The sequence below is a fragment of the Hoeflea sp. AS60 genome, from assembly GCF_038900115.1.
GTDB lineage: Bacteria > Pseudomonadota > Alphaproteobacteria > Rhizobiales > Rhizobiaceae > Hoeflea.
Genome location: NZ_JBBMQP010000002.1, coordinates 285,194 through 398,167 on the forward strand (window position 1 = coordinate 285,194; position 112,974 = coordinate 398,167).

The window sequence follows — 112,974 nt, forward strand, 5'->3', positions numbered from 1 at the left end:
AACTTGTGCTGCTGAGCCAGATCATAGAGATGATTGGCGAGGATTTTCGAAAATGTCGCCTCCATCGATTCCTTGGCAGACATATCCGGCGGTTGTTTGCCGGCCGGGCCTTGGTCGGCAAGATTGCCGGGCTCGAGATCCTTGGAGTGATGCAGTTTGAGTTCGCCACTCTTTCCGTCATTGCGGTAGAACTGAGCGCCTTCCCCTGTGCCGACGACGATGAGGGTTTGGTGAGGTACAGGTAGATGTGACATGAAGTCTCCCGGCTGAATTTCTTGTAAAAGTTTGGCTCCGGCACAATGCCAGCCAATAGTGGCCGTCGGGGGCAGTCGCCAAAGCGACTGCCCAAAGTGGGATCACGCAGCGTGGCGTTTGTGCTCGCCTTCGCGGACCTCTTCGATGATCTTGTTGACGAAGGCTTCCAGATCCTTCGGCGAACGGCTGGTGATGATGCCGTTGTCGATGGCGATCTCGCTATCGATCCAATTCGCACCGGCATTCTGCATATCCGTACGTATCGAATGGTAGGAAGTAGCCTCACGACCCTTGATGACGTCTGCTTCAATCAGCAACCATGGCGCATGGCAAATGGCGGCGACGATCTTGTTGCTGGTGACAAAGTTGCGAACCAGCTGGATAGCGTTCTCTTCAACGCGCAAAAGATCGGGGTTGATCTGGCCACCGGGCAGGACCAACGCGATGTAGTCATCGACCTTGACGTCGGAAATCTTAAGGTCGGCCTCAACCGTGGCGCCCCAGTCACCATTGTCCCAGCCCTTGATAGGCTTGCCGTCAAGCGTTGCGACGTGAACTGTGGCGCCGGCTTTCTTGAGGTGTTCGAGCGGATATTCGAGTTCGGACTGCTCGAAGCCATGGGTCGACATGATGAGAATCTTAGCGTTTTCCATATTGGGCATCGATATGCTCCTTCTTCGTGAAACTTACTCAGCCTCAACGCATGCCTCAGACCAGAGTTCCGCTGTGTTTCAGAAATATGCCTGGGTGGTGGTGTCACGCCGCCTGACGCAGGCGCCTTGTGAACGCTGTGTCACGGATTTGTCCGAGACAATGGATTGATTGATATGTGGAACAAATTGACTCCGACCCAATGACAAACTACCACCGCTCTATTCTCAGGGCGGGGTGAAATTCCCCACCGGCGGTTACAGCCCGCGAGCGCCACCTTCGGGTGGGTCAGCAGACACTGGTGAAATTCCAGGGCCGACGGTTAGAGTCCGGATGGTAGAGAATGGGCGTGAGGCAGCAGGTCGAGAGACCTGTTCTGAACGCTTGTGCGCTCTGGGATCTTGTCATTATTGAAAGGATCCGAGCAATGACAAAATCCCTCAAAATTGCTTTCATCAAGGCTCGCTGGCATGCGGATATCGTCGATCAGGCACATGTCGGTTTCATGGAGCGGGTAAAAGAACTCGGTCTTGACGCAGACGTTCGTTCATTTGAAGTGCCTGGCGCGTTCGAAATGCCGCTGCTGGCGCAACGTCTCGCAAAGACCGGTGACTATGACGCGATCGTTGCCTCTGCCCTCGTCGTTGATGGCGGGATCTACCGGCATGATTTCGTGGCGCAGGCTGTGGTGACAGGGTTGATGGATGTTCAGCTGAAGACCGAAGTCCCGGTGTTTTCGGTCTCGCTGACCCCGCATCATTTCCAGCCCAAGGGCGAGCATGAGGTGTTCTATACGCAGCACTTTGTGCAGAAGGGCCGTGAGGCAGCCGACGCGGTGGCGCAAGTCACAAGCCTGAGCATATAGCGGGGCGGGTATCCGGAAGTTTGAAAACCCTGCTCAAGAGGGGGTGGATCCGAGCAGGGTTTTCGGGCCTGCAGATTGCAGGCCGGGGGGTATCAGGTGTTGCGCAGTGCGGTGATCAAGTCGCCCTTGCTCATGGATGAGCGGTCATCGATGTCGAGTTCCTGCGCGCGTCCATACAATTCGTCCTTGGTCCACTCTTCATAGGGCGGAGCCTTGCCGCCCTTGACCGACGGGTGCTGGCTGTCATTGGCCTGCGCATTGGCGATGCGGGCGGCCTTCTGCTTGGACGCGCCGTCTTCGCGCAATGCTTCGTAGGTATCGCTGTTCTTGACCGAGGCTCCGTGGTTGGTGCTTGCCATGACTGGTCTCGCTCTCCTGGTTCACATTCTGGGCTTGGTGCTAATCTCGAAGTTGGTGTCAAAGCTGTTTCGACAGTTGGTCAATCGCGCCATCAATATCGTCGATCAGCGGCGTCATCTCGTTGCCAAAATCGGCATGGGAGCGGGCCTCCAGTTCGCCGCGCATCGCCTTCAGGGTCTCAAGCCGCTGGTCGGTCGATTGTTGCGACAACAGCACCGCGTTGATGTCGTCGGCGGTGATTGTCTGGGCGATGCCGTCAATGTCAGCGTCGCCGCCAACCTGGGCGTCGACCGGGTCAATCATGGAAGAGTGTTTCTCGATCGGCATAGGAACCTCCATTGTGTTTTGCCATCAACGCAGAAGATGTGAGACTGGTTCCATGGGCGCATGAAAAGGGGACCAGAAGCCGTAGTTTCGCGCAGGCAGGATTTGAGTTATATGCAGACAAACGCCGTCGGATGGAAAACCCGGCAACGAGCAGGTTCGTGAAACAGGCCCCATGACCAGATACAATTCACATCGTTTTTCTGTCGCGCCAATGATGGACTGGACGGATCGGCATTGCCGTTTTCTCCATCGTCAGCTGTCGCGTGAGGCATTGCTCTACACCGAGATGGTGGTTGCCGACGGGATCATCCATGGCGACCGCCAGCGGCTGCTTGGCTATGATGCGGTCGAGCATCCGGTGGCGTTGCAGCTTGGCGGATCGGAGCCGGACAAGCTTGTCGAGGCGGTTCGGATCGCCTCCGATTTTGGCTATGACGAGATCAACCTCAATGTCGGATGTCCTTCCGACCGGGTCCAGTCGGGGGCTTTCGGCGCCTGCCTGATGCGCGAGCCTGATCTGGTGGCGCGCTGCGTGAGCGCGATGAAGGCCGTTTCGGATGTGCCGGTAACGGTCAAATGCCGCATCGGCGTTGATGAACAGGATCCCGAAATCGCGCTCTCGGACTTCGCTCGCGCGGTTGTCGAGGCGGGCGTGGATGCGCTTTGGGTGCATGCCCGCAAGGCCTGGCTCGAGGGGCTTTCGCCAAAGGAAAATCGGGACATTCCACCGCTCGACTATGATCGTGTCTATCGTCTCAAGCAGGATTACCCAAATCTTTTCATAGGGATAAATGGTGGCGTTGCCGATTTGAATCAGGCGCTTGAGCATTTGAATCATGTGGACGGCGTCATGCTTGGACGTGCGGCTTACCATAATTCTTCTCTGCTCGCCGATGTGGACCGGCAGATATACGGGATGGATGTGGCGGACACCGACTGGTCTGCAATCTGCACCGCAATGATGGCGCATGCAGAGCAGCATATGGTGTCCGGCGGTCGTCTCATCCACGTCACGCGCCACATGATCGGTTTGTTTCAGGGCGTGCGTGGCGCGCGTCGCTTCAGGCAGATCCTGTCGGCTGACGCGGTGCGTCCGGGTGCCGGGCCGGAAGTGATTGCTTCGGCTTTTGCCGCAATTGATTTTTCGGATCTGACGGCCGCCGCCTGATCTCTCACTCTGGTCATCAGACCAACCGACGGGATACGACATGAACTCAATTCGCTCCTATCCGATTATCGGCGCGATCATTGCCCAGATCGCAGCGGGGGTGATTGTGATCGCGATGGGGCTGGCGCTTGCCGCTGTCCTTGATGCGCGCATCTTGGTCTGGGGCGGTCTGATTGTTCAAAGCTTGGCGGCCGCAATAGTGACCAGGCTGCTCGGCCTTCCGATCTGGTGGGTATGGATCGGGCTGTGCTTTCCGGCAGCGATGGCCCTTGCACTCAATGTCGGCGATCTGCCGGCGTGGCCTTTCGGGGTCGGCTTTGTCGTTCTTTATCTTTTCTTCTCCAACACCGCACGTGAGCGCGTGCCACTTTATCTCACCAACCAGCCGACAACTGACGCCTTGCTGTCGCTGATGCAGCAGCGTGGTGCCAAAAGGTTCACAGACCTTGGGTCGGGACTGGGCGGCGTGGTTCGCTCGCTCGATGGCGATGGCAGGCAGGCGCGGGGTGTGGAATCCGCGCCCATGGTCTGGCTGGTGTCAGTCATCCTGTCGAAGATCCAGAGGCGGGGGCAGATCGTCAGGCAGGATATCTGGACCACAGACATTGCGGGCGAAGACATCGTCTATGTCTTCCTGTCGACCGAACCCATGCCCGCGCTTTACGAAAAGGCAAAGCGCGAGATGAAGCCCGGCAGCCTGCTGGTATCCAACAGCTTCGCGGTACCCGGTATCAAACCCGCCGAAATCTGGGAGCTTTCCGACCGGCGCAAGACGCGATTGTATCTCTATGAAATGAACACCCCGGACGATGACGTGGTGGGCGAGACAAGCTGATGGGGCCTGCGACGTTTGACCGTCGTACCTCATTTGGAATGCGTATTGTTCAGCAATTTCAATTAGATGGGATTTCTTGTTGGTGAGTTGAATCAGATGCTTGGCGCATTGATTCAATTCCTTGACACCTCACTCTGCGGGCAGTGGTGTCGGCTTGTTGTTGGCATCGAGCGCGACCATAACAAACAGGGCGTTGGTCACCTTGTCCATTTGCGGCGAGAGATAGCGCTGCGCCCAGGCCTCGACCAGAAGAGTCATCGAGGTCCGGCCAACCTTGACGATGTCGGTGTAGATGCACAGCGTGTCGCCGATCTTCACCGGCATGGCGAATGACATCTCATTGACAGCGGCAGTGACCACGCGGCCCCTTGCGCGCTCGGCGGCCCGGATGCCGCAGGCAAGGTCCATCTGCGCCATCACCCATCCGCCGAAAATATCACCGGCAGCGTTCGCATCAGCAGGCATGGCCAGCGTCCGCAATGTCAGTTCACCGGTGGGCACGATCATGATCTTCTCCTTGTTGGGTTTCAGGTTTACCCCGGAGCCCGAGTATTTTGAAGGGAGTGAGGCCGAGAATGTGGGGATGAACCGTGTGGCGGATATCTGCTGTGCATTGCATCCCGATAAGGGGGTGCACAAGGCCGTGCGTGCCGCAATATTGCCCCAGACATTAACGTCGAAGATCAGCCTTCCTTTACTGTTGTGTGGGATTGTTAGGGTTAGTTTTGCGTATCACCGGAGCAATCCATGTTGACCTGCCTGTTCAGAATCCGCCGCCGTTCGCTGTATTCCGCGGGGCTGGTGTTGACGACCGCCTTCATTGTTGGTGGCTGTTCCGGCGACATGGCGCCTCCGGGCGAGATCCTTGCCATCCAGCCCACGGCGCCCGTCATCCTCAATGAGCCCGCCGCGCCGATGATGATGAGCAGCGCACCGGTCGCACCGGCCATGTTCGCAGATTCGTCCGATGCACGTATTCCAAACGCGCCTGATGCACCCATGCAGAACGTGCTTGCCTACCCGGTCGCCGACGGGGTGGACATGAACCAGATGACCTCGGCCTTGCCCGAGGGTAGTTTGGATCAGCCGATCGTGACGGGTATTGGCACTGACAATCCGCAATTGGCGACCTCGTCCGGTTATCCGACAAGCAACGGGTCTGACGGGCAGCTTCAGGACAACCGCATCAATAACCAGGTTCAGGTGGCCGGGTTGATGCCCCGTGTGACCAATCCGATGAGTGCGCCGCAATGGGCTGGTGGCATGCCTGCTGTGGAGAAGGCCTGCCGGAACCGGCTCAAGCGCCTTGGCGTCACCTATCGCGACGTTCCGGCAATCAACAGCGGCAAGGGCTGTTCGATACCCTATCCGATCGAAGTCACCAAGCTTTCGGGCGGCATCGAAATCAAACCTGCGGCCAAGCTCAATTGCCAGATCACGGATGCCTTTGCGCAGTGGGTCAAGAATGAACTCGCGCCTGCGGCCCGGCTTCGTTATCTCACCGGGGTACGCGAGATCCGGCAATTGTCGTCCTATTCCTGCCGGACCATGAATTCGAAACGCGGCGCACCGATGTCCGAGCATGCCAGCGGGAACGCCATCGATGTCGGCAAGATCACGCTCAACAATGGTCAGGCCATTTCGGTGAGAAAACCCGGGTTCTTCTCATTCCGCGAGAAAAGCCTGCTCAAGACGGTCCGCAGCGACAGCTGCAAGTATTTCACAACGGTTCTGGGGCCGGGCAGTGACGTTCATCACAAGGACCACTTCCACTTTGATCTGAGAACGCGCAAGACCGGCTACAGGCACTGCGATTGAGCAAAAAAGAAGGCTGGACTAGCCAGCCTTCAACCCGTAGCCGGGGGATGGGGCGTCAACCCGGATCGGGAGACTCCTGATGTTGCAGATGTGCGTGCGGGGACACGGCTTTCGGAGTCTGCGCGGCTGGATGCGTATGTCACGGCCGCATGAAGACAATGCTTGATTAATGTCTCTGTTTGATGACGGATGCGGGCTACAGCGCTACACGCGCCGGGCCATTTGGCAGCATTCGCTGTAAGGCTTTGAAATACTGTATGTACGTGGCCACCCAGATGGCTACATTCGGTTACGACCTGCATCAGGCCCGAGGCCGTCGTGATGGCGCGCCAGACATAGGGCCGACACACTTTTGAGCAAGGGACTGCATAGATGCCACCTGCTGGGGACTTGATCTGGTTTGCCGCAGCACTTGTCGGCGCTGGAGCAGTGGCGGGCGTGCTTGCGGGCCTGTTCGGCATCGGCGGCGGAGCGATTCTAGTGCCGGTTTTCTACCAGCTGTTCGGGTTGCTTCATATTGATGATGCGGTGCGCATGCATTTGTCGGTCGGTACCTCGCTGGCCATCATCGTACCGACATCGATCCGTTCATTCATGGCGCACAGAAAACGCGGTGCCGTCGATCAGGAGCTCTTGCGCAGCTGGATGCTGCCGGTGCCACTTGGTGTTCTGTCCGCCTCGCTGATTGCGGCTTCTGTTTCAAGCGCGGGATTGCGGGCAATCTTTGCCCTGATCGCCATTCTGGTTGGATTGCGGATGCTGTTTAACCGGCAGCACTGGCGGCTCAAGGGAGAGCTGCCGCACAATCCGGTGAGGGCCGTTGTCGGCTGGTCGATCGGGCTCTTGTCCGGCCTTATGGGGATCGGCGGGGGCGTTCTCAACAATACCTTCATGACACTTTACGGACGTCCGGTGCATCAGGCCGTGGCGACGTCGGCGGGCGTAGGTGTTCTGATCGCAATTCCCGGGCTGTTTGGCTATATCCTGGCCGGATGGGGAGAAGCACGGCTGCCGCCGTTTTCGACCGGATATATCAACTGGGTGGTGGTGGCGCTGATTATCCCGATCACTCTTGCGATCGCACCCCTGGGTGTCCGTTTTGCCCATGCGCTCAACAAACGACAGCTCGAGATCGGCTTTGGTGTCTTTATGCTGTCAGTTGCGGCAAGGTTTCTCTACAGCCTGTCCTGACGCCTATGCTTCAGGCTCAACTGAACCAGATTCCCAACTCACGCGGGACAGTGCCTGCGCAGTTATTAGGAACTGCGCAGTTGCATCAGTGTTGCCACAGTCTCGAAGTTGATGGATGTGTTGCCGTTAAGGATCGATATAACGGGATCCTGATCGGCGTTCTCAGCATCATACAGGGCAAGAAAACGTCGGACCATGGTGTCGACCTTTTCAGGGTCCCTGAGGTCCTCGATATCGATATATCGATCAAACAAGGCCTTCTGGACATCAATATCGCTGTTTGCTGTTTCATCGGAAATTGAAAATGCAGTGCGCACGAATTGTGCTAGCGCCGGATCGGCGAGCAGCTCGTAGGTGCTGTTCACCGACGGCACCATGCGTTCGAAATACATTGCGAGCCGTGCCCCGACGCTGTCCTCGCCGGCGATCTCTTCAACCGTTTGGGTCAGGTAAAGACGCTCGGTCTCGACCAGGCCGCGGTCATTTTGTACGGCCTTGACGATTGGCTGAATAACGCCGTTCGTATCAAAATTGAACGCACCGGCGATCTTCTTGAAGGCAATATCGTTTTGCTTATTGGCAAAACTTTCCGGATCATCAAGATCCGAGGTCAGGACGGCGCGGAGCGTGGCCATGCTCACTTCCTTCGGCTTGAGCCCTTCAGCCACAAGAAGCAGATTGGTCAGGCGCGGATCGGAAAGGAGTTGGTCAACAGTTTCCAACGACTGCAGCTCGGTACGGTAGTATGAAGCTTCGTCTTCGGCCGCCGCCTTGCCCGACTCGCTATCATCAATCCGGGTATAGGCCGTGTAATAGGCCTTGGTGATGCGGGTGATCTCGTTTTCAGTCTGGGCGTATCGGGGTGAGCCGATGGTGCCGTCCGGGTTGAAGTTGAATGCCTTGGCCAGATTCGAGAACCGCTCGTCCTTCAACTTGCTGACATAGCTGTTTGGATCGTAGGGGTCGCTTGTCAGGATCTGTTTCAGCTTGAACGTGGAGACCTCGCCGGGTTGTATATTGAATGCCTTGAGCGCGAATTCCCTGATGGTGACCGCGGCTGACTCGCCTGAAAGGAAATCATTCAGATTGGCTGTGAGCCCGATATATCGCTTGTACCTCTTGATTGCCTCTTCATCCTTGGCGTCGTCGGCATCATCGTAATTGGAGATGTACAAGGCAGTCGTCGTGTAGAGCTGGTCTGCGTCCTGAATATCCATTCCGGGCGTGATGCTGCCGTCACTTTCAAAGTTGAACGCCTTGGCCAGCGCGATGATTTCCGCGCTCTTTGTATAAATCGCACCGTTGAGGTCGGATGTGTCCTGCTCCAAGGCCCATTTCACGTCGCTGCGGCTTGTGGTCAGCGGAACTCCATAAGCCGTCAATATCATTGAACTGAGACGAGAATTATTGAGCAGCTCGTCTATGGAGGTGATGCTCGAAATCGTTTCTTCGTAATATTGCTTGTTGATAAGCGCACCGGTTGTGGTCAGCCGCGGCTGGGTAAACACGTAGCGCTCGGTGACCAGTTTGCGCTGCGCGTCGTTCATCGCGTCGACGCCTGCGCCCAGGCTGCCGTCAGAGCTGAAATTGAAAGACGCCGCCAATTCGTAATAGTTGCCAATGGTCTGTATGGACTTTGTATATTGGGCGATGAGATAGTCGATTTTTTCGATTTCCTGGGGTGTTTTGGTGCCGCTTTCACGTTCGATTGTCAGATCGTCGATCTGTGAGCCCCACGCAATGGCCTGCGGCCCTAGCACTGCGTTGACGTAACTGTTCGGATCGGCGATGTCGCTGGTGATCACGCTTCTGATGGTTTGATAGTCAAAGGTCTTGGGGTCGATGCCGAAGGTCCCGAAAACGTAATCGCGCGCGCGCGTGTTCTTGAACAGATCATCGACTTCGGTGAAGGTTTTTGACACGGCAGTGAAATAGTTGGTGTCCTGCTGCAAAACGGCATCGTTGTTCTGGATTGCCTGCCCATAGGTTTCGATCAGGTCTTCTGTCTGGCTGGTGGTCTGGACAATCTCGCCGGTTACGGTGTTGCCGAAATCATATGCTGCAGCCAATGTCTTGTAGTTGACGTCCGACAGGCGGTTGGCGAAGCTGTCGGTATCGGTCAGGTCGCTTTCCAAAACCTTGCGCATGAAGGCTTTCGCGTAAGTCATCTCTTCAAGGCCATAGGCTTTCATGGCGTAGGCGTAGACGCGGTCATCGGCCAGGAATTCGTCGACGCTTGTGATCGAGCCAATGGTGTCGCGGTAGTATTGCGCCTCCCTGTTGACAATCGGGTCCGCGGCGGCGCGGCGCAGCGTCTCGTTCATGTCCTTGGTGTAGAACGTGTAGGATTGGTAACTGGATATCATGGCGCGACCTGTGATCGGGACTACAAACAAATCAAACGAAAATGGGCAAACACCCACCTTTTGCAGATGATTCTACAGCAACCATGCCATCGCTCGCTTGCCTGAAGCTTTCCGTTGCCGGGGCTTCTTGCCGTTACCGAACAGGTTGAGCCGTTGATTGAATATTAGTCGCGGAGAATGACTTCGTCTCGCCGCATCTCGAATGCGGTTAAGGAAGATATAAAGTTCATTCCCAACAGGCTCTGATCGAGACGCCCTGGCTCGGCCACCATGGCGCGCAGTCCACTGCGCACGACAGAGCCGATGGTCACGGTGTCCAGCCGGACAGGCGCCGCACGGGCCTGGCCGTTGGCAGTGTTGATCGCCAGCGTGTAGCTCAGCTCATCTTCGGTAAAGCCGATGCGAATTGCGTCGTCATGCGATAGCGCGATCGATGTCGCGCCGGTGTCGATGAGAAAACTGACCGGTTCGCCATTGACCGCTCCGGCGGCTTCAAAATGCCCGTTAAGTGATTTCCTGATCAGGACCGCCTGACCATTGCCGTCCGACACGGTCACTGGGCGCCCGGGTGCCAGTCCGCCGGCAACGCGCAGCACCATCTCCTTTGCCTGGTCCTGGTACAGCCAACCAGTCGCCAGACCGAGGATCATCACCACCCAGATCATGAGGTTGCGAACCATTTCTCCGACATTGCGATGGGCGCCAACCACGCCTGCGCCGACAACCGCCCCAAGCAAGCCCAGATAGACAAGGTTGGCGATATCGTCGTTAGGCAGACCGAAAGACAGTCCAGTGTCGTGATTGTAAATCAGGACGGCGAGGGTGGCGCCAACCAGGGCGAGAATGAAAATCATTCCGCTCAGCTATCCTGGCTTTCACGCGCCATGCGCTGACGTCTGGTTTCGCGACGGGGTTTGCGTTCAACCGTTTCGAGCCGAGCTGGCAGTTCCGCCATGACTTCGCGTCTGGTTTCCGGCGAATAGCTCATCCAGCCACCGATCTCGTCACGGGTGCGGCCACAGCCGAAACAATACCCGGTTTTCAGGTCTATCGAGCATACCAGGATGCAGGGCGATTCAATGCTCATAGTTTTTCGCTCGGTTTTGGAAGGCTTGGCCGTCATATATTGGTTGTTCACAGCAAAAGGGCAAGTGCGGTCAGGCAGACCGTTTCCGTGATCTGCTGGGTGGCGCCGATGGTGTCGCCGGTGTGGCCGTTGAGCTTTGCGCGGACAACGGCTGTCCATTGGATGGCCGCCGCCGCCATCAGCGCAAGACTGAGGATGGCGGTGAGCAGTCCCGAGGTTAGGGTTATGAGTGCCACGAACAGGATTGCGCCTGATGCCAGGGCCAATGTCCGGGCGCTTTCCTCCGGAGCGCCGACGGAGGCTGCAACGCCATTGTGACGCGCCGGGGGCAGGGTGTTCCAGTGCCAGACCATGGCCCCGCGGGAGGCGGCTGCAACGGCGAGAAGAACCAGGCATGTGCTCCATCCGCCGATCACCGAGAGGATGATGGTCAATGCGAGGCCGCGAAGTGCAAAGCTGATCAACAGCGCCAGGACTCCGTATGTCCCGATGCGGCTGTCTTTCATGATTTCCAGCATGTGTTCGCGACCACCCCTCGCGCCAAAGGCGTCTGCGGCATCGGCAAGCCCATCCTCGTGCAGCGCTCCCGTCACCCCGACAAGAACCGCAAGCGAGAGCACGGCCGTAAGTGCGGCGTTGGCATCGAAGGTGGACAGGATCAGGACCACCAGTGCCGGGCAAAGCCCGATGATCAGTCCTGCGGCCGGAAACATTCCTGAAGCGCGAGCCAAGGATCCGTCATGGCCCTCGAAATGACGCGCCGGCATTGGCAAACGGCTGAGGAAGCCGGTGGCGCGGGCGATGTCGTCGAGATAATCGCTGAACTGCATTTGGGTCTCCGGCGGGCGGCATTGATCGGGTCGAGACGCGGGATGTCGCGAACGTTATTGTCCTTGGGCGATTTGACAATTACACCGGGCCACGTCACGCGTCATGCGCAGAAAAGTCCAGGAGAAAAAAATGAGTGCCAGTGGTTTGCCTTTTGATGATTTTCGCGAACTCCTGCGCAATCTGCCCGGGCCCGATACATCGGCGCTGGCTGCGGCGCGCGAACGCGATTCGCAACTGACGAAACCCGCAGGTTCACTCGGGCGGCTCGAAGAAACCGCGTTCTGGCTCGCGGCCTGGACCGGCCGGTCTCCGCAGGTCACACGTCCGCTGGTGGCAATTTTCGCCGGCAATCACGGGGTCACCGCGCAGGGCGTGTCGCCGTTCCCGTCGTCTGTGACAGCGCAGATGGTCGAAAATTTCGCGGCTGGCGGGGCTGCCATCAACCAGATTTGCGTCGCCAATGATCTGGGACTGAAGATCTTTGATCTGGCGCTGGAAGTGCCGACTGGAGATATCTCCGTTGAGGCAGCAATGGACGAGCGGACCTGTGCGGCTACAATGGCGTTCGGCATGGAAGCAATTGCCGGCGGCACAGATTTGTTGTGCATCGGTGAAATGGGCATCGGCAATACCACGATTGCAGCCGCGATTTTCTACGGGCTTTACGGCGGCTCGGCAGTCGATTGGGTTGGGCCTGGCACAGGCTCTGAAGGTGAAGTGCTGGCGCGCAAGATCGCCGTTGTCGAAACAGCTATTGCGCTTCACAAGGCGCATCTTGATGATCCGCTTGAGTTGCTGCGGCGTCTGGGTGGACGCGAACTTGCAGCCATGGCTGGCGCAATCCTTGCAGCGCGGATGGAGCGAATTCCGGTTCTTATCGACGGCTACGTGGCGACTGCGGCTGCTGCCGTGCTGCATGCAGTCAATCCGGCGGCGCTTGACCATTGCCTGATCGGCCACGTGTCGGCAGAGCCGGGGCATATGGCTGCGATCGAGAAGCTTGGCAAAACGCCGTTGCTGGCACTGGGGATGCGTCTGGGCGAGGGCACCGGTGCGGCTCTTGCCGCGGGGATCGTCAAGGCCGCAGCTCAATGCCATTCGGGAATGGCCACATTTGCTCAGGCTGGTGTCGCCGGCAAGGAATGAACCCTGTCAGCTTGAGGCGGGTCTGAGTTCAGGCAAAGACCCGCTTCTTTTTGACCGCTCCGCCGGATACGCCTTCCACTGGAGCCATGCTTTCGAGCACCCGGTTGCGTGGCAGGATAGCAATGCCTTCGGTGCCTTCACGCAGTTTGGATTTAAGCACGAATTCCCCGCCATGCTTGGCGAGAATTGCCTGCACGATCGGCAATCCAAGTCCTGTGCCCTGTTCGGCACTCTTGATGGCGACCGAGCCCTGACCAAAGGCTGACAGCACCACGGGAATTTCTTCCTCTGCAATGCCCGGGCCATTGTCCTTGATTGCAAGATACTGGCCGCCGCCGGCGGTCCAGCCGAGCTTGACGCGAATCTCGCCGCCGGACGGGGTGAACTTGACCGCGTTCGACAGCAGATTGAGCACGACCTGGCGTATTGATTTTTCATCCGCCCAGACCATCGGGAGGTTCGGCTCAAACGCCTCGGTGATGCGGATGTTCTTGCTGCGCGCCTTGAGCTGCACCAGACCGATGCAGTCTTCCGCGATGTCGCTGAGTGACAAAGCGGCTTCATTGAGCTCATAGCGGCCCGCTTCAATGCGCGACAGGTCGAGAATTTCATTGATCAGGTTGAGAAGATGCTGGCCGGACCGGTGGATGTCGCCAACATACTCCTTGTAGCTGGCGTTTTCGATCGGACCCAACACCTCGCCAGACATCACTTCCGAGAAGCCCAGAATGGCGTTGAGCGGGGTTCTCAGCTCATGGCTCATGGAGGCGAGGAAGCGCGATTTGGCCAGATTGGACTCTTCTGCGCGCCGGCGCGCCTCGTCGGACACGGAGTTGGCGACCTCGAGTTCGGCGATCAGGTCATCCTTCTCGGTTTGATAACTGAGCATTTTCAGATTTGTGTTGTAGAGGCGCTGCGACATGAAGACGAAAAATATGGCCGCCGCCGTTATCATTGCAAATGCGGTGAAGTCGGCGACATCGCGGCTGATGACCGAGCGCATTGCGAGTGCCACAATGGTGGGAGTGACGGTGAAGTAGAGCGCGTGACGCAAGGCAAATGTCGCCATGGCGGTGGCCGCCAGCGCGATCAGCAAAATGGCCGATTTGTAGAAAATGAAGTTGTCACCCTGGCACGTGGTGCAGTGCTGAAAGGCAAAGAACGCCCAGGTCAGACCGGTCACGCCATAGACAGCGAGGAACCTCCCGCGCCAGCGGCCGAAAGTTTCGTCGTTGGAATGCTCGCGGGAGGCACGCCGGGCAACCAGGATCAGCCCGGCATAGACGATGAGCGTCATCAGCGCCCAGCCAAGCAGCCACAGGGCATCGTCGAACCAAAGACCGCCGACGGCCGCGAGGATGACCAGAACCGGAGGTGCGGCAGCCCCCTGCAAGACGGCGTTTACCTGCAGCCGCAGCATTTCATTGTCGAAAACGGGTAACTTCTCGCGACCATGCTGCAACTTTTCGCGGGTCGCGCGCACGGTTTTCATGACCGCCGCGTTCTTGTGGATACGCGAACGATCGACAATGTTCTTGTCGGTCATGGTCTGTGGCGTCGACACTGTGTTTCCGATTTTTCCGGTTCAGGCTGAAAATCTAGTCTCCAATGCTTAAGAACCTGTTTGCATTTTGATCTCGCTGCCCGATCAATCGTCTTGAAACCGGCAGACGAATAAGATGATGTGAGGTGATGAGATTCCGGACAAGGCAAGCAAGTGGACGGCGCCCGCGCTGGCGCTAATTCCTCGATATCTGTCTGGCGATCATTGTCTTTGCAGGTGCTGCGTTTGTGGCTGCGCGCATGGAACACTTCGCCGCTGCCGACATTTCCGGCATGGTGCGGGTGGTGGATGGCGACAGTCTGGCTATGGGCAAGCGGCGGTTGCGACTGAAGGGTATCGATGCGCCCGAAATCAAGCAGCGCTGCCGCAAGGATGGTCTTGAGTATGGTTGCGGGGTTGAAGCCGCGTCCTTTCTCAGAGGCCTGGTTGGCCGCCAGGCGGTCGACTGCAGGGGCGAGGGCATTGATCGATATGGCCGTGATCTGGTGCGTTGCAAGGTTGGTGACGTGGATCTGAATGCCACAATGGTGCGGTCAGGCCATGCAATTGCCTTCGGCGATTACAAACTGGTTGAGGCCGAGGCCCGGTCAGAGCGGGCGGGGCTTTGGGCCGGGGATTTCCAGCAGCCAAAGGAATGGCGGGCCGTGCATGGCGGACTGGACGAAGACTTTCATGCGGGATTGTCCACGCTGATGGCTTTCCTGCGGCGGCTGTTTGGTGTCTGATTGGCCTGATTTGATTGGGAGAGGAAATCGCATGAAACTTTATGATGGCGGACGGGCGCCAAATCCGCGCCGTGTTACCGTATTTCTGGCCGAAAAGGGCATCGAGGTTGAAAAAGTGCCGGTGGACATGGGGCAATTGGGTCACAAGTCCGCCGAGGTGACCGAACTCAATCCACTGCAGCGGTTGCCGGTCCTGCTGCTTGATGATGGCACCGCGATCTCTGAAACGGTTGCCATATGCCGCTATTTCGAAGAGCTCCATCCAGAGCCGCCGCTGATGGGAACGGATGCCAAGGACAAGGCAATCGTGGAAATGTGGAGCCGGCGGATGGAGCTCAATTTTCTGGCCGCCGTCGCCAACGCTTTCCGCCACTGCCATCCGGCGATGAAGGAATGGGAAGTGCCGCAGATTGCCCAATGGGGCGAGGTCAACCGTCCCAAGGCATTAGGCTTTCTCGAGATGCTTGACGGTGAGCTGGCCAGGCGCGAATTCATTGCGGGCGACCGTTACACCATCGCCGATATCACCGGCATGATTGCGTTCGATTTCATGAAGCCGGCGCGCATCGAACGGCCGGAGCACCTCACAAACGTCATGCGCTGGTATCAGGCGGTCTCGTCGCGGCCAAGCGCCAAGGTCTGAGCGTCATATGAGCAGGGTCGCCGGTGATGCGCCGGATTCGGATGCAGCACTTTTAAGGCTGCTTGCCGATATCGCTGCCTGCCGAATCTGTCGCGACGAGCCCGTCGGCGGTCCTGCCAATGCCCTGCCGCATGAACCGCGCCCGGTGTGTGTGGCGTCGTCGAAGGCCAGGATCCTGATCGCTGGCCAGGCGCCTGGTACGCGAGTGCACCAGAGTGGCAGGCCGTTTACCGATGCGTCCGGCGACAGGCTGCGCGATTGGCTCGGCGTTGACGAGAAGCAGTTTTATGATCCGGAGATCTTCGCCATCGTGCCGATGGGGTTCTGCTTTCCCGGTCTCGACGCCAAGGGCGGGGATCTTCCGCCACGGCGTGAATGCGCACCAGCCTGGCGAAGCCAGGTGATGGAGCTGATGCCGCAACTGCAGCTCATTCTGGTTATCGGGCAATATGCGCATGCCTGGCATCTGGGGCAGCTCAAGCAAAAGACCCTGACCGAAACCGTTCGCAACTGGCGCACGATTCTGACTGAGAGCGATCCTGCCTGTCCGGTGATGCCATTGCCGCATCCATCGTGGCGCAACAGTGGCTGGATCCGGAAGAACCCCTGGTTCGAAACCGAGCTGCTGCCTGCGCTCAAACAGCTGGTGCAGCGACATATATCAGAGGCTGTTGGAAATATTGCCTCCCGATCTGCTGAATAGGGGAAGGATTTTCTTTGAGAAGGTGGTCGGGACGCGATAACAGAGGGAATATCCCTTTCAGTTTTCTCTGGAGACGCTCATGGACCGCCTCGATCGCAAGATCCTCCGCCTGTTGCAGGAAGATGCCACATTGGCGGTGGCTGAAATCGCCAAGAAGGTGGGGCTTTCGACCACGCCCTGCTGGCGCCGTATCCAAAAGCTGGAGGAAGATGGCGTCATCAAGCGCCGCGTTGCATTGCTTGATCCGGCGGCAGTCAATGCCAAGGTGACCGTGTTCGTGTCGATCCGCACCAACTCGCACTCCAATGAATGGCTCAAACGGTTCTCCGAGGTAATCACCGAGTTTCCCGAAGTGGTGGAATTCTACCGGATGAGCGGCGATGTCGATTATCTGCTGCGCGTGGTCGTGCCTGATATTGCCGCCTATGACGCCTTCTACAAGCGTCTGATTGCCAAGATCGAAATTCGCGATGTGTCCTCGTCCTTTGCCATGGAACAGATAAAATACACGACGCAGCTGCCGCTGGATTATATTCAACTGGCCAAGGAAAAGCCCGAAGCGAGCTGATTTCAGCGCAGGGCAGAGGCTATAGAGACGATTTTGGTATCAATTCGCTCACTCGTGTGGTGTTTTTTGGTGTATAGTGAAAAATCGATATGTTGAGGGAATGATCCCTCACGGGAGGATTCATATGAAAAAATTTCTCGCTGCAACGATGGCAGTCTTTTTCCTCGCAAACGCCGCCCATGCCGCAGGCGACGACGTCAAGACGGTGGAAAGTGATGCGGCTTTTGCCGATGTCACATCCGGCATCGAAAACGCCATCGTCAATCGCGGGTTCAAGGTCGATTACCACGGCTTTATCGGCGACATGCTGAAGCGGACGGCCAGCGATGTCGATGCCGGCAAGGCGCTTTACAAGGATGCGGAGTTTTTCACGTTCTGCTCTGCCGTGGTATCACGCAAGGTCATGGAGGGTGATCTCGGCGACATCGCCTATTGCCCCTATGTGATCTTTGCCTATGAACCTGCCGAGACGCCGGGGACGGTTACCGTCGGCTTCAGAAAGCTGCCTGACGGCGGCGAGCGTGATGCAGTCAACGCCCTGCTTTCAGAGATCATCAAGGACGCGGCTGACGGGTTCTGATCCGATTGGGCTAGTCAGTTCTTGATGCCAGGCGCTGCCGGATCTTGTCATCCGTCAGCTCCCTGACTGCGTCCTTGCCTATCCACCGGGCGGTCTTGTCGTCCGAGGCTGCGAGTTTTTGGGCGAGTTCCAGCGCGGGTCCATGACAGGCGATAGTCCGCTTGCCGATCTGCCTGAGCGCCCAGTTGACTGCCTTTTTGACAAAATTGCGCGGGTCTGTGGCTTGCTGCTCGATCAGCGGCAGCAGGGCGATGAAATCGTTGTCGTCGCGTTGCTTGAGATGAACCGCGCCCCAGGCGATCATCGCAAAGGCGGTTCTGCGGACGAACTCGCGCTCGTCAGCAGCGAACTCGGGAACGAGTTCATCAAGATGACCGGCGTCGACGAAGAGATCGGACGCATGGTCGACGATCTCCCAACTGTTGAAATCATCTGCCATCGCGCGCGCTCGGGTTGGGCTCACCCGGCCGGGTTCTTCGGTGAACAAAGCCAGCAGCCGGGCTTCGCGGAACCCGGTCTGCCAGAGGTTCAGCGCGCGTTCATGATCGCGTCCAAGTGTCCTGGCGAAGGGCCTTAGCGCCGTGTTGCCAACACCGAAGGCCTTCTCGGTGTTGATGCCGAAACGCGACATGCCTGCAAGATTGGTCGCCGACCCGTTCGCCTCCAACCATGCCAGGATATCCGGCACGGTATAATCGGAGTTCTCCGGAGGCCGGCGTGGCGCCATGTTATTTTTCGAGGCGCGCCAGCAGCGAGGACGTGTCCCAGCGCTTGCCGCCCATGGCCTGCACATCGGCGTAGAACTGGTCGACCAGTGCCGTCACCGGCAGCGTTGCGCCATTGCGCTTGGCCTCGTTGAGCACGATGTCGAGATCCTTGCGCATCCAGTCGACGGCGAAGCCGTAGTCATACTTGCCGGCATTCATGGTCTTGTGGCGGTTTTCCATCTGCCAGGAACCGGCGGCACCCTTGGAGATGACGTCGACCACCTTCTCGATGTCGAGACCGGCCTTCTTGCCGAAATGAATGCCCTCGGCCAGACCCTGAACCAGGCCGGCAATGCAGATCTGGTTGATCATCTTGGTGAGTTGGCCGCTGCCGACCGGACCCATCAGGCCAACCATGCGGGCATAGGCGTCGATGACCGGGTTTGCCTTTTCGAACGTGGCTTCGTCACCGCCAACCATTACGGTGAGCACGCCGTTTTCCGCACCTGCCTGGCCGCCTGACACCGGTGCGTCGAGAAAGCCGCAGCCCTTTTCAGCACACGCGTCGGCCAGTTCGCGGGCTACTTCAGCGGAGGCGGTGGTGTTGTCGATCAGGATTGCGCCCTTGCTCATGCCATGCAGGGCACCGTCAGCGGCGAGGGTGACGGCGCGCAAATCATCGTCGTTGCCGACGCAGGTAAAGACGAAATCAGCACCCTTTGCAGCCTCGGCCGGTGTGTCGCAGGCGGTGCCACCGAACTCCTCGGCCCACTTGCGGGCTTTCTCCGCGGTGCGGTTGTAGACCCTGAGTTCATGGCCGCCCTTGGTTTTGAGATGCCCTGCCATGGGGTAGCCCATAACGCCCAAACCAATGAATGCAACTGTTGCCATTTCGCCTATCCTTCTGTCACAAATGCGCTTTACTGCTGACCTGATTGCAAGTTACGTAAAGCAAGCTCTCGGCCCCTGGGAGGGACATAGACCAATGATGCGCATCGTCAAAGGGCTTATCAAGCTCATTCTTCTACTCATTCCGTTGGTTGTGATGGCAGCAGGAGCCGGAATGCTGTGGGTTTCGCGCTCGCAAGCACCGTCTGACGGGGCCATGCAGATTGCCGGTCTGGGCGCAGATGTGACGATCACGCGGGACCAGAACGGGGTGCCGCACATCAAGGCCAAGACCCGCGCTGATGTTGCCGCAGGTCTGGGCTTTGCCCATGCGCAGGACCGCCTGTGGCAAATGGAAGTCAGCCGCATGGCCGGGCAGGGACGGTTGTCGGAGATGTTTGGCGATGCCACCGTCGGCACCGACATCTGGCTCAGGACCATGGGCATCTACGAGGCTGCCGAGGCTTCGCTCAATGTGATGGATGCGGATACGACAGCGATGCTCGAAGGCTATGCCCGCGGCGTCAATGCATGGATTGAGCGCAATCCGCAGGTGTTTTCCTCCCGGCTGCCGCCCGAATACGTGGTTCTGGGCTACAAGCCCGAACCCTGGCGGCCTGTCGATACGCTGACGGCAATCAAGATGATGTCGATATCGCTGGCCGAAAACCTCGGTGAAGAGGCGCTGCGGCTGGGCTTTCACCGGATAGGGCTGAGCGAAGAGGAAACGCGCGATCTTCTGCCCTATCTCGATGTCGACAATCCGCCGGCGATGCCGGACCTGACCTCCTTGCTCGGGCTTGATGCGACGCCGATTGGCGAGAGCATGACCACCGCCGATGCGTCGGACGCTTTTGCCGATATCGATGGGGTGCTGGCAACCGGCGCGTCCAACAACTGGGTGATCTCTGGAGAACGGACCCAATCCGGTTTGCCAGTTCTGGCCAATGATCCGCATCTAGGGCTCATGGCGCCGTCGATCTGGTATCTGGCGCATATGGAAGTCACTGAAGAGTTTGACGAGCCGCGCCATCTGATCGGCACGTCGCTGCCTGGCACGCCCTATGTGCTGCTGGGGCGCGGCAATGACATTGCATGGGGCTTTACCAACACTGCCACCGACGCCCAGGATGTGTTTGTCGAGCGGGTTAACCCCGACAATCAGGAAGAGTATCTGACGCCGACCGGCTGGGCACCGTTCGGCAAAAAAGATGAAGTCATCAAGGTCAAGGGTGGTGCGGACCAGAGCTTCACCCGCCGCTGGACCCGCCATGGGCCTGTGTTCCCGGCAGGTTACAAGAACTTCGACAAGTTGTTGCCCGAGAACACGGTGGCGGCGTTGCAATGGGTGGCGCTGGCCCATGATGACACCACGGCAATGGTCGGTCCCAGACTTTACAACATGCGGACGGTGGAGGATTTCCAGACCGGTTTTGAGGCCTTTCTGACGCCGATGCAGTCGATGGTGGTGGCAGATCGCTCAGGCAATATCGGTCTTGTGGCTGCGGGCAGGGTGCCCCGGCGCGATCCCGCCAACCGGCTGATGGGCCGGGCACCCGCGCCGGGCTGGAATGCGCTCTATGACTGGCGCGGCTTCGCCCCTTACGCAGACCTACCACGGCAGAACAATCCCGAAAGCGGGCTTATTGCTACGGCCAACACCAAGATCATTGGGCCGGATTATCCGGTTCACCTGACATTTGACTGGGACGAGCCTTACCGCCAGAACCGCATCGAGACGCTGATCAACGGTTCGGGCGCGCAACACACGCAGGCGAAGTCGCGCGAAGTGCAGGCTGATATCTTCTCGCCGGCCTTTGCGAGCCTCAAACCTCGCATGCTGAAAGCGCTTGACGGCCGGACCCTCTCCGAATCCAATCAGGCGCTCGTGGCCCGGATCGCGTCCTGGGATGAGACGATGGCGCGCGACAAGATGGAGCCTTTGCTGTTCATCGCCTGGGTCCGTCACACCATGATCATGACTTTTGAAGACGATCTCGGCTTCATGTTCAACGACTGGTTCAAGGTGCGGGGCAAGGTGATGGAGCGCCTGCTGGATGGCAGGGCCAGCCGCAACTGGTGCGATGTCAAGACGACCGAGACCGAGGAAACCTGCGACCAGATCGTGGCGGAGGCGTTCGAGGCGGCGGTCGCCGATCTTTCGACGCGCTACGGCAAGGATTCAGGCAAATGGCGCTGGGGGCAGGCGCATTACGCCAAGGGCGCGCATCGTCCATTCGGTGAAGTCGGCCTGCTCAAGCGTTTCTTCAATGTGGAAGTGGAAAGCGGCGGCGGACCGTTCACGCTCGATCGCGGACGTACGCAGGTCCAGGACAACAAGGATCCCTACGCCAACACCAATGCTGCAAGTTATCGCGGCATCTTCGACATGGCTGACCTCGACAACGCCACCTACATCCAGACAACTGGCCAATCTGGCAACGTGTTCTCGGGCCACTACAATGATTTCGCGCCGCTGTGGGCCGATGTGAATTCGATTTTGATTCCGGCAACGGATGTGGCCGATCCGGCCGGGGTGTGGAGGCTCGGCCCGGAAGGGTGAGGCGGGGCGGACTGCGCACGGCCCTCAGCCTTTCTTGCTGTGGCTGGCGAACCCAAAAAGACCCGACAGAGGCCAATGGAAACTGCCATCTGCCGGGGCACTTTGAGCTACTGGAGGTAGATCAATAATTGTAGGTCTTGCCTGACTGGATTGCCTTGCGAAGCGAGGTTTCCGGCCAGCTCGATTTGCCGCCGCGGGCCTCGATCTCGGCCAGTTGAACGCGGGCTGCATCGATGTTGCCGGATGCGACCAGACCCTGTCCCATGTAGGATCGCGCCAGCAGGTTGTCTGGATCGGCCTTCAGCGCGGCATTGTAATACTGCATGCCGAGCTCCATTCGGCCGGCCTTGCGGTGGGTGAAGCCGTAATAGGTCAGCACGCGGCTTTCGTTCTGATCAGACATGGCGGCAAGCACGTAGAGCGCGTCTTCGTATCTGCCTGCATAGGCCAGCTCTCGAACGGCGCCGTAGCGCGTGTCGTCATCCAAGCGGCTTTCCTTGGCGTCGACACATGATTTTGTTTTCTTGTCCCAAACCTGACCGTTCTTGCAGGAGTTGGTGGTCTGGGTGGGCTTTGGCGGTGCGCTGTCGGAGGCTGATCCGGCGGCAAAGGCTGCCACGGGGAAGAGGAGGGCGGTAGCAATGATGAGTGTGCGCATTCTAAAGCTCCTTCGGTGCGGGATATCGAATAGCTTACGTATCAGCATAGCAAATCATGCGCAGTGTTCACGGCTTTGTGATCGGCGCCGTTGGCGCTTAGGCTGCATTTCGAGAAATATCATCGAAATTTCAGTTTCTTGCCAAATATATTATTTCTGTCGGGAAAAGGTTGATCAGCACAGTCGGAACCCGTTGCCAAGACTGCGCCGATTTGACGTGAGTCTGACCCGCTCAGCCCGTGATGCTGGTTTGTGCCGAGGGATACAGCTGCCGCGAAGTCTGAAGGCGGAGAGCAGAGTATTTGCAAACACGGCCACGCGCCGATCAAACAATAGTGGTGATCGGCTCTTTGGTTTGCCTCCCGTCGATGAACGGGAGGCAAACCGGATCATGGTCTCAGCCCATGTCAGCCATTGTCTCTGGCATCCAGTGAACTTCCTTGCGGCTCGCGGTGAAGAAGCACTTTCCGTATCTTGCGAGCTTATCGTGGTCGATCTCGAATCCCAGCCCTGGTGTCTGGGGCATGTTGAACCAGCCCTTGTCGTGCATGAACGGCTCCTTGATGATCGCATCGCGCGCTTCGGGAACCCAGCCGGGCTCATTGAGCGGATATTCGAACACCATATCCTTGGCAAAGCCGCTTGCCGCGAAGACATGCGCGTTGATGATGAAGCCAAAACCATTGGTCCAGGTGTGAGATGAAAACTCCACTCCCTCCTCGTGGCAGAGCTTGGCAATGTCTAGGCTCTGCTTGACGCCGCCGGTCCACATCGTGTCGGGCTGGTAGATGTTGTAGCAGCGCATTTTGATCATTCTGGCGAGCTCATGATAGCCCATCAGATGAAGTTCGCCGCCGGCAATGGGAACGCGTGAATAAGCCGTGAGCTTGGCCATTTCCTCGTGCCATTCGCCAAACAGCGGTTCTTCCACCCAGGCGAGCCCGACATCGGCAGCAGCATCGGCAAACCGTTTGGCACGGTCGAGCGACCACATCGGCGCATCGCCCTTGGCCGTCAGCCGGAATGCCTGATTGCAGTCGACCGAGATCTTCATCCGGCCCTGCATGTGCTTTGCCACATCGGAAATGTGTTCGATATCCACCTTCTCGTCCCAGTCATGGACGCGGATCTTCATGGTGTCGAAGCCTTCGGATAGCCGCTTCTCGGCTTCATCCCTGCGCGCCGGTGGCTCGCGCAACTCGCCCGACGACGCATAGAGTCTGAGGCGATCATCGGTTCCGCCCAGCAGCTTGTAGAGCGGCAGACCGGCGTTCTTGGCCTTGATGTCCCAAAAGGCCGGTTCGATCCACCAATTGAAATTTCCGCCCACCGCCATGATGTGGATGCGCTCGCTGAGCTTGTCGATATCTTCCGGATCCTGACCCAGGAACAGGTCTGCCAACATATGGCCGAGACCGACGCGTTCCCGTCCGGCACCGGTAAATGCGCTCCAGCCTTCCACGCCGTCATCGGTGATGAAACGAACGAGGTAGAAGGTCACGCTGTTTCGTATTGTGCCGGGCATCCAGGATGGAGCGAACGGAGCCGGCAGAGGCGCTGTCACGTGGTAAAGTTCAATACGATCAATAACTTGCATTATCCGTCCTTTGTGAAGCTTTTGGCGTTGAGACAAAGTCTGCTGCAGCCGAAAAGACCGGACTGACCACAGGTATTCCGTGCGCGGCCGGCTGATCAGGCAAGCCGCGGTTGATGTCTGGTTTGCGTTCGGCGAGGCCTCCCGCATGTGTTCGTTCATGGAGGTTAGGAGCCAATTGGTCGGAAATTCATATCCAATATGATAAATCAACCAGACCAATTTTGCGCAGCGCTGGTCGATAACGGGCGAGCACACAGCTGTGCCTCAACGCTCCGGTTGGAGCGCAGCAATAGCCCAAGGCTAACCCGTTCTGCCTCGATAGATGGCCGCGGCTCTAGCGCTTCCTGGAGATAAACAGATGCCCGGCGATCGGCAGGCCCTGTTCGTGGCGGACGATGATGTCGCCCGCTTCAAGCGTCTCGAAGCCCGTGGCGTCTAGCGCCTCACGCACATAGGCCTCGGTATGGGCGAAGCGCTGGAAACGACCGACAGTGTAGGAACGGCCTTCGAAGTCGGCGTCGGGCAGGGTCTCGCTCGAAAAGCAGAGCAGCGCGCCCGGCACGGCATTCTTTGCTGCGGCCTCGAACAACGGCTCGAGTGCGCCGAGATAGGGCAGCACGTCGGTTGCGGCGATGAGATCGAACGGTTCGTCGTCATTGTCTTCGAGATAATCGACCGCGTCGGCGACATAGAGCGTGTCGTAGAGGCCTTTCTCGTGGGCGATCTCGACCATGTTCTCGGCGAGATCGAGCCCGGTGGCGTCATCGACCATGTCTTCAAGCGCACCGCCGGTCAGCCCTGTGCCGCAACCCAGATCAAGCATCCGGTCGAAGCTGGTTTCGCCCAGCTCGATCAGTCTTTGGCGCAGCAGGAGAGGCACGTGATAGCCCAGATCCTCAACCAGAACCTTGTCAAAGACATCGGCATGCTGGTCGAAAAGGGTGGTGACATAGGCTTCCGAGGCGCGCGTCGGCACGTCGCCGCGCTTCATCGAGGCCAGCCGGACAGCTGCGCCGCCATGATCGTCGGGATCAAGTGCCAGAACTTCGGCATAGGCCACCGCGGCGAGATCAAAATCGCCGGATTTTTCCAGCGCCAGCGCGCGGTTGTAGGCTTCTGCCAAAGCGTCTTCGTCGGTCTTGGCCATGGGAGGCTCCAAATCTGGTTTTGCGCCCCTTTTATAGAAAGGTGAGACTGCGGCAAGCGTTGATTGGTGCCGCTATCGCTTGAGATGGCGCGTCAGTCGCTGTTCGAGCTTTTCCCAGATGTTGCGCAGGGTCTCGACGATGACGAGATAGAACACCGCAGCCCAGATATAGGTCTGGAAATCGAAGGTGCGGGAATAGGCCCGCCGGGTCTCGCCCATCAGGTCGAACACCGTCACAATGGCGACAATCGCCGAGCCCTTGATCATCAGGATGATCTCGTTGCCATAGGGTCTGAGCGCCACGATCATTGCCTGGGGCAGGATGATGCGGTGGAAGGTCTGGAACGGGGTGAGACCCAACGCTGCTGCACCCTCGTGCTGGCCACGGGTCACGCTCTCGATGGCGCCGCGCAGGATCTCGGCCTGATAGGCGGCTGTGTTGAGGGTGAAGGCGAACAGGGCGCAATTCCAGGCGTCGCGGAAGAACACCCACAACCCGACCGCTTCGAGCTGGTCGCGGAAGGTGCCGAAGCCGTAATAGATCAGGAACAGTTGCGCGATCAGTGGCGTGCCGCGGAAGAAGTAGACATAGCCATAGGATATCCATGACAGGACGCGGTTGGATGACATCCGGCCAAGCGCGATGGGCACGGACAAAAACGCGCCCAGCGTAATGGAGATCCCTACCAGGGTCAGCGTTGTGCCGAGTCCGGAGAGGAATTTCGGGCCGTAGGTGGTCACCTTTTCGATGTCCCAGGCGTCAACCAGCCACAACGCCAGGGCAATGCCCGCCAGCACCCACAAGCTCAGAAGAGTGGCGCCGAGGATGCGCAGGGGTGTCCAGCGGAACGGTTCGCGCGGCGGTGCCGGCTGTGGCGCAATGAGGGTCTCGACCGCGCTCATCGGCTTACTCCCGAGCGGCGCACGCGGGTTTCGATCCGGGAGAAAACCACGGAAGAGACCATGGCGAGAGCGAGGAACAGAAGGCAGGCGGTGCCGTAGAAGAAGAAGGCTTCCTTTGTGACCTTGGCGGCAATCCCAGTCTGGCGCAGCGTATCGCCAAGCCCGATCACCGAGATGAGCGCGGTATCCTTGATCAGGATCATCCAGAGATTGCCGAGCCCGGGGAGGGCGATGCGGACCAGCTGCGGCAAAATGATGAGCCGCATGGTCTTGCCCGGTCGCAGACCGAGAGCATTGCCAGCCTCGTACTGACCCTTGGGGATTGCCTTGAAGGCCGATGACAGCACTTCCGAGGCATAGGCAGAGAAAACCAGCGACAGCGCAATGGTGCCGGCAACGAAGGAATTGATTTCAAAGCCGCGCTCATAGCCCAGCGCAATGGCCACTTCACGGACGGCGATCTGCAGGCCGAAATAGATCATGAAGATTGTCAGGAGTTCGGGCAGACCGCGAAAGATGGTTGTGTAGATATTGGCCGCAGTCCGAAGCGTGCGGACTTCGGTCTGTTTTGCCAGGGCAAGGAACAGCCCGATCACCAGTCCGATCGGAAGCGTGCACAGGGCCAGCGTGATGGTGACAAAAAAGCCTCGAGCCACCTCGTCGCCCCAGCCGGTATCGCCGCACGACAACAGTGAGTTCTCGGGCAGCAGGTTGAGGACGCCCAAAGGGCCGCAGAACGGATCAAGCAGCGATACAAGCGCATAAAGCTGGCCTCCCAGCGATGCTGTCGGTTCCATGCTGTCCCCTGACCCTTGCCGCCTTGTTTGCGGTCTTTGAGTTTAACGGCGGACAATCGCTCGTCCGCCGTCTTTTCGCGTCGTCTACCGAAGCAGATTTGGCTTAGTCACCGTAAACATCAACGTCAAAATACTTGTCGTTGATGGTCTTGTAGGTGCCGTTGGTGCGGATTGCGGCGATGGCAGTGTTGAACATGTCGCGCAATTCGGTTTCGCCCTTGCGGATGGCGATGCCGGCGCCTTCGCCGTTGATGACCGGATCGGGTGTCAGAGTGCCGAGCAGCTTGCAGCATGTGCCGGCATCTGACTTGAGCCACTCGGTGAGCACAATGACGTCGTCGATCACGGCATCAACGCGGCCCGAGTCGATGTCGAGCTTGTACTCGTCAGGGGTCGGGTAGAGCTTCAGTTCGGCTGACGGCAGCTTCTCTTCGGCGTAGTTGGAGTGCGTGGTCGACGACTGCGCACCAATCACCTTGCCCGCCAGTCCAGCGTCGGTTGCCTCGGTGATCGGGCTGTCCTTCGGCACGGCAATGGCTGGTGGGGTGTTGTAATACTTTTTGGTGAAGTCGACCTTCTCCTTGCGCTCTTCAGTGATCGACATCGATGCGATGATGGCGTCAAACTTGCCAGCCAGAAGGGCCGGAATGATGCCGTCCCAATCCTGGGTGACAAATTCGCACTCGACCTTCATTTCGTCGCAAAGAGCCTTGGCGATATCGATGTCAAAGCCGACAAGGCTGCCATCGGATTCAAGGTTGTTGAATGGCGGGTAGGCGCCTTCTGTGCCGATGACGATTTTCTTCATGCCGCCGTGGCTGGCAGCATTGGCAGCTGCGCCCATGGAAAGCACGAGGGCGGCAGCCGAAACTGCCAGGGTGATACGGCTGGAAATACGCATAGGTGTCCTCTCTGTTGGCAGGATTGCGGCTTGTTGACCGCCGCATTCCAATGATCGCTGGTGATGCTCACCGCGCTGGAAAGAATATTCCCACTGTTTCGTTAGCGATTGCAACAGGAAATCCGAGCTTACCCAAGGCCAAAACACGTAAGATGGCGATGGCGGCGTGTCAGATCTCGATCTTGAGCAATGGAGCAGGAATGGCTCCGATTGATCCCGCTAGGCGCTGCTGATCTTTTCGTCGACGGCAAGGCTGTTTTCGACGCGGATCACGTAGAGTGTGGCGAAGACGCTGAAGATACAAGAGATCAGCATGACGATGATCAGCGGGTAGGGACCTGTCTCGGCGGAGAGGATCGCTCCGGCTAGTGCCGAAAGTGCTGCGCCGCCGCCGATCATCATGGCGCCGCCAAGGCCCGACGCGGATCCCGCCAGATGCGGACGGACACTAACGATGCCGGCATTCGCGCTCGGCAGGGTGATGCCGTTCCCAAGGCCGACAAGCAGCATTGGTCCGAAGAATGACAGCGGGTGCCACAGGCCGGCGATGAAAAGCGTCAGCGACAGGCTCATGCCAAGCGTCGCAATGATGCATCCGGTGACCATCATGCGGTTGATGCCGATCTGGCTGGCAAAACGGCCGGAGATAAAGTTCCCTGACATGTATCCCAGGGCGATGAACACGAAATAGAAGCCCAACTGGGACGGAGGCAAGCCGAGAATGGCTGTGGCTACAAACGGGCCGCCGCCCAGGAAAGAGAAGAACGCCCCCGAAGCGAACGTGGCTGTCAGCGAATAGCCCCAGAAGCGACGAGAGCGGAGGAGTTCGGGGTAGGCGCCGAACTGCTTGAGCATGCTGGCGGACCGATTTTGATTGGTTTCGCCAAGATCGGTCAAGAGCAGCGCGAATGCGATCAGTCCGAACAGAAAGAGCAAGCCGAAAACCGACTGCCAGCCGAACAGTTCCTGCATGATGCCACCCAGAGCGGGACCGATCATCGGCGCCAGCGTCATTCCCATGGTGACATAGCCGATCATCGAGGCGGCCTGTTCGGTGCCGACGATGTCGCGCACGATGGCGCGCGACAGCACCATGCCGGAAACAACAGCTGCCTGCAGCATGCGGATAATCAGGAATGTCTCGATGGTTGGTGCAAAAGGCGTCAATGCGGTTGCGACAAGGAAAATCGTCATGCTGGCGACCAGCACCGGGCGCCGCCCGTAGCGGTCGGACAACGGGCCAATGATCAGTTGCAGCAAGCCGGTGACGGCCAGGTAGCCGGAGACTGCCAGCTGCACCAGAGCGTAGTCCGCCTCGTAATAGGTGGCGATCCCGGGTAGCGAGGGCAGAATAAGGTTCATGTTCAACGCGCTTAGCCCTGCAATTACCACCAGCGTGGCAATATGGGGCGGCGTCGCGCGATTGAGGAATACTGGTTTTATCATTGGTGGTGTTTTGTGTTGGCAAGCGCATGGATGCAAACGAATTCCGACATGGGCAGCTCTTGTGTAGGTTGTCTGTTCATTAATAGAAAAGGCCGAGGTCGGTTAGGTTGCGCAGCGGGTGAATAGGATTTACTTTCTGATTCTGAACTGAAAACTTGAATGCAGTGGATTCCTAGGGGCTTTTGTTGGATTCTATTGTTTGATTTGGATGGATCCGTATGTCGGGCGACGACGAAGATGACCAGTGTCCATTCTGCAATGCGGCGTGGGGCGATTGCCTGCACGTCAAGCTGCTGGCCGATCTGGACAATGAGGCGACGGCTCGCTCAGAACCTGAGCTGTCTGGTGATACGTCCTCGGCAAGCAATGTCAATACTCCAGACAATGGGCCGGCAAAGGCTTCGGAAACCGGTCCACCCAAGAAAAGTTCCGGCTCAGGGTGAATGACGGGTTGCGGCGCGGCTTGCCGGTTTGGCCGCACTTTTTATCCGTTCGCGGTAAAGCGTATAAAGACCTGATCCGATCACGATAGCGCCACCTGTTATCATGAACATATCGGGATATTCGCCGAAAACCACCATTCCCAGCAGCAGCGCCCAGATGAAGCCTGTGTAGCGGAAGGGCGCGATGAACGAGATTTCGCCTTCGCGCATCGACATTATGATGAACTGGTAGCCGACCAGCAGCATGCAGGCAGCCAGGCTTACAAGACCAAATTCGCCCACGCTGACCGGGCCCCAGCCGCCCATCGGCCAGATCAGGAAAAAGCCTCCGACAGTGACCGAGGCTGCGGTGGCCGTTGACAGGAAAAGGGAGGGGATTTCCGGATTGACCTTCTTCGTGGCGATATCGCGCAAGGACGCGAAGAAGACGGTTCCGACAATCATCAGCGCGTAAGGCGAAAACCCTTCCAGGCCGGGCCGCACGATAATCAGGACGCCGGCGAAACCCGTCAGAATGGCGCCCCATCGTCTCCAGCCGACAGGTTCGGAGAGAAACAGCGCCGCCCCCATGGTGACGGCCAGCGGCAGCGCCTGCAGGATCGCCGAAGCATTGGCGAGTGGAATATGCGACAGGCCCAACATGAAGGTCAGGGTTCCGCCCAATTCCCCCAGCACCCGCAGCGCCACCCAACGATCGAGCAGGATGCGTAGTGGCCGCAACGCGCGCCGCTGCCGGGCCAGCAGGTAGATCAGCAGCGAAGCAACCGCGCCGCGAAGAAAGATCAACTGAGCGACGCTCATGTCGCTGGTCAGCAGCTTGATGATCGAATCATTGAAGGTGAACCCTGCCATCGACAGGGACATGAACAACGCGCCGCGTATATTCGAAGAAAGGGCCATGAAACATCCGGATCGTGCCGGCATTGAATCGCTGGCTTGAAAAAAGTCATAGCATTGTTGCGAGAGCGGACACAGTCAGCCAGGACTGCCGGTCCATCATTGAAATTGATGGATCAAGCCTTCGGACTTCACGTCCTGGCGACGACTTCCTCGTCTGATCAGCCGCCAGTGACGCTCATGTGGCGGGAGACGGCGGGCTGCTTTGTCGTCCGGTCGATGATGAAATCATGCCCCTTTGGCTTGCGGGATATGGCCTCGTCGATTGCCTCGGACAGAAGCTCATTTCCCTCGGACGCGCGCAGCGGCGCACGCAGGTCGGCCGCATCGTTCTGGCCGAGGCACATGTAGAGCGTGCCGGTGCAGGTAAGGCGGACCCGATTGCAGCTTTCACAGAAATTGTGGGTCATCGGGGTGATGAAGCCAAGCTTTCCGCCCGTCTCCTTGACCGTCACATAGCGTGCAGGACCACCGGTGCGATAGGGGATATCCTCGAGCGTGAACTGCCGCGCGAGATTGCCACGGAGCAAGGAAAGCGGCATGTACTGATCGGTGCGATCCTCGTCGATTTCGCCCATCGGCATGGTTTCGATCACCGTCATGTCCATGCCCTGACCATGGGCCCATTTGAGCATTTCCGGAATCTCGGCGTCGTTGAAGCCCTTGAGCGCTACAGCGTTGATCTTGATTTTCAGACCTGCCGCCTGGGCCGCGCGAACACCTTCCAGCACCTTGCTCAACTCGCCCCAGCGGGTGATCTTGCTGAACTTGTCCGGATCAAGTGTATCGATGGAGACATTGATGCGGCGAACGCCGCAATCATAGAGTTCTGACGAAAAGCGAGTGAGCTGAGACCCATTGGTTGTCAGCGTCAGTTCATCCATGCGACCGGCGTCAATGTGACGCCCGACCTGGCGAACGAATTCCATGATGTTCTTGCGCACCAGCGGCTCGCCGCCGGTCAGGCGGATCCTGCGGACACCCTTTTCGACGAACACCGTGCAGACCCGGTCCAGCTCCTCAAGTGTCAGAAGATCCTTCTTGGGCAGGAATGTCATGTTTTCCGCCATGCAATAGGTGCAGCGGAAATCACAGCGGTCGGTCACTGAAACCCTCAGATAGTTCACCGCACGGCCAAACGGGTCGATCATGATCGGGGCAGCGGTGTCTTCCATGGCGGATGATCCTTCATCAGTTTGGGTGCAATGTCGTCATCCACCGGAGGCGCGTCAAGGGGTAGCGTCAATCGAGCGGGTGTGTGCCAGGCTGAGTTTCGACGGCTTTAGCTTGTTAAGCTGCCGGATCGGTTCTAGATCAGCCGCTATATGCGATGAAATCGAGGATAGTGACCAATGAGCGTTCATGAGAGTGCATGGCCAAAAGAATTGCGGGTGTCTCCCGATCGCAAGATGCTGACGGTCCGCTTCACCGATGAACGGTCTTATTCAATCGAGGCTGAATTGCTCAGGGTTCGCTCTCCATCTGCGGAGGTTCAGGGGCATTCGCCGGCGCAGCGGGTCACTGTTGGTGGCAAGACCGGTGTGACCATCTCCAAGGTTCTGCCGGTTGGCAATTATGCCGTGCGGTTGGCATTTGACGATGGCCACGATAGCGGCATCTTCACCTGGATCTTCCTGTCCGAACTTGGTGAGGCCAAGGAAGAGCGCTGGGCGGAGTACATTGCCGAACTGGCTGAGAAGGGCATGTCGCGGACGCTCTAGTCCGCCGGGTCAGGCTTTTTCCCCTACGGATGTGCCTGTTTCGAGCGATTCGGCGGCGTCTGGCGCGGCATCCGGCATTGTCAGTTCACCAATGATGCGGGTCATAACGTCGCCAACCAGATTGCACTCCTCTGTGGACGCGGTTTTCATGGTGCGGTCGATCAGGGCGGACTGGATGGCGATCGCTTCAAGTGTGAGTTCTGTCCCCTCGGGGGTCAGCTCAAGGCGCAAGACGCGGCGGTCCTGCGTGTCGCCACGCCTGACCAGGAGCCCTCGCTTTTCCAGTTGTGGCAGCAGCATCGATAGGTTCGAACGGCCAACCAGCAATTTGTCGGCCAGATCCTGCTGCGATATGCCCGGCGTGCGGAACAGATTGACGAGAATATCGAGGTGCGGGGGCTTGATATCGAGTGGCTGAAGCGCGCGTGCCAGGGTCAAACCCATGACCTGGCAGGCGCGGGCGACGGCAATCCAGTTGTGAAAACGCGGGCTGTCCCAGGGTAGGGCTTGATTTTTGTTCATCGTTGTACAATTCTGTTCATAGTTGAACCAATCTGGAAATCTCACTATGGCATCTCTCGTTCAAAAGGTCACCCGTGTGGTGCTTCGCCTGGTTGCGGCTCAATCGCCGGAGAAGGCTGGTGAACTGGCGTTCTGGCTGTTCACGCGCACTCGATCGACCAAGCCGCAAAGCGAAAAGGAGCGCAAGGCCCTGGCGCTCGCAAAAGCACGCATGGCCGAGAGTGAGACCTTGCGGCTGGTGATTCCAGGCAGTGTTGTCGCAACCCATCTGTTCCGACCAGCCCAGTCGGTGGCCGGTGGGCAAAAGGTTCTTCTGGTGCACGGTTACCGGTCTCGAAGTGACCATATGGTAGCGCTCGCAGATGCGCTTGTTGCAGCCGGACACACGGTCGTGTGCCTCGATCTTCCCGGTCATGGTGCATCGACAGGCCGGACCCTGCATCTGGGCAAGTCGGTGGAAGCCATCGATGCGGCCTGGCGTCAGCATGGTCCGTTTGACGTGTTTGTCGGTCACTCCTTCGGCGGTCCATCGGTGATGGCAGCAGCAGCCGGGTCCATCCTGCATGTGCCGCAGCGGCGGCCGGACCGGATCGTCACCATCGCGGCGCCGTCCAACCTGGCTGATGTGTTCCGTTGGGTCGGAAAGATGATGGGTCTCGGTGCGGCTGCACAAAATGCGTTTGAACGGCAGGTGTTGCGGTTCTCGGGCCGGCCGCTGTCTGAATTCCGGGTCGACCGGATGATGCATGATGTCTGTATCAGAACATTGGTGATCCATGCCGAAGATGACAAGGAAGTGGCGTTCTCCAATGCCGAGGCGATCGCGCGCACCGGGCCCAATGTCCGGCTGTTGAAAGCCAATGGCTTTGGCCATCGTCGCATCGTTTCTGCGGAGCCTGTAACACAGGCGGTCGTCGAATTTCTGGGCGAAGAGGTCAAGGCTGCGGAAATCGTCGGATTGCCTCTTCCATGTTCGAAAGAACCAAATAAGTTGGCGGCCACCGAAAACGGGAGACCCCGGAGGCTCGCATGACGATCATCAAAACGGTGGCTGAACTCGAAGCGATTTACGGAGAGATTTCGGAAGCTTCGCTGATCAAGGTGAGCGACCGTCTGACCGAAGGCTACCGCAAGCTGATCGAAGCCTCGCCGCTGCTGGCGCTTGCCACATCGGGAGCGGAAGGGCTCGACTGTTCACCGCGCGGCGATCCGGGGCAGGTGATGACGATCAGGGATGATCGCACCCTTGTGCTGCCCGACAGGCGCGGCAACAACCGGATCGATTCCCTGCTCAACATCGTGCGCGACGGGCGGGTGGCGCTGTTGTTCCTGATCCCGGGATCCAACAGCACGCTCAGAGTGAATGGAAGAGCCGAGATTTCCGTCGACGCGGATCTGCTGGCGAGCCTCGCTATGGAGGGCAAGCTGCCGCGCTCTGCCATCGTCATCACGATCGGCGAAATCTACTTCCAATGCGCGAGAGCGCTGATGCGGGCAAGGATCTGGGATGCTGAAGCCTGGCCGGATCTCGCAACCCTTCCGACTGCCGGGAGCCTGATGCGGGAACTCAAGCATGATTTCGACAGCCAGACCTATGACCGGGAATGGCCCGAGCGGGCCAAGACCAGCATGTGGTGACAAAAAAACCGGCCATTACAGCCGGTTCTTGATCTTGGTACCGGATCGGGGAAATCAGTTCCGGACAATCACCTTGGTGCCGACATTGACCTGATCGTAGAGATGCTCGACGTCTTCATTGGCCATGCGAATGCAGCCCGAAGACATTGCCTGGCCAATGGTCCAGGGCTGATTGGTGCCGTGAATGCGGTAGATGGTCGAACCGATATACATGGCGCGCGCGCCAAGCGGATTGTCCGGTCCGCCCGGCATGTAGGCAGGCAGCACCCGGCCTTCCTGGCGCTTGACCCGGTCGCGCATCACCTGCGGCGGTGTCCAGCCAGGCCACTCGGCCTTGCGGGTGATCTTTTTCTGACCCTGCCAGGTAAAGCCATCGCGGCCAACGCCGATGCCGTAGACCATCGCCTTGCCCTTGCCGAGCACGTGGTACAAGCGCCGATCCGACGTGTCGATGATGATTGTGCCTTCAGCATGGTTCTCCTTGAAGGACATCACCTTCCGCTTGATCGGCGATTTATCCGAGCGGCGGTACTTGTTGTAGTTTTCCGATGGTGGAAACAAGATCTGCAGCAGGGTCTTTGATTCCGATGAGGTCTGTCCAGCCGGCTGCGCTTGCACAGCCGCAGGCGCCATCAGGCAGAGTGCGAGAAAAGCGGAAGATATCAGGCGTTTCATGTTGGGATCCGGAGCTGTCGTTGAAATATAGCGGGACGCATTGGTTCAATCGGGCCTGCGCCAATCCGTAGACCAGTCCTCGACCCTTGTCTGTCATGGGTACCTGCTTCGGCGCGACCTGTCCAGCTTCCACAGGAGAGGTTTGTGAGGTCGCTTCAAGTTGCAGGGCCTGGCGCGTGCAGATTTGCGCATGTACAAACCAGATGGATATCAGGGCTTGTAAATGGCCCAGTTCTTTTCGAACTCCTGGTTCAATTCCGGCTTGTATAGCTGTGATCTGTTGCGACCGCTGTGCTTGGCTGTATAGAGCGCCACGTCTGCTTTATTGTAGAGTTCTTCGGCGCTATCTGCATCGCTGGCCATGCAGATACCCAGGGAAAGCGTGATCGGGCCGTAGTTGACTCCGGTCTTCTGGTTTCTCAGCGGTGTAGCCTCGACCGATTTGCGCAGTCGCTCGGCAATTTCCATGGTGATTTCCAGGCTCGTTCCCTGAAGCACGACCGCAAATTCCTCGCCGCCGGTGCGGGAGATGAAAACGTCCTTGCGCAGGGTGCTTTTCATCACGGCCGCGACAACGCCAAGCACCCGGTCGCCGACCGGATGACCATAGGTGTCGTTGAATTTCTTGAAATGATCGATGTCCGCCACGATCAGGGCGTAGTACATCGAATTTCGTTGTTCGTTGTAAATGTTGGCCAGAACATCGTCGAATGCCCGGCGGTTGGCCAGTCGGGTCAACGGGTCGGTGTTGGCGATGCGCTTGTACTCGTCAAGTTCGAGCTTTACCTGCTCCATCTCGCGGGCGCGTTCGACCATGTGCTCGACCACGACCTTGCCTTTTTCCATGTTGTCGCCGGTGGCGTTTGTCAGCACGCCGATCACGTTGTTGAGGATCTCAGCGCTTGCCATGCTCTTGGTCGAGATGCGGTTGTAGGCTTCGCCGAGCAATTTGGAATAGCTCTCCATCGACGACTGTTCCTGCTTGAGCAGGCGCAGCATTCCATCCAGTTCGCCGGAAATCTTGTCGTGAGCGCCTTCAACCACACCTGTGCGGTAATGATGGGGAAAAATCTTCTTGCCCAAGGCGTCCAGCTCATCTTGCCCCGGATTGCGGCCAAGCGCTTCAAACTGCTTCGTCAAGGTCGAGTTGGTTGAGTTGAGTGCTTCGTAAACCAGCTCATAGTTTCGTGGGAGGCCGGAAATACCTCGGCGGCGCATGGTGGCAAGCACCAAAGTCGCCGTGTCCATCGAGTGGACCTTATTGGTAGGTGTTGCCGTCATCTCTCGTCCCCAGCGTGGCTTTCATAGCTCCAACTACCGATATTCTTACGGGTTAAATCTTGGGGAAATGTTAATGGCAACGAAGTCTCTGACCCCGTTGCTCGGTTGCAGGCCGCTAAGATCTGACGCTTCTTGCTTTATCTAGCCTAGATTCAGTTCCTTAAAGAAATCATTGCCTTTGTCGTCGATCACGATGAAGGCCGGAAAGTTTTCGACCTCAATACGCCAGATCGCTTCCATGCCGAGCTCCGGATACTCGACAACCTCGACTTTCCTGATGCAGTCCTGAGCCAGTCGCGCGGCTGGGCCACCGATCGAACCCAGGTAAAAGCCGCCATGACGGGCGCAAGCCTCACGCACCGAGCGGGAGCGGTTGCCCTTGGCAAGCATGACCATTGATCCGCCAAAGGACTGGAACTGATCGACGTAGGAATCCATCCGCCCCGCTGTGGTCGGGCCGAACGAGCCCGATGCGTAGCCTTCAGGTGTCTTGGCAGGGCCGGCATAGTAGACGGGATGGTTCTTGAGATAGTCGGGCATGGGCTCGCCGGCTTCCAGTCTGGCGCGGATTTTCGAGTGTGCCAGGTCGCGCGCAACGATGATCGAACCGGTCAGCGACAATTGCGTCTTGATCGGATGCTTCGACAGTTCGGCCAGAATCTCGCTCATCGGCCGGTTGAGGTCGATCTTGACCACGTGTTCCGAGAGCTTCTCCTCGTCGATATCAGGTAGATATGTTGACGGGTCCGTTTCCAGCTGTTCGAGGAAAATGCCGTCTTTCGTGATCTTGCCCTTGGCCTGGCGATCGGCCGAGCAGGAGACGCCGAGCCCGATAGGCAGCGATGCGCCGTGGCGCGGCAAGCGAATAACGCGGACGTCGTGACAGAAATATTTACCGCCGAACTGTGCTCCAACACCCATCTGCTGGGTCAGCTTGTGAACTTCGGCTTCCATTTCCAGGTCGCGGAAGGCATGGCCTGAGTCGGACCCCTTGGTCGGCAGCTCATCAAGATACTTGGTCGAGGCGAGTTTGACGGTCTTGAGGTTCATCTCCGCAGATGTGCCGCCGATTACGATGGCCAGATGATAGGGCGGGCAGGCGGCTGTGCCGAGGGTTAGGATCTTTTCGCGCAGGAACTCGATCATCCGGTCATGGGTCAGCAGAGACGGCGTGCCCTGGTAGAGGAAGGTCTTGTTGGCCGACCCGCCGCCCTTGGCAACAAACAGAAAGTCGTAGCTGTCTTCGCCTTCCTCATAGATGTCGATCTGGGCGGGGAGGTTGGTCTTGGTGTTCTTTTCCTCGAACATGGAGAGGGGGGCGAGCTGCGAATAACGCAGGTTGCGACGCTCATAAGCGTCGAGAACGCCGCCCGCCAGCGCTTCGTAATCGCCGCCTTCTGTCCAGACCTTGCGGCCCTTCTTGGCCATGATGATCGCGGTGCCGGTGTCCTGGCACATGGGCAGCACGCCGCCGGCAGCGATATTTGCATTCTTGAGGAGGTCGAAGGCGACAAAGCGGTCATTCTCGGTCGCTTCGGGATCATCGAGAATTGCCGCCAGTTGCTTGAGGTGAGCAGGCCTGAGCAAATGGTTGATATCGCCAAACGCCGTCTCGGCCAGAAGCCGCAACCCATCCGTCTCAACGGTGAGAATTTCCTGACCTCGGAATTCTTCGACGCTGACATGTTTGTCTGTCAGTTTTTTCCAGGAAGTGGTGTCTGGTCCAAGGGGGAAGAGATCGTTTGCCACGAAATGCCTTTCCGGTCGCCTGTTGGTCGCTTGCTCAAGTTTCTGGTCTTAGGATGAAGGCCGGTCAATTGCAATTGCGGTAAAGTGCGCGGAGTTTGGTCAGCATATTGTATATTTCAAGATATCATGATTTATCGAGTTGAAGCCCGTTGCCGTTGTCATAAAGGTCTGACCGGCCGGATCTCGTGGTTGGCGGGGGGCCGGCAGATCCAGCGAACAGGAGTATGTCATGTCTATTTTCGAGCGGTACCTGACACTCTGGGTCGCGCTGTGTATTGTTGCCGGTATCGCTCTCGGCTCGGTCTTTCCGTCCTTTTTCCAGGCGATCGGATCGGCCGAAATAGCCAACGTGAATTTGCCCGTCGCAGTGCTGATCTGGCTGATGATCGTGCCCATGCTGATCAAGATCGACTTCGCCTCTCTGGGGCAGGTCAGCCGCCACTGGCGTGGAATATCAGTGACACTGATCGTCAATTGGGCGATCAAGCCTTTCACAATGGCTGCCCTGGGCTGGTTCTTTATCGGCTGGCTTTTCCTGCCCTACTTGCCGGGAGACCAGATCAATAGCTACATCGCCGGACTGATCCTGCTTGGAGCAGCACCCTGCACGGCCATGGTGTTTGTCTGGAGCAATCTGACAAAGGGTGATCCGCTGTTCACTCTGAGCCAGGTCACGGTCAATGATCTGGTGATGGTGGTAGCCTTTGCCCCGATTGTTGCGCTGCTGCTCGGGATCTCGGCGATCACGGTGCCATGGCAGACACTGCTGCTTTCGGTGGCGCTTTATATCGTGGTGCCTGTCTTCATCGCGCAGGTTGTGCGCAACCGCGTTCTGGCGGTTGGGGGCGAAGCGGGACTTCAGAAATTGCTGTCGAAACTTCAGCCAATGTCCATTGTTGCGCTGCTGGCAACGCTGGTCTTGCTGTTCGCCTTCCAGGGGCAGGCAATCCTTGCCCAGCCGCTGATCATCGTCTTGCTATCCGTGCCGATCATTATTCAGACCTATCTCATTTTCGGTATCGGCTACCTTGCCAACCGGGTGGTCGGCGAAACCCATGTCGTGGCCGGGCCATCTGCACTGATCGGCGCCAGCAACTTCTTCGAGCTGGCCGTCGCCGTGGCGATCAGCCTGTTCGGTTTCACCTCGGGCGCTGCACTTGCCACCGTGGTCGGGGTGCTGATCGAGGTTCCCGTCATGTTGTCGCTGGTCTTTATCGTCAACCGGTCGAAGGGCTGGTACGAGACGTCGCCCGCCCTTGGTCGGCGAAATGCGGTGAAGAGTGTGACTTAGGCTTCATTGTTGCTCTCGGGCGCTGGCGGCGGATTTTCAGCCAGTGGGCTGGCAAGGGTCGCGGTTGTCTTAACGGGACCATAGTTGCGATGCCTCGTTGCTGGTGTGCGCAATGAGCATCAGGTGCGACAATTCCGCGGACTGAATTTGTCTGGCATTCTTTCAATGGTCGTTGTGATTTGATAGAGTTCTCGCTAACGGGACAATTTCGTCTGAACGCGCGGGCTGGCAGGCTGACGCATAACAATCTGGGTTGGGCATGAGCATCAAGATACGTGCAGGTGTGGCGTTGATCGCCATCGCGGTTTCATTCTCTGGCGTGGTCGCGACGACACCTCCAGTCCATGCACAGGGCCTGCTTGACGCCTTGTTCAAGAGCCCGGCCCAGCGCAAGCGCGAGAAGGTTGCACGGGAACAGGCGCGGCAAGAAGTTCAAGCGCCGGTTGCAAAACCAGTCGCGCGTATCAGCGGACCCAGTTACCGCACCTACAAGCCTGATACTCTGGTCAGTGTCGATTTCGGCAAGATTGCCGATCCGGTGGTCACTGGCGGCATCGACGATATGGGGCTTGCGCCTTTGGGTATCGATCCGTTTGCCGAAGGCCGTCCTGCCCTGGCGGATCTGTCGGTAAAGGCACTGCCAGATGCTGCCAATGCAGTTGTTGACTATTATTCGGCGCACCCGGATTACATCTGGGTCGCGGGCACCGCGGTCACCGACCGCGCCCGTGCTGTAATCGATGTGCTCAATGCCGCTGCTGCTGTCGGTCTGGATGCGGATGATTACAAGGTCGATGTGCCCGCCGATGCATTCGATGTCACGCAGGGAACCGAACGCCAGAAAGAACTGATGGCTTTCGAAATGAAGCTCTCGGTCGCCGTTGCCGACTATATGCTGGACGCGACCCGCGGCCGGGTCGATCCGAAGCGGATCTCCGGCTACCATGATTTCAAGCGCAAGAGCCCGGACCTTGCCAAGCAGCTCGAAGCGCTCGCAAAGGCCGAAGATCCTGCTGAAGCGCTGTTGGCGCAAAATCCGCAAGGCGCCCATTTCGAGGCTCTTAAGGCCGAGCTGACGCGGCTGCAGGCACTTGATGACGTTGAACGCATCGAGATCGCTGAAGATGTGTTGCTCAAGCCGGGCCAGTCCAACCCCGAGCTTGCCAATGTGATGGCTGCCATCGCCATGAAGGGCAGCGATGCGCTCAAGGTTGATCATGCGCTGGTGCTGGCGAGCTATGCCGGCAAGCCTGAATATGACAACGAGATCGCAGATTTGGTGAAGGGCTTCCAGAAGGAGGCCGGTCTCAAGCCTGACGGTGTCGTGGGACCTGCAACACGTCGTGCGCTGGTTGGCATCACCAATTCCGACAAGATCGAAAAAGTCCGTCTCGCCATGGAGCGGTCGCGCTGGTTGCCCGGCGTCCTTGCGGCCAAGCGCGTGTTCATCAACCAGCCGGCTTTTACCGCGACTTATATTGAAGGCGGCAAGTCCGAACTGTCGATGCGTGTGGTGGTCGGATCGAGGTCCAACCAGACCTACTTCTTTGATGACCAGATTGAACTGGTCGAGTTCAACCCCTACTGGGGCGTTCCGCAGTCGATCATCATCAACGAAATGCTGCCCAAGTTGAGGGCTGATCCGTCCTATCTTGATCGGCTGGGCTATGAAGTGACGGCAAATGGCCGTGCGGTCTCTTCGAGCGCTGTCAACTGGAACCAGGTCGGCAAGGGCAGCGGCATCGGCGTGCGCCAGCCGCCTAGTGATGGCAATGCTCTGGGTGAGCTCAAGATCCTGTTTCCCAACAGCCATGCGATCTACATGCACGACACGCCGTCCAAATCGTTCTTCCAGCGTGACGCCCGTGCGCTCAGCCATGGCTGTGTTCGCCTGCAGGATCCGCGCGGCATGGCCGCCAAGGTGCTGGGAACATCGGTTGCCGAGATTGGCAGCCATATCGCCAGCGGTCAGAACAAGCAGGTCAATCTGACGACCACCATCCCCGTCCACGTGGCCTATTTTACCGCATGGCCGGATGACAATGGCACGGTTGAGTATTTCGCCGATGTCTATAACCGCGACGCCTATCTGCGTAAGGCAATCGATGCCACCGAGGCAGCTCGGACGTCGTGATTTCAAACTGAACTTGCTCTGTGCAGTACATCAGGCGACGCTTCACAGCGTCGCCTGATTGATTTCCATCATACTGGCGTTTGGTGATCCTTGCTAAGACAGGGTCTTTGGCGCGTCAGATGCGCGCCGACATGAACCTCGGAGCATTTGGATGAAAATCGGAATCGTCGGAACCGGAATGGTTGGCAGTGCAGCGGGCTACGCCATGGCGCTCTTGGGCGTTGGCACGGATATCGTGCTTGTTGACGCAAATCATGCTTTGGCCCGCGCCCAGGCGCAGGACATCTCCCACGCTACGCCGTTTGCAACCACCATCGGTATTCATGCCGGCGACTATTCCGATCTTGAGGGCGCGGCCGTTGTGATCATCGCCGCTGGAATCAGCCAGAAACCGGGTGAAGACAGGCTGGCGCTGCTTGAGCGCAATGTCGAAGTCTTTCGGTCCGTCATTTCAGGCGTGATGACGGCTGCCCCTGAGGCAATCCTGCTGATTGCCAGCAACCCGCTTGATGTGATGACCTTCGCAGCCCAGCGCATCTCCGGCCTGCCGCCCGAACGGGTGATCGGCTCGGGCACCATTCTCGACACCGCGCGGCTGAGAAGTCTGCTCGGCGATCACCTCGGCATCGCGCCCAATTCCGTGCACGCCTATGTGCTGGGCGAGCATGGCGACAGCGAGGTTCCTGTCTGGTCGAGCGCCATGGCAGGCAGCGTGCCCATCGTCTCGTTTGCCAAGCAGATCGGCCGGCCGCTCGATGAGGCGGCGCGGACATCGATCGCCGCGCAGGTGAAGGGGGCCGCCTACACCATCATCGAAGGCAAGGGGGCTACCTGGTACGGCATCGGCGCTGGGTTGGCCTGCATTGTCCGCGCCATCATCGATGATGAACGCGCGGTACTGAGCGTCTCCCAAGTGACCGCCGAGATCGAGGGCGTAAAGGACATAGCCCTGTCGCTGCCGCGCATCGTCGGTCGCGAGGGCATCATCGCAACGCTGATGCCCGATCTCGACGAGACCGAACGCGCCGCGCTCAAGCACAGCGCCGAGGTCATTTCGGGGTTTTCGTCGAAACTCAGGTTCTAAGCCTCGATCATCAAGTTTCCGTCGTTACTACACGCCCCAAAATCTCATCCGCGGTCTCTTTCGAACACAGTTCCGTGGCTGGCGTCAGCACGGCTGATCCTGCGGCGGCGACACCATGGCGGACGGCATCGCGAAAGCTGCCCCCGGTTGATAGCTCAAGCGCAATGGCCGCGACCATGCTGTCGCCGGCGCCTACAGCGCTCAGCGTCTTGATCCTGGGCGACTGGCAGAAGAAGCGTTCGTCTGCCGACACGCCGACGGTGCCCTTTGAGCCGATCGACATGACCAGCTTTTCGGCCACGCCCTTGCGGATCAGATCGATGCCGTAATCGGCGAGCTCCCCGGGCGAGGTGAATGCACGGCCCGAGACTTCGCTCGCCTCCTCGCCATCCATCCGGAGCAGCGCAAAAGGCGGCCCTGGATTGGCGGCGGCTGCGGTGAGGGCATCGCTTGAGGTGTCGAGGATCAGCTGCGCGCCGTTTTCCACTGCCAGCCGGTTGACGGTCGAGGCGATGTCGGCTCGCACACCGGGCGGCATGCTGCCCGACATCACCACAATGCCCTCGCGCGCAAGATGCAGGCCGAGGTGTGCGAGCATGGCTACGGTCTGCTCCGGAGACCAGACAGGCCCGGGCAGCTGGAACCGGTATTGCTTGCCGGTCGAGGTCTCGCTGACTGCGAAGGATTGCCGCGTGTTGCCATCGATCTCGAAATGCGTGACCGCGATGCCTTCGGCCTCAAGCGTAGCCTGGAACACGCCGCCGGTTTCGCCGCCGAGCGCGACAAAGGCTTCGGATTGGCCACCCAGACGCAGGATGGCGCGCGAGACGTTGACGCCGCCACCACCGGGATCATAACGCGGTGGTTCGCAGCGCAGTTTCGGGCCGGGCGTGACCGTGCCGACCGAAGTCGACACGTCAAAGGCCGGATTGAGTGTGATGGTCAGTATGTCAAACATGGGGCGGACCATCACACGAGGGGCAGGGTGGTTTCAATCTCGTCCAGTGGTTCGGCGCGATCAATGCCCGGATTTTTCAGCCTCGGCCACATTGGTCTTGACCGCGACGAAGCTGTCAGGCGTGACCGAGATGGTGTCGATGCCGGCCCTTACCAGGATCTTGGCAAATGCGGGGTTGTTGGATGGCGCCTGACCGCAGAGCCCTACCTTGGCGCCTGCTTCATGGGCACGGGCGACAAGCGTCTCGATCATCCAGATCACCGCCGGATCGGCTTCGCTGAAAAGGTCAGCCAGTTCGCCGGAATCGCGGTCGACGCCGAGTGTCAGCTGGGTCAGATCATTTGAGCCAATGGAGAAGCCGTCGAAGCGTTCGGCAAATTCCGCGGCCCTTATGACGTTGGACGGGATCTCGCCCATCACATAGACCTGCAGGCCATTTTCACCGCGCTTGAGGCCATTGTCGGCCATTACGCCCAGCACCTTGTCGGCTTCCTCCGGCGAGCGGCAGAACGGGATCATGACCACGACATTGTCGAAGCCCATTTCCTCGCGCAGCATCTTGATCGCCTTGCACTCAAGCGCAAAGCCTTCGCGATAGCCCTCGGAATAGTAGCGCGATGCACCGCGATAGCCGATCATCGGATTTTCTTCCTTGGGCTCGAAGGCGCGGCCGCCCAACAATTCGGCATACTCATTGGTCTTGAAATCGCTCATCCGCACGATCACCGGCTTGGGATAGGCAACCGCGGCGATGCGTGACAGGCCGCGGGCGAGGGTCTCGACGAAGTAGTCGCCCTTGTTGTCGTAGCGGCGGGTGAGCTCGGCGATTTCCGTCTTTGCCTCTTCGTCCTTCAACGTGTCGAAATGCACCAGAGCCATGGGGTGGACGCGGACCGCGGAATTGACCACGAATTCCATGCGCGCCAGACCAACGCCATCGGCTGGCAGGCGCCACCAGCGGAACGCCGCCGAGGGATCGGCGAGATTGAGCATGATGCGGGTCTTCGTGGCTGGTACGTGATCGAGATGGACGTCGTGGACCTCATACTCGGCAATGCCTTCATAGACCGTGCCGTCCTCGCCCCCGGCGCAGGAGATCGTCACTTCCTGCTGGTCATGCAGGACATGGGTGGCGTTGCCGGTACCAACGATGGCGGGAAGCCCCAGTTCGCGGCTGACGATGGCCGCATGCGAGGTTCGCCCGCCATGGTCGGTGATGATGGCTGTGGCGCGCTTCATGATCGGCACCCAGTCGGGGTCGGTGGTCGAGGTTACCAGAATCGAGCCGTCAATGAACTTGTCGATGTCCTTGACGTTCTCGATCATGCAGACGCGCCCGGCGCGCACGGCGGCACCAACGCTCAGGCCGGTGATCAGGGTCTTGCCGGTCTTGCCGATCGTGTAGGTCTTGAGTGCCGTCACGTCGATGCGCGATTGCACCGTCTCGGGCCGCGCCTGGACGATGTAGAGCTTGCCGGTGTCGCCATCCTTGGCCCATTCCATGTCCATGGCCTGGCCATAATGCTTCTCGATGGTCGCCGCATGGCGGGCGAGCGCGAGGATTTCGTCGTCCGAGAGCACATAGGCCTGCCGCTCGGCCTTCGACGTCGGCACGTTCTTGGTCTCGCCGCCTTCAGCACCCGCGTAGATCATCTTGATCTCCTTGGCGCCGCAGGTCTTCTCGACAATTGGTTTCAGGCCCGGCTTGTCCAGAAGCGGTTTGAACACTTCGTATTCGTCGGGGGTGACTGCACCCTGGACCACGTTTTCGCCCAGGCCCCAGGCGGCGTTGATCAGCACCACCTTGTCAAAGCCGGATTCGGTGTCGATGGAGAACATCACGCCGGAGCCGCCGATGTCGGAGCGCACCATCAGCTGAACGCCGATGGAGAGGGCCACCTGGTTGTGATCAAACCCCTGGATCTTGCGGTAGGTGATGGCCCGGTCGGTGAACAGCGAGGCGTAGCAGCGCCTGCAGGTCGACAGCAGCGCTGCTTCACCGCAGACATTTAGGTAGGTTTCCTGCTGACCGGCGAAGCTCGCGTCCGGCAGGTCTTCCGCGGTGGCGCTGGAGCGGACGGCGACCGAGAGATTTTCCGAGCCGATGCGTTTGCCAAGTTCACGGTAGGCCGAAAGAATGGCCTCGCGGATGTCATCAGGAAAGTCGCCTGCAACAATTGCGGCACGGACGGCGGTGCCTGTCTCGGCCAGCGTGCGCTTGCCGCTTTCGAGCATCTCCATAGCGTCGGCGATCACCTTGTTGAGATTGTTGGTCTTGATGAAGGCGCGAAAGGCGTCTGATGTTGTGGCGAAGCCGGGCGGAACGTCGATGCCCTTGCTGCCCAAGGTCTGCACCATTTCACCCAGAGACGAGTTCTTGCCGCCGACCAGAGCGACGTCCCCGCGCGAAAGATCTTCAAACCAGATGACGTTCTTGTTTGCTGCGGACATAAGGCGCTCCCGGCGGATGACTGAGACATATCAAATCGAAATGCCACTATAGGAGCTGGGAAACGTCTCGCCTTGATGTGCGTCAACGTTGAGTGCGATGCGATTGGATCCGGTTCGCCTGCCTGAGAGAGAGCCGTTCCGGCTCGTTCAAGGCCGGTCGAGAATGAAGTCAGGTATGATGCCTGATGTCTCGATGGCGCTGTCGGGGTCGGAGCCGTCGAAGAAGCCGTAGCCCTTAATCAGTGCGGTTCTGAAGCCCGCAGCACTGCCGCCCAGAATATCGGTGTGCAGCGTGTCGCCGACCATGACCACACGATGGTCGGGCGTGCCCGGCCGGATGCGCTGGCGTGCGAGGTCGAAGATCGCCGGAAAGGGCTTGCCGTAAAACACCGGCTCCACGCCTGTGGCTGAAGCCAGCCGGTGGGCGTAATGACCTGGTTCGCGCGACAGGCCGGATTCCACCGGCGCGACCAGATCGGGATTGCCGACCAGAATGTCGCGCGGGTTCTGCCTGAGCGCCTGTTCCAGCAGCGACTGCCGGGGCTCGCTCCAGGCCGAGGCGCCCAGCATCAGGAAACCTTCGGCCTCGGCATAGGCTGCCGGGTCGTCTTCCAGAAAGATGGCGCCTTCGGGAAGTTCCTCGTGGCCGAATTTGGGCGCGGCCACCATGCCCCATTTGCGGTGTGCATGGTCGCTCAAGCCGCCCAGCAGCGCCATTCGGCTTGAGACAACGTCCCTGGTGTCGAAGCTGTAGCCAAGCCGTCGGTAGCGCTCTTGCAGTACTGAGGATGGGTAGCCTGCTGCATTGGTGACCACGAGCACCTGCTTGCCGCGCTGCCTCAGTCCGTTGACGCGGTCGACCACGCCCGGGATGGCTGTTTCGCCAATGTTGAGCACGCCGAAAGCATCGAGCAGGAAAACATCGAAATGCTCGGCGATGGCATCAAGGTCCTGTGCGCGTTCCGAGCCTGCTGGCGCTCGCGGTGCGGGTAGCCGATGGCGGATAGATTCATATTCGGAGAAGGCGACGGCAGTGTCCGCGCCTTCAAGGATTGCTGATCCGGTACTCAAATGATGGCTCCACGCACTTTGGCCGAGACCCATTCGCCTACCACGACCGCGAACAGGATGACAATCAGGATCAGCGTTACCTGCGGCCAGGCCAGCGTGTTGAGCGAGGACTGCAGCTGCAGCCCAATGCCGCCGGCGCCGACAAGGCCGAGAACAGTAGATTCGCGGATGTTGATGTCCCAGCGGAAGACGCTGATGCCGGCGAAAGCGGGCATGATCTGCGGGACGATGCCATAGGCCATCACTTGCCATCGGCTGGCGCCGGTGGCGGTGATCGCCTCTACCTGGGTGGGGTCGATCTCTTCGATCGCCTCGTAGAGCAGCTTGGCGCAGAAGCCGATCGAGCGGAACGCGATGGCGAGCAGACCGGCAAAGACGCCGGGACCGATGACGGCGACCAGCAGCAGCGCCCAGATCAGCGAGTTGATCGAGCGGGTGGCAACGATAATGAACAGCGCCACAGGCCTGATGAACAGGGTGCTTGGCGTAGTATTGCGAGCGGCGAGAAAGGCCACAGGAACCGCCATCACCAGGGCGAGCAGAGTGCCCAGCGTCGCCATATTGAGCGTGTCCCAGAGCGGGCCCCACAATTTGTCCATGTAGGACCAACGGGGCGGCATGGCGCGTCCGCCGATGTCGGCGGCAATGCGCGGCGCATCCCAGACAAAGAACCAGGTGGTGGCTTCGGAAATGCGCTGCCAGCACCACATGAAGATGGCGACGCCGACGAGATAGGCCGCCCACCTTGTGATCGTCTGATTGCGGTTGCGCAATTGCCAGATCTTGGCGCCTTTTGCGTCAGTTGATACCGGCATTATTGCACCTTTGCCCTGATGACGCCGGAGAGATATTCCAGCACCATGACGGTGACGATGATGATCAGCAGGATTGCCGCCGCCGTGTCGAATTCGTAGCGGTCAAAGGCGGTGTTGAGCGTTGCGCCAATACCGCCTGCGCCGACCAGCCCGAGGACCGCGGATTCGCGAAAATTGATGTCGAGACGGTACATCGACAGACCGATCAATCTTGGCATCACCTGCGGCTGAACGCCGTAGTTGATCCATTGCAGCCAGGTCGATCCGGTGGCACGGATTGCCTCGGCCTGGACCTTGTCCATCTCCTCGATGTCTTCGGCCAGCAATTTCGCGAGAAAGCCGATGGTGGCGAAGGACAGGGTGAGAAAGCCCGCGAGCGGTCCGAAGCCGAAAATCGCCACCAGCAGGATGGCGACAATGATCTCATTCAGTGCCCGTGACAGCGCCACGATGGCGCGACAGACGAGATAGACCGGCAGTGGCGCGATGTTACGTGCGGCGCCCAGGCCTATGGGAATGGAAATGGCAATGCCGACTACGGTCGACGTGATGGTGATGATCACGCTTTCTATGATGCCGGCGCGGATGTCGGTGCCGCGCGAGACGAAATCGGGATTGAAGAAAGACGCAACGAAGGCCCAGCCGCGGCTCATGCCTTCGGCCACGCGCGACCAGTTGACCTCAATCGAGGCAACCGCGAGCACGATATAGATGGCAGCGCCGATGAGCAGGCACCAGCGCAGCGTCGGATTTGAGATCAGTGGCGGTTTCTTCCAGGCAGTACCAAGCCTGCCTTCAAGCGTGACATCCGTCATGCAACCGGTTCCTCGGCTTCTGCTTCCTCATCATCCACCTCCCGGATGGTCGCCTGCCAGTCTTCCTCACCATAGATGTTGGTGAGAACGTCCTCGGTCATCTCGGTCGGCTTGCCGTCAAAGGCCAGTTCGCCAGCCTTGAGGCCAACAATGCGCTCGACGAACATCTGCGCCAGCGCCACATCGTGAATGTTGATGACGGCGGCGAGACCGCGCTCGGCGCACAATTCGCAGATCAGGCGCATGATCTGCCGCGAGGTTTTTGGATCAAGCGAGGCGGTCGGCTCATCGACCAGCAGCAGGCGTGGATCCTGGATCAGGGCGCGGGCGATGCCGACGCGCTGGCGCTGGCCACCCGACAGCTCGTCGGCGCGCTTGTCGGCCATGGCCAGCAGCCCGACACGGTCAAGCAGGCGAAAGGCTTCGTCGATGTCGGATTGCGGGTACTTGCGGAAATAGGAGCGCCAGAAGCCGACGTAGCCCAGGCGTCCCGAGAGCACATTCTCCATCACCGTCAGGCGTTCTACGAGGGCGTATTGCTGGAAGATCATGCCCATCTTGCGGCGCATCTTGCGCAGCGCGCCGGAGCTCAGCGCTGTCACATCAGTGCCGTCGAGGATCACCGAGCCCGCGGTGGGCTCAACCAAACGGTTGATGCAGCGGATAAGTGTCGATTTGCCTGCGCCTGAAGGTCCGATCAACGCCATGACCTGGCCCTTCGGGATGGTCAGCGTCACGTTCTGGAGCGCCTTGTCGCCGGTGCGATAGGTCTTGGTCAGGTTCTTGAGTTCAAGCATGGGGCCCCGTCATGAAATGAAAACGGCGCCGCGCGAGATGCACGGCGCCAGAGGGAAGGGGATTACCCGCAGGTGTACTCAACACCATTGGCCGCGTCGATCTTGCGAACGACGTCCCAGAAATCCTTGTAGTTCATTTCCAGGAACTGGCCTTCGTTGGACTTTTCGAACTCCTTCTTCAGCGATGAGCCTTCCCATGGGAAGGTGAAGAAGGCTTCCTTGATCTTTTCCTGCAATTCGGGCTTGAGGTTATAGACCACGCCGAAGCCGGTGGTCGGGAAGGTCTGCGACTTGTAGATCGACTTGACCTGATCGGCCTTGATCACCTCACGCTCGATCATTCGGTGCATCACCGAGTTGGCGATGGCCGCGGCCGGATAATCCTTGTTGGCCACACCCAGGATCGAGTTGTCGTGCTTGCCCGAGAAGGCAGGCTCGAAATCGGTGCCCGCGACCATGCCGTATTCAGCTTTCAGCAGGGCTGACGGCGCCTTGAAGCCGGAGTTGGATGTTTCAGACGTAAAGGCCATGGTCTTGCCCTTGATGTCCTCGACCTTTTCCACGCCCGAACCGGGGTAGGTGATGATTTCCATCTCGTAGCCGAAGCCGCCATCTTCCGAGGCCATGATGGTGAACGGGCGGAAGCCGGCGCAATTGACGGCAAGCGGGTTGGAACCGGTGTTGAAGCCGGCGATGTGCAGGCGGCCCGAGCGCATGGCTTCAATCTGTGCTGCATTGGACTGAACCGGGAAGAACACGGACTTCTTGCCGGTGATCTTGTCGAGATGGGTCAGGAAATCAGCCCAGGCTTCCTTGTAGACGGCGGGGTCTTCCACCGGTGTATAGGCGAAGATCAGCGTGTCCGGATCGATCAGTTCCGCCTCGTCGGTCGGTATGTCGGCGATCATGTCGCCATCGACGTCGCAATAGCGCGCATCCAGCGTGCCGCGCTCACAGTCGGCGGCGGATGCGGCAAGCGGTGCGGCGATTGTCAGAGCGACACCGGCGATGGTGCTCAAGAATAATGATTTCAGTTTCATGTCAGTCCTCCCAATTGGCTTTTCGTTTCTCCTGCGGAGACTATTCTGGCTCAGCGGCGAAATGGCAAGCGTTTATGACAGGTCATCTGTTTGAATTCACAGGCGGGAAGGGGATCGCGGCGCGCGGATCCGGTCTCGTTAGAGACGGTTTTGTGGCTGCAAATTGAAAATAGCGACATGAAAACGGAGCTGTAACGAAATGGCGCGACCGGAGCCGCGCCATCAAGAAACTGTGGACGGATAGTTTCAGGCTTCAGACGGTACCGGGAGCCCTCCGGCGATCACAGCATTTGAGCCTTGTTCACCAGATCCTGTTTTTCGGGATATTTGGAGATGTCGACGCCCTGTTCCTGCAGTGCCTCGCGCAGCTCGGTTTCCGTCAGGGCCTCGATTGCTTCCGACGTCATTTTCATGAAGTTGATCTTGCGCTTGACCGGCGGGTTGGTGTCGCCGAACACGCTCTTGTTTTCGAACGCGAATTCCTCGGCATACTTGCCCATGAAGAAGCTCAGGAACGTGTTGATGGCGGGCCGCACGCGCGGGTCATCGGTCATCTCGCCCTTGCTGGCTTCCAGCGATTCCAGCATCAGCTTGGTCCACAGATGCGCGCCCTTGTCCGTCATCACCTGAAAGGCGTTATGGGTGTGATGGAAGTTCAGCCGGAAATCCCCGCCATGATAGGCAGGGCCGCCACCCATCACATCAATCCACATCGATGACTGGGTCCGAATGTGATGCTCGACGCCTCCGATGCGGGCGAAGGCCGAGGCAAACCACTGCTCGTCCCTGAACACGCGCCTATAGAAATCGCTGACAATGCTGATCATCGGCTCCGGGCCAAGCACCGAGAACAGCTGCCAGAACTGGATCGGCTTGGTCATATCATTGGAGGCCTCAAGCGACATGATCTGCGCAACCCGGTAGGCATCCTGGGGCAGAAGTTTTTTCGCAATGGCTGAATGTATGTAATCCAGCTGGATCTTTTCAGACATGTAGCCATGTCTGGTGGGAAAGGTCGGATAGTTCAATCGGCTCACGCGGCGCGCCTTTACACTTAAATGATTTTCGGTTCGGTATCTCACGCCTATTTAGGCAAGCGGCTTTGGTAATACAAATACCGATGTGGCAGTCTGCCTGAAGCGATTTGAACGCGGCCCGTCTTTTTTGCTTGTAGCTATAGCGACTAGAGGGATTAAACCGGGCGCAATGCAACACCAGCGCACAGGCGGAACAAGAGAATGGCAGGCCATCATCACCATCATGTCGATCCCGACGCAGGCGACGCGCGCGTCTTCTGGGCGGTCATCGTCAATCTCGGGCTGACGGTGGTTCAGGTCATCGGCGGTGTCCTGTCAGGCAGTCTGGCGATGATCGCTGACGCCATTCACAACCTGTCGGACGCGATGTCGCTGATCATCGCGTTCTTCGCCCGCAAGATCTCACGCCGTCCCGCCGACAGCGCCATGACATTTGGCTATGGCCGGGCTGAAGTGGTGGCTGCGCTTGTCAATTACACCACGCTGATCGTGATCGGGATCTATCTGATCTACGAGGCGATCATGCGGTTCATCGAACCTTCGGGTGTGGATGGCTGGCTTGTGGTGATCATCGCCTGCGTGGCCCTTGCCGTCGATCTGGCGACCGCCCTTCTGACCTATTCGCTGTCGAAGGACAGCGTCAACATTCGTGCAGCTTTCCTGCACAATGTCTCCGACGCCTTGGGCTCTGTTGCCGTTATCCTCGCGGGAACCCTGATCATTCTTTATGACTGGCATATCATCGATCCGCTGGTGACGCTGATGATCGCCGGCTACATCCTGTGGATGTCTTTCTCCGAAATCGGCGGCGTGATCCGCATCCTCATGCTCGGCAGTCCGCCCGCGCTTAGCGCCGCACACGTGATCGCCGCCATCGAGGCGCTCGACGGCGTGACTGGCGTGCACCATGTCCATTTGTGGCAGATGCAGGAACACGAGGCCGCGCTCGACGCCCACCTCGTCATCGCGACGGGCCGCTGGTCCGAGGCCGACGCGATCAAGCAGGCGGTGAAGACGGCGCTTCACGATCAATTCGACCTTGCGCACACGACACTGGAGCTCGAATGCGCGGCGCATGCCTGCGTGGGTGCCGAGCTGATCGGGTGAGACGAACGCACGTGTCTGGCCTCTAGCCCGTCACTCCGGATCGGGCCGGCGTCAGACCCGCGTCACCGCGGCGAGGAACTCCCCGTATTCCAGCTTCAGACGCCGGAACCTTCCCAGCCTTTCCACGTTCTTCCATCGCACGAGCCCGGCGCATTTTTAGCGCGACACCGACCCTAACGAGATGGAGAGCCTCATGGCGAGAAAGACCGACGACGGCCGCAAGAAAACCGTGCTGGGAGACCAGACATTCGAGCGCGGCTCGGGCGGGGAGACCCATCAGACGGCCACGGGCGACATCCCGACGCTCACCACCCAGGTGGGCACGCCGGTGGCCGACGACCAGAATTCGCTGCGCGCCGGCCGGCGCGGGCCGACGCTGGTCGAGGATCAGCATTTCCGCGAGAAGATCTTCCATTTCGACCATGAGCGCATTCCGGAGCGCGTGGTGCACGCCCGCGGCTTCGGCGCGCACGGCTATTTCGAGGCCTATGAGTCACTGTCCGATATCACCAGGGCCGACATCTTCCAGCGCCCCGGCGAGAAGACCGAGCTGTTCGTGCGCTTTTCGACGGTGGCCGGCAACAAGGGCTCGGCCGACGTGGCGCGCGACGTCCGCGGCTTCGCCGTCAAGTTCTACACCAAGGAGGGCAACTGGGACCTGGTGGGCAACAACATCCCGGTCTTCTTCATCCAGGACGCGATCAAGTTCCCCGATCTGATCCACGCCGCCAAGCCCGAGCCCGACCGGGAGTTCCCGCAGGCGCAGACGGCGCACGACAATTTCTGGGATTTCATCTCGCTCACGCCGGAATCGATCAACATGGCGCTGTGGATCATGTCCGACCGCACCATCCCGCGCTCATTCCGCTTCATGGAAGGCTTCGGCGTCCACACCTTCCGGATGATCAACGCCGAGGGCAAGTCGAGCTTCGTCAAGTTCCACTGGAAGCCCAAGCAGGGCCTGCAGTCGGTGGCCTGGAACGAGGCGCTCAAGCTCAATGGCGCCGATCCGGATTTCCACCGCCGCGACCTCTGGTCGGCGATCAAGTCGGGCGATTTCCCGGAATGGGAGCTCGGCTTGCAGGTCTTCGACGACAAATTCGCCGAAGAGTTCGAATTCGACGTGCTCGATCCCACCAAGATCATTCCCGAGGAACAGGTGCCGGTGCGCATCGTCGGCCGGATGGTGCTCGACCGCTGCGTCGACAATTTCTTTGCCGAAACCGAGCAGGTGGCGTTCCAGACCGGCAATATCGTGCCCGGCATCGATTTCACCAATGATCCGCTGCTGCAGGGCCGGAACTTTTCCTACCTCGACACCCAGCTGAGCCGGCTCGGCTCGACCAATTTCAACCATCTGCCGGTCAATGCGCCGCGCTGCCCGTTCCACCACTTCCAGCAGGACGGCCACATGGCCTTCCACAATCCCAAGGGGCGGGCCAATTACGAGCCCAATTCCTGGGGCGAGGAGGGCGGTCCGCGCGAGAACCCTCAGATAGGCTTCACCAGCCACCCCGAAGAGATCGAGGGACCCAAGGGCCGCCACCGCTCGGAAACATTCGCTGACCATTACAGCCAGGCGCGCCAGTTCTACCTGTCGCAGACCGAGGTGGAGCAGAGCCACATCGCCGACGCCTTCGTGTTCGAATTGTCCAAGGTCGACAAGATGTCGATTCGCGAGCGAATGGTGTCGCATCTGCTCAATGTCGACAAGGACCTCGCCAAGGAAGTCGGCGAGGGACTGCGCCTAAAGACCATGCCCAAGCCCGCCGATGCGGCGCGACCGACGCTGATGGAACTCGAACTGTCGCCGAAACTCTCGATCGTCGCCAATGGGCCGCAAAGCTTCAAGGGCCGCAAGATGGGCGTGCTCGTCACCGACGGCGTCGATATTGAGCTGGTCAAGGCGCTGCGGGCGGCGCTGAAGAAGGAGGGCGCGATGATCGAATTCGTGGCGCCCCATGTCGGCGGCGTGGAAGCCAGCGACGGCACCTGGATCGAGGCGCAGCAGAAGATCGACGGCGGTCCCTCGGTGCTTTACGACGCGGTCGCAATCCTGGTGTCGGAAACCGGTGTCGGAGCTCTGGCCAAGATGCCGCCGGCGCGCGATTTCGTCGCCGACGCCTTCGCCCATTGCAAGTTCATCTCCTATTCGGCCGCGGCCCAGCCGCTGCTCGAAAAGGCCGGGATCTGGGCCGATCTCGACGATGGCTGCCGGGAGATCGGCAAGAAGGCCGATGTCTCAAGCTTCATCGAGCTCTGCGGCGGCCTGCGCTTCTGGGACCGGGAAAAGGCGCTCAAATAGACCTTCGCAGAAAAGGGTCCGCGTCAACCGACGCGGGCCCACTCACTGCGCCGCATCCAGGTACAGCGCCGCAATCCTGTCCCGGACCACCTTCTTGTCGTCCTTGAGCAGGTGCCTGACCATCTTGCGGACCTGGTCGTGCAGCCGCGCCGACTGGGCTGCCATGCAGGTGCGCAGGACCATGATTTCTTCAGCGCTGCCCACCGCATCCGGGTCCGCAACAATCACCGCCTCAAGTGCCGCTAGATCATGATCGTCGCCCAGCGCCTCTCCGGCAAGATCGGCGACATTGGCGCGAAGCGCCATTTCGCCGGGCCATGCAGGGCTCATGAGCTGCACATGCATTCTGTGATACTTGATGCGCTTGCGCAGATCATGCCAGTCATCGGGATCATCGCTCTCGTCGGCGTTGGCAAGCGCTCTGACCGCGCGACAATAGTTTTTTGCCAGTCCCTTGGCGAGAAGCGTGATGGCCTTGTCGCGCTTGCCCGGCAGGCGCAGCTCGCCGAGCGCCGTAATCCCTTGTTCGCAAGCGGCGATGGCCGCATCGATCCTGCCCTCGAGATCGACCTGTTGCACGCTGATACGGTCGCGGCGCACGGCCATGCGCTCGCGGACAGCAAACAGAGCCTCGTGGTTTTCAGCGGTCGCCTCGGTTGCGATCAATCTGTCGAGCGTCTCGACAATCGCTGTGGCGTCGCGCACAACCGAGAGCGAGTGGGCGATGTCGCGCACCCGGGCGTTTTCGCGGGCGCAAAATTTCGGGCCGGCGTCGCGAACAATACGAAAAAGTCCGCGCAAGCGTTTGAAACATTTGCGCGCGTCATGGATAGCTTCATAGGCGCCGCCACGCCGCTCGCCAAGAATGCCGATCGCCTTCCGGTACTGCGCTTCAGCCACATGGCTGACCTCACTGGAAAGCCTCTCGCCCGGCCTGATCCGGTAGCTCATCGCCCCGGTTCCTTGCCCATGCCCTCAATCGCCAGCACAGCATTGCTGAAGGTGCGGTCGCCGGTCACCTCGCGCCCGAGCCAGGACGGCAGCGCCGGATCATCATCCTCGGAACGCATCTCGACCTCGGCGATCACAAGCCCCGCCAGCGCTCCGCCAAACACATCGACTTCCCAGACGAACGGGCCTGCCGGTATGATGTGGCGCGTCTTCTCGATCATCCGCCCGCGGCTTTCATTCATCATGGCCTGCGCATCGTCGAGCGGTATGGGATATTCAAACTCGTCGCGGGTCATCGCCGATGCGCCGACCTTGACGGTCAGTCTCGCCTGATTGCCATCAGTAATCCGCACCCGCACCGATGTCTCGCCATCGACGGCAAGATAGGCCTGGACGATGGTTTTCGATGCCTCAACCGCGTCGCGCCATGCGTCACCGTCAACGATAAACTTGCGTTCGATTTCCTTGGCCATTGAGCATTTTTGACCGAAAGCTGTGTCATTTGCAATTGGGAGGCGGGCTCATCACTGGCTTCGAACAAAAACCGCCCCCGGCAGGAAATGATCTGCCGGAGGCGGAAGGCGCTGAAAACACCTTTGGACTTGAAATTGTTGCGATCTGGCTGAGTGCGGCTTTATCAGGCGGCTTTTGCCGACTGCGGCTTCTCGGTGGTCACGTTCTTGCCGATGGTATCAAGTGCCCACTGCTTGATCTGGGCTTCGAGTTCGACATTGCGCTGGCGCAGGGCGTCGACTTCGACGTCCATCTTCTCGCGCTCTGCCTGATGGATGGCGTCAAGCTCGGCTTGAAGCTCCTGATTGCGGGCCTTCAGGGTTTCGATGTCCTGGCCGTTCATGGAATCCATCTGGTTCTGCAAGGTCAGAATCTGCGATGTCATTTTGGATTTGGATTCCGTCAGCGACGTGATCTGGGCTGCGAGCTCGTCGAGGTCCGCGCCGGCTTTTGGCGTCATGAACAACGCGGCAATTGCAAAAATCGTGAACAGCGGGACCAGAACAATGGAGGACCCGGCGAGTGTGTGCAGCAGGTTCGCGTGTCCGACATCGAACATGGCCGCGAAAAACAGGCCGCCCAACGTGATTGCTGCGACACCGAGAACTTTCGAAATCAGGCCCATCATGCCGCCTTTGTTGCTCTGAGCCTTGCTTTTTTCTGATTTCTGGGCAGCCACGACGAACTCCTAACGCGATAACAAACAGATTGTTGATATTGACCAGCGCAGGAATGGGGCGCGCCCGATGGGGCAGCGGTGACATGCAAACGCGGTCAGAACCGGTATTCCAACATGCCTGGATCGGAATTGATCAAAATGGCGGGCGAGAGTGCATCATGCGTTCCCTAACAGGAATCTCGCACGTTCAATCTACCAGCATGGGTTTAAGGAAAGGTGAAAACCTGCCTGTTTGTCTCCCGGAAATTCAAGGTGCCGCGCCGCGCCATTAAAAGGTCGCGCGGCGCGGTCCGGGTTACATGCGATCCAGGTTGTTGGGCTTCTTGGCATTGACCTGGGCAGGGTCTGCCGTTTCGAAACAGGCTCCGGCCTCCATCCGCGCCATCTTGATCAGATAGGACAGGAACTTCATGTCCGTTTCCGGCGACTTCTTGCTCAGGTTGCGCGAAAGTTCATAAGCGCCTGCCAGCAGGCCCTGGATCTTCAACAACGCAATGGTGTCGTCGATGCTTGCCGGTTTGTTGCTCATGAGAGCGCCTCGATCAGAGGGCGGTGCGATGGCTTTATAAACGGTAGCTGCGTGCCCTTTCGGATTACCAGCGGGCGGTCGATGGATGCGTGGAGGCGGCCATTTTTCAGCGCGGTTTCCGTAACCTCTACATAGGCCACCAAGCACCAGTCGCCAGACAGGATGCGCGGCAGACCGGCGGGGATGACTTTCCAGCCCAGATCAAGCCAGCGCTTGAGCAGGAACTGCTGCAAAACGCCACCGGTGTGGGTGATCCCTTCATCAAGGCAGTATTCCATCACTGCGCAGAACATCTGGCCCAGAATGCCGGTGGCGCCGACGCCGCGATATTCCGGCAGCACATAGGTGCGGGTCCAGTCGGCCCATTCCGGACTGCAGGGAAGGCCGATGTTCTCACACATGTGCGGGAACTCTTCCGACACAAGGTTTGGAATGGTCGTTGGCATCAGCCGGGCCGAGGTGACCACCCGGTCCTCCAGCATTCCTAACAGATAGGTGGCTTCCGGCGTGTCGAAGGGATCCAGCTCCAGACCGTCATCACTGATCGGCACCCAGCGATTGGCTACCGCGTAGTAGTCGTGGCGGCGTCTGAGAAACTCTTCGAATTCGCGTTCGTAGAGATGCTTGTTCTGAGCATTGACAACATGAGCTTCGATCATCTTCGTCTCCCCTTATATCTGGGAGAGGAAGGTAGGCTCGCCTTCTAGTGGATGTCGCCTAGCGATTCCGCCAGTTGACCAAGGGTGATCTCACCTTGTTGAAGTGCCCTGGCGACAGCGTGAATGGTGTTGCTGGCGTTGAGCTTGGTGCGGATCTGGGCGGTGTGAAAGCGCACCGTCTTCTCGCTGATGCCGAGAATGACCGAAACATCCCAACAGGACTTTCCCGCAGAGGTCCACAACAGCACTTCGCGCTCGCGCGATGTCAGTTTGCCTCGTGTCGGTTGTTTCTCCTGACGTCGTTCGATGGCCGAAGAGGTATACACCGCCATCAGGTTGAGCGCGCCGCGGTCCTTCGGGCTCAGCTTCAGCTTTGTCGAGGCGCCGAACGAAATGGCAGAGAGCCATTCATCGCGAGAGAAAACCGGGACGATGTAGCCGTCCGTCAGGCCATGCTCTGCAGCTTCCCCAGCCACCTGTGCGGCGCCGGCCTTCGAGGAAAATTCAGGTTGCACTTCCTGCCATGCGAAAGGCGACATGGTTGAAAACATCTGCTGACATACGGCGTCTCGCTTGGCGTAGTCGCGTTCGATATAGCGGTCCCACCATGCTTGCGGAAACCGGTTGGTTTTGACCAGCGGCTCGATCGATGTGTTTTCGACCGGGAGGCCGGTGTAAATCATATGCTGAAAGCCGTAATCGCCGACGACCTTTAAGAGATCGTCAAGCAGGTCATCCACCAGAATGTGGTTGTCCACCCGCTCAATGAATTCGAATACCGCCTTTTCCTGCACGCCCATTTGGATAATCCGGTTGCGTTGGCCTGCAAATGGCCTGAATCACTTGTTAATGGCTGACAGCGTAACCCGTAAAATTATAGTGCGCAAACTTCAAATACTTTTGCAATGAGCATTGTTATTATTCTGATATTCTGGATAAGTTTGACTTCTAATTAATTAGCTTTTCGAGATCTTGGTTGTTGTTGCGCAAGATTTTTCTCCATACCTTGATGCATGTATCAATATTGGAACCTGGCAGGACGCAATAAGCTGGACCGTCTGCCAGCCGTGGGTTGTCGTTCGGGCTTGTCGCATCGGGCGGATCTCTTCGGAATTGCCGCTATTGCCTTGGCTAGGGATAAGTCCGTTCGGCGATGGGTGTTGTCTCGATGAGGTTTTCAATCGCTGCAACAAGAACGCGCTCGGCCGGGTTCATGCTGCGGCGCGGGTTGGTGACAAAATGAATGTCGGCGACCGGCAATCCTGTATAGGGCGGCAACGGCCAGAGAAGGCCTGCGTCGACATCGCGCGTTGCCACATGAACCGGAAGCGCGCCCACTCCGATCCCGGCAACGATCATGCGGCGAACCTCGGGAAGGTTTGCGGATACACCCTTGATCACCGGATTGAGCAGCGCACGCTCGCGCAACTGGCCGAGCAGGATCAGTGGGCCGCTTTCGACTTCGGTCTGAAACGAAACCGAGTTCTCGCCCTGCAATTCAGACAGCTTGATCTGGGTCTTGCCGAAAAGCCGGTGATGCGGGCCACAGTAGAGCGCAAATTGTTCGCGGTAGAGCGGCACGGCCGAAAGCAGCGGGTCTGGGTCTCGCATCAGGCAAATGCCCAAGGTCGCCCGGTTCTGCCTGACGCGGTTGAGCACTTCGGAGCTTTCGGCAATCGCAATCGAATAGGTGACATCCGGATTTTGTGAATTGAATTCGTGCAGAACGTGATCAAGGTGCCGGGAGACGACATGGCTGGTCATGACCATATTGATGTGGCCGCTTACATGCCGCTGTGCCTTGTTCAGCAGGCCCGGTATCTGCGACACAGCGCCGAACATGGCGTTGCATTCCTGATAGAGGATCTGGCCGGATTCGGTCAGGGCAAAATTGCCCGGCCGGCGGTCCACCAGCGATACACCGACCGTTCGTTCCAGCCGCTTGAGCGCGCTGCTGATCGTGGGTTGCGTCACCCCGAGATAGTCCGCGGCACGGGTGAGACCCTTCTGGTCGACCACGATCATGAATGTCCTGAGCAGGTTCCAGTCGAGGTTCCAGGGAAACCGTTGTTCGTATGGCTGCATCATAAATCCTGTTTATAGTCTGGATTGATATTATCTGTTTGATCCATAGTAAATTGCCATGCGACAAAATGGGAGATGCGTGTCTCGGTGATTGGTGTGACCGGGTAAGGTTCCTGGATCAGGGCATGGTTTTCGAAGAAGACCCGCGCGAGGTGATCTTCAGGAACCCGGCCAATCAGCGCATGAAGAACTTCCTCCGAAAATACCTCAAAGGACAGCATTAGCGTGAAGACCAGCGGCAGAGATCTGAAGTCCAATCTTTTCTACCAGTCCCGTCTGACCCGGCCGATGCTCGACCGGTCGGAGGGTATCTATCTCTATGACACCACCGGTAAACGCTATCTCGATGGATCGAGCGGCGCGATGGTGTCCAACATCGGCCATTCCAACGCCAATGTGCTCACCGCTATGAAAGCGCAGATGGACAAGGCCACTTTCGGCTACCGGCTGCATTTCCAGAACGAGGCGGCTGAAACACTGGCGCGGATGACCGCCGAACGGATGCCCGAGGGCCTTGACCGGGTGTTTTTCGTCTCGGGCGGCTCGGAAGCTATCGAAAGCACCATCAAGCTTGCCCGGCAATATGCGCTGGCAATTGGGCAGGACAGCCGCTGGAAGGTGATTTCGCGGTTTCCCTCCTATCATGGCGGCACGCTGGGTGCCGTGGCGCTCACCGGCTACGATCCGCTGACCAAGCCGTTCGAGGCGATGTTCCGCCCGATGCCGAAGATCGCCGCGCCGCTCTGCTATCTCGACCGCGACAATCTCTCGGACGCGGACCGCGGGCTGAAATACGCCGACATGCTGCGCGACGAAATTCTCGCACAGGGTCCGGAAACGGTTCTCGCCTTCATAATGGAGCCCGTCGGCGGCGCGTCGACTGGCGCGCTTGTGGCGCCCGACAGCTATTACGGCCGTATCCGCGAGATCTGCGACGAGTTCGGCATCCTGTTGATCTACGACGAGGTGATGACCGGGGCAGGGCGCACCGGCAAGTTCGTGGCATCCGAGCACTGGGGCGTGATCCCGGATATCGTTGCGCTGTCGAAGGGCTTTGCCGCGGGCTACTCGCCGCTGGGTGCGATGGTTGCGCAGAATGTGATCGTCGACAAGGTGCTCGACGCCGGCGGCTTCATGCACGGCTTTACCTATGCCGGCAATCCGCTGGCCTGTGCTGCCGGTTGCGCGGTTCTCGAAGAAATGGACCGCCTCAATCTGGTCGAAAATGCCAGGGTGATGGGCGACCTGCTGAAGGCGGAACTCACCAAGCTGATGGACCGCTATCCGTTCATTGGCGATGTGCGCGGCAAGGGTTTGCTGCTCGCGTTCGAACTTGTCTCCGACCGCGAAACCATGGTGCCGCTGCCAAAGGCGCTCAACGCCTACAACCGGCTGGTGGATATCGCTTACGAGCGCGGGTTGATCATCTATTCGCGCCGCACCCGTGGCGGCCATGAGGGCGACCATTTCCTGGTCTGCCCGCCGCTGATCATCACCGCTGAGCAAATAGGTGAAATCATCGGCACCCTGATCGAGTGTATCGATGCGATGGCAGCAGAGATAAACCTGCCGGTGAACCGGTAATGCCGGCACTCGATAAATCCACGACGATGACAGAAGCCATCGCCCAGATCGGCGATGGCGCACGCGTCATGATCGGCGGCTTCGGCGTGCCCGGAACGCCGTTTTGTCTGATCGAGGAGCTGGTTCGGCATGGGCCAAAAGGCCTCACCATCATCAAGAACGATGCAAATGAAGCCGCAATGGGCGTCGACTGGCTGCTTGCCGCAGGCATGGTGAAACGTCTGATCACCAGCCACATCGGGCTCAATGCCAATGCCATCCGGATGATGAACGCCGGCGAGGTCGAGGTTGAATTCGTCGCTCAGGGCATACTCGCCGAACGCATCCGCATCGCGGGCGCCGGGTTGAAGGGCTTTGTCTCCGACATCGGCATGGGAACGCTTCTGGCCGAAGGCAAGCAGAGGCTCGAGATCGACGGCAAGACTTATCTGTTTGAACCCGCAATTGAGGCGGATTTCGCGCTGGTCCATGCGGCCCGCGCCGACACTGCCGGCAATCTCGTCTATGAGGCGACCGCGCGCAATTTCAATCCGCTGATGGCAATGGCGGCGGAATGCACGATCGCCGAAGCGGAGACCATCGTGCCAATCGGTGTGATTCACCCCGATGCCGTACACACGCCTGCGCCCTTTGTCGATCACCTGGTTGCCCTGCCTGAACTTCCGGAGGTGTACGGTGTCGTCAAGCGCTAAGGACAGAATGCTGCGACGAGCAGCGGCGGATATCAAACCCGGCATGACCGTCAATCTTGGCATCGGTCTGCCGACCCAGGTTATGAACTTTGTCGCGCCTGATTGCCCGGTCTGCCTGCATGCGGAAAACGGCATTGCCGGCGTTGGCGGGCTGGCGGCGCCCCGTCACGCCAACCGCAATCTGATCGATGCCGGTGGTGGTTACGTCACCTGCGCGCCCGGCGGATCGTTCTTTGACAGCGCGGTGTCGTTTGCGCTGGTTCGGGGAGGTCGGCTTGATCTTACCCTCCTTGGTGCTTTTGAGGTGGCCGAGAATGGCGATCTTGCCAACTGGATCATCCCGGGCAAGTTCGCGGCCGGCGTCGGCGGGGCAATCGAGCTGGCACAGAAGGCCAGGCGCGTTGGTGTTCTCACCACCCATACCGACAAGCACGGCAATCCGAAGATCCTCAAACGCTGCACCCTGCCGTTGACTGCCGTGGGCTGCGTTCACCGCATCTACACCGACATGGCCGTCTGTGATGTCAAACCCGACGGCCTGCATCTTGTCGAGATCGCTGAAGGCGTTACGCTCGCCGAGGTGAGGGACGCCACCGGCGCGGGTTTGATCGTCGCCGACGGACCGATGCCGACATTCTAGGAACGGACAGACCCATGACCCCGGACGATGAGACAGCAATTCTGAACGCGGTGGATGCGGTGTTTGACCGCGAGATCGAGTTTCTCGCCGAACTCACCTCCCACCCGTCCACTCGTGGCAGGGAACAGTCGGCGCAGGACTTCATGGCGGGCGAACTGGCGCAACGCGGCTACGCTGTTGACCGTTGGACCATTGACGTCGCTGACATCGCGCATCTGCCGGGATTCTCGCCGGTGATCGGCAATTACGAGGATGCGGTCAATGTGGTCGGCACCCACCGGACCCGCGGCGGCAACGGCAAGAGCCTGATCCTCAACGGCCATATCGATGTGGTGCCCGAAGGCCCGCTCGACATGTGGGACACGCCGCCCTTTGAGCCGCGGATCGAGGACGGCTGGATGTATGGCCGCGGCGCCGGCGACATGAAAGCGGGTCTTGCCTCAAACCTGTTCGCGCTCGATGCGCTTCGGCACCTGGGCTTTGCACCCGCAGGCGACGTGTTCATCCAGTCCGTGGTCGAGGAGGAATGCACCGGCAATGGCGCGCTCGCCTGCCTGCAGCGTGGTTATACTGCCGATGCGGCGCTGATCCCCGAGCCGTTCGAGGAAAAGCTGGTGAAGGCGCAGCTTGGCGTGCTCTGGTTCCAGGTGCATCTCAAGGGCATCCCGGTTCACGTTGCCTATGCCGGCAGCGGCTCGAACGCCATAGAGGCTGCAATTCCGCTGATTGCAGCGCTGCACGAGATGGAGCACCGCTGGAACGCCACCGACCGCCGCCACGGCGCCTATGCCGGACACAATCACGCGCTTAATCTCAATATTGGAAAAATACAGGGCGGCGACTGGACCAGTTCGGTTCCGGCCTGGTGCGTGTTCGATGTGCGGATGGGCCTGTTCCCCGGCCAGAACCTCGAAGACGCCAAGCGTGAGATCGAGGCGGTGCTGGCGGAGGCCGCGCAGGGCCATCCGTTCCTGAGCAAAAACGCGCCGGAAATCATCTATCACGGCTTTCACGCTGAAGGCTATGCGCTGTCGGAGGACGGGTCAGCCGACGCCACCCGCGCGATCTCGGCGCTTGAAACCGCTCACCGGACGGTCACCGGCAAGCCGCTCGACAAGATCGCCATCACCGCCACCACCGACGCGCGGTTCTTCGGGCTTTATGCCGGCATTCCGTCGCTGGTCTACGGACCTAGGGCCGAAGCCATTCATGGGTTCAACGAGCGCGTCGAACTGGAATCTGTCAGGCGGGTCACGCAGGCGACAGCCTTGTTCATTGCCAGTTGGTGTGGTCTGGAAAAGATCTGAGGCGCATACTGGCATGCAATGCGGCAATATGCGGGCCTGAGTTATTCCTGGCGATATGCGCCGGGTGGTGTCTTGCAACCACCGATCAGCCCCAAAGCTCGATAGTCCCGAGGAGAGACACCGAACTGCTCACGGAAAATCCGTGAGAAATGCTGCAAATTGTTCAGGCCCCAGCGCATGGCGATGGCGCTGACGGTCCAGCCTGCGAACTGCGGATTGCGCAAGTCCGAAGCCACGCCGGCAAGCCGCTGCTCGCGGATCTTGCTTGCAACCGACGTTCCTTCGGCCTGAAACACCTCGCTCAGGCGTCGGATCGAAATTGACAAGGCGGCAGCGATTTCGGCGCGATCGAGCTCCGGATCCCTCAGGCGCTGGGCGATGATGGTGTCGGCTTGATGAATCAGTCGCTGCTCTGACGCGGTGCGGATGTCGCCTGCGCCCCGAAGGGTGGTCAGTCCTGTTGCGCACAGGTCGATGATGCTGTCTTCAAGGCAACGGCTGGTGATGGCATTGGCGCTCGCCTGCGCCTCGACCAGTCGTAACACGCTGTCGCGGACAAGGCCGCCAATCTGCGTGGCTCCGCTGACTGTCATCCCGGTGAGCAAATCGGCATTGGGCAATCGTTGCAGCATCTCTGCTTTGGGAATCTGGACGACAAGCTGACGGAAACCGTCAGGTAGCGTCAGATCATAGGGTTCGCTGGAACTGTAGAGCGCAAAGTCGCCATAGCCGAGTTCGGCCCTTCGCCCGCATTGCTCGACAAGACCCTGTTTTTCCAACTGAATGCTGAGCAGGAACCAGTCGTCGCTCGCCTGTCCGATATCGCGTTTGCGTCGGCGTACCAGCTGCTGGCTTCCGGAGACAAAGGACGTTGAAATGCGCGGCATCCGGTTCAACCGGATCTCCCCGACAAAGTTGGTTTGCGCATTGGACGTGCATTCAAGGCGAACATAGGTGTCGCAGACAGCCTCGCGCCAGAATGCAAATCTGTCGCGCTGATGAACCGTGTTGGTGGTCAGGTGGATGCCGGTTTCGATCAGTTCAGCCTCCATTGTTCAGGTTCAAGAATTGACCAATTCCGGCGAAAATCAAGCGTTTTTTTCGTCTGCCCAGAATCACAAGTTTGCTCGCCCAGTCAGTAAAGTGTGCTGCTCTCGCGGATGACATTCTGTTTGACGATGGAAATCCAATAAAAGGGAACAGATATGTCAGGATCATTCAAAGTTGCAGCAGTGCAGGCCGCTCCGGCTTTTCTCAATCTGGATGCGGGCATCGACAAGGCCGTCGGGCTCATCGAGCAGGCCGCCGCGCAGGGCGTCAAGCTGATCGCGTTTCCGGAAACCTGGTTGCCCGGCTATCCGTGGTGGATCTGGCTTGATGCGCCAGCCGTCACCATGGCTTACGTCATTCCCTACAATCTCAATTCGGTCGAACGCGGCAGCGCACAGGACAAGCGGCTGGCCAAGGCCGCGCGGGATAATGATATTCAGGTGGTCATGGGGCTCTCCGAACGCCACAACGGCACGCTCTACATCTCGCAATGGCACTACGGCGCCGATGGAGAGATCATCTCGCGACGCCGCAAGCTCAAGCCAACCCATGTCGAGCGGACGGTGTTCGGTGAAGGTGATGGCAGCGACATGGTGGTCAAACCGACGGATCTGGGTCGGGTTGGCGCGCTGTGCTGCTGGGAGCATCTGCAGCCGCTGAACAAATACGCCATGTATTCGCAGAACGAGCAGATCCACATCGGCTCGTGGCCCAGCTTCAGCCTCTACAAGGGCGGCGCCTACGCGCTTGGCCCTGAGCTCAACACTGCGGCGAGCCAGATGTACGCCGCCGAAGGCCAGTGTTTCGTGCTTGCGGCCTGTGCAACCGTCAGCCAGGATATGTTCGACATGCTCTGCGACACGCCGATGAAGCAGCAGTTCCTGACAACTGGTGGCGGATTTGCCCGGATATTCGGGCCGGACGGCTCACCGATGGGCAACGTACTTGATGAACATGAGGACGGTCTGGTGATCGCCGAAATCGATCTCAACATGATTTCGATCGCCAAGGCGGCGGCCGATCCTTGCGGGCATTATTCGCGGCCGGATGTTTTCCGGTTGATGTTCAACCAGAAGCCCAGCCCGGTGGTGATGTCGTTTGAGAACGATGCAGCGCGGGACATCGCTGAAGCCGCGGAAGAACAGCTCAGCGTGATGCAGCAAGCTGCTGCCGAATAAGCACCAGGCCCTCTGTTCCCGTCAGGACGCAAGGTCCATCCCATTCGGGGCAGGGGGCAGCTCTCTGTCAGAAGGATTTTCGAGATGCTTACAAGCGACGAGTTTTACACAGATGCGCAACGCGAGCTGCAAGCCCGGCATGACAGCGTCAAGCTTGCCAATGTGGTGGTGCAGGCGATTGTCCGCGACGAAATCGAGGCGCCGCATGTGCCGTTCATTGAAAGCCGCGACTTCTTCTTTCTCTCGACCGTCAGTGCGGGAGGCGAGCCGACGGTGAGCTACAAGGGCGGAGCCGCAGGACTGGTCAAGGTGCTGGATTCGCGCACTCTGGTATTTCCGAACTATGACGGCAACGGCATGTTCAAGTCGATGGGCAACATTTCCGAAGCCGCGAAGGTCGGTCTGCTGTTCATCGATATGGAAACGCCCAACCGGATCCGGGTGCAGGGAAATGCAAAGCTGTCACCCGAGGATCCCGAACTGGCGAATTATCCCGGCGCCAACATGCTGGTGCGCGTGGATGTAACCGCCTGCTTCCTCAATTGCGCGCGCTATATCCACAAGCACAAGCGGGTCTCTCAAAGCCCGTATGTTCCCGACGACAAGGGAGAACAGCCGTTCCCCAGCTGGAAGCGGATCGACATGGTGCAGGATGCCTTGCCCGCCAGGGACAACGGCCGCGCCGCTGCGGAGGGTGGCACAATTACGTTTGACGGCTATGTTGAGAAACTGATGGAAGGCACTTCCTGACGAGCAGGCTGCCACTTCATGCGGATGATGACTAAGTCCTTCCAACAATATCGATTGCGGTTCAAATTACATTGGTTAATCTGAATATGTGCATTTGAAATGGAAACGGGAGGACTGACATGAGACACCTGGGAGGAATGCTGGCGGCGCTGTTTGCGATTGCCATGCTGGCGATGCCATCGATTGCGGCTGCGGCCGAGCACAAGCTGGTGCTGCAGATCAGTGACAATGATGCCGACAAGATGAACACGGTGATGAATGTGGCTGCGAACGTGTCGCGGCTCTATTCTGAGCGCGGCGATATGGTCGACATCAAGGTCGTCGCCTTCAATGCCGGCCTGCACATGTTGCGTCCGGATACATCGCCGGTGGCTGACCGGATCACCAATTTCGTGGCCAGCATGCCGAACGTACATTTTCAGGCCTGTGACAACACCAGGCAGGCGATGGCGAAGAAATCCGGCAAGGACGTGCCGATTTTCGAGTTTGCCGAGGTGGTGCCTGCCGGTGTGGTCACGATCATCGAGCTGAGTGAAAACGGCTATACGATCGTTCGTCCCTAAACCGGGCACGTGTTAAATGAGCCGCCTGCTTCCCGCAGCGTCTTTGCCACTCCAGCCGGAAGGGCAATGCAGCGGGGCAGGCGGCTTTTTCATGCATTCAATTCAGCTGCCCCGGGTCCGCTTGGCTTCGGCCAAGACCTGAAGAACAGCGGCCTTTACCTCCGCGTCCTGCGCCAGCACAGCCTGGCTCAGCGTGTGCAGCCGCTCGCGCGTGTCATGCAGCTGGTCGAGCAGGTCAAGGACAACCGGCAACGTCTCTTCCTCGACATCCATGTCGTAGCGCAAGGTGCAGATCAGCCGGACGCGGGCAAATTGCAGCTCGCTGAAGGTCGGGTGTCCCGCCTCTTGCGCCGCTTCAACCAGCGCATCGCGGATCCAGCGTTCCAGATCCTCGCGATGCAGTTCGGGAACCAGCGAAATCACCTCTTCCAGATTTCTCATGACAGCATCTCCTTGCGAGGATTTTGTGCATGCTCGGGTGTCCAGCCTTCAAGGAATGCCGACAGTTCCGGCTCATTGCCATCGGGCAGCACCACCTTGAGGGTGACGTAGAGATGACCTCTCACCCCGGTTTTCCGGTTTTTGATGCCGCGGTCCTTGAGCCGCAGCTTGGCGCCGGTGTTGGAGCCTTTCGGCACCGCGAGGCTCACATGGCCGGTCAGCGTCGGAACCTCGATCTTGGCGCCGAGAACCGCTTCCTTCAGCGTGACCGGAACCTCGAGATGGATGTTGTCGTCCTTGCGGACAAAATGCGCATCGGGTTCGATGTGCAGTTCGATATAGGCGTCGCCAGCGGGGCCGCCGCCAAAGCCCGGGCCGCCCTGACCCTTGAGCCGCAATGTCTGGCGATCTTCTGCCCCTTCGGGGATGGTGACCTTGAGTGTCTTTCCATCGGGTAGCTGCAGCGTGTTCACTCCGCCCTTTGCGGCGTCGAGGAAGGAAACGCGCAAGGTATAGTTCACGTCCTGACCTGCCGCCTTCATGCCGCCGGGACCACCGCTGCGCCTGCCGCCCATGCCGCCACCAAAGGCGCGGGCGAGAAATTCCTCGAGATCTTCATTGCTGGCAAATCCGTCCTGGCTGGCGTGGAAACCCGATGATTGCGGGCCTGCATGATCGCGATAATACTGCTGCTGTTTTTCCGCACCCGATGCATCGATCTCGCCGGCATCGAAACGCTTGCGCCGGTCCTTGTCCTTGAGGAACTCATAGGCGGCTGCGATGTCCTTGAATTTGGCTTCGGCCTGCTTGTCATCAGGATGCAGGTCGGGATGGTACTTCTTCGCAAGCTTCTTGAAGGCGAGCTTGATGTCCTGGTCAGTCGCCTCCTTTTTCAGCCCTAGGGCTTCATAAGGGTTCTTCATTCGGTTTGCTCCAGCATTGGCCGCCACTCATCTTTCTGCACTCGTGCCCAAGACAGACATCTGGTGTGTTTTTGGTCGCATGCAAGGACGGCCAGCTCAGTGTGATCTGCATTGTGGACATTTTTAGCATTGCGGCTTGAGGGACCGCATTGAGCTTGATCAATCAGGGATTGGTCAATGCGCGCGTGTCCGGCCTGCAGCACGACGGGTTTAACCTATGCTGCGGCAAGGCTGCATGCGTTCACGGCTTGGGCCGGTATCAGGGCCGAGCTCAGTCGGTCAGGGCAAGAACGGTTTCAGGCGCGAAATGCACCTTTATCGTCTGCCCGGTCACCGGCGGCGGCCGTGTCGGGTCGTTGAATGTGTCAAGTGACAGCGCAACGTCGCCGATCAGCAGTTTGATGCGGATGACCGCGCCGAGGAAATTGACCGACTCGATGCGGGCTTCCAGCGTCTGGTCGCCATCGCGATGTTCGCGCCGGATCGATTCCGGTCGCAGCGCCAGACGGATGGCATCGCCCTGCTTTACTGTGCTCGGAAGCGACAGGCCGGAGATCGCCGCTGGTCCGACTGTGGCTTCTCCGCGTGTGGTGTCGGTCACCGTCGCATCGAGCTGGCTCAAAGTGCCGACGAAGGCTGCGACAAAGGACGTGCTCGGGTGATTGTAGATCTCGGCTGGCGTGCCGATCTGTTCGATCCGGCCCTGGTTCATGACCATGACCCGGTCTGACATGGAAAGCGCTTCTTCCTGGTCGTGGGTCACGAAAATCGTGGTGATGCCGAGATCCTGCTGGATGGCGCGGATTTCCTCGCGCAGCGACACGCGGATCTTGGCGTCGAGCGCCGAAAGTGGCTCATCAAGCAAAAGCACGGTGGGGCGCGGCGCGATCGCCCGGGCAAGCGCCACGCGCTGCTGCTGGCCGCCCGACAGCTGCCATGGAAACCGGTCAGCCAGTTGCGGCAGCCCGATCAGCGCCAGCATTTCCGTGACGCGCTTGTCGATGTCCGCGCGACCGACCCCCGCCACCCTGAGGCCAAAGCCGATATTGCCTGCCACCGTCAGGTTCGGAAACAGCGCATAGGACTGGAACACCATGCCAATATTGCGCTGGCTCGGCTTGAGATAGGTGACGTCACGGCCGTCAATGCTGATCGAGCCGGTGCTCGGCGTCTCAAAACCTGCCACCATCCTCAGGATTGTCGTCTTGCCGCAGCCCGATGGTCCGAGAAACGAGACGAACTCGCCGCGGCCGACCTCGATGTCGGCGTTGCGCACAACTTGCGTGGCCCCGTAGGATTTGGAAATTCCGTTGATCGAGAGATAGGGAGCTTCAGTCATCAGTCTTTCACCGGAATTGCTGGTTTGGGCGCGAGCCGCGCGACAAGCTGGATGAGCCCCATGCAGGCCCAGGTGATGCCAAAGGCGATCACGGCGAGGGCAGCAGGCTCATAGGCGCGGTTGGCACCGAGCAACTGCATGTAAGGCCCGAAGGCGGGACGGTTGAGAAGCGCCGCCAGCGTAAACTCGCCAATAACGATGGCGAGCGTGACAAAGGCGCCCGACAGGACTGCGACAAGAACATTGGGCAGGATCAGCCGGCCGAGGATGGTGAACCAGCTGGCGCCGAGCGATTGCGCGGCCTCGGTCAGGGTGGTCACGTCGATGGTGCGCAAGCCCGTGTCGACGGCGCGGTACATGTAGGGCAGCGACAGCGTCGCATAACCAAACATAAGAAGGATGTTGGTGCCCGTCGCGGTGCCGGTCAGCGGCAGCCAGCTCGAGGTGTTGTAGAGCCTTATGTAGCCGAAAACGACAACAATGGCCGGGATCACCAGCGGCAGCAAGGTGAGGAATTCAACATAGGGCCGCGCGCGCGGCAGCTTGAGCCGGACCCAGTAGGCAGTCGGCACCACCAGCAGCACACCGAACAGGATGGTGAAAATCGCCATGATCACGGAGTAGCTGAAGGTTTCCTGAAATCTCGGATCGGCCAGCACTTTCGCATAGGCATCGAGCGAATAGACGCCGCGCCGCATTTTCAGCGAAAACTCGGTCATGCCCAACAGTGGCAGCAGGAAATAGAGGACGCCGAATGCGAGGGCGGCCCAGGCGGCAAGACGCTTCATTTCTGCCACCTCTCGGAGCGCGCGCGCAGCACGATATAGATCGTGTTGGCAATGCCGGTGACCACGATCATGCCAAAGGCCAGCGCGTAGCCCAGATGCGGATCGCCCAGCACATCGCCGCGGATCTGGGCAAACAGCAGGATCGGGACGATGTTGAGCGACGACCCGGTCAGCGCGATCGCGGTGGCCACAGCGCCAAAGGAATTGGCAAACAAGAGAGCCATGGTGCCCAGTATCGCCGGAAACAGGATCGGAAACGCCACCATCCGCCAGTATTGCGGCCCGGTTGCGCCGAGAATTTCCGCAGCTTCGCGCCATTCCCGCTTCAGGCCGTCAAGGGCCGGCGTGATGATCAGGATCATCAGCGGGATCTGGAAGAACAGATAGGTGATCGTCAGGCCCCAGAAGCTCAGGATGTTGAAGCCGAGCATGCGCAAATCAATGCCGAGACTGGTTTTGAGAAAAACCGTGACCAGGCCAATCGGGCCGAGGGTGGCGAGAAAGGCAAACGCCAGCGGCACGCCAGCAAAATTCGAGGCGACGCCGGAGAATGTCAGCAGTGGTCCGCGGATAGCCTTCGGTAGGCCGCCGAGCGTCATCGCGGCCGCCATGCAGAAGCCGATCAGGCATCCGAGCGATGCCGAGGCCAGCGAGATCTTGATCGAAACCCAGTAGGCTGACCGGATCGAAGCCGTGTTGAGGCCGATCACATTGTCGAACGTGAATGTCCCGTCGATGGTGCGGAACGCGCCCACCACGATGTACATGGTCGGAGCCAGCAGGAACAAGGTCACGAACAGCAGGAACGGAACGAGCCCGAGCCAGTGCAACGGCAGCCTTGCCATCAAGGGTACGCGCCTGGCGATGTCGGGGGAGGGCCGGGATGTCATCAAGCCACGATCGTATGAGGAGAAAAAGCATCCGCCCCGCGATGGTCGCGGGGCGGGTTTTCAGGCAGATATTTTACTGAACGTTGGCGCCGACGACGGCATCCCATCCGGCAACAACGGCTTCCTTGTTGGCGTTGACTTCGTCAAGCGTCGGGAAGTAGGCCTTGGCATAGCCTTCTGCCGGCGGCAGGGCGTCGAGCAGATCCTGCGGGATCACGCCGCGGGCAGCCATGTCGTTGAAGCGGATCGGGTGGCAATAGCCCTTGAGCCAGCCGAGCTGACCTTCGTCCGAATAGAGGTATTCCATCCAGAGCTTGGCAGCGTTGGGGTGCGGTGCGTAGGCGCTGATTGCCTGCACGTAAACACCGGCGAGAACGCCCGAAGCCGGAACCACGACTTCAACCGGCGGGTTGCCTGCGAGTGTGTCCTTGGCAGCCAGCGCATTGTAGTCCCACATGGCGATGATCGGGGTTGCGCCCTGAGCCAGTGTTCCGGCCTTGCCGATCACGGGGACGAAGTTGCCGGCCTTGTTGAGTTCTGCAAAGAACTCGAGACCCTTTTCGCCGGCTTCCTTGCCAGCAGCCGCTCCGGTTGACAGACCGGCCGCCAGAGCACCCAGGATTGCCTGGTTGGACGCGCGCGGATCACCGGCAAGTGCGACCTGGCCTGCATATTCAGGCTTGAGCAGGTCCGACCAGTCCATTGGTGTGTTGGCGACCAGATCCTTGTTCACCAGGAACGACATCACGCCGTAATAGTCGCCGTACCAGAAGCCTTCGGCATCCTTGGCGCCATCGGGAATCGAATCCCATGTCGAGACCTTGTAGGGCTGGACCAGGCCTTCGGCCTTCGAAGCCGGACCGTAGGCGAGGCCGACGTCGATGACGTCCGGCGCCTGCGGACCGGTGTTGTCCTTGTTGGCGCGAATGGCTTCGAGTTCGTCGGCGGAGCCGGCGTCAGGGTTGAGCTCATTGACGGTGATTTCGGGGTACTTCGCCTTGAAACCAGCGATCACGTCACCGTAACCGCACCAGCTGTGCGGCAACGCGATTGTGGTCAGCATGCCTTCGGCCTTGGCGGCTGCGACCAGCTCGTCCATGTTCTGGCTGAATGCCGCGCCGGCAAAATTCATCGTGAATGCTGTGGTGGTGGCAAGCACCACGCCAAGCTTTTGAAGTCTCGACATTTCGAACGCTCCTGTTTCCGCCTAAGCGGTTTGTTATTGCCCGTTCTCAGGGGTCTCAGGTGATTTGGTCACCACGACGTGAGCACCTAAGCGCCGTCCATGACGGCAGGATGACAGTCGCAGTTCGCATTGTCGCCAGAAGGTGATCCAACTGCATTTTCAGCCTTTTCGCAATAGTGAAAAATTTAGCCGGCTCATCTTGTCAGGCGGCGCTGGAAATTCGCTCTGGCCTGCTCTGCTAAAAGGAGGCTGGTGCTGGTTGCTGTTCAAGCTCGGTCTTCCCGGCTAACCTGTTGCCAATTGTGGATTTGGAGGGGAATGACCATGATCTCACGCCGTCAGCTTATGAAGGCGGGCCTTCTCGGCACTGCCGCCCTGCCGATGCTGCTGCCACGCAAGGCCAGGGCAGCGATCGCGGATGTGGATGTCATTGTCATCGGCGCCGGTATTGCGGGGCTGGCTGCAGCGCAGCGCCTGGTCGAATTGGGATACGAGACGATTGTTCTTGAGGCCGACAGCGTCCCTGGCGGACGGATCAAGACCGACTGGACGCTTGAGGCACCGTTCGAGGTTGGCGCCGGTTGGATCCACGGGCCGGACGGGAACCCGATTTCGGACCTGGCAGAGGCGGTCGATGCCAAGCCATTCGTCACCGATGACGACAGTTATCGCGTCTTTGCGGCGAATGGCGATCCTGTCTCTGTCAGTGACATTGATGCAGGCAACAAGCGTCTTGAGAAGCTCTATGCCGCGATAGACGACGAACTCGACAATGACATGGCGCTCTCCAAGGCGATTGCACGGATGGGCGGGAAACTGAAGTCTGATCCGGTCGTCAACTGGATGACCTCTGCCTATACCGAGTTCTCGACGGGCGGCCCCATCGACAAGCTCTCGGGCTACTATTTCGACGAGGATGGCGTGTACCCCGGCGATGATGTGATCTTGACGCAAGGCTACGACACCATCATCCGGCAAATGGCTGGCCCGCTCGACATCCGGCTGAACACACGTGTTTCGGCAATTGCCTATGAGAAAGGAGAGGGGGCTGTCGTTTCCACGGATGCGGGTGATTTCGAATCCAGCTTCGTGATCTGCACAGTGCCTTTGGGTGTGCTCAAGTCAGGCGATATCCGGTTTGATCCACCGCTTCCCAAAGGCCATCGCCGCAGCATCGAAAAGATCGGCATGGGCAATGTTACCAAGCTGGCGCTCAAGTTCGACAAGGCCTATTGGCCCGCAGATGTTCAGTATTTCGGCCTTATGACCGAAACACGCGGCCGCTGGAACTATTTTCTCAATTACCGGACCTTCAGTGAGGAGAACATCCTGCTGGGCCTGTGTTTCGGCAGTTACGCGCAGACGGCGGAAGCAATGAGCGATGACGAGATGGTGGCTGACTGCATGGATGCCGTCAGGACAATGTTTGGCGGCGATGTGCCGGAGCCTTCAGGCCACCTGGCAACACGCTGGTCGAAGAACCCGAACAGCCGGGGTGCATACTCCTACAGCTCGGTCGGTTCGCAACCAAAGCACTTTGATGATCTTGCCGCACCTGTTGCCGATACCATCCTTCTGGCAGGCGAGCATACGAATTTCGAATACCACGCGACCGTTCACGGGGCTTACCAAAGTGGTCGAAACGCAGCGCAAATCATTGAAGACCGCCTGGCTGACTGAGGCTTGTCCGGGAGTGGCGTGCGCGATAGGGGCTGAGCTTGTATCACCTGCCGTTTGACTGCAGTGCTGTCGCGCTGAGCTGCGCGTAGCTCAAGGGTTTCGGGATGCTCGGCATGTCTGCACTCGCCGGTTCCGAGTTGGCACGTTGGTCGAGATCGCAAGTGAGAAAAGCTTCGGAACCAGGCGGCCATCACCGCGTTGAACGCGGGGTCGGCTTATCTGGCCGTAACATCAAGCGCCTTTGAGTGATCGGGGGCTTCTAGAGATTTCACGGCGCTGCGGCCCCGGAGACGGGATCACGCAGCGGCAAACATTGCATCATGATCGATATCAGTGCCGGGTGAACCCGGCATGGTAGCCTCATGCTTTGAACGACAGGAGATAATGATGGCTGATCTTCCCTTTAACAGTGCCCGGATCGAAGAACTGGTGTTGCGGCTCAATGCCGTGACGGCGAAGGAAGGCACAGATGTGCCCGACCTTGGCGGCAATGCCGCCGACGACGAGGTGGCTGCGACGCTGCAGGAGACCGACGGCGACCTCAGCCGCGACGAGATCACGCAAGAGATCTACAGCATGAACGACGAGCAGAAGGATGCGCTGGTCGCCCTGTTCTGGATCGGCCGCGGCGATGCTGAACCCGAGCAGTGGGAAGAGACAAAGGTGCTCGCGCGGCAACAGCACGAAGGGCTGGTCAGCCGTTACCTGCTGGGTCAACCGGAGGCAGGCGAGTTCCTGACCGAGGGTCTAGAGAAGATGCGCGAGTATGGCGTCGAATGAAGCTGGGCGGTAGGCTGTTGATCGATTGTCTGCCAAAGCCGACCTCGGGGCGAGGGTAGCTCACACCAAACATTGGCAGCGGTGAATGCAATGTCGCAGTTTGAGCTTGTTGCAATCCTTCTGGTGCTGACGGCGACGTTCAGTTGGGTCAATTTCCGGCTGGCACTGTTGCCGCACACCATCGGCCTGCTCGTTATGGGTCTCGGCGCCTCGCTCGTTGTCATCGCCGCCGAGACCTTGGTGCCGGGGCTGTTCAACTACGAAAACCTCAATCGGATTGTGCGCCAGGTCGATTTCGAGGGAACTGTTCTCGATGGAATGCTGGCGTTCCTGCTGTTTGCGGGCGCGCTGAATGTCGATGTCATGGGCCTTCGAAGTCGCGCGTTCACAATCGGCGCGATGGCGACCATTGGTGTCGTGGTTTCGACCGCGATAATCGGATTGGTGGTCTGGGCAGCGGCCGATCTGTTGGGGGTCTCTATCTCCTTGCCCTGGGCGCTTGTGTTCGGGGCGTTGATCAGTCCCACCGACCCGGTTGCGGTTCTCGCGACACTCAAGGAGGTCAAGGTCTCAAAAGATCTTCAGACCGTCATGACCGGCGAGACCCTGTTTAACGATGGCGTCGGCGTGGTGCTTTTTGCCGTTCTCGTCGATGCGGCCCTTGGCGGCACGCTTGACGGCCTCGAGGTCGGCCGGATGTTCCTGATCGAGGCTGTCGGCGGTGCAGCCCTTGGTGCCGTCACTGGTTATGTTGCCTACCGCGCCATGCGCGCCATCGATGATTATTCGATCGAGGTGCTGATTTCGCTGGCGCTGGTGGTGGGAACCTATGCGATTGCATCGAGGCTGGGGGTCAGCGGTCCGCTCGCTGTCGTGGTTGCGGGATTGCTGGTCGGAAGCCGGGGCCCGCGCGACGCACTGAGCGACCAGACCCAGAGATACCTTTTCGGCTTCTGGACCTTGATCGACGAAATGCTGAACTCGATCCTTTTCCTGCTGATCGGGCTTGAAGTTCTGGTGCTGCGGTTCGAGCCGGCCTTCGGCTGGCTGATGGCGCTGGCCGTGCCGCTGGTTCTTGTAGCACGGCTCGCTGCGGTCAGCGGGCCGGTCCTGCTGCTCGGCCTGTTTCGCAAGTTCGCGCGGGGGACCATTCCTGTTCTGACATGGGGAGGCCTGCGCGGCGGCATCTCGGTCGCGCTGGCGCTTTCCCTGCCGGAGGTCCCTGAAAAGTCGGAACTGCTCGCAGCAACCTATGCCGTGGTGGTGTTCACCCTGATTGTCCAGGGCCTGAGCTTGCGCGCGGTGATCAAGCGGGTGGTGAAGTGATGGCATGCGGGCCAGAAAGACCCGACTGAACCATCCAATCCGTTGAAATTAATGGTGGGCGCGACAGGGATTGAACCTGTGACCCCTGCAGTGTGAATGCAGTGCTCTCCCGCTGAGCTACGCGCCCGTCGCTGGTCCCGCGCCTGGCGGTCCGAACGGATCTGCGGCGGTATAAGCGCTGCGCGGGGCAGGCGTCAAGCGACAGTTCCGCGGACGGGGTTGATTTTGAAACCAGTGGGATGGCTGGCGCGATTAAGCCGCGGCGCGTGCTGCGATCAGTCGATGCACCAACTCTGCATCGAGCTCGTCGAAATGCTCGATGATGACATCCGGATTGAAGCTCACGACCGGCTTGTCGGAATAGCCGAAGGGAACGGCGATTGTCGGAACCGAAGCATTCTGCGCTGCCAGGATATCATTGACGCTGTCGCCGATCATCACCGCGTTGTTGTGCTTCCCGCCCGCCATGTCGATGGTTCCGAGAATATGGTCACCATGCGGCTTCCGCACCGCAAATGTATCGCCACCGGTGATGGCAGCGAAACGCCCGGTCAGGCCAAGGCATTCGAGCAGGCGGCGGGCCAGCGCTTCGGTCTTGTTGGTGCAGACGGCGAGCTTCATGCCTTCCGCCTCAAGCCGGTCGAGTGCGCTGATCAGGCCGGGATAGGGCTCGGACTCGCCCGGCATTTCGGCGGCGTAGTGGACCAGAAAGGCGTCGAACGCTTCTTCCAGCTGCTCGGGCGAAGAGGCATGGCCATGATGCTCCCAGGCGCGTTCGATCATCACCTTGGCGCCCTGGCCGACCAGCCAGGTCATGTCTTCGAAAGTCACCGGGGCGAGGTTGTTCAGACCCAGCACGTGATTGAGGCTCGCCATGAGATCGGGCGCGGTGTGGATCAGCGTGCCGTCGAGGTCGAAAATAACCAGGGAGGATGTCATGATGGCTCCGGGACGTAGAGGACGGGCGGCGCTGTTGGCCGTTGCGGCGCTGACTTAACAGGGAAGCCATACAGGCGCAATTGCCGACACATTTGCATTGGATATGCAGGTTTCTTTGGAAAATCGGCGATTTGTCGTTGATACTGGCCCGGAATGCAAAGCCATTGGCACGAGGTGGCATCACGGGCTTTGCCTTGTCTGGCTTCCATGCTAACAGGCGGACCAGCATCAACAACAATGGCAGACTGGCATGGACGCCCGGCAACTCAAGATCGCAGCAGCGCAGGCAGCACTCGAACACGTCGAGGACGGTATGCGGCTCGGTATCGGAACCGGTTCCACCGCGGATGAATTTGTCCGGCTGCTGGCGGAAAAGGTCGCCGACGGCTTCAATGTTCAGGGGGTTCCGACATCCGAGCGCACGGCGCGGCTATGTGTCGAGCTCGGGGTGCCGCTGTTTTCTCTCGATGACCTGCCGGAACTTGACCTGACCATTGACGGCGCTGACGAGGTTGATGCTTCGCTTGGGCTGATCAAGGGCGGCGGCGGTGCGCTGCTGCGCGAGAAGATCGTCGCTTCGGCCTCGTCGAGGATGATTGTCATTGCCGACGAGACCAAGCTGGTCGACACGCTCGGGCAGTTTCCGCTGCCGATCGAGATTGCGTGCTTCGGCATGACCGCGACCCGGCTTGCGGTCGAGCGGCTCGTGACGAAACTCGGACTGACCGGCGAGATCGTTCAGCGTCCCGACAAGGACGGTCCTTATCTCACCGATGGCGGACATTTCATCCTTGATGCATCTTTTGGCCGCATTCCGGATGCAGAAGCGCTCGCAAAAGGGCTCGCCACAATCCCCGGTGTGGTCGAACACGGATTGTTTCTCAATATGGCAGATGCCGCGATCATCGCTTCGCAAAGTGGCGCGCGGACATTGCTTGCGAAGGATTAAACAGGAGTGAAACCGAACATGACTATCCTAACCGGTCTCAAGCGTTTCGGCGCGGGCGTGATTGTGATCTCTGGCCTCGCTGTTGCGGGCAATTCGGCCATGGCGCAGGAGCTCAGCGACGACCACATTGCCGCTGCGCGGGGAGCAATCGCCGCTCTCGGATCAACAGATCAGTTCGATGGCATCATCCCAGGCACCGCCGAGCAGCTGAAAGTCAGCCTGATTCGGGCCAATGCCGACCTTGAAGAAGTCATCAGCGCGACCGTCGATGAAGAAGCTTTGAAGATCGTCCCGCGCCGTGGCGACCTCGAGAAGGAAGCTGCCCAGATCTACGCCAAGGCCTTTACCAAGGACGAGCTGGATGCGATCGCTGCATTCTACACATCCGATGCCGGCAAGAAGCTGATTGAAACTGGTCCGCTGGTTACGCGTGAACTGGTCAAATCGGCTGATATCTGGGCTGCCGGGGTCACCCGCGACCTGTCTGCAAATGTCAGTGCTGCGTTGACCGAGAAAGTTGGCGAGCGCCCGACACTTTCCGACGTCAAGCCGTAACGAATTTCTATCGAGCCGCGTTGAGCGGTTCCCTGCGGCATCACATTGTCGTGTTGGCGCAGCCAATTGAAAGCCCGGGCCAACGCCCGGGCTTTTATTTTGTACAGGCTTGGCTAAATAGGCAGCAAGCACACCGGCGCATTCACGTCCGGCATCGTCATGCTGGGAGCAACGGTTCCCGGCAAAGCGCACAAGAGGATTTCCGCACATGAGCGAATTTGACTTCGACCTTTTTGTCATTGGCGGAGGTTCAGGCGGCGTCCGGGCGGCGCGTCTTGCCGCGGGTCTGGGCAAGAAGGTGGCGATTGCCGAGGAGTACCGGTTTGGCGGCACCTGCGTGATTCGCGGCTGCGTGCCGAAAAAGCTGTTTGTCTATGCCTCGCAGTTCTCCGAGCATTTCGAGGATGCGCGCGGCTACGGCTGGAGCGTCGGCGAAAGCGCGTTCGACTGGAAGACGCTGATTGCCAACAAGGACCGCGAGATCGACCGGCTGGAAGCTCTCTACCGACGCGGGCTGGAGAATGCCGGTGCCGAGATCATCTCTTCGCGCGCCGAACTCACCGGTCCCAATTCCGTGCTGATCAAGTCGAGCGGGCAGACTGTAACCGCCGAGAAAATCCTGATTGCCGTGGGCGGAAGCGCAAACCCGCATGCTTCGCTTCCCGGTCATGAACTCTGCATCACCTCCAATGAGGCGTTTCACCTCGAGGAACTGCCGAAGGCTATCGTGATCGCAGGCGGCGGCTATATCGCGGTCGAATTTGCCAACATTTTTCATGGGCTCGGCGTCGAGACGACGATAATCTACCGCGGGCAGGAGATTCTCTCCAAATTCGATCTTGATATGCGGCGCGGACTGCACATGGCGATGGAAGAAAAAGGCATTCGGATCATCTGTCAGGAGATCTTTTCCAAGGTCGAACGCGGACCCGATGGCCGGTTGCTGGCCCATACGTCTGGCGGCAAATCGCTCATGGCGGATCAGGTCCTCCTGGCGCTTGGCCGCGATCCCAACACCGAAAGTCTCGGGCTTGAGGCTGCGGGCGTGAAGACCGGCGTCAAGGGCGAAATCCTGATTGACGACTACTCGCGCACCAATGTCGAAAGCATCTATGCGGTTGGCGATGTCACCGACCGTGTGCAGCTGACGCCGGTCGCCATCCATGAGGCGATGTGCCTGATCGATACGCTCTACCATGACCGGCCGACGTCGCCGGATCATGACCTGATCGCCACGGCAGTCTTCTCCCAGCCCGAGATCGGCACCGTCGGCCTGTCCGAAGATGAAGCCTCAAAGTGTTATGACGAGCTTCAAATCTACCGCGCTGAATTCCGGCCAATGAAGGCCACCCTGTCTGGGCGGTCGGAAAAAACCATCATGAAGATCGTGGTCAATTCAGAAGACCGCAAGGTGCTCGGCGTCCACATCCTCGGCCACGAGGCCGGCGAAATGGCGCAGATCCTCGGCATCGTGCTCAAGGCCGGTTGCACCAAGGATGATTTCGATCGCACCATGGCAGTCCACCCGACGGCATCGGAAGAGCTGGTGACTATGTACAAGCCGAGCTACCGGGTAAAGGGTGGCGAGCGGGTCTGAGCTGCATAAGCGTCAAGCGCCTTTCAGCCAGTCAATCGGGTCCTGCCAGAGTGTGTCGCGAAAGCGCGAACGGAAGAAATCGAGATGGCCGATCGGGCCGCCGGCTGTTTGAGGGTCGAGCCATCTCGTTTCCACTTGTGCGTTGACGAAGTGGCGCATGATAGCGTCGCGGGCCGCAGGCGTTCCCCAGGGGTCATCGGTGGAGCCGACGGCAAGGATTGGCGTCCTCACCTCAGCAAACAGGGCTTTTGCATCAAAACGCGGCTCGGTGAAGAAGTAGTCCGGTTTCCTGCACCATTTGGTCCAGTCGGCGAAGACGCCGCTTGGAAGTCCGGAGCCCAGTCCCATTCCTGCAGGAACCCGTCCCACTAATGTTGCGAGCGGGTTGGCAACAAGGTTCATAAGCGCGTAAAGAGTCAAGCCACCGCCCAGATGGCGCCAGTAGCCGGAAATCGTCGCCACCATCAGGTATCGCTCGAAGCGGTCTGAAACCCCGCCCAATCCCAATGCCTGGCCGCCATAGGACTGGCCAACGCCGACAACGCGATGGTTCGGGGCTTCGTGCTCAAGTCGGGTGAGGGCAGCAGGAAAATCCCTCATGCCCCAGTCGGCCATCGAGATCTGGCGCGGATTGAAGCGGTCGCTGATCGATCCACCGGTACCCCGGTAATCATAGGTCAAAGCTGCGCGAAAGCCGTAATCAGCAACAAGGCATTCTGCGAACTTCTGGTAAAATCCGCGCTTGACTGCGGTGGCAGAGGAGATCAGCGCCAGCGGTCCATTCCCGTCCCCGGTTGTCAGCGTGCCCTCAAGCGGGTGGCCGTCGGCAGCTTCAAACCGGATGGTTTCGACATGGGCCGGCTTGTTGGCTGAATTCTTGGTCGCGGACGGCATGGCGCATGGTCTCCTAAAGTGCCCGCCAATCTGAATAACGTTTACGTTCACGTCAATTACCCGCGCGGTCATGGAGCGAATTTTCCGGTTGGCAGTCATGGGGCAGGTGGCAGTTCTCCTTGAGGATTTCCCAGGAACCGTCCATCGTCGCGCCATGGACCGTAGCCGCTTCTTTGACCATCTGACCGAAACCGATCCCCGACTGTTTCCCGACGGCATGACGGCGGCGCAGCGGGCAGGGCTGTCGGTCAAGCTCGATGTGTGGACTAAATGGTATGCGTCCGATTATCCGGTCACCTTTCTTGCAGCCGCGCTCGGACAGATCTACCGCGAGACCGGCGGGAGGATGGAGCCGGTGCTCGAAGCCTTTGCACCAGACCGCAAGACTTCGGCCGAGCGGCTGCAGAAGGCATATGATGCCGGGCGGCTCAAATGGGTGAAGCAGCCCTATTGGCTGGAAGACGAGACCGGACGGCACCCGGTCGGCGGCGGCGATATCCAGCTCACCCACCGCCGCAACTATGTCGGCGCCGAGGACAAGCTCAAGGCCCGGTTCGGGGTCAGCGTCGGTCTGGCCGAGGATTATGACCTGATCCTCGATCCGGTGATCTCCGCCCATGTGGCATTTTCCGGCATGATCGAGGGCTGGTTCCGGCCCTGCAAGCTTGAGGATTTCTGCACTGCCGAAGGGATCGACTATGCGGCCGCGCGCGACATTGTCAACGGCGATGCGAAGATGATTGGCGACGAGATCGCCCGTAATTGCCAGATCTTTGAGGCCGCCTTGATCGCGGCTGGTGCCGGCACGGATTTCGGCCCGCCGGAAAGCGTTGTCGACTGGCCTGGGCTGACGAAGCCGTCTTTGCTGCAGCGGTTCATGTCGCCTTTTCAGTGGTTTGCAGGCAAGTTCAGGTAAACCGATTCATGGCGTTGATGTGCTGATTCATGCAGCGGCCAGGTGCGTGACTTTCTGATTTATTGCCGGCGGCTGAGTTTCCTGCCGGAGGTGCCGGAGCAGGCGGCGGTCGCCGGCGTCTTCCTGCTGCTCACATTGCGCGCGCGGAATGGGTGTGAAATTTGTCCTGCAATCTGAAAGCAAGAACTCAAGGTGCCGCCTCCTGTGTGGAGCGCCAAAGGTCATCTGATGACATTATTTGCTTCCGGGAAGTCAATCCTTAGCCACATGGTTGCTTTTTGTGCACTGCAAAAATAATCACCATTTCGGTGCCACTTGCGACGTTATCGATTTGACAATGATCCGTGAATTGGCTTTGTTGTTTCAAGTATGAAACATCCTTCATGGATCGAGATCGACCGAAAATGGCCCAACCGCATTCCAATCGGCTCGATGCTACGAGGGGATACCGCGCTGGTCTTGGTCAGGTTGCGTCGGGCAATTTGCCACATAAAACGAACCTGGCGAACCTGATGAACATTCGGTCTTTCTTGCGAGACACAACCCATATCGTTCTCACTGGGCGCAGGTGATGGTCTGATCTGAGATGGACGACATGTTTACCAGGTGCTCGCATCTGCGTGGCGGATCAATGGAAGCCTCCAGAAGAGAGGTCAGTTTGCTAAATGCTTCAGAGAAAGGGACTAAAAATGAAAAAGACATTGCTTACCCTAACCGCCATCGCGGCGATCGGCTTTGCCTCCAGTGCGTTCGCTGAGACAAAACTGACCATTGCCAACTGGCTTCCGCCGACACATCCGCTCTTTGCAGACGTCATTGTGAAGATGGCCGAGAACATCACCGAGGCGACCGGTGGCGAAGTCACAACATCCATCTTGCCTGCGCCACTTGGACCGCCGCCAGCGCAGTTTGATATTGCCGCCAATGGGGTCGCCGATATCACTTTCGGGGTTCAGGGCTACACGGCCGGCCGTTTCAAGACCTTCAATCTGGCCGAGTTGCCATTCCTGGGTGACAGCGCCGAAGCGCTATCGGTTGCCTACTGGAACACCTACGACAAGATGCTCAAGGATGCCGGCGAATACGACAACGTCAAGGTTCTGGCGGTGTTCACCCATGGCCCCGGCGCAATCTTTCTGAAATCCGGTGATGTTGCATCCACCGAGGTGGTCAAGGGACAGAAGCTGCGTGTCGGCGGTGGTTTCGTGCACACGGTTGCTACCACTCTGGGCGCCGTACCGGTCGAAGGGCCTTCGTCCAAGGCTTATGAGCTGTTGAGCCAGGGCGTCGCCGACGGCATCATGTTTCCGTTCGAATCCGTGAACGCGTTCAAGCTTATCCCCGTACTGAGCGAGGCGATCACAGTGCCGGGCGGGCTTTACAACACGTCCTTCTTCATCGTCATGAACAAGGCCAAATGGGAAAGCCTGACACCCAAGCAGCAGGGAGAAATCGACAGCGTGACAGGCGTGGCGCTTGCGCGAATAGCCGGTCAGATGTGGGATCGCGAAGATGCCAAGGGACGCGAAGCGATGAAGGACAAGATCGCGGTTTCCCCGGCGACGGACGAGCAGCTTGCGGCGTGGCGTGAAGCTCTGCAGCCAGCCGTTGACGCCCAGATCGCCGAAGTCTCCGCGTCAGGCATTGACGGCAAGGCTGCACGCGACCTGTTCATGTCGGAACTGGCAGCAGCTTCGAAATGAAGCTGCCCATCGATACCAGTGAAGATGCCTCTTCGGCGCCGTCTCAGCTCGCTGAGGGCAGCAGCTTTAAATGGTTGCGAAGAGGCATCGTTTTCGTCGGCGGCGTGATGCTGTTGGTGATGATGGCCATGACGATTGTTGATGTCATTGGCCGTTACGTCTTCAACAGCCCTCTCAGCGGGGCAGGTGAACTGACGGAAATTCTTCTGGTGTCGGTGATTTTCATGGGCCTGCCGGCTGTCACGCTGGAAAAAGGACATGTGACCGTTGATCTGTTCACCGCTCGAATGCCGCCATGGATCGAGCGGTGGCGGATCCAGGTCATCGGTCTCCTCAGTACCGTTATTCTGAGCCTGATTGGATGGCAGCTTTGGGTGCATGCGGGGCAGATCGGTGCTTACGGGGACGTGACCACGACCCTTCGCATTCCGATCTCTCCGGTCGCCTACTTTTGCTCTGTCTGCACATTCATCAGCGCAATCGCTGCGCTGATCGTTTCATTTGAACCGTTGTTCCAGCGCTCGAGTAAGGGTTGAACCCATGCAGTATTGGCCTGTCGGCATAGCCGTTCTGCTTGCCATGCTTTTTTCCGGCCTGCCAATCGCATTTGCCATGACCGCAACCGGCCTGCTTGGAGTGGCTTCCATCATCGGCTTCGGTCCTGCAATGTCTTTGCTCGGAACCGTGTTTTTTGACTATGGCAGGGACTACTCGCTCTCGGTTCTGCCGCTGTTCCTGATCATGGGATATTTTGTTGTCCAGTCGGGCATTGCTTCAGAGCTCTACAATGCAGCCTATGCCTGGCTGAGGCACCGCAAGGGCGGGCTTGCAACGGCGACAGTGCTGGCCTGCGGTGCGTTTTCTTCCGTGTGCGGCTCGTCGATGGCCACTGCCGCGACCATGGCGCGCATATCGCTGCCCTCGATGCGCCGGTTTGGCTATCCGGACCATCTGGCCCTGGCATCCATTGCTGCGGGCGGCACGCTTGGCATTCTCATTCCACCCTCCGTCATCCTGGTGTTTTACGGCATCATGACCCAGCAGGATATCGGCAAGCTGTTTCTCGCAGGCATTGTGCCCGGTATTGTCGGTGTCATCGGCTATGCAATCGCTGTCCGGATTTCACTCTACGGCTACAAGGGTGAGCTTCCGACCGAACCAAAGCTTCCGCTGATCGACAGGATCAAGGCGCTGAAAGGCTCGGCAGGGGCGATCTTCCTCTTCTCATTTGTCATGGGCGGGATTTATCTGGGGGTCTTCACTCCGACAGAAAGCGCGGGGATGGGAGCCGGCGGCGCTCTGCTGCTAACGGTGATGCTGGGCAAATTCAGTTTGAAGGGGCTTTTCGAGGTGCTTTTCGACACGATGAAGACATCGGCAATGATGTTCTTCATCCTGTTTGGTGCGCTGACCTTCACCAACTACGTCAACATGTCGGGGATGACGCGCGATATCCAGACCTTCATCGGCTTTTTCGGCGACAGTCGCCTCAGTCTGATCCTGGTTATCCTGGTGATTTACCTCTTGCTGGGCTGCATTCTGGAAAGCCTCTCCATGATCATGCTCACGGTGCCTGTGTTTTATCCCATCGCCGCGGCGCACGGAATTGATCTCATCTGGTTTGGTATCTTCATCGTCATGGTGACTGAGGTGAGCCTGATCACACCGCCGGTCGGCATGAACGCGTTCGTGCTGAAATCGGTTGTGCCCGACGTGCCGTTGAACACCATCTTCCGGGGGCTGTGGCCATTCATCTTCATGGACGTGGTGCGGCTGGGACTCTTGATAATGGTGCCGGGCATGGCGCTACTGCTCACATAGCAGGCGTCCAATTGCACGAGGTGCCGCAAGCCCTGTGATGAGGCTGGCGTAACCGACATCAGCTTTTCAGATTTTGCCGGACCCAGATGACGATCTGGCCGGCGTTCATGGCGCCGGCCTGGCGGGCAACTTCCTTGCCCTTGTCAAACAGGATGATCAGCGGGATGCCGCGGATCTGGAAGCGGCCGCCGACGTTCTGGTGCTGTTCGGTGTCGAGCTTGGCGAAGCGCACCGTTGGCGACATCTGCTTGGAGGCTTCCGCAAACATCGGCTCCATCATCTTGCAAGGGCCGCACCATGGCGCCCAGAAATCCACCAGCAACGGCACCTCGTCATTCCTCAGGTGCTTGTTGAGCTTTGCCTCGTCCAGTTCAAACGGCGCATCCGGAAACAGCGGCGCCTTGCAGACGCCGCAGGTCGGTTTTGCGGACATTTTTGCCGCCGGGATGCGGTTCTTGGCCTGGCAGGCGGGGCAGGTGATGTGGAGCGTGTCTGTCATGGTGGGTTTTACTCGGATGCGGCTGAGGATACGTCGACGACGTCTTCTATCTCTGTACTGTAGGCGGCACCCGCAAGCGATGGAAGTGTGTGCAGGTGAACGCCATCGGCGTTGTGGCCTTTGAGGATTGCAAGTGCGCGTTCCTCGTTCTGCTCGTCACGGGTGCGAACCCAGAGCAGAAGGCCGCCGGCCAGCAGATGCTGCTCGATCTCGTCGGCATGGGCCTTGCCGATCAGCCGGGCGATCACCGCACCGATCGACCCTCCGATGCCACCGGCGATGAGTGCGGCGGTCACTGCTGGCGCCAGAGTGCCGCCGGAGGCGACAATCGCGCCGCCACCGATCATGGCCGGGACATAGGTCAGAATGCCGATCACGGCACCCATGGCACTGCCCATCGATCCGGACGACACGAAGGCGGTGGTTGGCACCTCGACCCGGTCTTCGAGATTGCGGGCAGGGACATAGGATTCATGCAGCTTGTCTTCAATCGCCCGTTCGGAGGCAAGAATGCTCAGATCCAGGCGGTTGAAGCCCTGGCTCAGCAGATCATCGACCGCTGCCTGAAGGTCTGCCGCCGTGTGAAAGACGCCGACGGCTTCGGTTGTGTTCATATAGGGTGATTTGGACATGTCCTGCCCTCCGCTGGATGGTTCCGTGTCCCTAACATAGCGCTCCCATGCCTCACGGCCCTGATGCACATCAGGACAGATGTTGAGGCGTGCATCCGTTACGGGCTGGTTTCGGCTACTGAAACCACTTGAGCAGGCGGAGCTTGATCTTCGAAAACGGCGGGTAGCGCAGCTTCACATCAAGATGGCTGGTCTTGGTCAGCACTGCCTTGGCATGGCTGAACGTGTCGAAGGAGGCGCGGCCGTGATAGGCGCCCATGCCGCTCGTGCCGACGCCGCCAAAGGGAAGCTCGGGAATGGCCAGATGCATCACCACATCATTGATGCAGGCACCGCCGGAACTTGTTTGCGCCATCACCTGGTCCTGAATGTCTTGCGCATTGGTGAACAGATAGAGCGCCAGCGGTCTCGGACGTGCGGTGATGAACCCGACAGCCTCATCGATGGAACGATAGGTCATGATCGGCAGCACCGGGCCGAAAATCTCCTGCTGCATCACCTTGGCCTCCGGATCGACCCCGGTCAGGATCGTTGGCGCGATAAATTTGATATCCCGGTCGGTCTCACCGCCAGCAGCAATGTCGCCGTCGGCTATGAGGCCTGCCACCCGGTCAAAGTGCCGCTCGTTGACGATGCGCGGGTAATCGGGGCTGGCTTTGGGATCCTCGCCGAAGAACGCTTCTATCGAGGCTCTCAGCTGATCAATGAAAGCGTCCCGGACCTTTTCCTGCACCAGCACATAATCGGGGGCAATGCAGGTTTGTCCGGCATTGAGGAACTTGCCCCAGGCCACGCGCCGGGCAGCCACTTCGAGATCGCAATCCTCATGGATGATGCAGGGGCTCTTGCCGCCGAGTTCCAGCGTCACCGGCGTCAGGTGCTTGGCCGCCGCCGTCATCACGATCTTGCCGATCGCCTCGCTGCCGGTGAAGAAGATGTGGTCAAAGCGTTGCTCCAGCAGCTCGGTCGATGTCTCCGGTCCGCCCTGGATCACCCGGATTGCGTCGGGATCCATATAGGCGGGGATCAGTCGGCCTAGCAGTTCGGCCGTGTTCGACGAGATCTCAGAGGGTTTCAGCACGGCGCAATTGCCGGCTGCAATCGCCCCGATCAGCGGCGTCAGCACCAGATTGACCGGGTAATTCCACGGCGACATGATCAGCACCACACCCAATGGCTCGGGCAGGATGCGGCTGCGCCCGGGCTGATTGGCAAGCGGTGTGGAGACTTTTCGCGGTTTCATCCATCCCTTGAGATGCGACAGCGTGTGCCTTATCTCGGAAAGCACCGTGCCGGTCTCGGTCATGCGAGCCTCAAAACCGGACTTGCCGAGATCGGCGTGCAGCGCTTGATTGATGGCGCTCTCGTTCTCCTCGATCATGGCCTTGAGGCGCTGCAACTGTCCGCGCCGCCATGCCTCGGGCCGGGTTTTCCGTGTGTCGAAGCTTGAGCGCAGTGCGGCAACGCTATCTGATAGCTGGGTCATGCATGGCGCCCGTGTTTGCTGGAGGTCATTTCAATCTGTATGCTACCCATGTGGGGAGGCGCGGCCTGATGTCCAAATTGAGAAGGCCCGTGCCATCCGGCGCGGGCGAATTCGTCGGCTATTTCGGCTATGGCTCGCTGGTCAACCGCGCCACGATTGCGACCGGGGTGGTTGCGGCCTATCCGGCGCGGCTGAAAGGCTGGCACCGGACATGGCGGGCGCGTCCTGACATGGAGGCTGATATGGGTCCAACACCCGGCGTGACGCTGCCTGAGGCGTTGACGCCGTCGCTGTTGACCGCGCATCGCGCCCCGGGGGCAGCGATTGACGGGCTGCTGGTGATTGATAGGGCTGACAATCTCCCCGTCATCGATGCCCGCGAATTCCGCTACCATCGGCGCGATATTTCGATCTCGGATCTGGAGTTCACGCAGACTGCCGACGCAAACGGAATTGATCCCGACATACGGCTCCATGTCTACGAGGCCCGGATCGAACACCCGCCTACGCAAGGGCCTTCGCCGATCCTCAGGTCCTATCTCGATGCGGTGATGCAGGGTTTCCTGCGCGAGTTCGGGCCGGACGGCCTGCACCGCTTTGTCACCGAGACCGATGCCTTCCACATGCCCATTCACGAAGATCGGCACGCGCCACTCTACCCGCGCGCGGTCACGCTGTTGGCCTCGGAGAGTGAATTGTTCGACCTTGCACTGGGGCGCCGGGTCAATGGCGTCCGCAACTGATTCGAAATGCCGGGTTTGCAGCCGGTTAATTGATCGTTATAAGCCCGGTGAAATTGATCGATCCGCGGGCACGTTGCCCGCAAAACAGCCGAGCATGAGCACGGCCAACCCGCGGGCGTATCGCCCGCAAAAACCGCCGAGCATGAGCACGGCCAACACGGTGAACGGACATGGCACAGAACTGGACCCCATCAAGCTGGCGCAACAAGCCGATCCAGCAGGTCCCGGATTATCCGGATGCAGAGGCACTCAAAGTGACCGAAGCGCGGCTGGCCAAGTTTCCGCCACTCGTTTTTGCGGGGGAGGCCCGCCGGTTGACGTCGGCGCTTGCCGAAGTCGCCGAAGGCAGGGGCTTTCTGCTTCAGGGTGGGGATTGCGCCGAGAGCTTCGCCGAGCACGAAGCCGACAACATCCGCGATTTCTTCCGCGTGTTCCTGCAGATGGCCGTGGTTCTGACCTTTGGCGCGCAGCAGCCTGTGGTCAAGATCGGCCGCATTGCCGGCCAGTTCGCCAAGCCGCGCTCGTCGAATTTCGAGACCAAGGACGGCATCGAGCTTCCGAGCTACCGTGGCGACATCATAAACGGCATCGAGTTCAACGAAGCCTCGCGCATCCCCGATCCGGAACGCCAGGTCGCGGCCTACCGGCAGTCGGCGGCGACGCTCAACCTGTTGCGCGCGTTTGCCCAGGGCGGTTACGCCAATCTCGACAATGTGCACCAGTGGATGCTCGGTTTCGTCAAGGACAGTCCGCAGGCCGAGCGCTACCGCAAGCTCGCCGACCGGATTTCCGAGACCATGGATTTCATGAAGGCGATCGGGATCACCGCCGACAACCAGGCCAATCTGCGCGAGACCGATTTCTTCACCAGCCATGAAGCGCTGCTTCTGGGCTATGAGGAAGCCATGACCCGCATCGATTCAACCTCGGGCGACCACTACGCCACCTCGGGTCACATGATCTGGATCGGCGATCGTACGCGCCAGACCGACCACGCCCATGTCGAATATGCCCGCGGCATCAAGAACCCGATCGGTCTCAAATGCGGCCCGTCGCTTGATCCCGATGAGCTGCTGGCGCTGATCGATATTCTCAACCCTTCAAACCAGGCCGGGCGACTGACGCTGATTGCCCGCTTCGGTCATGACAAGGTGGCTGATCACCTGCCCAAGCTCATCCGCGCCGTCGAGCGCGAGGGCCGCAAGGTGGTGTGGTCGTGCGATCCGATGCACGGCAACACGATCACCATGAACAACTACAAGACGCGTCCGTTCGAGCGCATCCTGTCGGAGGTGGATTCGTTCTTCCAGATCCACCGCGCCGAGGGTACCCACCCCGGCGGCATCCACATCGAGATGACCGGCAAGAACGTCACCGAATGCACCGGCGGCGCCCGCGCGCTCTCGGGCGAGGACCTGCAGGACCGCTACCACACCCACTGCGACCCGCGTCTCAACGCCGACCAGGCGCTGGAACTCGCCTTCCTCGTCGCCGAACGCATGAAGGGCGGCCGGGATGAAGAAAAGCAGGTCGTCAACGGGTAAGGTTTCTGCCGCAACCGACTGACACAATTGCGAAAACGCCGGGGGAAACTCTGGCGTTTTTCATTTGGGGTTTGGTTTCCAGGCGCCATCTCTCCCGCCGTCATCCCGTACCTGATCCGGGATCCAGCCACCGCGCGTCGGCGCGGTCAGAGCTCCTCATTCAGGTCCAACAACGATCAGTCGTCCGAGCCGCAGGTGCCCCTGCGATAACCCAAGGATGCGCTGCCTAGTCCATGATGCGACAGGTCTTGCCGCCGCCTCCGGTGCCGTATTTCACCTCCCACTCTTTGCAATGACGCATTGCTGCGGCTTCTGCCTTTGCCTTGTCTTTGTTCCAGGCCCAGCCGCAGCCGCGGATGCCCGTGAATGTGGCGGCCTTTCGCCCGGCAAAAGCGAAGTGATAGCCTTCGACCTGGTTCCTGACAGAGCGGATCCGATGTCTGGCTGCGGTGCAACCGCCCAGTTGCTGGCCAAGCCGGTTGAGCTGGACGCCCAGAGTCTCGGGGCTCAATTGCGCCTGAGCCAGCTCAGGTGCCGAGACCAGAACCGCAGCGGCGAGTAAAATGGCAAAACAAAATCTCGGCACAGGTTGTCCTCCGAAAAACGTCAATATCGCTTGCTGCTTTCACGCCGGGTGAACGATCGACCAAGAGTTCATTCCGACCGGGCAAAACTAGGTAGAAAGGAGCGCGTTGTCATTTGCAAAATCAAATACGACGGGTTGCAGGCCAATCGTTCACGGGACCTCTGCGACGCCCGCCCATGTCGCAAATGTCAGTAGAATGTCAGCCGCCGCCCGTGCTTTGATCACCTCCAACCCGAATCCCGCCTTTGGAGCACCCCATGTCAGACATCCGCACCGGACACTGCAATTGCGGCGCGGTCCGCTTCCGCACCCGAGGATCATTGCGCGAGGTCGTGGCCTGCCATTGCTCGCAGTGCCGGCGCCAGACCGGGCTCTATTACGCCGCCACCAATGTGGCTGACGAGAACATCGAGATCGAGGGCGGGGACAACATCACCTGGTATCACGCCTCCGATGTCGCCCGGCGCGGTTTCTGCGCAACCTGCGGCTCGGCGCTGTTCTGGAAGCATCAGGCGGATCAGCATATCTCGGTGCTGGCGGGCGCCTTCGACCAGTCGACGGGTCTTCATATCACCAAGCACATCTTCTGCGCCGATAAGGGTGATTTCTACGAGATCAGCGATGGCCTGCCGCAATACGAGAAGGGCTCGGCGGGATTGCTGGTGGCGGAGTGAGGGACTTTTTTCTCTCCCCTTGGTGGGAGAGAAAGCGATTTCAGCGTCTTGGCTTTAGCCAAGTGCTAGAAATCGCAAGTGAGGAGGATGATTTGGGGCATTGAATCTGACCCCCTCTCTTGCAAAATCTACGACTTAGCTGAAGCTAAGGTCATGATTTTGCTTTCTCCCCCACCAGGGTGGAGAAAGGGCCGGACGCAATAACCCGCACAAATCCACCCCCATTTCATCCACACACTCAGCACCCGTGCCATCATCTTTGCACTCCCGCTGCCGGATGGAGCCGCGAACGGTTCGGACCAGGCGGGGGGAACGCCCCTCGGGCCGGGCCGTAACGTGCGGCAAGGGCCTTGGGGAGGCGGAAACGATTGCAAGTTCCGCTGGCAGCGGTTCCCTTTTCGGGGAACGGCCAAGCCAGCCACCGGGACGGCCTCGCAATCCGCAGTCGCTGTCAGGCGAAGGGGCGGATTGGACACCTTACCGGGCCTGTGGCGGATGTCAGTGCCCAGTTGGCAAAGGCATGCGTGCCGGACGCGCAGTTTGAGGCAGGTTGCATGGTCCTTGTCCGGGCCGTGACGGCATGGCCGGTTTTCCGCCTGTCGGATGCGGACATCATCCGGCGAAATTCGGGCCCGCGCGCGGTTTGCGCCACCCATTTCACTTATTCCAGAGGCAAGAACCGCGTGCGGCCCTCCGGACTTCTCACCCAACCTCCCGATGGACCTGTTCCATGCGGGGCTCTCGGCATGTCCATAGAGAGGCCGTTCCAAAGTTCCGTCCACATATTGCGAACGCAGAGTGGTCAAAACGCAGCCTTCTATGAACGAAGCCGCGTGCCTATGTTGAGAGCAAGGAGACTGACCATGACCAACACCGCATTTCCAGCCCTGTTCATTTCCCACGGTTCGCCCGACACGGCCATTGCCGACACACAAGCTGCCGCCTGGCTCAAGCAGATGGCGGCTGACCTGCCGCGGCCGCGCGCGATTGTCGTCGCCAGTGCCCATTTTGAAGTCTCGGGCGGCGTTGCCGTCTCGGCTGATCCGCATCCCGAAACCATCCATGATTTCGGCGGTTTCGCGCCCGAACTCTACGCCATGCAGTATCCGGCACCCGGTGCGCCCGATCTGGCGCGGCGGATCGCGGACGATCTTCAGGCGGCGGGCTTTGCCGCTCGCGCGATCGACAAGCGCGGCTTTGACCACGGCGTCTGGGTGCCGCTGAAGCTCGCCTATCCCGATGCCGAAATTCCTGTCGTGTCGGTCTCGGTTGATCCGAACAAGGGCCCTGATTACCACTTCCGTCTCGGCCAGGCACTTGCAGGCCTCGGCGCCGAGGGTGTTCTGGTGATCGGTTCGGGCTCGTTCACCCACAATCTCGGCGAAGCGTTCAAGCGCTTACGCGTCGGCACCCGCGTGGCCGATGTGCCCGAATGGGTCGAGAGCTTTACCGGGTGGATGAATGCCAGGCTGGCGGCGAACGATGTCGAGGCCCTTCTCGATTATCGCAGTGAAGCGCCGTTTGCAGCGAAGAACCATCCGACCGACGAGCATCTTCTGCCGCTCTACGTGGCGATGGGAGCAGCGGGCGAGGGCGGGCATGCCCATCTCGTGCATGACAGCGCCGAGTTCGGCGTACTCGCCATGACCATGTGGCAATTTGATCCGGCTGTCGTGGCGCAACCCGCCGCCTGACGTGGACGACAAAACCGGCGGCATCAAAAAGTGCCGCCCGGGACCCGCCAATCGGAATTCGATGATTTTCAAGCGTTGCGACTTGGGGTAACACCAACGTCATGACCAAGACCGAAGCACCCCAATCCGATAGCCCCAAGGCAGACATTCTCCGCATTGCCATCGCGCAGTTGAACCCCACCGTGGGCGACATCAAGGGCAACCTCGCCAAGGCGCGTGAAGCCCGCGCTGATGCCGCCCGTCATGGCGCGGATCTGGTGCTGTTCACCGAGCTGTTCATCTCCGGCTATCCGCCGGAGGATCTGGTGCTCAAGCCGGCATTCCTCGCAAGCTGCCTGAAGGCGGTTCAATCGCTGGCCGAAGACACCGCTGATGGCGGCCCGGCAGTGATCATCGGCTATCCGCGCACTGAAGCTGGCAAGCGGTTCAACTCGGTCGCAGTGCTTGATGATGGCAAGCTGGTTACCAGTCGCGACAAGGTGGATCTGCCCAATTATGGCGAATTCGACGAGAAGCGGGTGTTCCATGTTGGCGAAATGCCCGGGCCGGTCGCGATCCGCGGTGTCCGGGTCGGTATTCCGGTGTGCGAGGATATCTGGGGCGATCTCGGCGTCTGCGAGACACTTGCCGAAAGCGGGGCGGAAATTCTGCTGGTGCCGAACGGCTCGCCCTATTACCGCGGCAAGGTCGATATCCGCCATCAGGTGGTGCTCAGACAGGTGATCGAAAGCGGCCTGCCGATGGTCTATGCCAACCAGATCGGCGGCCAGGACGAATTGGTGTTTGATGGCGCGAGCTTTGCCATGAACGCCGACAAGAGCCTCGCCTTCCAGATGAGCCAGTTCGAGGAAACGGTCTCGATCACCACCTGGAAGCGGCAGCCGGACGGTGGCTGGGCCTGCGCCAAGGGGCCGATGTCGGTGATCCCCGAGCGCGAGGAGGCCGATTACCGGGCCTGCATGCTTGGTCTCAGGGATTACGTCAACAAGAACGGTTTCCGCAATGTTGTGCTCGGCCTGTCGGGCGGCATCGATTCGGCGATCTGCGCCGCACTGGCCGTGGACGCGCTGGGCGAGGAGCGGGTGCACTGCGTGATGCTGCCCTACCGCTACACCTCAGAGAGTTCGTTCACCGACGCCGAGGCCTGCGCCGCAGCACTTGGTTGCCGCTATGACACGGTGGCGATCGAGGAGCCGGTGCAGGGGTTCCTTGCGGCTCTTGGCGACATGTTCGAGGGCACCGACGAGGGCATCACCGAGGAGAACCTGCAGAGCCGCTCGCGCGGCGTCATCCTGATGGCGATCTCCAACAAGTTTGGCTCGATGGTGGTGACCACCGGCAACAAGAGCGAGATGTCGGTCGGCTACGCCACGCTTTACGGCGACATGAACGGCGGCTTCAACCCGATCAAGGACCTCTACAAGATGCAGGTCTATGCGCTGTCGAGCTGGCGCAATACCCAGGTGCCGCCCGGGGCTCTCGGCCCGTCAGGCGAGGTGATCCCGCAGAACATCATCGACAAGGCACCGTCAGCAGAACTCAGGCCCGACCAGACTGACCAGGATTCGCTGCCGCCCTATCCGGTGCTCGATGACATTCTTGAATGTCTGGTCGAGATGGAAATGGGCGTCGAGGACATCGTTGCGCGCGGCCATGATGTGGCGACTGTCCACCGCATCGAGCATCTTCTCTACATTGCCGAGTACAAGCGCCGCCAGTCGGCGCCCGGCGTCAAGATCACCCGCAAGAATTTCGGCCGCGACCGCAGATATCCGATCACCAACAGGTATCGGGACAGGTAGGCGCGGGTAAAATTGATCTTGGGCAAGATCATTTCGAACAATGTGGCTGGGCACGACAAATGCTCAATCGTGAAACGAAACGATGATCAAGAGACCCGGATCAGAAGGGTGAAGTAATTTGAAATCGAAAGTTACATTGAAAACGGTAGTCCGAAATCCGGACTCAAGGCTTGGAATGCTGATTATGCTCGTGGCTGTGATCGCGCCATTCTTTGGTATTCTAAGCGATTTGAAGGATGGTTTGCTCTTTAATACGTATGAAATTGGGGCATTTGTAATGTGGTTCTCATTTTTCTGTATACCAATTTTTTTGCAGGTTTGATTCAGATGCGAAAAGGGATCCTTGATTTGAAAAAGTAGTTTTCCCTGGCATATTTCGTTCGTAGGAATTATTACCTATTGTGGGATATCGTGATATGATGGACGAAGAAGCACGGTCATGGGCTAACCTCGCGTTGGCTGAATTTAAATCTGGATAATCAAAATCATGCCCGTTCTTCATTTTCTGCGCGACAATGCCCGCTGGGTCGCGGGCGGGTTCCTGCTGACGTTCTTCTCGTCGTTTGGCCAGACCTATTTCATCTCGCTGTCGGCGGGCGACATCCGTAGCGAGTACGGGCTCAGCAATGGCGGGTTCGGCACGCTGTACATGATCGCCACACTGGCAAGTGCGGCGACGCTGCCGCAGATCGGCAAGATCGTCGACAGGATCAGCGTGGCCTCCACGGTGCTGCTGGCAGCTCCGATCCTGGCGATCGCCTGCGTGCTGATGGCCTGGTCGAAGTCGCTGGTGCTGCTGGTGGTGGCGATCTATCTGCTCAGGCTGTTCGGGCAGGGCATGTTCACCCACATTGCGATGACGGCAATGGGGCGCTGGTTTGCGGCGCAGCGCGGTCGGGCGATTTCGCTGACGGCCATCGGCGTCAATTTTGGCGAGGCGCTGTTTCCGATCAGCTTCGTCGGCGTCGCTGCGCTGATCGGCTGGCGCGGCTCCTGGCTGGTGGCGGCAGCTCTTCTGGTGCTGGTGGCACTGCCGCTGATCTACACTCTGCTCAAGCTCGAGCGGACGCCGCAATCTGTCGTGCAGGATCCCAATCGCCCGGTTGCGCGCGAGTGGACCCGTTCGGAGGTTGTCCGCGATCCGCTGTTCTGGGCATCGCTGCTGGGTGTGCTGGCGCCGCCCTTCATCGGCACCACCATCTTCTTCCATCAGGTCTATCTGTCGGAACTGCGCGGCTGGCCGCCAAGCGTGTTTGCAGCCTCGTTTGCCATCATGTCGGCCATGACCATCCTGTTTGCGCTGATCGCCGGGCAACTGGTCGATAGGTTCTCGGCAGTGCGGATTCTGCCGTCGTTCCTGATCCCGCTGTCGCTATCGTGCTTCGTGCTCGCATCCACCGATGCACCATGGGGGGCTTACGCGTTCATGGCGCTGATGGGCATATCCTATGGCTTCTCGTCCACCCTGTTCGGCGCGCTTTGGCCTGAGCTCTATGGCACCAGGCATCTTGGCGGCATTCGCTCTCTGATCGTCGCCTTCATGGTGTTTGCCACCGCCATGGGGCCGGGCCTGACCGGCGGGCTGATTGATGCTGGCGTGTCTTATCCCGGCCAGATCGCGGCCATGGGTGTCTACTGCGTGGCGATGATCGTGATCATGACACTGGTCAGCCGCAGAGCTCTGTCGCGCAGCAATGCGAAGACCTGATCGCATCATCCGCGCAGGAACTCTCGCCACACTCCAGGCGATGTCGGTGGCTGTTGACCGCTAGCGGATCAGCGAATTTGTGCCGGATTTGAGATCGAGATGCTCCGACTGGTCGGGCAGGAAAATCGGTCCCACCACCCGCACATCCTGACGGTCCTTTGTCAGCGGGCGTTCGGCGGTCGAGGCTGCAAGAACAGCAGCGATATCTTCCGATGTCAGACGCATCTCGCTATTGAGAACCGACTCCGGATCTTCGCCAGGATCAGGGCGGTTGAACGGACGGACCCAGGTTGTCACCGGCTCATCGCCCGTGTTGGTGCCCATGAGGATTGCCTCGCGGCGCTGCATTTCGTTGTAGAACGCCCGCATGTTGCAGCCGCAGGCCTTGCTCATCGGTGCGCTTGCGTTGCGGTAGGCGAAGGCATTCGGCATTTCGGTGTAGGGCTCTCGGGTGCGGGCGGAGATCATGTCCTCGCTCTCCTGACCGAGCGCATCATGGAAATAAAGCGCGGTCTTGGTGCCCGGGCACATCATCTGGCACGTTCGTTCGTCGCGGCCGAAATCGGACGGGGAGGCGGTTGAGGAGACAGGAAAGAAGAAGCCGTCGCAACTGCGCACGCACAGCGTCCGGTAATTGCCGCCGTATGATTTCGGTTCGATCACGATGCGAGCCGCAGTCTGCCGGGCGCGGGTGGTGCCCTGGTCAGCTTGATCGCCGTTGCCGATCACAGCGACCAGACCCGGGCTACGCTGTGACTTTGCTTTCAGCGCGGCCATCTTTCCCTTAAGACTGGCAGCTTGAATCGAGGACCGGTTTCCGTCGCAGTCGTTGGCGTCAAGGGCGGCTTGAATGCGCCGTTTGGCGAGCTTGTTGCCGCGATCGGCATAGGCATCGCGCTTGCGTTCCAGCTTGGCCAAATTGGCGCGCATCTTGGTGTAAGCGGCCGAAAGCTTGGCGCAGGCCTTGGCGTTCTGGCCACCCATCACGATGAAACTGCCCGATGAACAGCTAAAGCGGCTCAGATCGGCGACAACCTGATTGATCTGCACCGACTGTTGTTGAGCCGCCTCGGCGTAGCGCTGGTATTTTTCCGACGACCCGCTGCTGGACGAAGCATTTTCCAGCTGCGTCTTGAGCCGCGCGCAGACCGCAGAAATTTCTGCCGCAGCACTGGTCCCGGAAAGGGCGAGCACGAGCAAAGCCAGGAAACTGCGAAACCAGACGCGACGCATGATCAACTCCAACACATTCACAAAACATCGTCAGCTACCCAAGCCATAACCCAGATACCCTAACAGTTTTATACTAGCGCTTGAGCGTCTCAGCTCCAATCACACTTGAGTGTTTACCTTAACCGGCAGATTGGCGGCCGTTTGGCTGTCTGCCCGGAAGTGACGTGTTCACTCCGCTGATGAGGCTTCCACCACTGCCAGGGCCGCCATGTTGACGACGCCGCGCGAGGTTACCGAAGGCGACAGGATATGGGCGGGCAGGGCAGGTCCGAGCAGGATCGGTCCGACATGCAGCGCTTCTGTCATGGTCTTGACCACGCCGAGCGCGATGTTCGCAGAATCGAGTGTGGGGAAGACCAGCAGATTGGCTTCTCCGGTCAGGGTGCTGTCCGGCATCACGCGGCGGCGCAGAGCTTCGGAGATTGCGGAATCGCCGTGCATCTCGCCATCGACCTCGAGTTCCGGCGCAAGCGAACGGATGATCTTGAGTGCGCGGCGCATCTTGTCAGCACTGTCGGAATCGCGGGATCCGAAATTCGAGTGGGAGAGCAGAGCCGCCTTTGGAGCGATGCCGAACCGGCGGATTTCCTGTGCTGCCATGATCGTGGTCTCGGCGATTTCCTCGGCGCTCGGGTCAAACGACACATAGGTGTCGGTGAAGAAAGTCGCGCCGCGCTGGGAGATCAGAAGGCTGAGCGCGGAAAAATCAATCACGCCGTCGCGCTTGCCGATGATCTGGGAGACGTCGCGCAGATGGCGTGCATAGCGTCCCTCGAGACCGCAGATCAGCGCGTCGGCCTCACCGCGGCGCAGCGACAGGGCGCCAATGACCGTGGAATTGGTGCGGATGATGGTGCGGGCTGCTTCCGGGATCACGCCCTTGCGGCCGACGATCGAGAAATATTCATCCACATAGTCGCGAAACCGGGGATCTTCTTCGGGGTTGGTCACGGCGAAATCGACGCCGGGCCTGATCCGGAGGCCAAACCTTTGCAGACGGGATTCGATGATGCCCGGACGGCCAATCAGGATCGGCTCGGCGATTCCTTCCTCGAGCAGGACCTGGGCTGCGCGAAGCACCCGCTCGTCCTCGCCTTCTGCAAAGATTACCCGCTTCTTGGTGGCTGTCTTGGCCGCAGTAAACAGCGGCTTCATGATCAGACCGGAGCGGAAGACGAAGCGGTTGAGCTGATCGACATAGGCGTCCATGTCGGCAATCGGCCGACGGGCCACGCCGGACTTTGCCGCTGCCTCTGCTACAGCCGGCGCGATCCGGAGGATAAGCCGCTGATCGAAAGGAGAGGGAATGAGGTATTCCGGGCCGAACACAGGCGTTTCGCCCGAATAGGCGCGGGCGGCAATGTCGGAGGGTTCTTCCTTGGCCAGCGCGGCGATGGCGCGAACCGCAGCCATCTTCATCTCTTCATTGATGGTGCGCGCGCCGCAATCAAGCGCGCCGCGGAAGATGTAGGGGAAACACAGGACATTGTTGACCTGGTTGGGGAAATCCGAACGCCCGGTGCAGATCATCGCGTCGGGGCGGGCCGCGCGGGCTTCATCGGGCATGATTTCGGGCGATGGATTGGCGAGCGCCATGATCAGCGGACGCTCGGCCATGGTGGCCAGCATTTCCGGCTTGAGGACGCCTGCAGCCGAGAGGCCCAGAAACACATCCGCCCCGAAGATCGATTCGGTCAGCACCCGGTTGTCGGATTTCTGCGCATAGATCGACTTCCACTGGTCCATCAGCACTTCACGACCTTCATAGACCAGGCCTTCGATGTCATGCACCCAGATATTCTCTGGCTTGGCGCCCAGTGCGACCAGCAGATTGAGGCAGGCAAGTGCTGCAGCACCCGCACCGGAGGTAACGATCTTGGCGTCTTCTATGGTTTTTCCAGCCAGCTCGAGACCGTTGATGATGCAGGCGGCGACGATGATGGCGGTGCCGTGCTGGTCATCATGGAAGACCGGAATATCCATGATCTTGCGCAGTTGCTGCTCGACCTCGAAGCATTCCGGCGATTTGATATCTTCAAGATTGATGCCGCCAAATGTCGGCTCGAGCGCTGAAATCACGCTGACCATGCGATCGACATCGGGCGCATCGATCTCGATGTCGAAGACATCAATGCCGGCGAACTTCTTGAACAGGACGGCCTTGCCTTCCATCACCGGCTTTGATGCCAGCGGTCCGATGTTGCCAAGACCCAGCACGGCGGTACCATTGGACACGACAGCAACCAGATTGGCGCGCCCGGTATAGGCAGCGGCGGCATCGGGATTGTCCCTGATCGCCAGACATGGTGCGGCGACACCTGGCGAATAGGCAAGCGCCAGATCTCGCTGGTTGCCAAGCGGCTTGGTTGCCTGGATTTCGAGTTTGCCCGGCCGCGGATAGCGATGATAAAACAGCGCGTTTTCGTCGAGTTCACCGCTGGAGGGCTTGGGATCGCCGGCGCGCTTGTTGTCTGTGGAGGTCATCTGCGGCTCTTCTTTACTTCAAAGCATTAGGATGTGCCGGTCGCGGTCATTTCCGCAGGCATCGGGATTTTATTGTGGGAGACATGCAGCGGCATGTAATCTGATTCCACGGCTGGTGGCTCCAAGCCTGTCGGAATTCATGCAGTTCCCCCTCGACAAACCATTATAGCGGTCTGTTTCCGTTCTAGAGCCGTTCGGGAGCAAATGGAACCTGTTTGATCGTTCATTCAGGCCGCGCAGGCGACGGGCCTGTTATCCCCAGAGATCGACTGAGGGCGGGGATACCAGGGAGCCGGAATAGACAAGGCCCGGTGACCGGTCCTTCGCCATCAACAGAGGGCCGTCCAGGTCCACCCAGTCGGCGTCCTGTGCCAGCAGAACTGCGGGTGCCATGGCTAGCGATGAACCAACCATGCATCCGATCATCACACCAAATCCGAGTTCGCGGGCCCGATCTCGCATCAGCAACGCCTCTGTGAGGCCGCCGGTCTTGTCGAGCTTGATGTTGATTGCGTCATAGCGGTCGGAAAGTGCTTGCAGGTCGGCAAGGGTGTGGACGCTTTCATCGGCGCAAATCGGCACAGGATGGGGGATATGGGCAAGGATGTCGTCCTTGCCGGCAGGCAGCGGCTGTTCGATCAGCCCGATGTGAAGTTCGGCAGCCAGCAACAGGTGTTCGCGGATGTTGCTTTCATCCCAGCCTTCATTGGCGTCGAGGATGATCTCGGCCTGAGGCGCGGCACTTGCAACTGCATGCATGCGGGCTCGGTCATCGGAAGTGCCGACCTTGACCTTGAGCAGCTTCTGCGATGAGTGGGCGCGCGCTTCATCGGCCATGTCTGCCGGTTCGCCCAGTGAAACGGTGACTGCGGTGGGAACCGGTCGTGGGAGTATCCTGCAGGCACTCGAAGAAGCCCGCGTGCCACTCAGTTTGGCTTCCAGATCCCACATGGCGCAATCGACTGCGTTGCGGGCGGCGCCAGGCTTCATGGCGCTCTGCAGTTCCTGCCGGGTCATGCCGGCGGAAATTGCACCGGCGAGCGATTCGATTGCGCTCATTACACCTTCAACCGTTTCGCCGTAGCGGGTGTAGGGCACGCATTCACCCCGACCGCTGACGGCCCCATCCGTAATTGTGCACGTCACCACGTCGGCCGCAGTCTTGGCGCCGCGAGAAATGTTGAAGGCTCGCTTGAGCGGAAAACTGTCGATCCTGGCGCTAAGGTGTCTGGGCATTGCAACGGGTCCGTAAAAAAGGGTCGATAGACTGACATGAGAGGCGCTATTCCCGAACCTGTCCGGTGACAGGTCTGGAACGAGCCGCTATGTGTTGATCATGTTGACCAAACAGCAAAAAGATACAAGTGCCGACGCCCGCTCCGGGATTCCGGAAAACTCTCCGGCGCGACTTGAGCATCATGCCTCAAGTGACGGGGAAAGACTTGTTCTTTCGGGAGACTGGCGGCACGCAGCGATTTCCGGCGTGTGCGGCAAATTGCTGGAAATTCAAGGCAGCCTTTCGGGCAAGCCGCTGGAAATCAATCTGGCGGATCTCGGGAGTTTCGACACCGCCGGTGCGTGGCTGGTGCGCAAGACCATGCTTGCCGCCAGATCAAGTGGTGCGGATGTCGAGCTGGTGGGGGCGTCAGAATCGGTCGCGGCGCTGATCGAGGCAATTCCTGACATGGTGGATAAGCCTTCCGCCGAACCTGCAGACCTGCCACCGCGGTTCGAACGCATGTTCTCGCCGGTCGGCAAGGCGATGTATGAACTCTACGACGATTTCATCGCCTCGCTCTACATTCTGGGATCTGCTGTTCGCGGGGCGCAGCTCAAGCTGAACCGGTCGGCGGGCATTTCGCCGGCTGCGATTGTCACCCATATCGACCGCATGGGCGTTCGCGCCGTGCCGATCATCATGCTGATGAGCTTCCTTATTGGCGCCATCATCGCCCAGCAGGGTGCTTTTCAATTGCGCTACTTTGGCGCGGAAGTTTTTGTCGTCGATCTTGTCGGTATCCTGCAATTGCGCGAGATCGGCGTGCTTTTGACCGCTATCATGATCGCAGGCCGGTCGGGCAGTGCGATCACGGCCGAGATCGGCTCGATGAAAATGCGCGAGGAGGTCGACGCGCTCAAGGTGATGGGGCTCAACCCTATCGGCGTGCTGGTGTTCCCGCGTCTGGTGGCGCTGACCGTGGCCTTGCCGCTGCTGACAGTTGTGGCAAATTTCGCGGCGCTGGCGGGTGCGGCTGCGGTGTCATGGAGTTATTCGGGGATCACGCCCGATGTCTTCATCACACGGTTGCGCGAGGCAATCGACCTCTCGACGGTGACGTCGGGCATGATCAAGGCGCCTTTTATGGCGCTGATCATCGGGATTGTTGCCTCGGTCGAAGGCATGAAGGTCGGCGGCAGCGCTGAATCGCTGGGTCGCCGCGTAACGGCCTCGGTGGTCAAGTCGATCTTTGTGGTGATCCTCGTCGATGGCCTGTTCGCCATATTCTACGCCGCGATTGATTTTTGAGGCCGACCCGATGACTGAGAGCAACAAGACCGAGCCGAAAGAGCGTGAAGTGATCCTGTCGGCGCATGACGTTACCGTCGCTTTCGGTGACAATGTGGTGCTCGATAATCTCGATCTTGATGTCTATCGCGGCGAGATCCTTGGATTTGTCGGCGGATCGGGGACCGGAAAGTCGGTTCTGATGCGCTCGATCCTGCGGTTGATACCGCGCCAGAGCGGCGTGATCCGTATGCTGGGCGAAGACTATGACAAGGTTGGAGACGCCAAGAAGATCGAGCTCGATATGCGGCTCGGGGTGCTGTTCCAGCAAGGCGCGCTGTTTTCGTCGTTGACGGTGCGCGAGAATATTCAGGTGCCGATGCGCGAGTATCTGGATCTGCCGAAGGCGCTGATGGATGAGCTGACCGAACTGAAGGTGGAAATGGTCGGGCTGGCGCCGGATGCAGCGGACAAATATCCATCCGAATTGTCGGGCGGTATGATCAAACGTGCAGCGCTGGCGCGCGCCTTGGCGCTCGATCCGGACCTGGTTTTTCTGGATGAGCCGACATCGGGACTTGATCCGATCGGTGCTGCGGAGTTTGATGAGCTGATCGCTCAGTTGCGTGACACGTTGGGCCTTACGGTCTACATGGTGACCCATGATCTCGACAGCCTGTTCTCGGTCTGTGATCGTATCGCCGTTCTGGGTCAGAAGCGCGTGCTTGTGGAAGGAACGATTGAGGACATGCTTTCATTTGACGATCCATGGGTTCAGTCCTACTTCAAGGGGAAGCGGGCGCGGATGATCCCTGACCGAAACGCAAAGCAAGACAGTGGCGCGCAGCGTTCAAGCGGCCAGAAAAGCGAAATGAACTGATGGAAACGCGTGCCAACTACGCCATTGTCGGCTTCTTCACCCTGCTGGTGATGCTGTCGGCTTTCGGGTTCGTCTACTGGATGGCGCGTTTCGGCAATACCGGCGAGACGGCGCCTCTGGTCGTGCGTATTCCTGGTTCCGCAAACGGTCTCTCCAACGGCTCCGCAGTGCGCTTCAACGGCATCCCCTATGGCGTGATCCGGCGCATCAGCATCGATCCTGACAGCCCGGATTTCGTGATCGCCGAGACCACCGTTCAAGCGGATGCTCCGATCTACACCGACACCCGCGCGGCGCTGGAAATTCAGGGCCTGACCGGCTCGGCCTATATCGAACTTCAGGGCGGTTCGCCGAGCAATCCGAACATCCTGACGCGGGCGCGCGAACTCAATCAGGTGGCGGTGATTGATGCCGATCCCTCGGGCGTGACCAACCTGCTGGCCACGGCTGACGACATTCTCAACCGGGCCAACCGGGTGATTGGCGAAGTCGAGGGTTTCATCAAGGATGCACGCTCGCCGTTGACGGAGACGTTGAAGAACACGGAAGTCTTCACCGCGGCGCTGCGCGACAATGCCGATGGTATCGACGGATTCCTCAAGAGCGTGGGCAACCTGGCGGAGACCGTCAAATCTCTGTCGGGCCGCATCGATACCGCTCTTGCCTCGGCGGAGGACCTTCTCAACTCGATTGACACCGACAAGATCGACCGGATTCTGGGGAATGTCGACAAGGTGACCGCAGATGTCGCCAGCGCTTCGGGCGAAATCACCAAGACGCTCGAGAGCTTCAGCAAAGCAGCGGATTCGCTGCAGACATTCGCCGCTGATGCCGGCGCCTCACTTGAGAAGGTCGACAAGCTTGTCTCTGCGATCGATCCGGCCAAGGTCGGCGATACGATGGACGATATCAGGGCCGCCAGTGCGGATGCCCGCAAGGCGCTCAACGATGCGCGTGGCGTGGTTGAAACCTTCAGCGCCAGGAAAGACGATTACGATCTCATCATCACCGACGTCAAGGAATTGACCAGCAAGCTCAACGCTGCCTCGACGCGTGTCGATGGCGTGCTTGCCAAGGTCGACGGTTTCCTCGGCGAAGGGGATGCGTCATCCCTGATTGCAGATGCGGAGGCAACGCTCAAATCGTTCAGGGATGTGGCCGACATGCTCAACTCTCGCGTCGGACCGATTGCCGACAATCTTCAGCGCTTCTCCGGTTCGGGCCTGCGCAATGTCGAAGCTCTGGTCAACGATGCACGGCGCTCGATCCAGCGGATCGAGCGATCGGTCTCGACAATCGAGCAGGATCCGCAGCGGCTGATCTTCGGCGGCGAGACCGTCAAGCAATATGACGGGAGAAACCGGCGTTGAGCCTTTCAATCCAGTGTCGAAAGACATAAGTTAACAAACAGCTAATGGGCCGGGTGTCGGCTGCGAGGAGTGGTGTAAACGTGAAAGCGGGTCGATGGATTGTTGCAATGGCAATGGCTACAGTTCTGTCCGGCTGCGCTGGCGGTGTTTTGTCGTCTCCGCCACCGGACACCTACGGGCTTACCGCAGCACCTGCAGTGACGGGCCAGGCCTCGCGCAACCGGCAGATCCTGATAACTGAACCGAGCGCACTTAAGGCGCTCGATAGCGAGAAGATCGTTATTCGACCGAACCCGTCGGCGATCGAGTATCTGGCGAACTCGCAATGGTCAGACCGGCTGCCAAACATCGTGCAGGACAAGCTGGTTCAGGCATTCGAGAATTCCGGCCGTGTCGGCGGTGTCGGCCGTCCGGGAGACGGGTTGGCGATCGATTACAAGATCATTTCCGCCATCCGCGCCTTCGAGATCAAGGCGGACGCCGGCGAGCAGGCGGTTGTCGAGATATCGGCCAAGGTTCTCAACGACCGCAACGGTGTTGTGGTGGCGTCGAAGGTGTTCCGTTCGACTTCACCAGTTACCGGAACCGGAAACGCGGCCTATGTCCGCTCGCTTGATCGCGCGTTTGAGACAGTGGTACAGGACATGGTCGGCTGGACACTGTCACGGATCTGATCGCGGGCTGAACAGGCTAGACTCGGACAGAGATCGCGATTTCTTTCATTCATTCAGATGTTAGGAGCTCAGTCTTCGTCTTTGTACGAGGGCGAGTTCCGCTGCGGCTGTCGGGTGACAGGGACGCGCAGATCTGCGGATGTCATAACGACCAGCAAAGCCAGGTAACTGATGGCCGCGGCCACGGCCGGGATGATCAGTGCCGGATATCCAAAGAACCAGATGGCGCTCAGCCACAAGAACACGATGTTGACGATGAACATCACCTTTTCGGTCTCACTGCCCCGCCATGCGGCCCAGCCGAGGAAACCGATAATTGCCATATATGCCATTACTGCCAACGCCATTGTCACTCTTATCCGTTGTTTTCGCACGCCCAAACATGGGTGCTGGTTTGGCTCAAGGAACCGTCTTAAGGTCTATTTTCACATAAAACCCGCCGGGCTGCCACTGCGAGACCCACGTCAAAACGCCGCATTCCAAGCTCCCTTACGAAGCAAGAGGCAGCGCATTGGGTTAGCCTGGCGGAGCGTTATAGGCCTCGGTGCGGTGCACGGCAGCCGGGCACTCTCGCAGATCTGGGGACAGTGGCGGCGTTGCCGGGCTGAACTGGCAGCGATTGGCTTCAGGCGTGCTCCAGTATGTTGAGCAGACTGCCCAGCGGATCACGCACATAAAACCGGCGCACACCCCAAGGTTCCAGAACCGGGCCATATTCGATGCTGATGCCGTTCTGCTCCAGCCGTTTGACGACCTCGTCAAGGTTGTCGACCTCGATGGACACGTTCGGCACAGCGGTGCCCGATCCGCCTTCGATGGCTATACTGAGCTGCGGCATGCTGGCGCCGCTACCGGTCAATGTCGCAATCCAACCATGGTCCATGGCAATGTCCAGATCGAACATGTCGCGATAGAACGCCTTGGCCGTTTCAATGAGCTGAGGATCGGCAGCGATGTTGGCAACGATGCGTTTGACGGCCATGACCATTCTCCAGGTTGGCCCATTCGGGCGGTCGAAACTGGTTCAGCCGTTCAGCGGCCACCCTGCGGAGACAAGCTCAACCGTATTGCCATCAGGATCGGTCACGAAAACGCCACGCCAACCCGCCCAGGCGAACTGTTCGATCCGGTAGCTGATCTCGGCAGCGTCGAACCAATTGCAGGCTTCCAACTGATCCGCCTGGCTCAGGCTCAGGGCAATATGGTGCAGGGTTGAGGTGCCGACCTGAGGATCGCCGCGTTCGGGATTAAGGTCATCATCAAACAGGGCCAGCACCGAGGTGTGACCTTCGACGCCGTTTCCCAGCCGGAAGAAGATGATCCCGCCACGGTCTGCGAGAACCACGAGACCCAGCGTGTCGCGGTAAAACTCTGTCATGGCGGCAAAGTCGATACACCGGATTGCGATTTCACCCAGACCCGAAATTGAAAAACCCCGCTCTCTGGCGGGGATTTTCGTCGTTGGTCTGTCAGTTGTCATCGTCAGCCCGTACTTCGCTCAGTCCTTGCCGAAGCGGCCGCTGGCGTGGGCCAGCATGGTGTAGACCTTGCCGGTATCCGACGTCAGGTACGTCTGGGTCATCATGTTGTCGCGGTCGTTGCGCGCGACATCCGACAGGAGCTTTTCAAAGTCTGCAATGTAGCGATCGACCGCATCGCGGAACTCTGGCTCGCGGCCGTATTTGTTCTTGATCTCTTCAAAGGTCTGCTGACCCTTGAGCGTGTAGAGGCGGCGGGTGAACACATCGCGTTCGCCGCGCTGATAGCGCCGCCACAGATCAACCGAGGCGTCATGGTCGATGGCGCGGGCGATATCGACAGACAAGGAGTTGAGCGATTCCACGACATGGCGCGGGTTGCGCTCTGGCGTCCGGGTTGCGACCGGAGCCGGGGCAGGTGCCTGTTCCTCGCGGGAAGCGCCCCGCAGCAGATCGCTGACCCAGCCGTCGCTCTTGGCGGGTGCTGCGCCTGCAGGTTCCAGGCTGCCGCGCAATGGTGCGCGCTGTGCCTGGGGCTCAGGGCGCGGAGCAGGAGCTGGCTGCTCCCGACGCGGTGCGCGCTGTTGTGGCGCCGGCGCGGGAGCCGGAGCCGGCTGTGCAGCTGCACGAGGGGCGGGAGCACGCGGAGCGGGTTCGCTGACCTCGGTTCGATAGCCCGACTGGCCGACGATCTGCGAGAGTTCCTGCAGAGCCTTGATCTGGTCGGAGACGGCGCGGCGCATCGCTGCAGCGCTTTCGCGGGTTTCCTCGGGAAGATCAAACGCACCGCGCTTGAGTTCGCCTCTCGTGTCTTCGAGTTCCTTGCGGATGCTGGAAGCGGACTGGCGGATCTCTTCGGTCGCGCCAGAGAAGCGCGAGATCGCATCTTCGATGGCCTGCTGCACGCTTTCGCGCATCGAGCCGGCCACCGCGTTGGTGCGGCCCTCTGTGGCGCTGAGCAGCTTGTCCGCATCCTCGACAGCATCGCTGACGCTGCGGCGCATCGCGTTGGCAGCGGACTGTGCACGGCCCTCTGTGGTGCTGAGCAGCTTGTCGGTATCCTCGACAGCATCGCTGACGGTGCGGCGCATGACGTTGGCGGCGGCCTGTGCACGGCCTTCGGTTGTGCCGAGCAGCTTTTCAGCGTCCTCGACGGCTTCGCGAATGCTTTCGCGCATCAGGCCTGCGGCGACATGGGCCCTATCTTCTGTTTCGCCCATCAGCTTGCCGGCATTTTCAGCGGCATTGCGCAATCCGCCTTCAAGCCGCATGGCCGAGCGCTTGGAAAGATCTTCGGCGCCGTCGAATGCCTTGGCGATAATCTCTTCCAGCGAATGCATCGTCGTTTCGATCTGCTCGGAGCGGTTGACCAGTCCAAGCGAAAGTGACTGCAGTGCTTCGCGGCGTTCTTCCAGCGTTGTGGCAAGATTGGATTGCGCAGCGCCGAGAAGATCGGACGCAGACGCCAGAACCCGTGAGTGGTCGTCGAACCGGCCGGCAATGGCGCCAACCTGATTGAGGGTCCGGCTGGAAATGTCGGTAAGCCGTTCGACCTTTCCGTCGAGCAGACGGGCAGAGCCGGACAGCAGTTCCGCAGCCTTTTCGGTGGACGCGGATATCTCCGCAGAGGTCTGTGTCAGCTGCGTATTGGCACCGCCAAGCATGGTCGCGGCCTTGGCAACGACGCTCGAGATTTCCTCGTTGCTGGCGCCAAGGCGCTCGAGAAGCTCGCCAACACTGCCGCTGAGGCTCTGATTGACGGTTTCGAGGGCTGACAGTGTTTCGCTGGTGCGGTTCGTGATGGCGTTGATCATCGCCGCGTTTTCCGCGCGCAGGCGATCGGTCGAGCTCTGCGTGACTTCCGTCAGACGATTGGCAAATTCCTCGCCGCTGGCAACGTAGCGATCAACCAACGGACGGGCCTGCTCGTCAATGACGCGAGACAGCTCGGCAGAGCGGCTTGCCAGCATGGAGTTGAGTTCGCGGGTCCGCTCATCAAGGGTCGAGTGAACCGATGTGGCGCGGACATCCATTGCCTGCTCGGCTTCAACCAGCCGCTGGATGATCGACACGGCCTTCTGGTCGAGCGCGTCTCCAAGCGAACCGGTCTGGGCGACCAGGTTCTTGCCGGATGCGGCGAGACGGGCGTCGATGGCGTTGGTCTTGTCGTCCAGCGTGGTGACAAGTTCGCTCGCGGTCTGTCCCAGACGCTCGGAGATTGCGCCGGTCTCGCTTTGCAGACGAGCCGCCAGTGATTCTGCCTGGGCAGCGAAGCGGGTCTCGGTTGCATCAAGGGTGCCCGAAATGGCGTCTGCCTGCTTGCCGACAGTTTCGCCGACACGCTCGACAAGATCACTGATCCGGCCGGCTTCGTCGCGGAGCTCGGTCGCGCCGTTGGAAATACGGCTCGCGATGGCTTCGGCATGGGCGGCCAGATTGGCGGTGCGTTCATCGACATGGCTGTCGAGCCGCTCGACAAAATTGCGTGCCTGCTCGTCCATGCGACCGGCAAATCCGGTGCCGACCGACTGAAGCGTTTCGCCGGCCTTGAGCGCTTCCGCGTCAAGGTCGAGTGCAGCCTGGGAGACAGCTTCACGCAGCTTGGCTGCGAGGCCTGTTGCCTTGCCCTCAATGGTCTTGGAAACGGAACCGAGCCCGATTTCAAGCATGTTGTTCATCGTTGTCAGGCGCTCATTGATGTGATCGGTGCCCTTGAGGAAGGTGGCATCGACGCGATCGGAGGCGCTGTTGGACAGTTCGGCGAAGCGCTGGCCTTCGACGTCAAGAGTAGCGGCCAAGCGCTCGGATGCCTCAAGCATGCTCATCTGAACCGCACTGGTGCGTTCGGTCAGCACGCCATCCATTGCATCGGCTGCCTGGCTGACGGCGGTGCCGAATATGCCGGCACGTTCGGCAAGCTTGAGGTCCAGAGCTTCAGCACTTTCGGCAATCGAACCGAAGAGGGCGGCCGAGCGTTCGTTCAGGCTCGTATCGATGCGCGCCGCGCCAGCTTCCAACGCCCTTTCGAGCGCTTCGGTGCGGCTTGCAAGGGTGCTGTCGATCTGCTGGGTGACATTGAGAGTAGAGTTTTCGACGCGTTCGGCGACGCTGGATGTCGAGGTCTCGATGCGTTCGGCACCGCTGGCAAGCGCCATTTCCAGCGCGTAGGTGCGGTCTGAAACCGTCGTGTCCATCCGCTCTGCAATATCGGATGCGGATGCCGTCAGCTGGTCTGCGCCGGATGCAAACGCTTTTTCCAGCGCCTGGGTGCGGTCTGAAACCGTTGCGTCCATCCGTTCGGTAATATCGGCTGCGGATGCCGTCAGGCGGTCTGCACCGGTTGAAAGCGCGGTTTCGATAACACGGGTGCGGTCGGTAACCGTCGCGTCCAGCTGTTCGGCAACGCCGGTTACCGATGCTGTCAGGCGATCAGCACCAGCCGCAAGCGCTGTTTCCAGTGCCAGGGTGCGGTCCGAAACGGTGGTATCCATACGCTCGGCAATGTCAGAGGCGGATGCCGTCAGGCGGTCTGCACCGCTAGCAAGAGCTGTTTCGAGTGCCAGCGTGCTGTCGGAAACCGTTGTGCCCATGCGCTCGGATACGCTTGAAGCGGTGGCTTCAAGACGTTCGGCCGCATTGTTTGTGGAGGTCTCGATGCGCTCGGTGACGGAGGCGGTGGTTTTCTCGATACGCTCGGCGCCAGAGCCCAATGTGGTTTCAAGGGCCTGGTTGCGGTCAGACAGGGTGGTGCCGATGCGGTCGAGGCTGGCAGAGAGGATCCCGTCCATGGCGCTTGTGCCGCCGTTGAGGGTCTCATTGATCTGGGCCAGGCTTTCGGAAAGCTTGGTGTCGAGATTGCCGGCGCGACTGTCAAATGCGGAGGTGAATTCGCCGACCCGTTCGTCAAACGCCGAGGTGATGCGCCCGATTGTGGATTCGAGTTTTTCCTCGAA

General features: G+C 59.4%; 108 protein-coding genes, 1 tRNA gene and 1 riboswitch (2 of these 110 only partly in view). Of the genes, 47 read left to right on the forward strand and 62 right to left on the reverse strand.

Annotated elements, in window-relative coordinates:
* Positions 1–254 carry the 5' portion of a host attachment family protein gene (locus WNZ14_RS11630; protein WP_342868818.1) on the reverse strand. 157 nt of this gene lie to the left of the window's left edge, so the window shows 254 of its 411 coding nt (coding positions 1–254); it begins with the start codon at positions 252–254; its stop codon lies beyond the left edge, outside the window.
* Positions 255–356: 102 nt separating this feature from the next.
* Positions 357–917: a type 1 glutamine amidotransferase domain-containing protein gene (locus WNZ14_RS11635; RefSeq protein WP_342868819.1), complete on the reverse strand. Its 561-nt coding sequence runs from the start codon at positions 915–917 to the stop codon at positions 357–359.
* A 208-nt stretch (positions 918–1,125) separates the two neighbouring features.
* A riboswitch (FMN riboswitch) is annotated at positions 1,126–1,255 on the forward strand.
* Positions 1,256–1,333: 78 nt separating this feature from the next.
* On the opposite strand from WNZ14_RS11635, the gene WNZ14_RS11640 reads away from it, so the two are divergent.
* Positions 1,334–1,771: a 6,7-dimethyl-8-ribityllumazine synthase gene (locus WNZ14_RS11640; RefSeq protein WP_342868820.1), complete on the forward strand. Its 438-nt coding sequence runs from the start codon at positions 1,334–1,336 to the stop codon at positions 1,769–1,771.
* A gap of 92 nt (positions 1,772–1,863) precedes the next feature.
* On the opposite strand, the gene WNZ14_RS11645 is transcribed toward WNZ14_RS11640, so the two are convergent.
* Both WNZ14_RS11645 and WNZ14_RS11650 read right to left on the reverse strand, forming a co-directional pair.
* Positions 1,864–2,130: a Rho termination factor gene (locus WNZ14_RS11645; RefSeq protein ID WP_342868821.1), complete on the reverse strand. Its 267-nt coding sequence runs from the start codon at positions 2,128–2,130 to the stop codon at positions 1,864–1,866.
* Between the two features lie 58 nt (positions 2,131–2,188).
* On the reverse strand, positions 2,189–2,458 hold the full coding sequence (locus WNZ14_RS11650; RefSeq protein WP_342868822.1) for a hypothetical protein: 270 nt from the start codon (positions 2,456–2,458) through the stop codon (positions 2,189–2,191).
* A gap of 172 nt (positions 2,459–2,630) precedes the next feature.
* Here WNZ14_RS11650 and dusA point away from each other — a divergent pair, with 172 nt between their 5' ends.
* Complete coding sequence (gene dusA / locus WNZ14_RS11655; RefSeq protein WP_342868823.1) at positions 2,631–3,626, forward strand: tRNA dihydrouridine(20/20a) synthase DusA; 996 nt, start codon at positions 2,631–2,633, stop codon at positions 3,624–3,626.
* 40 nt (positions 3,627–3,666) lie between these two features.
* Complete coding sequence (locus tag WNZ14_RS11660; protein ID WP_342868824.1) at positions 3,667–4,461, forward strand: hypothetical protein; 795 nt, start codon at positions 3,667–3,669, stop codon at positions 4,459–4,461.
* Positions 4,462–4,590: 129 nt separating this feature from the next.
* Here the strand turns inward: WNZ14_RS11660 and WNZ14_RS11665 are convergent, their stop codons facing one another.
* Positions 4,591–4,968, reverse strand: coding sequence for an acyl-CoA thioesterase (locus tag WNZ14_RS11665; RefSeq protein ID WP_342868825.1), 378 nt, complete (start codon positions 4,966–4,968; stop codon positions 4,591–4,593).
* A 240-nt stretch (positions 4,969–5,208) separates the two neighbouring features.
* Here WNZ14_RS11665 and WNZ14_RS11670 point away from each other — a divergent pair, with 240 nt between their 5' ends.
* Both WNZ14_RS11670 and WNZ14_RS11675 read left to right on the forward strand, forming a co-directional pair.
* Entirely contained in the window at positions 5,209–6,279 is a 1,071-nt protein-coding gene (locus WNZ14_RS11670) for an extensin family protein (RefSeq protein WP_342868826.1), read from the forward strand.
* Between the two features lie 372 nt (positions 6,280–6,651).
* The gene (locus WNZ14_RS11675) at positions 6,652–7,470 is read left to right on the forward strand and encodes a sulfite exporter TauE/SafE family protein (protein WP_342868827.1); all 819 of its coding nucleotides are present in this window, start codon (positions 6,652–6,654) and stop codon (positions 7,468–7,470) included.
* Positions 7,471–7,535: 65 nt separating this feature from the next.
* Here the strand turns inward: WNZ14_RS11675 and WNZ14_RS11680 are convergent, their stop codons facing one another.
* From WNZ14_RS11680 to cobS, 4 genes are all read right to left on the reverse strand, one after another.
* Positions 7,536–9,836 (reverse strand): DUF1217 domain-containing protein, encoded by a 2,301-nt coding sequence (locus tag WNZ14_RS11680; protein WP_342868828.1) that lies wholly within the window; start codon positions 9,834–9,836, stop codon positions 7,536–7,538.
* A gap of 164 nt (positions 9,837–10,000) precedes the next feature.
* Entirely contained in the window at positions 10,001–10,690 is a 690-nt protein-coding gene (locus tag WNZ14_RS11685; RefSeq protein WP_342868829.1) for a TIGR02281 family clan AA aspartic protease, read from the reverse strand.
* Between the two features lie 5 nt (positions 10,691–10,695).
* Entirely contained in the window at positions 10,696–10,923 is a 228-nt protein-coding gene (locus WNZ14_RS11690) for a DUF1289 domain-containing protein (RefSeq protein ID WP_342868830.1), read from the reverse strand.
* 47 nt (positions 10,924–10,970) lie between these two features.
* On the reverse strand, positions 10,971–11,753 hold the full coding sequence (gene cobS, locus WNZ14_RS11695) for an adenosylcobinamide-GDP ribazoletransferase (RefSeq protein WP_342868831.1): 783 nt from the start codon (positions 11,751–11,753) through the stop codon (positions 10,971–10,973).
* Between the two features lie 130 nt (positions 11,754–11,883).
* On the opposite strand from cobS, the gene cobT reads away from it, so the two are divergent.
* Positions 11,884–12,900 carry a nicotinate-nucleotide--dimethylbenzimidazole phosphoribosyltransferase gene (cobT, locus tag WNZ14_RS11700; protein ID WP_342868832.1) on the forward strand — a complete coding sequence of 339 codons (1,017 nt, stop codon included), beginning with the start codon at positions 11,884–11,886 and terminating at the stop codon, positions 12,898–12,900.
* 28 nt (positions 12,901–12,928) lie between these two features.
* On the opposite strand, the gene WNZ14_RS11705 is transcribed toward cobT, so the two are convergent.
* Positions 12,929–14,464, reverse strand: a complete 1,536-nt coding sequence (locus WNZ14_RS11705; protein ID WP_342868833.1) for a HAMP domain-containing sensor histidine kinase — start codon at positions 14,462–14,464, stop codon at positions 12,929–12,931.
* Positions 14,465–14,703: 239 nt separating this feature from the next.
* On the opposite strand from WNZ14_RS11705, the gene WNZ14_RS11710 reads away from it, so the two are divergent.
* The 5 genes from WNZ14_RS11710 to WNZ14_RS11730 all read left to right on the forward strand — a co-directional run bounded on the left by WNZ14_RS11710 (position 14,704) and on the right by WNZ14_RS11730 (position 17,683).
* Entirely contained in the window at positions 14,704–15,189 is a 486-nt protein-coding gene (locus WNZ14_RS11710; RefSeq protein WP_342868834.1) for a thermonuclease family protein, read from the forward strand.
* A 31-nt stretch (positions 15,190–15,220) separates the two neighbouring features.
* Entirely contained in the window at positions 15,221–15,832 is a 612-nt protein-coding gene (locus tag WNZ14_RS11715) for a glutathione S-transferase (protein ID WP_342868835.1), read from the forward strand.
* Positions 15,833–15,839: 7 nt separating this feature from the next.
* Positions 15,840–16,535, forward strand: coding sequence for a uracil-DNA glycosylase family protein (locus WNZ14_RS11720; RefSeq protein ID WP_342868836.1), 696 nt, complete (start codon positions 15,840–15,842; stop codon positions 16,533–16,535).
* A 79-nt stretch (positions 16,536–16,614) separates the two neighbouring features.
* Positions 16,615–17,103 (forward strand): Lrp/AsnC family transcriptional regulator, encoded by a 489-nt coding sequence (locus WNZ14_RS11725; protein WP_342868837.1) that lies wholly within the window; start codon positions 16,615–16,617, stop codon positions 17,101–17,103.
* A gap of 124 nt (positions 17,104–17,227) precedes the next feature.
* The gene (locus tag WNZ14_RS11730; RefSeq protein WP_342868838.1) at positions 17,228–17,683 is read left to right on the forward strand and encodes a DUF302 domain-containing protein; all 456 of its coding nucleotides are present in this window, start codon (positions 17,228–17,230) and stop codon (positions 17,681–17,683) included.
* A 10-nt stretch (positions 17,684–17,693) separates the two neighbouring features.
* On the opposite strand, the gene WNZ14_RS11735 is transcribed toward WNZ14_RS11730, so the two are convergent.
* Complete coding sequence (locus WNZ14_RS11735) at positions 17,694–18,410, reverse strand: DNA alkylation repair protein (RefSeq protein ID WP_342868839.1); 717 nt, start codon at positions 18,408–18,410, stop codon at positions 17,694–17,696.
* A gap of 1 nt (position 18,411) precedes the next feature.
* Positions 18,412–19,281: an NAD(P)-dependent oxidoreductase gene (locus tag WNZ14_RS11740; protein ID WP_342868840.1), complete on the reverse strand. Its 870-nt coding sequence runs from the start codon at positions 19,279–19,281 to the stop codon at positions 18,412–18,414.
* A 94-nt stretch (positions 19,282–19,375) separates the two neighbouring features.
* Between WNZ14_RS11740 and WNZ14_RS11745 the strand changes: the two genes are divergently transcribed.
* Positions 19,376–21,841 (forward strand): penicillin acylase family protein, encoded by a 2,466-nt coding sequence (locus WNZ14_RS11745; RefSeq protein ID WP_342868841.1) that lies wholly within the window; start codon positions 19,376–19,378, stop codon positions 21,839–21,841.
* A 121-nt stretch (positions 21,842–21,962) separates the two neighbouring features.
* Here the strand turns inward: WNZ14_RS11745 and WNZ14_RS11750 are convergent, their stop codons facing one another.
* From WNZ14_RS11750 to moaA, 9 genes are all read right to left on the reverse strand, one after another.
* Complete coding sequence (locus WNZ14_RS11750) at positions 21,963–22,499, reverse strand: hypothetical protein (RefSeq protein ID WP_342868842.1); 537 nt, start codon at positions 22,497–22,499, stop codon at positions 21,963–21,965.
* A gap of 397 nt (positions 22,500–22,896) precedes the next feature.
* The gene (locus WNZ14_RS11755; protein WP_342868843.1) at positions 22,897–24,096 is read right to left on the reverse strand and encodes a mandelate racemase/muconate lactonizing enzyme family protein; all 1,200 of its coding nucleotides are present in this window, start codon (positions 24,094–24,096) and stop codon (positions 22,897–22,899) included.
* A 334-nt stretch (positions 24,097–24,430) separates the two neighbouring features.
* Complete coding sequence (locus tag WNZ14_RS11760) at positions 24,431–25,243, reverse strand: methyltransferase domain-containing protein (protein ID WP_342868844.1); 813 nt, start codon at positions 25,241–25,243, stop codon at positions 24,431–24,433.
* 72 nt (positions 25,244–25,315) lie between these two features.
* Positions 25,316–26,146, reverse strand: coding sequence for an ABC transporter permease (locus WNZ14_RS11765; protein ID WP_342868845.1), 831 nt, complete (start codon positions 26,144–26,146; stop codon positions 25,316–25,318).
* Positions 26,143–26,943, reverse strand: a complete 801-nt coding sequence (locus tag WNZ14_RS11770; protein ID WP_342868846.1) for an ABC transporter permease — start codon at positions 26,941–26,943, stop codon at positions 26,143–26,145. Before WNZ14_RS11770 ends, WNZ14_RS11765 begins: the two co-directional genes overlap by 4 nt.
* Positions 26,944–27,046: 103 nt before the next feature.
* The gene (locus WNZ14_RS11775; RefSeq protein ID WP_342868847.1) at positions 27,047–27,844 is read right to left on the reverse strand and encodes an ABC transporter substrate-binding protein; all 798 of its coding nucleotides are present in this window, start codon (positions 27,842–27,844) and stop codon (positions 27,047–27,049) included.
* Between the two features lie 219 nt (positions 27,845–28,063).
* Complete coding sequence (locus tag WNZ14_RS11780; protein WP_342868848.1) at positions 28,064–29,290, reverse strand: multidrug effflux MFS transporter; 1,227 nt, start codon at positions 29,288–29,290, stop codon at positions 28,064–28,066.
* Positions 29,291–29,724: 434 nt separating this feature from the next.
* The gene (locus WNZ14_RS11785) at positions 29,725–30,633 is read right to left on the reverse strand and encodes a DMT family transporter (RefSeq protein WP_342868849.1); all 909 of its coding nucleotides are present in this window, start codon (positions 30,631–30,633) and stop codon (positions 29,725–29,727) included.
* Positions 30,634–30,791: 158 nt separating this feature from the next.
* Positions 30,792–31,805 (reverse strand): GTP 3',8-cyclase MoaA, encoded by a 1,014-nt coding sequence (gene moaA, locus WNZ14_RS11790; protein ID WP_342868850.1) that lies wholly within the window; start codon positions 31,803–31,805, stop codon positions 30,792–30,794.
* 177 nt (positions 31,806–31,982) lie between these two features.
* Between moaA and WNZ14_RS11795 the strand changes: the two genes are divergently transcribed.
* Positions 31,983–32,351: a DUF971 domain-containing protein gene (locus WNZ14_RS11795; protein ID WP_342868851.1), complete on the forward strand. Its 369-nt coding sequence runs from the start codon at positions 31,983–31,985 to the stop codon at positions 32,349–32,351.
* A 9-nt stretch (positions 32,352–32,360) separates the two neighbouring features.
* Here the strand turns inward: WNZ14_RS11795 and WNZ14_RS11800 are convergent, their stop codons facing one another.
* Positions 32,361–32,873 (reverse strand): MarR family transcriptional regulator, encoded by a 513-nt coding sequence (locus WNZ14_RS11800; protein WP_342868852.1) that lies wholly within the window; start codon positions 32,871–32,873, stop codon positions 32,361–32,363.
* Between the two features lie 46 nt (positions 32,874–32,919).
* Between WNZ14_RS11800 and WNZ14_RS11805 the strand changes: the two genes are divergently transcribed.
* Both WNZ14_RS11805 and WNZ14_RS11810 read left to right on the forward strand, forming a co-directional pair.
* A complete protein-coding gene (locus tag WNZ14_RS11805) occupies positions 32,920–33,906 on the forward strand; it encodes an alpha/beta fold hydrolase (protein WP_342868853.1) in 987 nt (328 codons plus the stop codon).
* Positions 33,903–34,511, forward strand: a complete 609-nt coding sequence (locus tag WNZ14_RS11810; protein ID WP_342868854.1) for a pyridoxamine 5'-phosphate oxidase family protein — start codon at positions 33,903–33,905, stop codon at positions 34,509–34,511. The genes WNZ14_RS11805 and WNZ14_RS11810 overlap by 4 nt, the downstream gene beginning before the upstream one ends.
* A gap of 54 nt (positions 34,512–34,565) precedes the next feature.
* Here the strand turns inward: WNZ14_RS11810 and WNZ14_RS11815 are convergent, their stop codons facing one another.
* The 3 genes from WNZ14_RS11815 to WNZ14_RS11825 all read right to left on the reverse strand — a co-directional run bounded on the left by WNZ14_RS11815 (position 34,566) and on the right by WNZ14_RS11825 (position 38,216).
* The gene (locus WNZ14_RS11815; RefSeq protein WP_342868855.1) at positions 34,566–35,186 is read right to left on the reverse strand and encodes a L,D-transpeptidase; all 621 of its coding nucleotides are present in this window, start codon (positions 35,184–35,186) and stop codon (positions 34,566–34,568) included.
* 210 nt (positions 35,187–35,396) lie between these two features.
* A complete protein-coding gene (locus WNZ14_RS11820; protein WP_342868856.1) occupies positions 35,397–36,467 on the reverse strand; it encodes a GGDEF domain-containing protein in 1,071 nt (356 codons plus the stop codon).
* 141 nt (positions 36,468–36,608) lie between these two features.
* Positions 36,609–38,216, reverse strand: coding sequence for a fumarate hydratase (locus tag WNZ14_RS11825; protein WP_342868857.1), 1,608 nt, complete (start codon positions 38,214–38,216; stop codon positions 36,609–36,611).
* Between the two features lie 229 nt (positions 38,217–38,445).
* On the opposite strand from WNZ14_RS11825, the gene arsB reads away from it, so the two are divergent.
* The 3 genes from arsB (at position 38,446) to WNZ14_RS11840 (ending at position 42,725) form a co-directional block, all read left to right on the forward strand.
* Entirely contained in the window at positions 38,446–39,507 is a 1,062-nt protein-coding gene (gene arsB / locus WNZ14_RS11830) for an ACR3 family arsenite efflux transporter (protein ID WP_342868858.1), read from the forward strand.
* A gap of 259 nt (positions 39,508–39,766) precedes the next feature.
* Positions 39,767–41,641: a L,D-transpeptidase family protein gene (locus tag WNZ14_RS11835; protein WP_342868859.1), complete on the forward strand. Its 1,875-nt coding sequence runs from the start codon at positions 39,767–39,769 to the stop codon at positions 41,639–41,641.
* Between the two features lie 151 nt (positions 41,642–41,792).
* Positions 41,793–42,725 carry an L-lactate dehydrogenase gene (locus WNZ14_RS11840; RefSeq protein ID WP_342868860.1) on the forward strand — a complete coding sequence of 311 codons (933 nt, stop codon included), beginning with the start codon at positions 41,793–41,795 and terminating at the stop codon, positions 42,723–42,725.
* A 10-nt stretch (positions 42,726–42,735) separates the two neighbouring features.
* On the opposite strand, the gene WNZ14_RS11845 is transcribed toward WNZ14_RS11840, so the two are convergent.
* From WNZ14_RS11845 to WNZ14_RS11880, 8 genes are all read right to left on the reverse strand, one after another.
* Positions 42,736–43,683, reverse strand: coding sequence for a hexose kinase (locus WNZ14_RS11845; protein WP_342868861.1), 948 nt, complete (start codon positions 43,681–43,683; stop codon positions 42,736–42,738).
* 60 nt (positions 43,684–43,743) lie between these two features.
* Complete coding sequence (gene ppsA / locus WNZ14_RS11850; RefSeq protein WP_342868862.1) at positions 43,744–46,134, reverse strand: phosphoenolpyruvate synthase; 2,391 nt, start codon at positions 46,132–46,134, stop codon at positions 43,744–43,746.
* A 147-nt stretch (positions 46,135–46,281) separates the two neighbouring features.
* Entirely contained in the window at positions 46,282–47,205 is a 924-nt protein-coding gene (locus WNZ14_RS11855; RefSeq protein ID WP_342868863.1) for an HAD hydrolase-like protein, read from the reverse strand.
* Positions 47,202–48,020 (reverse strand): phosphonate ABC transporter, permease protein PhnE, encoded by an 819-nt coding sequence (gene phnE, locus WNZ14_RS11860; protein ID WP_342868864.1) that lies wholly within the window; start codon positions 48,018–48,020, stop codon positions 47,202–47,204. The genes WNZ14_RS11855 and phnE (WNZ14_RS11860) overlap by 4 nt, the downstream gene beginning before the upstream one ends.
* Entirely contained in the window at positions 48,020–48,835 is an 816-nt protein-coding gene (phnE, locus tag WNZ14_RS11865) for a phosphonate ABC transporter, permease protein PhnE (RefSeq protein WP_342868865.1), read from the reverse strand. The genes phnE (WNZ14_RS11860) and phnE (WNZ14_RS11865) overlap by 1 nt, the downstream gene beginning before the upstream one ends.
* Positions 48,832–49,632, reverse strand: a complete 801-nt coding sequence (gene phnC / locus WNZ14_RS11870) for a phosphonate ABC transporter ATP-binding protein (protein ID WP_342868866.1) — start codon at positions 49,630–49,632, stop codon at positions 48,832–48,834. Before phnC ends, phnE (WNZ14_RS11865) begins: the two co-directional genes overlap by 4 nt.
* Positions 49,633–49,694: 62 nt before the next feature.
* Complete coding sequence (gene phnD, locus WNZ14_RS11875) at positions 49,695–50,672, reverse strand: phosphate/phosphite/phosphonate ABC transporter substrate-binding protein (protein WP_342868867.1); 978 nt, start codon at positions 50,670–50,672, stop codon at positions 49,695–49,697.
* A 281-nt stretch (positions 50,673–50,953) separates the two neighbouring features.
* Positions 50,954–51,709 (reverse strand): hypothetical protein, encoded by a 756-nt coding sequence (locus WNZ14_RS11880; RefSeq protein ID WP_342868868.1) that lies wholly within the window; start codon positions 51,707–51,709, stop codon positions 50,954–50,956.
* A gap of 201 nt (positions 51,710–51,910) precedes the next feature.
* Here WNZ14_RS11880 and WNZ14_RS11885 point away from each other — a divergent pair, with 201 nt between their 5' ends.
* Positions 51,911–52,816 carry a cation diffusion facilitator family transporter gene (locus WNZ14_RS11885; protein ID WP_342868869.1) on the forward strand — a complete coding sequence of 302 codons (906 nt, stop codon included), beginning with the start codon at positions 51,911–51,913 and terminating at the stop codon, positions 52,814–52,816.
* A gap of 193 nt (positions 52,817–53,009) precedes the next feature.
* Positions 53,010–55,121 carry a catalase gene (locus WNZ14_RS11890; RefSeq protein WP_342870217.1) on the forward strand — a complete coding sequence of 704 codons (2,112 nt, stop codon included), beginning with the start codon at positions 53,010–53,012 and terminating at the stop codon, positions 55,119–55,121.
* A gap of 42 nt (positions 55,122–55,163) precedes the next feature.
* Here WNZ14_RS11890 and WNZ14_RS11895 read toward each other — a convergent pair whose 3' ends face one another.
* From WNZ14_RS11895 to WNZ14_RS11930, 8 genes are all read right to left on the reverse strand, one after another.
* On the reverse strand, positions 55,164–56,072 hold the full coding sequence (locus tag WNZ14_RS11895) for a CHAD domain-containing protein (RefSeq protein WP_342868870.1): 909 nt from the start codon (positions 56,070–56,072) through the stop codon (positions 55,164–55,166).
* Positions 56,069–56,545 (reverse strand): CYTH domain-containing protein, encoded by a 477-nt coding sequence (locus WNZ14_RS11900; RefSeq protein WP_342868871.1) that lies wholly within the window; start codon positions 56,543–56,545, stop codon positions 56,069–56,071. Before WNZ14_RS11900 ends, WNZ14_RS11895 begins: the two co-directional genes overlap by 4 nt.
* 164 nt (positions 56,546–56,709) lie before the next feature.
* Positions 56,710–57,264 carry a hypothetical protein gene (locus tag WNZ14_RS11905; protein ID WP_342868872.1) on the reverse strand — a complete coding sequence of 185 codons (555 nt, stop codon included), beginning with the start codon at positions 57,262–57,264 and terminating at the stop codon, positions 56,710–56,712.
* A gap of 295 nt (positions 57,265–57,559) precedes the next feature.
* Entirely contained in the window at positions 57,560–57,793 is a 234-nt protein-coding gene (locus WNZ14_RS11910; RefSeq protein WP_342868873.1) for a hypothetical protein, read from the reverse strand.
* Entirely contained in the window at positions 57,790–58,452 is a 663-nt protein-coding gene (locus WNZ14_RS11915) for an acyl-homoserine-lactone synthase (RefSeq protein ID WP_342868874.1), read from the reverse strand. The genes WNZ14_RS11910 and WNZ14_RS11915 overlap by 4 nt, the downstream gene beginning before the upstream one ends.
* Positions 58,453–58,496: 44 nt before the next feature.
* Entirely contained in the window at positions 58,497–59,252 is a 756-nt protein-coding gene (locus WNZ14_RS11920; RefSeq protein ID WP_342868875.1) for a LuxR family transcriptional regulator, read from the reverse strand.
* A 331-nt stretch (positions 59,253–59,583) separates the two neighbouring features.
* Positions 59,584–60,537 (reverse strand): LysR family transcriptional regulator, encoded by a 954-nt coding sequence (locus WNZ14_RS11925; RefSeq protein WP_342868876.1) that lies wholly within the window; start codon positions 60,535–60,537, stop codon positions 59,584–59,586.
* On the reverse strand, positions 60,537–60,758 hold the full coding sequence (locus WNZ14_RS11930; protein ID WP_342868877.1) for a hypothetical protein: 222 nt from the start codon (positions 60,756–60,758) through the stop codon (positions 60,537–60,539). Before WNZ14_RS11930 ends, WNZ14_RS11925 begins: the two co-directional genes overlap by 1 nt.
* 67 nt (positions 60,759–60,825) lie before the next feature.
* On the opposite strand from WNZ14_RS11930, the gene WNZ14_RS11935 reads away from it, so the two are divergent.
* From WNZ14_RS11935 to WNZ14_RS11950, 4 genes are read left to right on the forward strand one after another with little or no spacing between them, the layout of a single operon-like run.
* Positions 60,826–62,121 carry an aspartate aminotransferase family protein gene (locus tag WNZ14_RS11935; RefSeq protein WP_342870218.1) on the forward strand — a complete coding sequence of 432 codons (1,296 nt, stop codon included), beginning with the start codon at positions 60,826–60,828 and terminating at the stop codon, positions 62,119–62,121.
* A complete protein-coding gene (locus WNZ14_RS11940; protein WP_342868878.1) occupies positions 62,121–62,813 on the forward strand; it encodes a CoA transferase subunit A in 693 nt (230 codons plus the stop codon). The genes WNZ14_RS11935 and WNZ14_RS11940 overlap by 1 nt, the downstream gene beginning before the upstream one ends.
* Positions 62,814–62,820: 7 nt before the next feature.
* A complete protein-coding gene (locus WNZ14_RS11945; RefSeq protein WP_342868879.1) occupies positions 62,821–63,453 on the forward strand; it encodes a 3-oxoacid CoA-transferase subunit B in 633 nt (210 codons plus the stop codon).
* A 14-nt stretch (positions 63,454–63,467) separates the two neighbouring features.
* Positions 63,468–64,760, forward strand: a complete 1,293-nt coding sequence (locus WNZ14_RS11950) for an ArgE/DapE family deacylase (protein WP_342868880.1) — start codon at positions 63,468–63,470, stop codon at positions 64,758–64,760.
* Positions 64,761–64,801: 41 nt separating this feature from the next.
* Here WNZ14_RS11950 and WNZ14_RS11955 read toward each other — a convergent pair whose 3' ends face one another.
* Entirely contained in the window at positions 64,802–65,812 is a 1,011-nt protein-coding gene (locus tag WNZ14_RS11955; RefSeq protein WP_342868881.1) for a helix-turn-helix domain-containing protein, read from the reverse strand.
* Between the two features lie 153 nt (positions 65,813–65,965).
* On the opposite strand from WNZ14_RS11955, the gene WNZ14_RS11960 reads away from it, so the two are divergent.
* The 3 genes from WNZ14_RS11960 (at position 65,966) to WNZ14_RS11970 (ending at position 68,301) form a co-directional block, all read left to right on the forward strand.
* Positions 65,966–66,988 (forward strand): carbon-nitrogen hydrolase family protein, encoded by a 1,023-nt coding sequence (locus tag WNZ14_RS11960; RefSeq protein ID WP_342868882.1) that lies wholly within the window; start codon positions 65,966–65,968, stop codon positions 66,986–66,988.
* Between the two features lie 84 nt (positions 66,989–67,072).
* Positions 67,073–67,738: a pyridoxamine 5'-phosphate oxidase family protein gene (locus WNZ14_RS11965; RefSeq protein ID WP_342868883.1), complete on the forward strand. Its 666-nt coding sequence runs from the start codon at positions 67,073–67,075 to the stop codon at positions 67,736–67,738.
* A 119-nt stretch (positions 67,739–67,857) separates the two neighbouring features.
* Positions 67,858–68,301 (forward strand): hypothetical protein, encoded by a 444-nt coding sequence (locus WNZ14_RS11970; RefSeq protein ID WP_342868884.1) that lies wholly within the window; start codon positions 67,858–67,860, stop codon positions 68,299–68,301.
* A 102-nt stretch (positions 68,302–68,403) separates the two neighbouring features.
* Here the strand turns inward: WNZ14_RS11970 and WNZ14_RS11975 are convergent, their stop codons facing one another.
* From WNZ14_RS11975 to WNZ14_RS12000, 6 genes are all read right to left on the reverse strand, one after another.
* Complete coding sequence (locus tag WNZ14_RS11975) at positions 68,404–68,742, reverse strand: hypothetical protein (RefSeq protein ID WP_342868885.1); 339 nt, start codon at positions 68,740–68,742, stop codon at positions 68,404–68,406.
* Positions 68,739–69,665 carry a DnaJ C-terminal domain-containing protein gene (locus WNZ14_RS11980; RefSeq protein WP_342868886.1) on the reverse strand — a complete coding sequence of 309 codons (927 nt, stop codon included), beginning with the start codon at positions 69,663–69,665 and terminating at the stop codon, positions 68,739–68,741. Before WNZ14_RS11980 ends, WNZ14_RS11975 begins: the two co-directional genes overlap by 4 nt.
* Before the next feature lie 271 nt (positions 69,666–69,936).
* Positions 69,937–71,004: an ABC transporter ATP-binding protein gene (locus WNZ14_RS11985; RefSeq protein ID WP_342868887.1), complete on the reverse strand. Its 1,068-nt coding sequence runs from the start codon at positions 71,002–71,004 to the stop codon at positions 69,937–69,939.
* On the reverse strand, positions 71,004–71,792 hold the full coding sequence (locus WNZ14_RS11990; protein WP_342868888.1) for an ABC transporter permease: 789 nt from the start codon (positions 71,790–71,792) through the stop codon (positions 71,004–71,006). Before WNZ14_RS11990 ends, WNZ14_RS11985 begins: the two co-directional genes overlap by 1 nt.
* Positions 71,789–72,682, reverse strand: coding sequence for an ABC transporter permease subunit (locus tag WNZ14_RS11995; protein ID WP_342868889.1), 894 nt, complete (start codon positions 72,680–72,682; stop codon positions 71,789–71,791). The genes WNZ14_RS11990 and WNZ14_RS11995 overlap by 4 nt, the downstream gene beginning before the upstream one ends.
* 73 nt (positions 72,683–72,755) lie before the next feature.
* On the reverse strand, positions 72,756–73,868 hold the full coding sequence (locus WNZ14_RS12000; RefSeq protein ID WP_342868890.1) for an ABC transporter substrate-binding protein: 1,113 nt from the start codon (positions 73,866–73,868) through the stop codon (positions 72,756–72,758).
* Between the two features lie 324 nt (positions 73,869–74,192).
* Between WNZ14_RS12000 and WNZ14_RS12005 the strand changes: the two genes are divergently transcribed.
* The 3 genes from WNZ14_RS12005 (at position 74,193) to WNZ14_RS12015 (ending at position 77,654) form a co-directional block, all read left to right on the forward strand.
* Entirely contained in the window at positions 74,193–75,548 is a 1,356-nt protein-coding gene (locus WNZ14_RS12005; RefSeq protein WP_342868891.1) for an NAD(P)/FAD-dependent oxidoreductase, read from the forward strand.
* A gap of 387 nt (positions 75,549–75,935) precedes the next feature.
* A complete protein-coding gene (locus WNZ14_RS12010) occupies positions 75,936–76,328 on the forward strand; it encodes a DUF3775 domain-containing protein (protein WP_342868892.1) in 393 nt (130 codons plus the stop codon).
* Positions 76,329–76,418: 90 nt separating this feature from the next.
* Positions 76,419–77,654 carry a sodium:proton antiporter gene (locus tag WNZ14_RS12015; RefSeq protein WP_342868893.1) on the forward strand — a complete coding sequence of 412 codons (1,236 nt, stop codon included), beginning with the start codon at positions 76,419–76,421 and terminating at the stop codon, positions 77,652–77,654.
* A gap of 52 nt (positions 77,655–77,706) precedes the next feature.
* On the opposite strand, the gene WNZ14_RS12020 is transcribed toward WNZ14_RS12015, so the two are convergent.
* Both WNZ14_RS12020 and WNZ14_RS12025 read right to left on the reverse strand, forming a co-directional pair.
* Positions 77,707–77,781: transfer RNA gene (locus tag WNZ14_RS12020), tRNA-Val, on the reverse strand.
* 125 nt (positions 77,782–77,906) lie between these two features.
* Positions 77,907–78,593, reverse strand: coding sequence for an HAD family hydrolase (locus WNZ14_RS12025; RefSeq protein WP_342868894.1), 687 nt, complete (start codon positions 78,591–78,593; stop codon positions 77,907–77,909).
* Positions 78,594–78,843: 250 nt separating this feature from the next.
* Here WNZ14_RS12025 and rpiA point away from each other — a divergent pair, with 250 nt between their 5' ends.
* The 3 genes from rpiA (at position 78,844) to gor (ending at position 81,694) form a co-directional block, all read left to right on the forward strand.
* On the forward strand, positions 78,844–79,542 hold the full coding sequence (gene rpiA, locus WNZ14_RS12030; protein WP_342868895.1) for a ribose-5-phosphate isomerase RpiA: 699 nt from the start codon (positions 78,844–78,846) through the stop codon (positions 79,540–79,542).
* 18 nt (positions 79,543–79,560) lie between these two features.
* A complete protein-coding gene (locus WNZ14_RS12035) occupies positions 79,561–80,097 on the forward strand; it encodes a DUF2059 domain-containing protein (protein ID WP_342868896.1) in 537 nt (178 codons plus the stop codon).
* A 208-nt stretch (positions 80,098–80,305) separates the two neighbouring features.
* Complete coding sequence (gene gor, locus WNZ14_RS12040) at positions 80,306–81,694, forward strand: glutathione-disulfide reductase (protein ID WP_342868897.1); 1,389 nt, start codon at positions 80,306–80,308, stop codon at positions 81,692–81,694.
* Positions 81,695–81,706: 12 nt separating this feature from the next.
* Here the strand turns inward: gor and WNZ14_RS12045 are convergent, their stop codons facing one another.
* On the reverse strand, positions 81,707–82,588 hold the full coding sequence (locus WNZ14_RS12045; protein ID WP_342868898.1) for an alpha/beta fold hydrolase: 882 nt from the start codon (positions 82,586–82,588) through the stop codon (positions 81,707–81,709).
* A gap of 97 nt (positions 82,589–82,685) precedes the next feature.
* Between WNZ14_RS12045 and WNZ14_RS12050 the strand changes: the two genes are divergently transcribed.
* From WNZ14_RS12050 to WNZ14_RS12065, 4 genes are all read left to right on the forward strand, one after another.
* Positions 82,686–83,504 carry a hypothetical protein gene (locus tag WNZ14_RS12050; protein ID WP_342868899.1) on the forward strand — a complete coding sequence of 273 codons (819 nt, stop codon included), beginning with the start codon at positions 82,686–82,688 and terminating at the stop codon, positions 83,502–83,504.
* A gap of 689 nt (positions 83,505–84,193) precedes the next feature.
* Positions 84,194–85,207: a TRAP transporter substrate-binding protein gene (locus WNZ14_RS12055; RefSeq protein WP_342868900.1), complete on the forward strand. Its 1,014-nt coding sequence runs from the start codon at positions 84,194–84,196 to the stop codon at positions 85,205–85,207.
* Positions 85,204–85,743, forward strand: a complete 540-nt coding sequence (locus WNZ14_RS12060) for a TRAP transporter small permease subunit (RefSeq protein WP_342868901.1) — start codon at positions 85,204–85,206, stop codon at positions 85,741–85,743. The genes WNZ14_RS12055 and WNZ14_RS12060 overlap by 4 nt, the downstream gene beginning before the upstream one ends.
* 4 nt (positions 85,744–85,747) lie before the next feature.
* Complete coding sequence (locus WNZ14_RS12065) at positions 85,748–87,028, forward strand: TRAP transporter large permease (RefSeq protein ID WP_342868902.1); 1,281 nt, start codon at positions 85,748–85,750, stop codon at positions 87,026–87,028.
* Positions 87,029–87,086: 58 nt separating this feature from the next.
* Here the strand turns inward: WNZ14_RS12065 and trxC are convergent, their stop codons facing one another.
* From trxC to WNZ14_RS12080, 3 genes are all read right to left on the reverse strand, one after another.
* Positions 87,087–87,527 carry a thioredoxin TrxC gene (gene trxC, locus WNZ14_RS12070; RefSeq protein WP_342868903.1) on the reverse strand — a complete coding sequence of 147 codons (441 nt, stop codon included), beginning with the start codon at positions 87,525–87,527 and terminating at the stop codon, positions 87,087–87,089.
* 8 nt (positions 87,528–87,535) lie between these two features.
* Positions 87,536–88,159: a hypothetical protein gene (locus tag WNZ14_RS12075; protein ID WP_342868904.1), complete on the reverse strand. Its 624-nt coding sequence runs from the start codon at positions 88,157–88,159 to the stop codon at positions 87,536–87,538.
* Positions 88,160–88,274: 115 nt separating this feature from the next.
* Positions 88,275–89,645, reverse strand: a complete 1,371-nt coding sequence (locus WNZ14_RS12080; RefSeq protein ID WP_342868905.1) for an aldehyde dehydrogenase family protein — start codon at positions 89,643–89,645, stop codon at positions 88,275–88,277.
* Positions 89,646–89,713: 68 nt separating this feature from the next.
* Here WNZ14_RS12080 and WNZ14_RS12085 point away from each other — a divergent pair, with 68 nt between their 5' ends.
* Both WNZ14_RS12085 and WNZ14_RS12090 read left to right on the forward strand, forming a co-directional pair.
* Positions 89,714–90,388, forward strand: coding sequence for a gamma-glutamylcyclotransferase family protein (locus tag WNZ14_RS12085; RefSeq protein ID WP_342868906.1), 675 nt, complete (start codon positions 89,714–89,716; stop codon positions 90,386–90,388).
* Between the two features lie 170 nt (positions 90,389–90,558).
* Positions 90,559–91,932 (forward strand): 3-deoxy-7-phosphoheptulonate synthase class II, encoded by a 1,374-nt coding sequence (locus tag WNZ14_RS12090; RefSeq protein ID WP_342868907.1) that lies wholly within the window; start codon positions 90,559–90,561, stop codon positions 91,930–91,932.
* Between the two features lie 226 nt (positions 91,933–92,158).
* Here WNZ14_RS12090 and WNZ14_RS12095 read toward each other — a convergent pair whose 3' ends face one another.
* Positions 92,159–92,518 (reverse strand): hypothetical protein, encoded by a 360-nt coding sequence (locus WNZ14_RS12095; protein WP_342868908.1) that lies wholly within the window; start codon positions 92,516–92,518, stop codon positions 92,159–92,161.
* A 257-nt stretch (positions 92,519–92,775) separates the two neighbouring features.
* Between WNZ14_RS12095 and WNZ14_RS12100 the strand changes: the two genes are divergently transcribed.
* The 4 genes from WNZ14_RS12100 to WNZ14_RS12115 all read left to right on the forward strand — a co-directional run bounded on the left by WNZ14_RS12100 (position 92,776) and on the right by WNZ14_RS12115 (position 98,396).
* On the forward strand, positions 92,776–93,192 hold the full coding sequence (locus WNZ14_RS12100; protein ID WP_342868909.1) for a GFA family protein: 417 nt from the start codon (positions 92,776–92,778) through the stop codon (positions 93,190–93,192).
* 863 nt (positions 93,193–94,055) lie between these two features.
* The gene (locus tag WNZ14_RS12105) at positions 94,056–94,886 is read left to right on the forward strand and encodes a class III extradiol ring-cleavage dioxygenase (RefSeq protein WP_342868910.1); all 831 of its coding nucleotides are present in this window, start codon (positions 94,056–94,058) and stop codon (positions 94,884–94,886) included.
* Positions 94,887–94,987: 101 nt separating this feature from the next.
* The gene (locus WNZ14_RS12110) at positions 94,988–96,688 is read left to right on the forward strand and encodes an NAD+ synthase (protein ID WP_342868911.1); all 1,701 of its coding nucleotides are present in this window, start codon (positions 94,988–94,990) and stop codon (positions 96,686–96,688) included.
* A gap of 487 nt (positions 96,689–97,175) precedes the next feature.
* Positions 97,176–98,396 carry an MFS transporter gene (locus tag WNZ14_RS12115; RefSeq protein ID WP_342868912.1) on the forward strand — a complete coding sequence of 407 codons (1,221 nt, stop codon included), beginning with the start codon at positions 97,176–97,178 and terminating at the stop codon, positions 98,394–98,396.
* 60 nt (positions 98,397–98,456) lie between these two features.
* On the opposite strand, the gene WNZ14_RS12120 is transcribed toward WNZ14_RS12115, so the two are convergent.
* The 3 genes from WNZ14_RS12120 to dgcA all read right to left on the reverse strand — a co-directional run bounded on the left by WNZ14_RS12120 (position 98,457) and on the right by dgcA (position 103,349).
* Positions 98,457–99,629, reverse strand: coding sequence for a DUF2865 domain-containing protein (locus WNZ14_RS12120; RefSeq protein ID WP_342868913.1), 1,173 nt, complete (start codon positions 99,627–99,629; stop codon positions 98,457–98,459).
* A 168-nt stretch (positions 99,630–99,797) separates the two neighbouring features.
* On the reverse strand, positions 99,798–102,113 hold the full coding sequence (locus WNZ14_RS12125; protein WP_342868914.1) for an NADP-dependent malic enzyme: 2,316 nt from the start codon (positions 102,111–102,113) through the stop codon (positions 99,798–99,800).
* Positions 102,114–102,365: 252 nt separating this feature from the next.
* Complete coding sequence (gene dgcA, locus WNZ14_RS12130) at positions 102,366–103,349, reverse strand: N-acetyl-D-Glu racemase DgcA (protein WP_342868915.1); 984 nt, start codon at positions 103,347–103,349, stop codon at positions 102,366–102,368.
* Positions 103,350–103,449: 100 nt separating this feature from the next.
* Between dgcA and WNZ14_RS12135 the strand changes: the two genes are divergently transcribed.
* The 4 genes from WNZ14_RS12135 to WNZ14_RS12150 all read left to right on the forward strand — a co-directional run bounded on the left by WNZ14_RS12135 (position 103,450) and on the right by WNZ14_RS12150 (position 107,543).
* Positions 103,450–104,640 (forward strand): MlaE family lipid ABC transporter permease subunit, encoded by a 1,191-nt coding sequence (locus WNZ14_RS12135; protein WP_342868916.1) that lies wholly within the window; start codon positions 103,450–103,452, stop codon positions 104,638–104,640.
* A 10-nt stretch (positions 104,641–104,650) separates the two neighbouring features.
* Complete coding sequence (locus WNZ14_RS12140; protein ID WP_342868917.1) at positions 104,651–105,499, forward strand: ABC transporter ATP-binding protein; 849 nt, start codon at positions 104,651–104,653, stop codon at positions 105,497–105,499.
* Complete coding sequence (locus WNZ14_RS12145) at positions 105,499–106,869, forward strand: MlaD family protein (RefSeq protein ID WP_342868918.1); 1,371 nt, start codon at positions 105,499–105,501, stop codon at positions 106,867–106,869. Before WNZ14_RS12140 ends, WNZ14_RS12145 begins: the two co-directional genes overlap by 1 nt.
* A gap of 107 nt (positions 106,870–106,976) precedes the next feature.
* Positions 106,977–107,543 (forward strand): ABC-type transport auxiliary lipoprotein family protein, encoded by a 567-nt coding sequence (locus WNZ14_RS12150; protein WP_342868919.1) that lies wholly within the window; start codon positions 106,977–106,979, stop codon positions 107,541–107,543.
* 68 nt (positions 107,544–107,611) lie between these two features.
* On the opposite strand, the gene WNZ14_RS12155 is transcribed toward WNZ14_RS12150, so the two are convergent.
* The 4 genes from WNZ14_RS12155 to WNZ14_RS12170 all read right to left on the reverse strand — a co-directional run.
* The gene (locus tag WNZ14_RS12155) at positions 107,612–107,890 is read right to left on the reverse strand and encodes a hypothetical protein (protein WP_342868920.1); all 279 of its coding nucleotides are present in this window, start codon (positions 107,888–107,890) and stop codon (positions 107,612–107,614) included.
* Positions 107,891–108,168: 278 nt separating this feature from the next.
* A complete protein-coding gene (locus WNZ14_RS12160; protein WP_342868921.1) occupies positions 108,169–108,525 on the reverse strand; it encodes a VOC family protein in 357 nt (118 codons plus the stop codon).
* A 42-nt stretch (positions 108,526–108,567) separates the two neighbouring features.
* On the reverse strand, positions 108,568–109,023 hold the full coding sequence (locus tag WNZ14_RS12165) for a VOC family protein (RefSeq protein ID WP_342868922.1): 456 nt from the start codon (positions 109,021–109,023) through the stop codon (positions 108,568–108,570).
* An 18-nt stretch (positions 109,024–109,041) separates the two neighbouring features.
* Positions 109,042–112,974: the 3' portion of a hypothetical protein gene (locus WNZ14_RS12170; protein WP_342868923.1), read on the reverse strand. 1,422 nt of this gene lie beyond the right edge of the window; only the last 3,933 of its 5,355 coding nucleotides appear in the window; its start codon lies off the right edge, out of view — the gene reads right to left on this strand; its stop codon occupies positions 109,042–109,044.

Coding starts and splice junctions, on each gene's coding strand:
- WNZ14_RS11635 (WP_342868819.1), bottom strand. CDS start 917: ATGCCCAATATGGAAAACGCTAAGATTCTCATCATGTCGACCCATGGC.
- WNZ14_RS11640 (WP_342868820.1), top strand. CDS start 1,334: ATGACAAAATCCCTCAAAATTGCTTTCATCAAGGCTCGCTGGCATGCG.
- WNZ14_RS11645 (WP_342868821.1), bottom strand. CDS start 2,130: ATGGCAAGCACCAACCACGGAGCCTCGGTCAAGAACAGCGATACCTAC.
- WNZ14_RS11650 (WP_342868822.1), bottom strand. CDS start 2,458: ATGCCGATCGAGAAACACTCTTCCATGATTGACCCGGTCGACGCCCAG.
- dusA (WP_342868823.1), top strand. CDS start 2,631: ATGACCAGATACAATTCACATCGTTTTTCTGTCGCGCCAATGATGGAC.
- WNZ14_RS11660 (WP_342868824.1), top strand. CDS start 3,667: ATGAACTCAATTCGCTCCTATCCGATTATCGGCGCGATCATTGCCCAG.
- WNZ14_RS11665 (WP_342868825.1), bottom strand. CDS start 4,968: ATGATCGTGCCCACCGGTGAACTGACATTGCGGACGCTGGCCATGCCT.
- WNZ14_RS11670 (WP_342868826.1), top strand. CDS start 5,209: ATGTTGACCTGCCTGTTCAGAATCCGCCGCCGTTCGCTGTATTCCGCG.
- WNZ14_RS11675 (WP_342868827.1), top strand. CDS start 6,652: ATGCCACCTGCTGGGGACTTGATCTGGTTTGCCGCAGCACTTGTCGGC.
- WNZ14_RS11680 (WP_342868828.1), bottom strand. CDS start 9,836: ATGATATCCAGTTACCAATCCTACACGTTCTACACCAAGGACATGAAC.
- WNZ14_RS11685 (WP_342868829.1), bottom strand. CDS start 10,690: ATGATTTTCATTCTCGCCCTGGTTGGCGCCACCCTCGCCGTCCTGATT.
- WNZ14_RS11690 (WP_342868830.1), bottom strand. CDS start 10,923: ATGAGCATTGAATCGCCCTGCATCCTGGTATGCTCGATAGACCTGAAA.
- cobS (WP_342868831.1), bottom strand. CDS start 11,753: ATGCAGTTCAGCGATTATCTCGACGACATCGCCCGCGCCACCGGCTTC.
- cobT (WP_342868832.1), top strand. CDS start 11,884: ATGAGTGCCAGTGGTTTGCCTTTTGATGATTTTCGCGAACTCCTGCGC.
- WNZ14_RS11710 (WP_342868834.1), top strand. CDS start 14,704: ATGGAACACTTCGCCGCTGCCGACATTTCCGGCATGGTGCGGGTGGTG.
- WNZ14_RS11715 (WP_342868835.1), top strand. CDS start 15,221: ATGAAACTTTATGATGGCGGACGGGCGCCAAATCCGCGCCGTGTTACC.
- WNZ14_RS11720 (WP_342868836.1), top strand. CDS start 15,840: ATGAGCAGGGTCGCCGGTGATGCGCCGGATTCGGATGCAGCACTTTTA.
- WNZ14_RS11725 (WP_342868837.1), top strand. CDS start 16,615: ATGGACCGCCTCGATCGCAAGATCCTCCGCCTGTTGCAGGAAGATGCC.
- WNZ14_RS11730 (WP_342868838.1), top strand. CDS start 17,228: ATGAAAAAATTTCTCGCTGCAACGATGGCAGTCTTTTTCCTCGCAAAC.
- WNZ14_RS11735 (WP_342868839.1), bottom strand. CDS start 18,410: ATGGCGCCACGCCGGCCTCCGGAGAACTCCGATTATACCGTGCCGGAT.
- WNZ14_RS11740 (WP_342868840.1), bottom strand. CDS start 19,281: ATGGCAACAGTTGCATTCATTGGTTTGGGCGTTATGGGCTACCCCATG.
- WNZ14_RS11745 (WP_342868841.1), top strand. CDS start 19,376: ATGATGCGCATCGTCAAAGGGCTTATCAAGCTCATTCTTCTACTCATT.
- WNZ14_RS11750 (WP_342868842.1), bottom strand. CDS start 22,499: ATGCGCACACTCATCATTGCTACCGCCCTCCTCTTCCCCGTGGCAGCC.
- WNZ14_RS11755 (WP_342868843.1), bottom strand. CDS start 24,096: ATGCAAGTTATTGATCGTATTGAACTTTACCACGTGACAGCGCCTCTG.
- WNZ14_RS11760 (WP_342868844.1), bottom strand. CDS start 25,243: ATGGCCAAGACCGACGAAGACGCTTTGGCAGAAGCCTACAACCGCGCG.
- WNZ14_RS11765 (WP_342868845.1), bottom strand. CDS start 26,146: ATGAGCGCGGTCGAGACCCTCATTGCGCCACAGCCGGCACCGCCGCGC.
- WNZ14_RS11770 (WP_342868846.1), bottom strand. CDS start 26,943: ATGGAACCGACAGCATCGCTGGGAGGCCAGCTTTATGCGCTTGTATCG.
- WNZ14_RS11775 (WP_342868847.1), bottom strand. CDS start 27,844: ATGCGTATTTCCAGCCGTATCACCCTGGCAGTTTCGGCTGCCGCCCTC.
- WNZ14_RS11780 (WP_342868848.1), bottom strand. CDS start 29,290: ATGATAAAACCAGTATTCCTCAATCGCGCGACGCCGCCCCATATTGCC.
- WNZ14_RS11785 (WP_342868849.1), bottom strand. CDS start 30,633: ATGGCCCTTTCTTCGAATATACGCGGCGCGTTGTTCATGTCCCTGTCG.
- moaA (WP_342868850.1), bottom strand. CDS start 31,805: ATGGAAGACACCGCTGCCCCGATCATGATCGACCCGTTTGGCCGTGCG.
- WNZ14_RS11795 (WP_342868851.1), top strand. CDS start 31,983: ATGAGCGTTCATGAGAGTGCATGGCCAAAAGAATTGCGGGTGTCTCCC.
- WNZ14_RS11800 (WP_342868852.1), bottom strand. CDS start 32,873: ATGAACAAAAATCAAGCCCTACCCTGGGACAGCCCGCGTTTTCACAAC.
- WNZ14_RS11805 (WP_342868853.1), top strand. CDS start 32,920: ATGGCATCTCTCGTTCAAAAGGTCACCCGTGTGGTGCTTCGCCTGGTT.
- WNZ14_RS11810 (WP_342868854.1), top strand. CDS start 33,903: ATGACGATCATCAAAACGGTGGCTGAACTCGAAGCGATTTACGGAGAG.
- WNZ14_RS11815 (WP_342868855.1), bottom strand. CDS start 35,186: ATGAAACGCCTGATATCTTCCGCTTTTCTCGCACTCTGCCTGATGGCG.
- WNZ14_RS11820 (WP_342868856.1), bottom strand. CDS start 36,467: ATGACGGCAACACCTACCAATAAGGTCCACTCGATGGACACGGCGACT.
- arsB (WP_342868858.1), top strand. CDS start 38,446: ATGTCTATTTTCGAGCGGTACCTGACACTCTGGGTCGCGCTGTGTATT.
- WNZ14_RS11835 (WP_342868859.1), top strand. CDS start 39,767: ATGAGCATCAAGATACGTGCAGGTGTGGCGTTGATCGCCATCGCGGTT.
- WNZ14_RS11840 (WP_342868860.1), top strand. CDS start 41,793: ATGAAAATCGGAATCGTCGGAACCGGAATGGTTGGCAGTGCAGCGGGC.
- WNZ14_RS11845 (WP_342868861.1), bottom strand. CDS start 43,683: ATGTTTGACATACTGACCATCACACTCAATCCGGCCTTTGACGTGTCG.
- ppsA (WP_342868862.1), bottom strand. CDS start 46,134: ATGTCCGCAGCAAACAAGAACGTCATCTGGTTTGAAGATCTTTCGCGC.
- phnE (WP_342868864.1), bottom strand. CDS start 48,020: ATGCCGGTATCAACTGACGCAAAAGGCGCCAAGATCTGGCAATTGCGC.
- phnE (WP_342868865.1), bottom strand. CDS start 48,835: ATGACGGATGTCACGCTTGAAGGCAGGCTTGGTACTGCCTGGAAGAAA.
- phnC (WP_342868866.1), bottom strand. CDS start 49,632: ATGCTTGAACTCAAGAACCTGACCAAGACCTATCGCACCGGCGACAAG.
- phnD (WP_342868867.1), bottom strand. CDS start 50,672: ATGAAACTGAAATCATTATTCTTGAGCACCATCGCCGGTGTCGCTCTG.
- WNZ14_RS11885 (WP_342868869.1), top strand. CDS start 51,911: ATGGCAGGCCATCATCACCATCATGTCGATCCCGACGCAGGCGACGCG.
- WNZ14_RS11890 (WP_342870217.1), top strand. CDS start 53,010: ATGGCGAGAAAGACCGACGACGGCCGCAAGAAAACCGTGCTGGGAGAC.
- WNZ14_RS11895 (WP_342868870.1), bottom strand. CDS start 56,072: ATGAGCTACCGGATCAGGCCGGGCGAGAGGCTTTCCAGTGAGGTCAGC.
- WNZ14_RS11900 (WP_342868871.1), bottom strand. CDS start 56,545: ATGGCCAAGGAAATCGAACGCAAGTTTATCGTTGACGGTGACGCATGG.
- WNZ14_RS11910 (WP_342868873.1), bottom strand. CDS start 57,793: ATGAGCAACAAACCGGCAAGCATCGACGACACCATTGCGTTGTTGAAG.
- WNZ14_RS11915 (WP_342868874.1), bottom strand. CDS start 58,452: ATGATCGAAGCTCATGTTGTCAATGCTCAGAACAAGCATCTCTACGAA.
- WNZ14_RS11920 (WP_342868875.1), bottom strand. CDS start 59,252: ATGGGCGTGCAGGAAAAGGCGGTATTCGAATTCATTGAGCGGGTGGAC.
- WNZ14_RS11925 (WP_342868876.1), bottom strand. CDS start 60,537: ATGCAGCCATACGAACAACGGTTTCCCTGGAACCTCGACTGGAACCTG.
- WNZ14_RS11930 (WP_342868877.1), bottom strand. CDS start 60,758: ATGCTGTCCTTTGAGGTATTTTCGGAGGAAGTTCTTCATGCGCTGATT.
- WNZ14_RS11935 (WP_342870218.1), top strand. CDS start 60,826: ATGCTCGACCGGTCGGAGGGTATCTATCTCTATGACACCACCGGTAAA.
- WNZ14_RS11940 (WP_342868878.1), top strand. CDS start 62,121: ATGCCGGCACTCGATAAATCCACGACGATGACAGAAGCCATCGCCCAG.
- WNZ14_RS11945 (WP_342868879.1), top strand. CDS start 62,821: ATGCTGCGACGAGCAGCGGCGGATATCAAACCCGGCATGACCGTCAAT.
- WNZ14_RS11950 (WP_342868880.1), top strand. CDS start 63,468: ATGACCCCGGACGATGAGACAGCAATTCTGAACGCGGTGGATGCGGTG.
- WNZ14_RS11955 (WP_342868881.1), bottom strand. CDS start 65,812: ATGGAGGCTGAACTGATCGAAACCGGCATCCACCTGACCACCAACACG.
- WNZ14_RS11960 (WP_342868882.1), top strand. CDS start 65,966: ATGTCAGGATCATTCAAAGTTGCAGCAGTGCAGGCCGCTCCGGCTTTT.
- WNZ14_RS11965 (WP_342868883.1), top strand. CDS start 67,073: ATGCTTACAAGCGACGAGTTTTACACAGATGCGCAACGCGAGCTGCAA.
- WNZ14_RS11970 (WP_342868884.1), top strand. CDS start 67,858: ATGAGACACCTGGGAGGAATGCTGGCGGCGCTGTTTGCGATTGCCATG.
- WNZ14_RS11975 (WP_342868885.1), bottom strand. CDS start 68,742: ATGAGAAATCTGGAAGAGGTGATTTCGCTGGTTCCCGAACTGCATCGC.
- WNZ14_RS11980 (WP_342868886.1), bottom strand. CDS start 69,665: ATGAAGAACCCTTATGAAGCCCTAGGGCTGAAAAAGGAGGCGACTGAC.
- WNZ14_RS11985 (WP_342868887.1), bottom strand. CDS start 71,004: ATGACTGAAGCTCCCTATCTCTCGATCAACGGAATTTCCAAATCCTAC.
- WNZ14_RS11990 (WP_342868888.1), bottom strand. CDS start 71,792: ATGAAGCGTCTTGCCGCCTGGGCCGCCCTCGCATTCGGCGTCCTCTAT.
- WNZ14_RS11995 (WP_342868889.1), bottom strand. CDS start 72,682: ATGACATCCCGGCCCTCCCCCGACATCGCCAGGCGCGTACCCTTGATG.
- WNZ14_RS12000 (WP_342868890.1), bottom strand. CDS start 73,868: ATGTCGAGACTTCAAAAGCTTGGCGTGGTGCTTGCCACCACCACAGCA.
- WNZ14_RS12005 (WP_342868891.1), top strand. CDS start 74,193: ATGATCTCACGCCGTCAGCTTATGAAGGCGGGCCTTCTCGGCACTGCC.
- WNZ14_RS12010 (WP_342868892.1), top strand. CDS start 75,936: ATGGCTGATCTTCCCTTTAACAGTGCCCGGATCGAAGAACTGGTGTTG.
- WNZ14_RS12015 (WP_342868893.1), top strand. CDS start 76,419: ATGTCGCAGTTTGAGCTTGTTGCAATCCTTCTGGTGCTGACGGCGACG.
- WNZ14_RS12025 (WP_342868894.1), bottom strand. CDS start 78,593: ATGACATCCTCCCTGGTTATTTTCGACCTCGACGGCACGCTGATCCAC.
- rpiA (WP_342868895.1), top strand. CDS start 78,844: ATGGACGCCCGGCAACTCAAGATCGCAGCAGCGCAGGCAGCACTCGAA.
- WNZ14_RS12035 (WP_342868896.1), top strand. CDS start 79,561: ATGACTATCCTAACCGGTCTCAAGCGTTTCGGCGCGGGCGTGATTGTG.
- gor (WP_342868897.1), top strand. CDS start 80,306: ATGAGCGAATTTGACTTCGACCTTTTTGTCATTGGCGGAGGTTCAGGC.
- WNZ14_RS12045 (WP_342868898.1), bottom strand. CDS start 82,588: ATGCCGTCCGCGACCAAGAATTCAGCCAACAAGCCGGCCCATGTCGAA.
- WNZ14_RS12050 (WP_342868899.1), top strand. CDS start 82,686: ATGGGGCAGGTGGCAGTTCTCCTTGAGGATTTCCCAGGAACCGTCCAT.
- WNZ14_RS12055 (WP_342868900.1), top strand. CDS start 84,194: ATGAAAAAGACATTGCTTACCCTAACCGCCATCGCGGCGATCGGCTTT.
- WNZ14_RS12060 (WP_342868901.1), top strand. CDS start 85,204: ATGAAGCTGCCCATCGATACCAGTGAAGATGCCTCTTCGGCGCCGTCT.
- WNZ14_RS12065 (WP_342868902.1), top strand. CDS start 85,748: ATGCAGTATTGGCCTGTCGGCATAGCCGTTCTGCTTGCCATGCTTTTT.
- trxC (WP_342868903.1), bottom strand. CDS start 87,527: ATGACAGACACGCTCCACATCACCTGCCCCGCCTGCCAGGCCAAGAAC.
- WNZ14_RS12075 (WP_342868904.1), bottom strand. CDS start 88,159: ATGTCCAAATCACCCTATATGAACACAACCGAAGCCGTCGGCGTCTTT.
- WNZ14_RS12080 (WP_342868905.1), bottom strand. CDS start 89,645: ATGACCCAGCTATCAGATAGCGTTGCCGCACTGCGCTCAAGCTTCGAC.
- WNZ14_RS12085 (WP_342868906.1), top strand. CDS start 89,714: ATGTCCAAATTGAGAAGGCCCGTGCCATCCGGCGCGGGCGAATTCGTC.
- WNZ14_RS12090 (WP_342868907.1), top strand. CDS start 90,559: ATGGCACAGAACTGGACCCCATCAAGCTGGCGCAACAAGCCGATCCAG.
- WNZ14_RS12100 (WP_342868909.1), top strand. CDS start 92,776: ATGTCAGACATCCGCACCGGACACTGCAATTGCGGCGCGGTCCGCTTC.
- WNZ14_RS12105 (WP_342868910.1), top strand. CDS start 94,056: ATGACCAACACCGCATTTCCAGCCCTGTTCATTTCCCACGGTTCGCCC.
- WNZ14_RS12110 (WP_342868911.1), top strand. CDS start 94,988: ATGACCAAGACCGAAGCACCCCAATCCGATAGCCCCAAGGCAGACATT.
- WNZ14_RS12115 (WP_342868912.1), top strand. CDS start 97,176: ATGCCCGTTCTTCATTTTCTGCGCGACAATGCCCGCTGGGTCGCGGGC.
- WNZ14_RS12120 (WP_342868913.1), bottom strand. CDS start 99,629: ATGCGTCGCGTCTGGTTTCGCAGTTTCCTGGCTTTGCTCGTGCTCGCC.
- WNZ14_RS12125 (WP_342868914.1), bottom strand. CDS start 102,113: ATGACCTCCACAGACAACAAGCGCGCCGGCGATCCCAAGCCCTCCAGC.
- dgcA (WP_342868915.1), bottom strand. CDS start 103,349: ATGCCCAGACACCTTAGCGCCAGGATCGACAGTTTTCCGCTCAAGCGA.
- WNZ14_RS12135 (WP_342868916.1), top strand. CDS start 103,450: ATGTTGACCAAACAGCAAAAAGATACAAGTGCCGACGCCCGCTCCGGG.
- WNZ14_RS12140 (WP_342868917.1), top strand. CDS start 104,651: ATGACTGAGAGCAACAAGACCGAGCCGAAAGAGCGTGAAGTGATCCTG.
- WNZ14_RS12145 (WP_342868918.1), top strand. CDS start 105,499: ATGGAAACGCGTGCCAACTACGCCATTGTCGGCTTCTTCACCCTGCTG.
- WNZ14_RS12150 (WP_342868919.1), top strand. CDS start 106,977: ATGGCAATGGCTACAGTTCTGTCCGGCTGCGCTGGCGGTGTTTTGTCG.
- WNZ14_RS12155 (WP_342868920.1), bottom strand. CDS start 107,890: ATGGCGTTGGCAGTAATGGCATATATGGCAATTATCGGTTTCCTCGGC.
- WNZ14_RS12160 (WP_342868921.1), bottom strand. CDS start 108,525: ATGGCCGTCAAACGCATCGTTGCCAACATCGCTGCCGATCCTCAGCTC.
- WNZ14_RS12165 (WP_342868922.1), bottom strand. CDS start 109,023: ATGACAACTGACAGACCAACGACGAAAATCCCCGCCAGAGAGCGGGGT.